Raw genomic sequence first — 115,343 nt, forward strand, 5'->3', positions numbered from 1 at the left:
CGAATAACCAACAGAGCTATACTCCTGCCTCCATTACTCAGACTACCTGGTTCAGGCGAGTAGTGCGAGCGGGGCAGTGTACGCCAAGCGAAAGTAATGTGGTCGAGATACGCATCCGGCCTGCCATAACCGGCAACTCTATTTCAGCACCCCAGGAGATTTGCTCGGGCACACAGCCGGCGCCGCTAAGCGGTACTACGCCTTCTGGTGGCAGTGGCGGATTTACATATCGTTGGGAAAGCAGCATCAGCGGGCCAACTGCGGGCTTCAACCCGGCACCAGGCCAGAACACCGGGCCAGGCTACGCACCTCCTGTGCTCACCCGCGACACCTGGTTCCGCCGGGTAGCTATTTCGGCGGGCTGTGAGAACGCTTCGGAGTCGGTGCTGATCGCGATGCTGGCCTTGCCGGACGCCCCAATTCTGACAGTGCGCGACGCACGTGCCTGTGTGGGTGGTTCTGCTACCCTGACAGTGGCCAATGCCAACGGCAACACCATTGAGTGGTACGACGCGCCAACGGGCGGCTCCCCGCTCTTTGTGGGCAACACTTTCGTTACGCAGGAACTCGATCGCAACACAACTTTCTATGTGCAGGCCCGAAATAGTAACAACTGCGCCAACGCAACCCGCACCTCAGTCAATGTAACCGTGGTGCAGCCTGTGGCTGATGCCGGACCTGATGTAGAAATCATTCAAGGGCGGCCTGCAGAACTGCGTGCCTCGGGAGGGGTTTCGTATCAGTGGGAGCCGGCGGAGAGCCTAAGCAATGCCAATGTGGCCAACCCAGTTGCCAGGCCCGATGTGACGACCACCTATACCGTGACCATCACCACAGAAGAGGGCTGTACGGCCACCGATGAAGTGACCGTAACGGTTATACCGGCCATCACGGCGCCAAACGCCTTCTCGCCGAATGGCGACCGTGTGAACGATGTGTGGGAAATCGAGAACATACAGAACTACCCGGATGCGCGCATCGAGATCTTTAACCGCTGGGGCAACCAGATTTTCAGCTCTACTGGCTATGCCACCCCTTGGGATGGCACCTACAACGGCGAATCTCTGCCAGTGGCGACCTATTACTACATCATTTATCTCAACAGCTCCGAAAAACCAATTTCAGGGCATGTGACCATTATCAGATAATGACTATGAAAAAGCTGTCTCTCCTGTTGGTAGTATTGGTAGGTGTCGTTACGCAGGCGTTCGCACAGCAGCGTCCGCAGTACAGCCAGTACATGGTCAATAACTTTCTGCTTAACCCCGCCCTGTCAGGTATAGAAGACTATGCCGACATACGCATCAGTAACCGGCAGCAGTGGGTGGGGCTTGATGGAGCACCCGTTACCTACTACGCCTCCGCCCATGTGCCGCTGAACAAAGGCGCCGCCAGTACCAAGTATGCCAAAGCGCTGGCGCATCACGGGGCCGGCATTATCCTGCACACCGATAAAACGGGCCCGCTGCGCAGAACAGGGTTAACGGGCACTTATGCGTATCACCTGCCGGTTACACGCACCATCAACGTTTCGGCGGGGGTTGGGGCTGGCCTCGTTCGCAACAGCATTAACAACGCTGAGCTGGAGTTTACCAATCCGGCGGAGCCACTGATCGGCGGCGGCCGGATCAACCAGAATGTATTGGATCTTTCACTGGGGCTTTGGGTGTATTCCCGGAACTTCTCTGTAGGGCTCGCTGGCGCACAGCTGCTGGAAAATGCGGGCACTTTCCGCTCCTCTGAAGAAAATAACGTATCGCTCGACCTGCAGCGTCATTACTTCCTGACGGGCAGCTACCGTTTTGCCCCTGGAGGTAAAATAGACCTGATCCCATCCGTCATGTTCAAACTGGCCGCACCAAGTCCGCTTTCGGTGGACGTGAACCTGCGCGCGCTGTACGATGAGCGCTTCTGGGTGGGGGCTTCTTACCGCCACAACGATGCCATAGTAGGAATGGTAGGCGTGTATGTAAGTCCGCTGATAGATATTTCCTACTCTTATGATGCCACTACATCAGGCCTCAACCGGGTAAGCGCCGGTACCCACGAGGTAATAGTCGGCTTTAAGTTGCTGAACGATCGCCGCATCATCTGTCCGCAATGGGTTTGGTAAAGTAAAGCGCCTTTTTGTTTTTGTGCAATCCGGGAAAAACCTGAGCAGTAATATTTTTTTTATGTTACTGATACAGAGTGTGCTCGATTGTGTCTACTTTTGCGCCCAAGTTCTAAAATACTATTTCGAAACGGCCTTTCTGTTACTTGTGTTAAGAGCGTTGCGCAGAAGCAGCAAGAGGCCAAAAGCAGAAATGGAGGTATAGGATTTTGCCGCAATTAAGTTTAAACTTTAACTTAAAATTTGGTACTTAACAAATTTTGTTAAATTTTAGAGCTTAATATAGCCCCAAATATATGCAGTATACATTTGAAGCTTCTGAATGTACATTTTAAAGTATATACTTGCGACTTATTTGGCTGTGTGGGATGAAATGAAAAGAGCTGCGGAAATGGCTGTCCGTAGCTGCAAATTGTTGAATATTTAAACGCCAAGTTCTATAACAAACTTATACTCATTTATTTCATGACAAGCTTCTTAAGTAGAGCCTTGCTCCTGGTGCTAGGCTTATGGCTGGTTGCATTTGGCGTAAATGCGCAACAAGCGCCCACACTGGGGGCCTTTTACGACTATAACGTTGTAGGCGGCGATAGGGTTTTCAACCAGAACAACACCAACACGATTGTTCGCGGTAAAGTAGCTTCTGTTACAAGACCTGCTCAGGGTTTTAGTCCTGGATCCGTATGGCGAGGCATTGACAATCCGGGCAGCGCAGCCAACAATGCACTTGCCGCAGCCACCTCTGTTTATAACAACGCTGCAGCCACCACCCCCACCGCAACACTCACCAACCCAGAACTCGGCGGCCGCACTTACACTGCGGGTGTATACCTGTTCGATGGCAATGCCAATGTTACCAGCGATATTACACTAGACGGAGGCAACAACCCGAACGCCGTTTTCATTTTTATTATCAAGGGAAGTCTGAGCATAGGCGCCGGAGTAGACATTGAGCTGATTCGCGACGCTAAAATTGGCAATGTCTTCTGGGTAGTGGAGAATACGCTTACCGTAGGAAACGGTGCAGAGATAAAAGGGCAGTACCTGGCCAAACAGGCTGTAACGATTGGCGACGGCTCAATTGTTCGCGGACGTGTGGCCTCCTTACAAGGAGAGGTCAGGCTGAACAACAATAACTTCTTTTTGCCAACAGACCTCGAGATCAAAATCACGAAAACAGAAGGTAACGCTGGCGTCGACCGCTATATCGTTGGCCAGTCCATTACCTATACCTTTACCGTGACCAACAAAGGGCCCGTTGACGATGAAAACGTCCGCGTAAGTCCTGTTCTCTTTTCAGGTGCCAATCATAGCTATACAACAGACGCTCCCGGTTCCACGTTTTCGCTTGTAAACGGCAACTGGGTTTGGAACATCGGTAACCTGAAGGTTGGGCAAACCTATACCCTTACCCTTACGGCAACCATCAATGAAACCGGGCCCGGTTTCGTACGCGGTACCATATCAGGATCGGCGGAAGACGAGATTCAGCAGAATAACACGGTTGACATTAACTTTTGCGCAGTGCTTCCAGACGCAGGTGTTATAACGGGCGCAGTGGAGCTTTGTGTGGGAACCGTCGGAGAGTACAGCATCGAGTCGGTAGTTGGGGCCACTGGCTATACCTGGAACGTGCCCAGCGGATGGAGAATCCTGAGCGGGCAGGGCACAACCAGCATCAGGGTAGAAGCCACCGGTCGTAACGACGATGCCTACATCCAGGTTTCTGTGAACAACAGTTGCGGCGCCAGCCCGCCCAGCCGTCTGAAAGTAAACAACTACCCAGATCCTCCTGCCACTCCTGGGCCAATCACGGCCAACGAAGGGGTCTGCGCCGGCGAAGGAGCTACCTATTCCATTGTGCCTGTTCAGGATGCTACCTCTTACGTATGGACAGTGCCTACGGGCTGGAGTATTGTGTCCGGACAAGGTACTACGCAAATCTCTGTGACCGTAGGAACGACAGCGGGCAAAGTTACTGTAAAAGCTAAGAACGTCTGCGGGGAGAGCCCGAATGCGTCGGAGCTGGAAGTGAAACCATTCCTGCAGGCTCCTAACCAGCCTTCCAATATCTCCGGGTCAGGCACCCTGCCTTTCTGCGTGACTACGGAGCGTGTGACATTCAGCGTGACAGCCAGCGGCGATGTGTTAGAATATGTTTGGGAATACCCAGCTGCCTGGACACTGATCGAAGGACAGGGAACAAACACCGTTGTCTTCAACCCGAATGGTGTGGGCGGAACTGTTAGCGTAAAAGGTATAAATGCCTGCGGCCAGAGCCCGTCCAGAACTTTCAATGTGGTGCCTATCCCTGGTCCACCAGTTAATCCAGGAGATATCTCAGGTGCTTTCCCTGTTTGCCAAGGCAGTATAGGCACTAAATATTCAGTAGCCCCTGTGCCAGGAGCAACCAGCTATACCTGGTATGTGCCAGACGGCTGGACCATTACCTCAGGTCAGGATACAAATGAGATAACAGTAAGATTAAGCGAGAATGCCAGTGGTGGCCAGATTCGCGTGCAAGCGGTTAACAATTGCGGTGCGAGCGGTATCACACGCAAGGATGTGACAACGACAACCGGCGCGCCAACTGCCCCGGTTGCAATAACAGGTGAGGAGTTTGGTTGTGCGGCCAAAACCACAGTGTATGAAATAAATCCGGTTGCAGGCGCACAGAGCTATACCTGGACCGTGCCGCCAACCTGGACCATTACCAACGGACAAGGTACAACACGCATCACCGTTACCATTGGCAGCCAGTCAGGAAACGTGAGTGTGATCGCCGTGAACTCATGCGGACAGAGCAGCCCGGCAACGAAAGCTGTAAAGCCATTCCCAACAGTACCGGCAACACCATTCGCCATCAAAGGCCCGGACGAGGTTTGTAGAGGACAGAGCGAAGCCGTGTATACGCTACAGCCAGTAGATCATACCCTGGAGTACATTTGGGCGGTTCCATCTGGTTGGACCATCCTTTCTGGGCAGGGCACAACCGAGATTAAGGTGAAAGTGGGAACGTTAGCCGGCGATATTACAGTAACCGCTTCTAACCCCTGCGGCAACAGTATACCTGCCAAGCTGCGCGTTGTACCAATAGAGGACGTGCCAGCACCGCAGGCAGGCCCAATAAAAGGAAACGCTCAGTATTGCGCGGGACTTAACCAGACTTATTCGATTGATCCGGTGCCGGGCGCAAGATCTTATTTCTGGACCTTCCCGGGCGCAGACTGGGTTATTGTAGAAGGTCAGGGAACAACACGCGTAACCGTAAAAGCTGGGGCAACACAGGGCCAAGTAAGTGTGGCTACCGTTAACAGTTGCGGCACCAGAAGCACCGCCACCGGTTTAACAGTACAGTCAGTGGGCTCCGTACCGCCATCGCCATCAGCTATCATTACCGATAACGAGTCGTACTGCGGCAATTCTACCGGTCTTACTTTCCGCATAGCCGCCGTTCCAACGGCAATCAGCTACGAATGGACAGTGCCACAAGGCTGGACGATCACCTCGGGCCAGGGCACCACACAGATAAAAGCGACTGCAGGCACAAGCGGCGGCGAGGTAACTGTTGTGGCTGTTAACTCTTGCGGAAAGAGCCAGAGTGTAAAACTGGTAACAGAGCCGCAGCGTCCGCTTATGAACCCGGAAGCCATCAGGGGACCAGAGCTGGCCTGCGTGGGCAGAACCGATGCCGTGTACTCTATACCTGCCATCGAAGGTGCCGAAACGTACATCTGGACACTGCCAGCCGGCTGGGAAATTGTATCTGGCGCAGGTACCAGCAGCATCAAAGTGAAAGTGACAGGCAGAGGCGATGTAACAGTAAGAGCCAAGAATGCCTGTGGTACCACAGCCGAATCTAAACTGACAGTAGAAGTAGTAACAGCGCCGCCATTGGCGCCGGCAGCCATCAAAGGAGAGACGCTGGCCTGTGCAACCCGCACCGCGACGTACTCAGTCGACGCCGTTGCCAACGCATCTTCTTATTCCTGGAAAGTGCCAGCCGGTTGGATCATCACAGCCGGACAGGGCACGCCACAGATCACGGTGCAGATGGGAACCAGTTCAGGTGAAATCAGCGTGGAAGCCACAAACGACTGTGACAAGAGCGCCGCTACCAAACTGACCGTAACAACAAGACCGCTTCCGGTGATCAGCCGCATCGTAGACCGCACCCTGGCCTGCTCCGACATAGCCACCTTCGAACTTGAGTCGAACAGCCCGGCCGCCCTCTTTACCTGGCAAGTGCCAACTGGCTGGGAGATCCTGACAGGCCAGGGCACGAGCGTGATCACGGTGATGCAAGGCAATAACAGAGGAGAGATCACGGTAGTGGCCGACAACGGCGAGTGTAAGAGCGATCCGGTGTCCATGATCTCAGACCCAAGCATGCGTGAGGCCAACCTGACTGTTCCAAATGTATTCACTCCGAACAACGATGGTGAGAACGACACCTGGGTGATCGGTAACCTGGTAAATTACCCGGACAACGAAGTAGTGGTGGTGAACCGCTGGGGTAACGAGGTATACAAGAGCAAAGCCTATCAGAACAACTGGAACGGAGACAAGTTAGCGGAGGGTACCTACTACTACCTGATTCGTCTCACGCTGTGCGATGGCTCTGAGAAAACCTACAAGGGTTATGTGATGATCGTCCGATAAGAAAACAAACGAATTAAGTGATTACCATGCGAAAATTAGGGGTACTTCTGGTGATACTGCTGCTGTCCTGGGAAGGCTATGCGCAGCAGGCGCCGCAATACACACAGTACATCTTCAACGAGCTGATCATTAACCCGGCCTATGCGGGAAGTAAGGAGATTATAAACGCCAACCTGACCCACCGCAGCCAATGGGTGGGTATAGAGGGGGCGCCCACTACACAAACCTTTAGCGTGGATGGTTCCTCGCGCAGCGGTCTGCTGGGCTTTGGCCTTAATGCCATGAACGACGAACTGGGTGCTCAGCGGCAGATGGGACTGCACGGTAACCTGGCGGTGCGCCTGCGGATGAGCGAAACCGCCAAACTGGCCCTGGGCTTTGCCGCAGGTATGGCGCAGTACACCCTCGACGGCACCAAGCTCAACACTGGTAACACCAGGCCCGACCAGGCCCTCAACCCGGGGCGCGTTTCAGAGATGATGCCCGATTTCCGGATCGGTGCTTTCTTCAACACAGAACGATTCTATACGGGCCTTTCAGTAGCCAACCTCATCAACACCGGGGGCGACGAGCTGGAGGTGACCATGCCGAATCGCCATTACTTTTTGTCGGCTGGGTATGTGATGGACCTTTCGTCAGCGCTTATCTTCAAGCCGAGCTTCCTGGTGAAAGAGGACTTCAACAGCCCAACCAGCCTGGATCTGAATGCCTTTTTCCTCTTGGGAGAGCGCATCTGGCTGGGAGGCTCTTACCGCACAGCCGTGAAGGTGCACAACAACTACTCCGATGAGTACGAGCTGGACCGTCGCAATGCCTGGGCCGCCATCGCGCAGCTGTACGTTACGCCTAAGCTGCGACTTGGCTACTCTTACGACGTCAGCCTGAACGCCCTGCGCCAACACGCCAGCCACGAAATTTCATTGGGTTACTCTTTCTTCAAGAAGCAGGATAACCGAATGCTGACCCCACGTTACTTCTAAAATCACCCAGAAAGCAGACATGAGATTACGATTCCTATACCTACTGATTCTTCTGGCAACAGTTTGTGCACAACCGCTGGCGGCACAAAAAAAAGAGACGAAGGAGGCCGATAAGTACTTCAACAGCTTTGAATACGCCCTGGCGCTTGAGGCTTATAAGAAACTGATGGAAAACAAAGAGCCGGACGTATACCTGCTCGAGCGCATTGCCGACAGCTACCGGCTGATGAACAACAGCAAAGAGGCGGAGTTCTGGTATGCCCAGGCGGCCGGCTTCGAGAACATAACGCCGGCCAGCATTTACTTCTATGCCGAGGCCGCCAAGCGCAACGGGAACTACGAGAAGGCGAAAGAACTGTATACCAGCTATGCCCGCCGTGTGCCGGAGAAGGCCACCATGGCCATGAACCAGGCCGCCTCATGCGACACCGCCATCTTCTGGACAAACCGACCGCTTTCATACGAAATTGCTACCGAGCAGAAACTGAGTTCTGCAGGCGTTGACTTTAGCCCGATTCTGTTGCCGAACGGCGACATGGTGTTCTCCTCAGACAGGCTGTCGGCGGACGAGAGCAAGAAGAAAGAACGCTTTAACTGGACAGGCAATGGCTTCGTGCAGCTGTACTACGCCAGCATGAACGAAGACTCCACCTGGAGCGATCCGAGCCCGCTTGGCAAGGAGATCAACACAGACATCCACAACGGCCCGGCCGCTTTCCTGGCTCAGGAGAATACCCTTTACTTTACCCGCACCAACAGCGTGAAGCGCAGCCAAACCAAAGTAAACACAGACCCGACCAGCTGGGTGAACAGAGGCAATGGTGCAGGCACAGGAAACATTAACCGCCACGAGATCTTTATGGCGCGTCGCAAAGGGCAGGAGTGGGTTGATGTGAAGCCATTTAAGTATAACAAACCGCAGGAGTACTCTGTTGGCCATCCGGCCATTACCCCAGACGGCAAACTGCTGTATTTTGCATCGGATATGCCGGGCGGAATGGGTGAGACAGACATTTACTATAGCGAGCGCCAGGAAGACGGCAGCTGGGGAGAGCCGGTTAACGCAGGCGAAGTGATCAACACAAGTGGCCGCGAAAGCTTCCCGAGCATTGGCGCCGATGGCAAACTTTACTTCTCTTCCGATGGGCACGTAGGCCTGGGCGGACTCGACATCTTCAGGGCAGAAGGCGAGCACGGCAGCTGGACACGCGTGCAGAACCTGATGTACCCGCTCAACACCTCACGCGACGACCTGGGTATAGTAGTGGACAGCTCGGGCACAAAAGGCTGGCTCTCTTCAGGCAGAACAAGCGAGTCGGGTTACGACAACATTTACAAGTTCAGAGAGGTGAATGTGGAGTGTACCCTTGTGGGCCAGACCTACGAAATGGTGGACCAGCCCGGAACGCACATCAAAAAGCGCGTGATGGTAGACAATGTGCTGCTGCAACTGTTTGAAGAAAACGTAGGTTCGATGGTGGAGACGCACTCCGACTCGACGGGCAACTTCAACTACAAAGTAGAGGCAGGTATGCAATACACCATCCGGGGCAGTAAGAAAGGCTACCTGACCCAGACGATCCTCTTCACGCCGGATTGCCGCTTCAGCATAGACTCGCTGCTGGTTGAGATGATCATGTACCGCGACACGCCAAACGTGCCAATCGTGCTGGAAAACATCTTCTACGACCTCGACAAGCATGATATCCGTCCGGATGCTGCGATTGAGCTGGACAAACTGGTACGCATACTCAAGGCTAACCCGACGATCCGCATCGAGCTGAGCTCGCATACCGACAGCCGCCAGACCCGTAAGTATAACCAGGATCTGTCGGAGCGCAGAGCCCAGGCTGCGGTAGACTACATTATATCGAAAGGTATAGACCGCAACCGACTGGTAGCGAAAGGCTATGGCGAAACCAGGCTGCGTAACAAGTGCGCCGATAATGTGGAATGTTCGGAGGAAGACCACCAGGTGAACCGACGCACCGAATTCAAGATCATCAGCAAATAATAAAATAAAGTATAGCAAAAGCCCCGGCGCTCGAAAGAGTGCCGGGGCTTTTGCTTTTGAGCTGCCTACAGATTGAGAGAGCAGCCCTGTAAGGTATAGGTACGTTTATGGAAGCGTCCTGCCCAATGGAAGTCAGGTATAGCCGTGTTGCCTGTATCTGGTCTTCGGTATTGGTAGGTATAGGAGGGGCTAGGTGAAGTTACTGCGCAGTCCAGCCGCCGTCAACCGGCAGCATGGCGCCGGTTAGTTGCCCGGCTGTTTCCGAGGCCAGGTATAGCGCCAGGTTGCCGAGCGCCTCTACTTCTACAAATTGCTTGATGGGCTGTTTCTTCAGCATCACTTTTTCAATCACTTCGGTCTCAGACATCTGGTGGGCGCGTGCCTGGTCGCTGATCTGGGCTTCTACCAAAGGCGTGCGCACGTACCCTGGGCAGATGGCATTGCAGGTGATACCGTGCGGGGCACCTTCCAGAGCCAGCACCTTGGTTATACCTGCCACGCCGTGTTTGGCGGCCACATACGCTACCTTAAACTCAGACGCGCGCAAGGCATGGGCAGAGGCAATGTTGATAATGCGCCCGAATCCCCGGGCTTTCATACCCGGCCACACGGCTTTGGAGGCATGGAAAGAGGCCGATAGGTTGATAGCAATGATGGCATCCCAGCGGTCTTCCGGAAATTCATCCACCGGCGCGACATACTGTATGCCTGCGTTGTTGATGAGCACATCGATTTTCCCGAACTCCCGCTCCGCCTGCTGCACCATTTCCCGGATCTGCTCCGGCTGCTGCATGTTGGCCGACGAAAACACCACCTTCACATTATGCTCCTGTGCCAGGTCGTTGGCTATCTGCTGACCGTTCTTTTCGAGTCCGTTGAGCAGCAGGTTATACCCTTGCGCCGCAAACAAGCGGGCTATACCTAGGCCAATGCCACTGGTGCCACCCGTAATAACTGCATTCTTCATGTGTGAAAACCTGTAAGTTGAGTCCCAAATAAAAAGGCAGAGCGCCCTTGCGGGGCGCCCTGCCTTCACCTTAATCTATCTACCTAACGTCGCTTTTATTCTTTTTGCCACCGAAGTCGAAGCGCAGCTCCGCGGAGTACAGGCGCCCGATCACCGGCGAGCCTACAAACTCACGCTGCTCAGTATCAAACAGGTTGGTTACGCTGGCACCGAGTGTGATCATCTGTGTGAATTTGTATCCAGCGCTCAAATCTACAGAAGTGAAGCCGCCAAGCGGGCCATAGTTATAAAGAAGCGGTGCCACACGCTTGTTTTCGTTCTCTTTGGCAGCCACCTGCGAACCGGAGTAGAAGTCGTACTCTGGCAGGATGCGCACGTTCACAGAGCCGAAGAACTTGTTATTGAACAGGTCGCGGGCCGTAAAGTTGAAATTATAGCGGTGCTTTGGTGCGTTCAGGCTGCTCTCAACAGCAGAAACCTTGCCGTCACCGTTGGCATCGTTGTCCAGGTTGTCGCGGTCCGTGATGTCGGAGTTGAAATAGGAGTACTTGGCGCCGATGCTGAAGTTGTTGTTCAGGTAATAGTTCAGGCCGAGGTCGGTACCCCATGAGTTCACGTTACCATAGTTCAGGTAGGTCAGGTAGTAATTGAGCGCGTTAGATGCGGCCTCCGTTACATCTTCGCTGCCTTTGCGGATCACTTTCTCCTTGCCCATAAGCGGCGTAACGGCTGTCAGTGGCGAGATAAAGTCCTCCGACATGGAGTACCAGGTGCTCAGGTCGACATAAAACTTGTCGGTTGGTGTGCCTTTGTAACCCAGCTCGAAGGTTTGCACACGCTCCGGCTCCAGTTTGGGTATCTCGCGGGTGGCACCTGTTTCTGTGTTCTGAATAGTCAGGCCGGCACCGCTACCCAAAATGGCCAGCGCACCGTTGTTCAGGTAAAACTCCTGGAACTGGATGGAAGGGGCGGCATAAGCGCGGCCGTAAGTTGCTCTGAACGTACCGGCCAGTGCATTGAGCGTGAGGGCGGCTTTCGGGCTGAACTGCGTGCCATAGTTGTCGTGGCGGTCGAGGCGGGCGCCAACTACGGCGCGCACACGCTCACCCAGGCCACGCTCAATCTGGGCAACGGCACCGTACTGGTTCAGGATAATGTTGCCGTTTCGGTCGTCGAGGTAGGTCTGGCGGCTATAGGCCACATCGCGCTGGAAGCTAAGACCCGTGATCACATCAAAACCACCGTAGCTGTTGTTGTACTGCACCTCACCGTTCAGGCGGTGGCTTTTGTCGATAAAGCCCGGAAAAGCGATGGCAGGAGAGTTCGTGTACAGCTCACCTCTGGCCGCGCCTGTTTTAGACTTTTCATGCGCCACTTCATGCGACTGGCCCAGAGCACGCAAGGTGTAGTAGTTGTTGGTGCGGGCATTGATCTGGTAGGTATCGCCGGCATCGTTCCATGTGTTGTATACCTGTGCGAAGATGCGTGGCGTTACGATACGGCCATGCAGGTACTGGAAAGTCCAGCCATTGATCTGGTTGCGACCGTTGTTGGTTACGCCAATGTTGGAGCCTTGACCGATGCCATAGTCCAGGATCACGTCCATGTTTTGGGTTGGGCTGTAGTATACAGCGGCGCTGGCCCGCTTAAACTTGAAGCCAAAGTCTACGTCGTACTCCGGCAGAGCGCCCAGTGTGGCGTTGTAAACAGTGTCGATGAACTCAAAGTCCTTTCCTTCAGTGTACTCCGCGTTTACTTTGTAGGCGAACTTGCTGTTGATCACACCGGCATGGCGGGCGCGGGCAGAGAGCACGCTCTGGTTACCGGCACCCACTACCACAGTAGTGCCCGGGTGGCGACGCGGATCTTTGGTGATCGTGTTGATGATACCGTTGTGCGCATTCGGACCATACAGCGCCGAAGACGGCCCCAGGATCACCTCCACACGCTCAATGTCTTCTTTGATCACGGTGTTGTAAACACCAGCCGGCAGGCCCGTGCCACCTGGCAGCATCGAGTTGCGGCTGTCAGTCAGCTGGAACATCTTCACGTTGAAAGCATTGTTGAAGCCACGGGCGTTGATGCCGATACCAGCCACACCGGAGCGTACCACTTCTACACCCTGCACCTTGTTGAGCAGCTCACCCACGTTAAACGAAGGCAGCTCCGTCAGGTCGCGCGTGGAGATCACGCTGATAGCTGCAGGCGCTTCGGTCAGTTTCTCCGGTCGACGGGAAGCGGTTACCACAATTTCCTCGCCTACCACGTTGGTGGTGTTCATGGTCACGGTGCCAATGTCGGTTGTGCCACCGGCCGTGACTGTAACGGACTGTCTTGGGAAGGTATAGCCCACATAGGAGATGCGCAGGTTGTAAGTACCGGCCGGCACATCCGCTATACTGAACTCACCGGTAACGTTGGTAGAGGCGCCTTTGCTCGTTCCTTCGAGCAGGACGGTGGCTCCCGTCAGGGGCTCCCGGGTATCGGATCCCAGCACGCGGCCCCGCACACTGCCGCTCTGGGCCAGTGCCACCTGAGTTACTGCCAGGAGTGCAAACAGAAGTGAATAGATTTTTTTCATGAGAATAAGTAGGTTAGATATTAGATGTTTAAGGTTATGATGTAGTTGCTATTTCAGGAAGTCCCGGATTGCTTGGTTAAAGGCATTGGCTTGCTCATACTGCAGGAAATGACCTGCCTCCGGTAGCACCACCAGCTTGCTGTTGGGAATGCGGTCGCGGGCGGTTTCGGCCACGGCCTGTGTTGTCAGGTTCGGGTTGAGGTAGCGGTTCGGTATGAGGGCGTCCTGCGCTCCAAAGATGATCAGTGTGGGCACCTGCACCTGCGGCAACTGCTCGTACACCGGCTCATCGACCATGGCGGCCACACTGCCAGCCACCGCAGCACTGTAATCGCCAAACGCAGCAGACTCAGTCATTTTCAGGCGGTCGTCTACCATGTACTGGGCATCGGCTGGCATCTGGTGGAAGTTCACTTTAAAGTTGGCCACTACCTGCTCAGGCGTGGTTTTCTGTACACTCTCCGGCGTCACGGTCATCTTAAAGAGTTGTTTTTGCTGCTCCGTGAAGGTTTCTATACCTGCCGGGGCGGCCAGGATTAGGTACTTGATGCGCTGCGGTGCCTGCAAGGCGGCGGTAAGGGCAATTTGCCCACCCATGGAGTGGCCGACGAGCGTGACCTGCTTCAGTTGCAGGGCGTCCATCAGGGCGAGTACCTGGCTGGCATAACTGGCCATACCTGCTGTTATACCTGCTTTGTCCGACTTGCCGTAACCGGGCAGGTCGATGGCGATGCAGCGGTAATGCTGACTCAGTTCACTCACGTTTTTGTTCCAGGCGGGCGAGTAGCTGCCCAACCCATGGATAAAGATCAGCGTCTCGGGGCCCTTTCCTTCGTCGGTATAGGCCACGTTCACACCGCCGGGCAGTTTCGCTTTTTTGACGGTATAGCGGTAGTGCAGGCCTTCGAAAACAGGATCAGCCACAGGCCCGACAGCGGTCGTTTCGCTGCTGGCAGTAGCCTGTGCGCTGGCCTCGTCCGTACCTGCTGAAGTGGCGATAGGCTGCGCAGGCTGGCAGGCCGTGTGCAGGTATAGCAAGCCAAAAGAGGCCACCACTAGTTTAGTTTTTGAGCTCACTTTCATAAGCAGGTTGTGTTAAAAGTGACGAATCTTCGGGCATCGGTACTGAAGCTGGCTTTCTGAATACATAGTAGAAGATGAGGCCCACCACCACCGATGCCAGGATGGCCAGCGCGGCGGCTATACCTGGGTTGCGCACAGGTGCCTGCATGTAAGTGGTGAGTCCGCCGTAATATACCCCAAAATGCACGATGACCGACGTAACAGAGGCTGCGACCGGCGCAATAAGCGGTACCCGGCGCAGAAACATGCCAAACAGCACAGGCACAAAAGCCGCCGAGAAGTAGGCGTACACCCCGTTCTGCGCAAAAATGCCCACGCTCAGGTTCGGGTTTTGCAATTGGTCGAAGGTCAGCCAGACAGTTACAGCCGCCAGCACTACAATGACCAGCCGGTTCACCACAACACCTCGCCTGGCAATGCCGTCGCCCACAATGGGAGTCAGGATATCGGAGGTGATGGTGATGGAGAGTGATTGGATGAGTCCTTCTAAAGTGGAAAGCCCCGCCGAGATAAGCCCGAGCACCACCAGCAAGCCCACGTATACCGGGAACTCCTGCACCACATAAGCCGATACAATGCCGTCCACGGGCAAAGGCTGGCCGTTCACAGTCAGGTCAGGGAAGGAGAGGCGGGCATAAAGGCCGGCGAACACCACCATGAAGAACAGCGCCTCCACCAGCACACCGGTCAGCAGGTATAAGTTAACGTCCTTGTCACTTTTAAGCAAAAGCGATTTGGTGATGATGTGCGGCTGGCAAACGATGGCCACGCCGATGATCATCTGGCAGAAAATGATTTCGAAATTATCGCGGAAGAGAAAGCTCTGCGGGTTGGTTGACGAGACCAGTAAGGGGTCAATGGCCGCCAGTTTATCGAGGAAGCCATGCACGCCCTCGCTGAAATGCTGGTAGCCCGACCCAAGCAGCACAAAGGCCACGATCACCATCAGCACCGCCTGGATCATGTTGGTATAGACCATGGAGTTGGCGCCCCCGAACATCATGTAGCCAAAAACAAACACCACAATGCCCAGGCAAACATACAGCTCGTTTAGGTTAAGCACACTGGCCAGCACTTTGGTCAGGCCCACACAGATCAGAACAATAAACGTAATGAGCAGCAGCGACAGGAAGGCGAAGAACATGGCATAGCCGCGGCTCTTGTAGACCAACCCCATCCATTGGGCCATGGTTTGGGCCTTTACAGCGGAGCCCATCTTGCGGAAGCCCTTGGTCAGCAACACCAGCGACCCGAGTGCCGCCACAGGAAGCGCAATAGCCATCGAGATGACCCCGCTGATGCCATAGAGCGCCACAAAGCCTGGGTTGATGATAAAAGTGGCGGCGCTTGTCATAGAGGCAGCCAGCGCCAGGCCCACCGCCACCGGCGAGAAAGCCACATTGCCCAGGGCATAGTCAGAGATGGAGCGTATGCGGAGCGCACCTCGTATCACAAAAAACAGGATGATGCCTGCATAGGCGAGTACAAGTACCCAACCCGCTATAACAAGCTCCGATGATGCCAGACTATTCATGCTTGATGGTATTATTGCCAAAGAAATCTTGAATTAATTTAGCTAATAATAAACATTACCGGTTGCCTATACTTGCCAAACGGGAATAATTTGAGGTGAAATTGTTGAGAGCTGAGGTGAGAGGTTTTAGTGAGTGATGGAATGAGTTAGTGAATGAGTGAGTAATTAATCAAGTGATGTTATGTGTTTAGGCTATGCTTGCCTCTTGCGGTATGGTTTTCTCCTGAATGGTTCGGGCAGGTATAGCGATGCACGTTTCGGTCAGGTCATAGCCCGATATTTTTGTCAATTCGAACGTTAGTGAGAAATCTGGATGATTAACTATGCTCTACTAAAATTCAGATCTCTCATTTCATTCGAAATGACAGGCTCGATTGCACAGGTCGCTACCTATTCCTGCAAATGACCTCACGTAAACAACTACATCAGGACATTACAGTGAAACGTCGCTACATCACAACTTTCTAAATCCCCAACTCTCAAACTCCTCAGCTCCTAAACTTTACAAAATTTGCAGTCGCTTCAGCAGGGCGTCTTTGTGGGTGTTGCCGATCGGGATCTGCTTGCCGCCGATGAGGATGTTGTTGTCTTCGATGGCCTCGATAGCGGTGAGCTGCACAATATAGGAGCGGTGCACGCGCATAAACTGACTGGCTGGCAGGCGCTGCTCCAGGTTTTTCAGGCTCTGGCTAACCAGGTGCAGGTGCGTGCGGGTCTTGATGTTGCAATAGATGTCCTGTGCTTCGGCCCACACAATGTCTTCGAGCATCACTTTCTCCAGGCGGTTGCGCACCTTCACAAACAGGGCATCGTGCAGCAGAAAGTTGTCAGCCTCCACGGTATCAGTGGGCTGGACAGGTATAGCCGCCTGGGGTGGCTGCAGCTGCCGGGTACCGGCATTGTGAATGGCCAGCTCGATGCTGCTTTGCAGGGTGCGGGCATCAAAAGGCTTTACCAGGTAAGCATGCGGGTTGGTTTGCTTGGCACGGTCAACGGTCTCTTTGTCAGAAAAAGCCGTCATGAAAATAAAAGGCACCCTGGTGGCTTTGGCCAGCAGCGCAGCTGTTTCGATGCCGTCGAGCTTGCCCTCCAGCGTGATGTCCAGAATGATCAGGTCGGGTTGGTGCTGGTGTACCTGCAGCAGCAACTCCTCTCCTGAGCTCAGCACCTGGCACACCTCATAGCCCATCGACTCCAGCGAAAGCGACAGGTTCTGGGCAATTACCACATCATCTTCTGCAATCAAGAGTTTAAGTTGAGCCATAGGTATAGAAGTGAAACAGGTGAGGTATAGCAGCTAAATATAGCAAAAGGTTTTCAAAGGCTCCATCTCTTACGCCCTGAAGTATAGTTGATCTGAGATTATTTTGTAAATTGACGTATGCTTGCCCTTCGCTATACCTGTTGTCTGCGGCGCCTCTTCAGGGTGCTTGCCTTGCTGCCTTTGCTGCTGGCAGCGCTATGGACCCATGCGCAGGCACCCGATACGGTGCAGGTAGGGGCAACGGAGCAGCGCATTGCCGAGGCGCTGCAGGTATACCACGACCCCAGCGCAGCGCTGACGATCGACGAGGTGCAAACACGCCGCTTTGCGCCAAACAACACCGAGGCTGTGCTGCAGCCAGGCAAAACTGTGCATTGGGTACGGGTGGTGTTGCGAAACGCCGGCAACCGCGAGCAAGTGCGCCTGCTCTACGCCGGCGACTGGAGCCACATAGCCGTTTACCAGCAGAGCGAAACAGGCTATATCCTACAACAGACCGGCCAGCTGTTACCCATCGGGGAGCGTGATATTCCTTCCTACAAATCCTACATCCGGCTGGAGCTGCCGGCCCACAGCGCCACCACGCTATACCTGCGTCTGCAGGGCGACATCAGTCTCTACAAGCCACAGGCAGTGCAGATGCAGTTGCTGCTGGCAGAGCAGGTAAGCGCCACCAACAGCGACCGGCTCTTCGGGCAAGGCATTTTTATCGGCATTATCCTGGTGATGACGCTCTACAACCTGGTGCTTTTTGCCTCGGTGCGCGACCGCAGCTACCTGTATTACGTGTTGGCGCTGCTGGGCACGGGGCTGTACTTTATGTTCTACCACGGCTTCGCCCTTGAGCTGCTTTGGCCAAACGCACCGCTCTGGAACGCACACAGCTTTCCGTTCATCGTCACGTTCAACGGTTTGTTCCGGGTGCTGTTCACGCGGCACTACCTCAACACGCAGCGCACCATGCCGGTCTGGGATAAGGCGCTCACGCTACTGGCCCTGCTCTACATCCTGCCCGTAGGTATGGGCCTGCTATCGTACCTCACACCGCTCGACCTGCTGCAGGCCTGTGTGAGCCTGATCGGCATTATCGGTGGCCTGGTGCTGGTGGCCATGGTGCTTACGAGCATCCAATCGCTGCTGCAGGGTTACAGGCCGGCCCTTTACTTCCTGATCGCCAATGTGTTCTTTGTGGTAGGGGCCTTGCTGTTCATCCTCAAAGAAAACCACCTGGTGCCTAACAACCTGGTAACTATTTATGCGGCGCAGGTAGGCGTGGTGGCGCAGGTGGTGCTGTTCTCGTTGGGTCTGGCTTACAGGCTGAACACCGTTACGAGCGAGCTTAATGCCCGGGTACTCGAAAAGGCGCGACTGGAGCGCGAAAAAGAAACGGAACGCAAGCTGCTGATCGAGCAGCAGAAAAACGAGCTCGAGGTGATGGTAGCCAACCGCACTGCGGCGTTGAGGCATCGAACGCAGGAACTGAAGGACACGGTGCGCAAACTCAAGGCCTCGGAGCACAAGTTGCGCCGGCTCAACTATTTCAAAGATCGCTTTTTCTCCATCATCTCGCACGACATCCGCACGCCACTGGCCACACTGGAGTCTTTCCTGAACATACTGGTGAACTTCTCGGACAAGATGAAGCCGGACCAGATGCAGAAGCTGGCCACGCATACCCAGGTGTCGGTGCGCAACCTCCAGGCCCTGCTCGAAAACCTGCTGCAGTGGTCTACGGCGCAGACAGCTTCAGGCCACCATGTGCGCTTTGAGCCGGAGGTGCTGCAGCTGGCCGAGCTGGTAAACCGCAACGTGGGCCTGCTGAAAGATACCGCCGACACCAAACAGATTGCCTGGGAGGTACAGGTGCCCCCTGCCCTGCAGGTACGCGCCGATGCGCATATGCTCGACTTCGTGGTCCGGAACCTGCTGCACAACGCCATCAAGTTCTCTTACCCGGGAGGGCTTATCAAAATAAATGCTGAGGCAGGACCCATGCACATGGCAACAATAGCCGTAACCGATCAGGGCACCGGTATAAGCCCCGATGTGCTGGCAACCCTATTTAAACTGGAAACACCTGCTATGGCCACCAAAGGCACTATAAACGAGAAAGGTACTGGCCTGGGCCTGTTGCTTTGCCGTGACTTTGTGGAGCGGCATGGCGGTAAGGTGCAGGTTGAAACAGAGCTCGGAAAGGGCAGTCGGTTCTACTTTACTGTGCCTATGGCTATACCTGAGCCAGTTGTCAATAAGCCTCAGCTATTGGAGGGAGAGATCTGCTAGACACGTCTATACCTACCACTCCTTCCCTATAGCATGTATGATAGTCTGGACGTTACTGCCTGCAAGACTTTATGTCTGTACTGCCGACAGTTTAGTGAGTTGGCTCGTGGTGGGAATAACCAAAAGCCAGGTAGGATAAGGTATAAGTCGCTTACCAGCTGGACTAGCAAAAACAAACCAGAACTATAGCTGCAAAGTAACTAGCCCAGGTATAGGTAGCCGGTTTCGGGTTAAGTTTACCGTGAAAATTTGTACCTACACCTGACACAGGTACGGTTTGGCTATACCTTAAAGGCGCAGTTTAGAATTTTCCTTTAGATTAGGGCATTAACCTTTCACACTAAACAGACAAGACCATGCGACATCGCCTACCCAACGGACTCGAAATGCATTTTGAATTGCACGGAAACGCTGAAGCTTCGCAGGCAATGGTGTTTCTGAACGGGCTATCGCAATCGACGGCGGCCTGGGCGGGGCTGGTGCATGCGCTGGGCAAAAAATACCGACTGGTGCTCGTGGACCTGCTGTTTCAGGGGCAGTCGGATGAGGCGCCGGAGCACCGCAGCTTTGAGGGCCACGCTGCTGACCTGGCCGATCTGTTTAAGAGCCTGCAGCTGCCAGCCGACACGATGCTGGTGGGCATTTCGTACGGCGGCGCGGTGGCGCAACGCTTTCTGGTGAATCATCCGGGACTGGTGCAGCGGGGCGTGCTGTTATCGACCTTCCCCTACAAAGATGCTTACTTCGATGCCATCGGGGCCAGCTGGAAACAGGCTTTGCTGGCCGGCGGCTACCCGCTCATGCTCGATGTCATGCTGCCCTTTGTGCTGGGCCGCAGCTATTTCCTGAACCCGATCATCACCATAGAAAACCTCAAAAACAGCAAAACCAGCCAAAGCCCCACACCGGAGCGACTGCTGAAACTGGTGCGAGCCACTGAGGAAAGCAGCAACTACCTGGAGGAATTGAAGAGCGTGCAGGTGCCGGTGCTGGTGGTGCACGGCGAAGAGGACCTGCTCTGCACCCCGGAGATGGGCCGCGCCATGTACCAGTCGCTGCCGCACGCCGAGTTGGAGATACTGCCGCATGTGGGCCATACCCTGAACTTGGAATGTATACCTGACCTGATCCAACTGCTGGATACTTTCGCGGCAAAGGCCCTGCCGATAAAGCATCACCAGGGAGCCAAAACGCAATAAAAAATTTAAAGCTTCTCTTCCAGCCACAGAAAACCGCTGCTGAGCACAAACAAAGCAAAAAACCAGATAACAGGCACCTGTTCTTCTGTGTAAGCCCTTGTACTGGCTGCCGCTGCACTGTGCGATTGTGAGGCAAACTGCAAAGTAGCCGCACGGGAGGCCTGTATACCCTGGTGTGGCCATGCGGCCGTATCCTGCACCAGGAAATGAAACGGCTCCACGCCCGGCGACTCCACTACATGCCAGCCTTTCTGGCGAGGCCAGAATGTGCCTTCATATACCTCCGGTTGGTACATGCTTTGCGCTAGCGCTATACCTATGTGGGCGGTATCGGCGAGGCTTCGAACGGTAGCTTGGGGAGTCGTGTTCGGGTTAGCTAGGGTATAATCGGTAAGTTTGAGCGCCACAGGTTGATAAAGCTGCGGCACCTGTGGCCCGGCGAGCTGCCAGAATTTCTCCTGTACTTCCCGCTTGGCCACCGCCGAAAGCAAATGTGCCCAGTAGCTGGCGTAAGTGCTTTGCTTGCCCTCCAACTGCCAGCTGAACGTTTGCGGCACTACCGACATGGCCACTGTGCCCCAGCCTGCCTTGCGGCCTGCCGCCAGCAAGTTGTTGTGCTGCTCTTCTATCAGCCCCGTCACAGCCTCGCTACTCAACAAAGTGTAAGGCGACACAGGTATGGCAGCGGCTGTCGTGCTTTCGGTCCAGGTGGGGCGGGCTGTTCGGTTATCCTGCTGCGACAGGCGTTTGCTCTGAAAATTGGTGAAGAAGGCAGTCGTGCGGCTGCCCAGTTGCTCACTAGCGATGGTGAGGACACCCAGCCCCTCTTCGGTAACAGCCCGCTGCAAGGTAGTCTGTTCGGTGCTGCTGAGCTCCTGCAAAGCCTGCGGCTCTATGATCATGACATCGAACTGCTGCAATAGTTTGGGTGTAATGCGGCTCAGGTCAGTTTGTGGCATATTCAGCCACTCGCTCTGGTACATCGCCTTGCTTACCGTGCTGCGCAGGGCCACTTTGTGCTGCAACTGCCCCAAGTGATTTTTCAGGAACTTAAACTCGAACAGCGGAAAAGACGACACCAGCAACACGGCAGGTTTGGCGGCGGAGTATACTTGTATAGGTACCTGCCCCAGCGTATCGACCCTGTTGCCTGACTTAGCGATCAAGGTATAGGTATAGCGGCCCTCCTGCTTCGGGGTATAGCGCAGCTGGAAGGGTTGCTGGCCGGCTTCTTTTAAAGTAACAGAATCTTGCGCTTGTCCGGCGGCCTGCAGGTATAGGGTTGTTTCTTCTTCAGAATGCAAGTTATACTGCCCGGCTACCGCCACCGCCTCGCCCAGCACCACCGCATCCGGCCACGTTACAGAAGTTATACCTGCGGGCATGCCAGATAGGTGCGGTATCAGAGTTATGTTCTGCAGCGCCTGCAATTCCTGTTCTGCCAGGCCCTGACCCAGCACATGCACCGTCTGCACCTCTGGTTGTTGTTGCCGGAAGGTATACAGGTCAGGTATAGCGGTTGCTTTTGGGGCCTGGGTCTGGTAGGTATAGACCAGCGGACTTGGCTCCTTGTTAGCCAGTAGTGCATCCAAGGTGTCCTCTTCGTAACCTTCGGTCAGCAAAATAGCGGTGCCCGGGTCGAGCGCCCGTTGGTAAGTAGGCGGGAAGAGTAACAGCACCAGACTGATTCCTGCCACCGCGCTGGCTAGTAGTCGCCACACCAGCCGCCTGCGGTCAGGCCGTCGCCACGCCAGCCAGCCGAGCAACAGCACAGCTAGGATCGCCAGCAAGTATGGGAGGTAGGGTGTCATCGGTTGTTAATTGTTTATCGCGCAGCTGCTTTAGTTATAGATGCGTCGTATAGGCGTTTTTGAAATCTCTTTCTGAGTAACCCGTCCATCCGGCCCAATGGTGTAATGTGTAACCGTGGAGTCCCCCTCCACAACTTCTGCGTTAGTAACTGAATCGATCTCCACCATTTCTGTCTCCACCGTTGTTTCTTCGTAAGTGTCTTCGGATATAAACCTGCCATAAGAATGCAGTCCCCAGCCGCCGTCGCCACAGCCAGCAGCGGCTATAAAGCTATCAATGGCCTTTCCGTTTTTATCGTAAATCAGATAGTGCAGCAGGTCACAGTAACTCGATTCATCCTGTGTCAGGACGGTAAATTCTGTAAAATCCGGGTTTCTGTTCTGCCAAGAGTGGAAGTAGTCGCGGTCATAGTCCTTCCCTATAAAGACCCGCTTGCTATTTTGCCACACAAGCTTAAAGGTATTGCTGTCAAGCTCCTTGTACTGTCCTAAGCGATTGTCCCAGTTAAAGCTGTCTATGGCAAAACTATCCAGATCTGTGTACTTGAAATATGACTTGTAATCCGCAAGCGAGGTTTGCTTGATTTGTGGCGTAACAGCGGGAGCAGCCTCTTCAGTTGTAGCTGCCTGTTTTTTATCGCTACAGCCAGCAAGAAAGAGTAAAGCCCCAAGGGCTGGCAAGATGATTTTCATAACACTGTTATCTAATAAACAACCTATTCTAAACTTTTTAACTTTCTAATTTTCTAACTGCTCCAAATACTCCTGCCCCAGCTTGCTCCTGGTTGTGCCTTGCTTCTGAGGCGTTGGCTTGGCGGGCGGCAACAGCTCGTACCAAGCCCACTCCACCGTCATCAGGCAATTGCTACATAGCGCGCGATTGGCGTTAATGTCGGCGATCAGCGTGCGCAGGTCCTGCATGGCGCGGAGGTAGCGGCCGGGCTTGGCCAGCGCCTCCTGTGCCAGTTCGCGCCCGGCCCGTTCGAGTAGCGCTACGTCCTGCTGGCTATACCTGCTGCCCTGCTTTTGCCGCTCCAGCCACTTCAGGGCGTCTCGGGTATGGGGCAGTTTCGTCTCGGCTTCAATCGTTCTTCTTTCGGTCGGGACTTTTATTTTGCTCAGGTCACCCGTCAATCGCTTTTCAGGCTCTTTGAGCGGCGGCGGGTCGAAACCGGTTTTGGCGGCGTAGGCGCGCGTGCTTTGTTGTACCTCCTTGAGCATCCGCAGCGCTTTGTATTCGTAGGGCAAGGCTTCTTTCGGGCGATGGGTGCGCAACCGCAGCTCGGCTTCCCACATCTGGGCCAGCGCCCCTTTCAGTTTGGCTTTCACGGCAGGCTCAAAGAACGTGGCGGCCTCTTCCTGATCGTGCTTGTGCAGGTAAGGATCAAGAAGGGCTTCTACGCTGGTCTCGTCTTCGAACTCGGGGTGGTCGTGTCCGTCTCCGGCAAAATGCTCCTCTTCCTGATGCCCTTCTTCGCCCGCCGGTATGCCGCCGCCCGGCCCTATACCGGATTCAAACTCCTCGCCCAAAAATTTGCCATAGCGCAGGCGCAGCAGCTTCTGGTCCACACCCAGGTTGTTGCCGCGCTCTTCAAACACGGCACGGGTCAGCGTTTTTTGCTCTTTGATCAGTTTTTCGGTGTCGATGATGATCTGGCGCTGACTCCTGAAATACTCGGGAACCGGATTCACACCCATGGTTAGATCGTCCATGCTCTCCACAATGGTGGTATCCTCGATCTGCACAAAGTAGGTTTCGGAGCGGGTATAGCCGCGGTGGTTGTCCCAGGCCTGCACATAAAAGTAGAGCTCGTCGCCGTAGGTCATGCCCAGTTTCTGCAAGTCGATGGTCTTGTTCACAGGGAAGTTGCGCCGCTGCCCGCTAAAGCCGATGCTGATCTTCTCTTCCCGGAACTTCACCGCTTCGCCCGTTCCTTTGGCCACGGTGGCGATCATGTTGGCGTCGCGCAGGCCGTAGTCGTCTGACAGCTCAGCCCGGATAGTGACGCGTTGCGGATCTCCGAAAAGTATCTCGGTGTACTGCTCCGGCTTCGTGATCTGGATGGTTGGGGCTTCGTCCGGAATGATCTCCAGGGTATAGTAAGCCGACTTCTGGCCGTTGACTGTCAGATGGTAAAGAGCAGGCTCCGTAAAGTTCCTGGACAAGGTATAGTTCTCGTTTTGAGGTTTCAGCGGAAGCGGTTTTCCTTCGTTGAGCACCAGCTGCAGCGAGCGGGCCGGGCGGTTGGTACTGACGCGCCAGGTTACAGTAGCTCCCTGCTCCACCCGCAGATTGGGCTGCTCGGCCTGGTAAGCTTTGCGGCCCGTATAGGCAGGCGGTGTGATGATGATCGCGATCTTTTGAATCGAAACAGCCGTGTCGGCTACGGCGGCGGGTGTATCCGGGAAGTCGAGTTGCAGGGCCGCTTCCGTATTGCCGTCGGCTACCGAAGCGGCCGGAAGCGCGGCTATACCTGCCGCCACGAGCACGGCTATACCTAGCGCCAAGTAGGTTGGCCTCTTCTGCAAATGAAAAACCGACTGCTTTTCAGGTATGGCGGCCTGCAGTTGAGTGGCCACCCGCTGCTGCTGCAGGCGCTCCAACAGGTTAAGTTCAGAAGTTTCGCGAAGCAGGAGCTGGGCGCTGTCTTCGAGCTGCGGATAGCTGCGGTTGAGGTGACGGGCCACCTGCTCGAGCTTGACCTTCCGGAGCTGGCTCCAAGTCCAACTCAGGTATAGCAAAGCGCCCAGGATCGTTAAACCAGCCAAACCAGCTAGCAAAGGTGCTTCTAACCGCCACTTGTACAGAATGGCCGCACCCACCAGCGCCACAGCCAGTGCCTGCAGGGCATACAACCACCCCTTTGCCCGGATGTAGTCCCGGCGGATACGCTGTAAGGTATGGAGGCTGTTCTGCATCAGGCGGTTTTGCGTTTACTGGTGATCAATCGCTCCGCTACAAATAACAGAAAAGCCAGCAACACCAGCCAGGGAATCAGGCTGTACTGCTGCTTTTCGGACTTATCTGCTTTGTTGAGCGGCTGTACTACGGTTGATTTCAGTTGTGTTTCATCCAGCGCACGGGCGTCGTAGTTGGAGTCAGCTTGTTGTGGCAGAAGCAAAGGCAGCAGGAGCTCCGGCAGTTGCGTGCTCTGCCCCAGTTGGCTCCAGGCCGGACCAAAACCGCTACGGAAATGGTATACCTTGCCCAGACCCAGCTGCTGCACAAAGAGCAAGGGCTCTCCGGCTGTTGTCTGCCACACGGTGCTTGCTTCGCCTGGCGTTATACCTGCTTTGCTGTTGGCTATTCCTGTCGCTGCAAGCTGATGTATCCTGATCTTCTCTATACCTGAAGTTGCCAGTTGCGCGGTAATCGGCTCAGGTTCTGACGCCGCCTGCAGCCAAAGTTTGGTGCCTTTTTCCTGCACCTGCTCCAGCCAGTTGACAGGCACTTCTTCACCGCTCAGCCAGAATAACCAGTTTGCGGAAGTGTCGGGTTGAGCGGCTGCGGTTACCTGTGTTTCGATGGGTATGCCTGTATACCTGCTGATTGCCTGCACGGCTGCTTGCAGGTAGCGTACTTCTGTCTCTTGGGTTTTGTCATGCGCTATACCTATCCGGAGCGGCTCTTTGCGGATAGCAATTGTTTGCGGAGCGCTGTTGTTCCACTGTGCTGTAAGGGAATCTTCCTGCAGACTCAATTTAACTGGATTGCCATTGATAGTTGCTTCCCGGACGATAGCGGCCACTCTTGCAGTGTTAAATTGGGTACCCTCGCGGTTGCTTTGACCCGTGATAAGCAAGAGACTGTCAGGGCTAAAGGTATAGGCAGCCTGTATCCAATGGGTGTTGCTTTCCAAGGCCATGGGTACCCAGCGGATGTTCTCTTGAAGTAGTGTTGGCGTACCCTGAAAATGGCGTTGCTGATCCGAAGTGAAGAGCCAGACGCTGTCCTGTGGCTGATCATACCGCTGCGCCAATGCTGGCAGCAGCCCCCAGTGGTTTCCACTGCTCACCACTGTGTCTGTCGGGTTACTGCTCAGCGTCTGCCATTCTTCGGCAGGTATAGCCTCAAAGTCCGGGGTGTAGCGGTGCAAGGTATAGCCACGCTGCAACAGAGCGTCTACCGTCGGCTGGATGTCGCGGAGGGTAGTGCTATGCAACAGTTCAGGGCTGATGAACACAGCTTTTTGTGCCTGCTGAGCGTTCGGAGCTTCTTCCCAAACAGGCTTCGCCAGGGCGGCTGCCAAGAAAATCAAAATACAGCAACGAAGCACCAAAAGCCAGACGTCGCTTAACCGGATACTGCTCCAGCGTTTGCTCGCCGAGGGCTCCAGCCAGCGCAGGCTTCCCACCTTCACAGTCCTCCCCTGCCGCCTGTTCCACAGGTGGATCGCGATCGGGACAAGGATAGCCGACGCCGCAAATAGCCAGTATGGGGAGAGGAAAGTCAAGTCTTTTGAGTTAGAAAGTTTGGAAGTTAGAAAGTTAGAAAGTTGAAAGGGTAGAAAGTTTAAGTGGTAGGTAGTTTGCCTACTCTGGTTAAGATATCAAATGTGACGGTGGTGGTCTCTCCGTCAAAAGCCTCCCGGAGTTGCTGCTCTACAAGCTGCACCGGGTTGTGGCCTTGCTGCTTCTCGTAGTGCTTCACAGCCGACCAGGTGTTCAGGTAGCCGATCAGGTCATCGGGTGTCCAGGTATAGCTGCTGCTGAACGGCGGTACCGTTACTTCCTGAAAAGGAAACGGAATGGTGCGGTAGTTTTCGTCGAGGTAGCGGCGCTCCGGGTCCCAGTAGCTGTCGAGCACTTCGCTGTATAAATGCCCTATCACCTGATCCAGTGAAGGATGCGTTTTGAGCAAACCATACCCGATGATGGCGATGATACCGTTTGGTTTAAGTACCCGTCTCACTTCCTGATAAAAGCGCTCAAAATCAAACCAATGCACGGCCTGCGCCACCACGATCAGGTCAACGGTTTGGTCTTCAAGGGAAGATTCTTCGGCCTGCTCTACTTTGTAACTGATATTGGGTAGGAGCACGGCGTTCTTTAACTGGTTCTCGCTGATGTCAGTCGCCGCCACCTGGTTGAAGAGCGGGGCGAGCATACCTGCTACCTGCCCATTGCCCGTGGCGCAGTCCCAGGCCAACTGGCGGGCTGGCGCGATACCTGCCAGGTGTGCCATCAGCTCCTGCGGGTAGGCGGGCCTATACCTAGCGTAGTCTGCCGCATGTCCTGAAAAGTTATCTTTCATCGTTTTTAACATTCGCTCAATCACTCATTCACTCATTCACCAAATCACTAACTCAAAAAAAGTCTGTTCTTCAAAAATGCCCGCAGTGCTTTGTCCAGCGGCTCGTCTGTCACGAAGCGATCGTAGGCGATCTGGCGGTTGCGCATGGCTTTTTCGGTTTGTTGAAGCCATTCCTGCAGCCTGGTCAGGTAAGTTTTGCGCTGCTCGGCGGTGCCTACCTGCATGGTCTGGCCCGTTTCCAGATCCTCGAAAGTCAGGGTGCCTTCAAATGTAAAGTCCAGTTCGTTACGGCTCATCAGGTGGCACAAAAGCAACTCGTGCCGCTGCGCGCCCAGTTTGTAAAGCAAATCCGTTATTTCATGTTCGTGCTCGTACAGGTCGGTCACAAACACGGTCAATTCCTTCTGGCGACGGCCCGAGAACAGGTTGGCAGCCGTCTGGGTGTCAGGGAAGCGGCCGCTGGGCTTGATCTCGGCGAGCTGGTGCCAGAAGCGCTGCAAGTGCATGTTGTCGGAGCGGGGCGTCAGGTTGATCAGCTGCTGCTCGTGCAGCACGTACAAACCCACCGCATCGCCCTGCGTGGTGGCCAGGTAAGCGAGTGAGGCCACCAGAAAGCGGGCGTAATCCATCTTGGTCAGGCCGTTCTCGTCCTCATGCGCCATCGACGCGCTGCCGTCCACAACAAAGCGCACGGTGATGTTGGTGTCCACTTCGGCTTCCCGAATGTAGTAACGGTCGGAGCGGGCAAACATCTTCCAGTCGAGTTGGCGCAGGTCGTCACCGGGCTGGTAGCTGCGGTACTGGCTGAACTCAAGTCCGGCTCCCCGCCTGATGCTCTGGTTCTGCCCGTTCAAAAAGCCTTCCACCACCGTTTTAGCCAGCAGCGGCAGGTCTTTGATGGTAGCCAGTACCTTCGGATCGATGAACTTGTTCCCTGTTGGCGACATACAACACTAATGTTAAACTAGGCTCTGGCGTAGTTTCAGATCTGCCAGCTCCGCCTCTATCGTGGCTTCGTCGAGTATGATGTCCAACCCACCGATCAACTCTTCGCGCACTCTCAGCATGTACTTTTGGGTATCGGTGTACAGCACAATGGCGGCATCGTAGTGGATGTGTTCGTCGAATTCCTGGTTCCAGTCCTGGTATACCTCTATCATCAGCACAGGGCTTGACATCACACGAATCTCGGAGTGCTGGCCCGACTGCAACAGCTTTTCGCAGCGGAGCGGCATCCGGCTCTCTTCTATTTCGAACTCATAGAAGGTAGTAGAAGACCGGGGTGTCAGCTTGTAGTCGGCACTAATGTTGATAAACCGCTGGTCCTGTTTGTTCTTGGTCAGGCCGATGGCAAACTCAGGTGCCCAATAGGTGACCTTACCGCCAGTAGCCTGTATTTTGATATGGTTGGTGAGGAAGTAACAGATTCTTTCCCCGACAATCCTTTTCAGGAGTTGTGTGCCTGCGTCCGTCAGTTTTACGTTTTCTATTTCTTCCATCTGAATTCAGTTTGTTATGTTGGGCTGCTTGTGTTGCGTTTGCTATACCTAAACCAACACCGTTTTGGGTAATTTGATATGCTGCAGGAGCTCTTCCACTACCTTGTCAGGGGTGATGCGCTCGGCCTCAGCCGTAAAGTTGACGAGGATGCGATGGCGCAGCACCGGAAAGGCCATGGTCTGTACATCGGCGGCCGTTACGGCAAAGCGACCTTGCAGCAAGGCCCTGGCCTTGGAGGTGAGTATAAGCGCCTGCCCTGCCCTCGGGCCCGCACCCCAGCGCACGTAGCTTTTGATGTGTTCGCTCGAAGTCGTGTCAGGGCGCGTAGCACGCACCAGATGGTTCACGTAAGTCAGCAGGTCGTCGCTGATGCTCACTTCCCGCACAAGCTGCCGCAGCTGCAGTATTTCCTCTCCCGAAATGGCCGGGTATACCTGCGCCTGTCGGGTGCCGGTGGTGCTGGTGAGGATATTGAGCTCCTCCAGCTCGGTGGGGTATTTTATTTTGATGTAGAGCAAAAAACGGTCGAGCTGTGCCTCGGGCAACGGGTATGTGCCGGCCTGCTCAATCGGGTTTTGGGTAGCCAGCAAAAAAAAGGGCTTCGGCAAGGTATAGGTCGTGCCCGCATACGTCACTTCGTACTCCTGCATGGCCTCCAGCAAAGCCGCCTGCGTCTTGGGTGGCGTCCGGTTGATCTCGTCGGCCAGCACGATGTTGGCGAAGATGGGTCCTTCGTTGAACTTGAAGAAGCGCTTGCCAGTGGCGTGGTCCTCTTCCAGCACCTCCGTACCCAGAATGTCGGTCGGCATGAGATCAGGCGTGAACTGGATGCGGCGGAAACTCAGGTCCATGGCGTTGGACAGGGTGCGCACCAGCAGGGTTTTCGCCAGACCCGGTACACCTTCCAGCAAGCCGTGTCCTCCGGCTAAAAGCGTAATCAGTACTTCGTCCAGCACTTCTTCCTGTCCTACAATCACTTTCTGTATCTCCTGCTTAAGCTGTGGCAGCTTGCCGAGGAGTTGGTTGATGTCTTGTTCAGTCACTGTTTAATGGGTTAATGACTTAAGTTAATTTATTGCTGTTTTGCTAGCGTAGCTACGGCTGTTGCAGGTATAGCAACCTAATTTGCTTCATAGCTTGCCCTGGCCGGGCGGGGTACTGTTTCGCCTGTGCGGCGGGCACTCACTTTTTTCCTTGATGAAAAGAAAGAGGGCCCCTACCCCCAGTAAGCAAAAAAATCAAGACGATTTTTGAATCGAGGGCCCCTACCCCCACTCGCTGACCGCTCAAACAAAAAATCGTCAAGGGTGCACCTGGCACTGATGTTTGTTTCATTGCTCAAGGGGCAAGTTATCTTTTCGATGTGTGCAAGTGGTCACCAACTACAAAGCTTATACCTATGAAGAGGTAATAGCCGAAAGTCCCCCTTTGAAGGGGGCAGGGGGATGTCAATCCTGCACGAGCATCCTGTAAATCCTATAATCCTGTAAATCCTGATTCAGACAACTTAACTCGTCAGCGCATACATAATGATATTCACACCAAATTTCGTGTTGTCCTCTGCCAGCCAGCGCTTGTTTCTGAAATCGTAGTCCCACTCGCAGCCGTAGTCTTTGTTGCTGTACAGAACCCCAATTCTGCCATTCACTTCAATTGCTTTTAAGTAGTCGTGCACCAGGTCGTCGCCCCAGCCGTTGAGCTCGAACGAAGTCGTGGGCGGTCCCTCATCAAATGTGAAGAAGCTGCGGTAAAGCTTATGGTTGTTCGGGATCTTCTTCAAAGCGCCTTGCCCGAAAATCTGCTTCATCTGTTCCTCAAACGACCGAGCAAAAAGCCCGTCGATGTCGTGGTTGCAGTCGTCTACAAACACAAAGCCGCCGTTGCGAACGTAGGTCTCGAAGTTCTGGCGCTCCTTCTGGTTGAACTGCACCAGCCGGTGGCCGCTTAGGTAGCTGAAAGGGTAGTTGAACAACTCGGCGCTCTCCAGCGGAATCACTTTCTCCTGCTCGTTCACTTTCACCGTGGTGTACTCGATCAGCGAATGCAAGAGGTTGCTCGGCATACGCGGGTCAGTATCCCAGTTGCCGGAGCGGTATTGCAGTCGGACGAAGGTGAAAGGTTGCAACTTTAGTTTTGAGTTATGAATCCTGAGTCTCGGGTTATTTAGTAAAATGAATGCCGTATGCAATTTTGCATACGGCATTGAGGTATAGGTCAAAAGCGATTACACTGCGTCAGACAAGCTGGTGAAGGTAAAGTCGCGGATCTTCATCGGCGGTACCAGGTTGCCGTTGATGCGTTGCGGACGACCCAGGGCCTCCAGGTTGTTGAGCATGATGATCGGGCTCTCGTTGAAACGGAAGTTCTTCACCGGATACTGGATCTTGCCGTTTTCGATGTAGAAAGTACCGTCGCGGGTAAGGCCGGTGTAGAGCAGTGTCTGCGGGTCTACGGAACGAATGTACCACAGGCGCGTCACCAGGATGCCGCGCTTCGTGTTTTTGATCATTTCTTCGAGCGTCTGGTTGCCGCCCTCCATCACCACACCACCGGGGTTCGGTACAGACTTGGCACCGGTTTTCTCTGCCCAGAAACGGGAGTTGTATAGGTTTTTGATCACGCCTTTCTCTATCCAGGTCGTCTTCTCGCGCGGACGGCCATCGCCGGCAAACGGAGCGGATGGAATTTCCGGATGCGCCGGATCAGAGTATACCGTGATGCGCTCGTCTACCAGTTTCTCGCCCAGTTTGGTTTTACCGCCTGGCTTGCTCAGGAAGCTGCGGCCTTCTTCGGCGTTGCGCTGGTCCATGTTGTTGAACATGTTGCGCAGCAGGTCGATGGAGGCAGCTGGCTCCAGAATAACGGTGTACTTGCCGGGCTCCAGCGCTTTGGCATTGCGGGAATTCACCGCTTTGCTGGCCGCGATCTGAGAAGCAGCGCCTGTATCGAGTTTGCTCACGTCGCTGAAATCCTGCGTCACGTAGCCAGAACCCGTGCCGTCGTCGGTACGCATGGTCACCGAGAAATCTACCACGGTAGACGGATGGTAGGCAAACAGACCTTTGGAGTTAAGGCGCGACATGAAGCTGGTCGAGTGCTCCAGGAAGCCTGCAGCGGTCAGGCCTTTGTCAGCGGCTGCCTTTATACTTTTGGCAGCGGCCTCGGCGCGGTAAGCCGGATCAATCTTAGCTGTGGAGTCGAAGTGCGCTTTGGTGGTGATGTACTTCTGAGGCCCCAGCATGGGCACGTACTCCGGGCTCTCCGGGGCAATGCGCGCGATCTCCTCTGCCCGGCGAATCACTTTCTCCAGAGAGGCATCGTCAAACTCGTTGATGGTGGCCACACCGGAGCGCTTGCCGAAGCGTGACTCTACCGACATCGATACGTTCTCTTCAGCGCCGCTGGTCGACACCTCGTTGCGGGCGTAGCGGATGTTGCCGCCATTGTAACCGCTGAGCGTAACTTCACACTCATCGGCCTTTGAGTAAGCCAGGGCCTTTTTCAGCAAAGCCTCCGCTTGTTCTCTTGTATATATTGCCATGTTTTTAGCTTCTTGTTTTAATTTCAAACTGCTTTACTTTATCAGTTCTGAGTCTCGAGTTCTGAGTCACGAGTTGTTCTCTTTTTGCTGGGAGGTCAGGATGATACTCTTCAGCATTTTGATTAATTCGTGACACTCTCCATGAATGCTGTTGAAAGCATCAGGCTTGATGAATTCTGAATCTTTGAGCAAGCGCAGTCAATAACTGGTTTCCCGTGCCTCCTTTAGGGCGATACTCATCTTATGCCTGAAGTCCGCTTTGCTTTGGCCGCCCAAGGCTTCCTCCACATTTGCCCCGATAGATGTACCACTTCTCAGCACTTGCTTTGCCAGCACAAATTCACGCTGCTCCAGTGTCAGGTGTTTATACAATTTGATGACGCGCAAGGCAAAGCTATAAGACTTGGTAGCAACTATACTCTCAGCCATATTATCAGATATAACTCAAGACTCAGAACTCGTGACTCGCGCTAAATCTTGCGCGCGGTATTGATCACGTTCACGCCATTGAAGCGGGTGTGGGCAGAGCCGTGCGATACGGCGCTTACCTGGCTTGGCTGGCCTTTGCCGTCAAAGAACGAGCCGAACAGACGGTAGTCGCTTTCGTCGCAGGAGCCTGCGCAGGAGTTCCAGAATTCTTGCGTGTTGCTCTGGTAAGCCACATCTTCCAGCATACCCACAATCTTGCCTTTGCTGATCTCGTAGAACACCGTGCCGCCGAACTGGAAGTTGTAGCGCTGCTGGTCGATGGAGTAAGATCCACGGCCGGCGATGTAGATGCCTTTGTCCACGCCCGAAATGAGCTGATCCACGTTCATTTTCTGCTTGCCTGGCGCCAGCGATACGTTTGGCATGCGCTGGAACTGCACCGAGCTCCAGTTGTCGGCATAGCAGCAGCCATGCGACTCTTTCTCGCCGATGATGTGCGCCTGGTCGCGTATAGCCTGGTAGTTCACCAATATGCCGTCTTTTATCAGGTCCCACTGCTTGGTCTTTACACCTTCGTCATCCCAGCCTACTAGGCCAAGTGAGCCTTTCTGGGTCTTATCGGCGAAGATGTGCACCTTGTCGGAGCCGTATTTGAATTTCTTGGATTTCCACTTGTCGAGGGTCGCAAAAGAAGTACCGGCGTAGTTGGCTTCGTAGCCAAGCACACGGTCGAGCTCCAGCGGGTGACCTACGGATTCGTGGATGGTCAGTCCGAGGTGGTTCGGGTCCAGGATGAGGTCGTACTTGCCTGCTGCTACGGATTTAGCAGTCAGTTTCTCCTTGGCTTGTTTGGCGGCCAGGGCAGCGTCTTCGAGCATGTCGTAGGCGTAGCGGTAGCCCATCAACCCTGTTCCCTCTGGTCCTTTTATCTTCTCGCCTGCTTTTGGCACCATGTATTCCCAGCCCATACCCATCGGAGCGCTCAAGGCCTCGCGGGTTCTGAACTTGCCAGAGGCTTTGTCTACAGCCGTCACGGTGAAGTTTGGCCAGATGCGGTGGATGTCCTGGTCGATGTAAGAGCCGTCGGTAGAGGCAAAATATTTCTGCTCGTTTATCTGAAAGAGGGCTGAGTTCACAAAGCTGGCACCGTTTTCCATGGCTTTGGCGTTGGCAGCCAATAGCAAGTCGGCTTTCTCATTAATAGGCACCTCAAAAGCGTTTTTCTCGATCGGTGTCTTCCAGCTTACTTCGCCGTAGCCCTTCACAGGAGCCAGCCTTACGGGCTCTTTCTGTAGCTTCGAATTGGCTTTGGCAATGGCAACGGCCTCTTGGGCTGCCTTGGCTATACCTTTGTCGCTTACGTCGGAGGTGGCAGAGAAGCCCCAGGTGCCGTTTGCCAGCACACGCACACCCACGCCGTAAGACTCGGCATTCACAATGTTCTGCACCTGTTTCTCGCGGGTGAAAACATATTGCTGCAGGTAACGGCCAATGCGTACGTCGGCGTAAGAGGCGCCGTTTGACTTGGCGGTGTTCAGGGCTACGTCGGCCAGTCGCTTTTTCAGGGCAGGGTCTACCTGTTCCAGCGCTCTTTCGGGTGAGATGATATCGCCGAACACAGGTATGGAAGGCAGCATGAGCCCGCCGAACCCGAGCGCCGATAGCTCGATAAAATGACGTCTTTTCAAGTTCTTTTAGATTAAGGTTAAGAGAAGTTTAGTTTTAGGTAACTAAGTTTAGGTATTTACATTCTGAAATCAAAGCACAGACCCCAGTTATAAGCCCGGCAAGGTAATTTTATAGATAAAGCCGGGCTATACCTCTATGAAAGTGGCTGCCTGGCTCTTAGAGCGGAAAGTACAGCAATGGTTTAATGCAGGCAGGGCCAGGTACTTACAAGAGGGCTTGTGCGCTCATTGATTTAGGATGTGCCAGTGTTGTAGGTGATGGCAAGGGTTATACCTACAGGCCCCTAAAGCAGAAGAGCGGAAAACCACTATGGCTTTCCGCTCTTCTGCTTATCAGTAATCTTGTAGTCGTTTAGGCTTCGCTAACCTTACCCGCCAGGCCTTCTTCTTCGAGTAGATCGTTGAAGGCCTCGGCTTCGTTTCTGCTGTTGAATTTACCGGCTTTCACCAGTACTACTTTTCTGCCGTTTACCTGCTCCTCCGCTATTTCCAGCGGAAGATGCCTGTCAAAGGCCTTCAGTTTGCGGCTAAGCTCTTCTGCCTGCTTATAGTTGGCGGCAGTCTGAATCGTGAAGGCACTCTGCCTTGGCGCTGCGTTTGCCGCAGCCACAGCATCTTTGTCGAGTACCTCTACTTTTACTTTGGCCACGCCCACTGAGTGCATACCCAGTTTACGGGCTGCCGCTTCCGATACATCTATGATACGGTTTCCCACAAACGGGCCGCGGTCGTTGATGCGCAATACTACAGATTGGTCAGTGGCGGGATTGGTCACTTTGACCATGGTGCCGAAAGGCAGGGTTTTGTGCGCGGCGGTCATCTCGTTCTTGTTGTAGCGCTCGCCGCTGCTGGTTTTTCTACCGTGGTATTTGCTGCCATACCAGGAGGCAGCGCCGATTTGGGTTTTGTCGTTGCTTTGTGCGAAAGTTGGTTGACTAACTCCGATAAATAGAAAAATGATTACTGTTAAGAGAATGCACTTTCTATCGTTCTTCATATAGTTTTTAGTTGGTGAATCCGCAAAGATACGGAAATATTTTCAAACGAGGCCTTATACGTGCGATTGTGGCCCTGGTTGTAGGGGGATACACGCTGCCTCGCAAAATCGCTATAAGGCTTATAATTCGAAAAATGCCCCTCAGTGCTTATATGAGCATATTTTCATATATATTACCAGCGATATATTAATTTGAAATGACCGTAAAATTTTTTCGATTTTGACGATCACTGCAGCATTAACGGGAACTTTTGAAGAGATATTTTGTTTTTGCCCAATCTTCTGCCAAAGCGTATACTTTATAAAAGCATAGTACCATGGACTTTGGAAAAATCTCCGATATCAGCCGCGTCGACTTCACGCTCCCGCCCGACCACCCCGACACCTTACCGCTCCTGAACAGGTATAGCGCGGGCCGGCTAGACAAGCCTAAGGTATACATTGGGTTGCCCGTATGGGTGAACAAGCCGTGGATAGGTGAGTACTACCCGGCGGGCATGAAAGAGAAGGACTCGCTGCTGTGGTATGGCAAGCAGTTCAACACCATTGAGCTCAACAGCACGCACTACCATATACCGGGGACAGACACCATCGAGCGCTGGCGAAACGCCGTGCCGCAGGGTTTTACCTTCTGCCCCAAGTTTCCGCAACTCATCAGCCACGAAGGGCCGCTGGTGAACTCGCTCGATCTGACGGCAACATTCTGCGAAGCCATTGCCGGACTAGAGGAAAAGCTGGGCTGCTCGTTTCTGCAGCTGCCGCCCTACTTCGGCCCCAAGCAACTGCCCGATCTGGAGAAATTTGTGCAGTACATACCCGAGAGTGTGCCGCTGGCCGTGGAGCTGCGCCACCCCGACTGGTTTGTGGACAACATAGCCTCGTTGGAGCTGTTTGAGGTGTTGGAGAGATTCCGCGTGAGTACCGTGCTGACCGACGTATCGGGGCGGCGCGACGTGCTGCACATGCGCCTGACCACGCCCACTGCCATGGTGCGCTTTGTGGGTAACGGCCTGCACCCCACCGACTATACCCGCATCGACGATTGGGTGGCCCGCATTAAGGTATGGCTGGAGGCGGGTTTGCAAGAGCTCTACTTCTTCGTGCACGAGCCTGATAACGTAACCTCGCCCGAGCTGGCAACCTACCTAATTGACAAGCTCGACAAGGTATGCGGGCTGGATGTAAAACCGCCGAAAAAATTTGTTAAAACGGTGCAGGGTGAATTGTTTTAGGAAGCACTGCAGGTATGGCTAGTCTCTCGCAAATAGCCAAACACCTGGCGCACTCATTTCAAAATATACTATACCTACTTTAAGTGGGTTTATGCCTTTTTCAAGGTATAGCAAGTGCTCGAAAGACGCTGTCAGGTATAGCTACAACACAAAAGCGGCGTGTCCGGATGGGCACGCCGCTTTGCTTTGGGTTATTGGGTAAAGGGTATTAAATTTTGAAGGTGTCGTCGCTAATGCCTTTGTTCACCTCCACGCTCTGCACCTCTGCTTTGATCACCTGCGGACCAACAACAGTCTCGATCACGTGCGGGTATTTCACGCCGTTCACTTCTTTGTAATTCTTGTAGCTCTTGGTCTGCGTAAGGGCGCCCTGCGGGGTCTGCATGCTCTTCACATCCTTCAGCAGCAAGCCTGTTGCCTTGTCGAAGTAGTGCAGTGTTTTTTGTCCGTTAGCGGCAGTAGACTCTACCACGTATGCTTCAGCACCGTCTACTTTCTCCTGGCCGGTTACCGCTGTCTTTATGCCCAGCTTGTCGAGGCGGGTCATCATGAACATATCGGACTCTGCCTTTGAGGCAGCAAGCTCTTCAGCAGTCATTTCCTTGTTCAAGCCTTGCATCGGGGCTTCCATCTTGCCCTTGTCACCGTTAATGATCACGCGCTGCATAGGGCTGTTATTCATCAGGATCTGGATCAGTATTTTATCGGTGCCCTTCTGCTGCTGCATCATAGTGAGGGCCATACCTTGTATGCTGGCGTTCATGGTCACGGTCACGTCTTTCACTTTCTCGATGTTCGCTTTGCCACCAATGGCCTGGATGTACTTCGAGATCAGCTGGTCGGCGGTAACATCTGAAGGAACGGCTTTGGCAGCGGCCATGTCTACTTTCTCTCCTGTGGCATCGAAGTAAGTGATGGTGTTGTCGTCTTTGTCGAAGGCAACGAGCTTGTCTGCGATGTCCTTGGCATTGCCAACGGCCAGGATGTAAAGCTGATCCGGGCGCACGTACTTCTGGGCAGCGCGCTGCACATCCGCTGTCGTAATCGACTCCACTTTCTTCAGGTAGTTAGCATAGTAGTCGGCTGGCAGGTTGTAACGGGCAGAGGAGATGGCGTACATAGCCACTGTGTTAGGATTTTCGAGGCCGCGAGCGAAGTTTCCTGACAAGTAAGCTTTGGCATTGGCCAGTTCCTTGGCAGTTACAGGCTCCGTTCTGATTTTGTTGAACTCATACATAAACTGGGTGGCCGCACTGTCGGTAACGGCGTTGCGCACGCTAGCCGATGCATTGAAGCGACCCAAAATCTTGTCAGAGGTAAGCGAAGAGTAAGAGCCGTAGGTATAGCCGTGTTTCTCGCGGAGGTTCATAAACAAACGGGCCGTGCTGCCGCCACCCAATATGGTATTCATCACCTGCGTGGCCACATAGTCGTCAGCGCCCGGCTTCAACTCGGCTGGGTTCGTGAACGAAAGCACGCTTTGTACAGCGCTTGGGCGGTCTACAACCACTACCTGCGTTTTGCCGTCGTGCTTCGGCAGGTCGTATTTATGTGTTGGTACCTGGGCTTTTTTCCACTTGCCAAACGACTTTTCCAAAAGTTTCTTCATCTCTTTTGGCGTTACGTCGCCCACCACAGCCAGGTAGCCGATGTTCGGGCGGTAGTATGTGTTGTAGTAGTTCTGGATATCAGCCAGAGACACGTTCTCCACTGATTTCTCCGTCATCAGCTCACCGTTCGGGTGATTCTTGCCAAAAAGCAGCGTATTGCGGATTTTGCTGGCAATCGCGTCCGGGTTGTCTTTCTCAGAAGCCAGGGTTGCCAACATCTGCTTTTTCACCTTGTCCAGTTCCTCCTGCGTGAAGTTCGGGTTCAGGAGGGCGTCGGCAGTCAGGTTCAGCAACGTGGGCAGGTTTTTCTTTAGCGAAGAGGCATTGAAGCCAGTAGCGTTAAACGAAAGCGAGGCGCCAATAAAGTCCACTTCTTCGTCGAGCTGGTCTTTGCTGCGGGTCTTTGTGCCGGTGCGCATCATCTGGCCAGCCATGTCCACATAGCCCGCCTTGTCGCCTTCCAGAATCGGGTCGCGGTCCAGCACCAGTGACATGTTCACGACAGGCAGTTTGTGGTTTTCCACCACGTATACCTTCAGGCCATTTTTCAGGGTAAAGTGCTCGTACTTGCCCAGCTCGATTTTGGGGGCCGGACCCGCAGGCGGAGGAGTTTGTTTGGTTTGTGCTGTGGCCACCGTGGTAAGCGCCAGCATCAAAAGGAGTATGTTATATATTCTCTTCATGATAATCAGATTAATTGCTTGGTTGCGCTGACTTTGGCAGGTAGTGCAACACTACGCGGTTGTTTTTGGTGAGATACTTATTGGCCACACGCTGGATGTCTTCTTTCGTCACCTTCATGTAGCGGTCGATCTCGTTGTTAATCAGGTTGGCGTTGCCAAAGTACACATGGTAGTTTGCCAGGTTCTCGGCGCGGCCTGCCACAGTGCTGTTCTGCTGCACAAACTGGCTTTCCATTTGGTTGCGCAATTTCTGGAACTCACGCTCGCTGATCATTTCTTTTTTTACGAGCTCAATCTCGGCATATACGGCTGCTTCCAAATCTTTCACATCCACGCCCATGTTAGCGATGGCATAAGTCAGGAACAAGCCCGGGTCTTCGCTCGGGAAAGGTATAGACAGGGCGGCAACCGCTTTCTGCTGCTTGTCAACGATAGACTTTGGCATTCGGGCGCTCTGGCCTCCGGAAAGCAGGGTAGTCAGCATAGACAGGGCGTAGTAGTCCTCGGTGCCCTGCGCCGGGATATGGTAAGCCTGTATAACGGCAGGCAGCTGGATGTTGTCGTACACCACTTTGCGGCGCTCCTCCGTCTGGGCAGGCTCCACAATGTTTGGTCTCGGTATCTCCTTGGTGCCTTTCGGGATTTTGGCAAAATACTGCTCAATCAGCTTCTTTGTCTCATCAATGTTGATGTCGCCGGCGATTGAAAGCGTGGCGTTGTTTGGTACGTAGAAGGTTTTATAGAAATCCCGGAATTCCTCGATCTTGGCATTGTTCAGGTCTTCGAACGTTCCGATGGGCGTAATTTTGTAAGGGTGCTTGGTATAGGCTAGGCCGAACGTGTTTTCCATGATGGTACCGTACGGCTGGTTGTCGACACGCATCCTTTTTTCTTCCTGCACTACTTTGCGCTGCGTTTCCACGCCCACTTCGTCTACCTTGGCGCCCGCCATACGCTCCGCTTCCATCCAAAGCCCCAGGGCCAGCTGGTTAGAAGGCAGCAGTTCGTAGTAGTAAGTGCGGTCAAACGAGGTGTTGGCATTCAGGGAGCCGCCAGCTGCCTCTACCATGCTCATGTACTGGCCGCGCTCTATGTTCTCTGTGCCTTCAAACATCAGGTGCTCAAAGAAGTGGGCAAAGCCTGTGCGGCCCTCTGCTTCGTTTTTGGAGCCCACATGGTAGAGCACCGATACTGCCACGTTGGGAGTGGATTTATCCTGATGCAGAATGACGTGCAGCCCGTTCGGGAGCGTATACTCTGTGAATTCAATCTTATTGCTCTTGGTTTGGGCGAAGGCCGTTAAGCCCGAGGCAGCCCATACAAGGCAAATGAGAAGTTTTCTTTTCATAAAAAGTTATTTAGGAATAGTAAAGCCTATTGCACGACTTGTGTTATAGAAACTATAAAATTAATCTAAATGGAGGAGCCGTTTTCCACAAATAGCTGAACCCTTCTCTTCTCTCTACTAACCGGGTGGTGAGGTAGATGAACCGGAGGGCTCGCGGGATATAAGGACAGCTATGTTGAGGTATGCCAAGCCTTGGAGGATTATGCCAACAGGAATCCGGCTCAGGTATAACCACAGTTAGATAATCTGCTGCAGTTGTTGCAGCACAAATTTCTTAGGCAGGTTCAGCAGCAGGGATAATAGGAAGAAAGCAAAAAGCACATATTTCGCTTGCACAATGTCTTTGTGTTTGTCGGGGAGGGAGACTAGCGCTTATTAGTGAAATATAAGTGGTTTACCCTTAAAACAATAGCGCTGCAATACGCCACATACAGCAACAACAGCAACAAATCTGCCCGCAGCAGTTTGTTTTCCCAGATCTTGTTCATCATCTCCGGATCGCTAATACATTCTCGGTAACTCGATCCCTTTGATCTTTCTGTAGAGCCCAAGTGCAGCCTGGTCGGTGAGGCTGGTTACGTAGTCGGTGATGTGGATGATGCGCTCGTAGTCGGAGGCGCCATCCGGGAGCTGAAGGTACTGCGGAGGGATGAGGTCGGCTATCTTGCGGTGGTGCCTGGAGTCTTGACGGAAAGCCGCTTTCATACATGCGTCGAGTAGGCCTCCGAGTACTTCGAAACCAGCCGCCTCGATTTCCAGCACGGGGCGGTTGCGATATATCAAGTCAACAGAGAGACTCTTGATCTCGTCCAGTATAGGCTTGCAGCTGAGTTCGTTGATGAGCGGCGTGTCGTAGGAGCCAGCCAGTATAGCCTCTTCGTGCTGCAGGAAGACCTGGGCTGACTCTTCTATGAGTTTGCCAATGATGCGGGCCCGCAGGTAGCCGATTTCCTCGCGCCAGTCATGAAACGTGAGACTGGACACACGGTTAGGGGCATCGTTCAGGATTTGGCGCAACAGGGCTATACCTTGCTGATGCGGTACCAGACCCAATTTCAGGCCGTCTTCGAAGTCGACGATGCGGTAGCAGATGTCGTCGGCGGCTTCGACCAGAAAAGCCAGGGGGTGACGGTGGTAAAATACTTGATTATGCTCGCCCTTCTTAAGCAGACCTAACTCTTGCGCAATCGTGTTGAACCAGCCTTTCTCAGTCTGAAAAAAGCCATATTTCTTCTCGCTGGTGCTTTTGGTGGCTTTTATTGCCGGGAGCGACTCTTTGGGATACTTGGTAAAAGTAGCCAGTGTGGTATAGGTCAGGCTAAGGCCACTGTGCGTTACGCCCTCGGGCAGCATGCAGTGGGCCGGATAGGTATAGGTGAGTACCCTAAAACCGGCGGCGTTGCCCTCAAACCGCTGCAGGTCCGCCTTTTGGGCGTCAGAGAGTTCTTCCAGGAAAGGCTGTGCCGCTTCGCTTAGAAAATAAGCCGATATCGCATCTTCGCCGGAGTGCCCAAAAGGCGGGTTGCCGATGTCGTGGGCCAGACAAGCAGCAGCCACAATGTCGCCGAAATCAGCCTCCTGTATGTTCTTGTCCCCTGTCAGCTCCGGGTAGCGCTCCAGTATGCTCTTACCCACAATGCGACCCAGCGAGCGGCCTACAACCGAGGCTTCCAGGCTGTGTGTAAGGCGGGTATGCACGAAGTCACTCTCCGGCATGGGCATCACCTGCGTCTTGTTCTGCAATCTTCGGAAAGCTGAAGAGAACACAATGCGGTCGTAGTCGCGCTGAAACTCACCGCGCACCGATTCATCGGAAGTGTACTTGCTGTCGGTTGTTTCGAAGCGTTTCTTGGAGATTAAGCGTTCCCAGGAAGTAGAAAGGTTCATGTGGTAATATGGTATAAATTAACTGAACAGCACGCTGATGCCAACAGTTGTCACAAACAGTATAGCCAACGATAAAAGGTATACAAAGCCAATCGGAATTAGCCTGACAGCTGTGAGCAGGTACGACTCTTTGTACACATAGCGCAGCGCAAAGAACAAGTAGGCGGTACTGATCAGAAACACCCAGCCTTCGGTACTAATTGTAGGGAAAATCACCTCCAGCAGTATGGCAAACATGATCAGCAGGAAGACAAAGGTATGGAAATGAACAGAAAACATCAGGTGCTCCACGTAATTGCGGCGCTGTGACCGGTAAAACAGGTATAGGATGAAACCGAAGAAGGGCATGAGCACAAACATCATGAACGAAATGTTCTTCAGCAGCCTTTGCCTGGATTGTTCTTCGTTCTTCAAGAAACTCCTGAATTTACTGTCTACCTCTTCATTAATAATTAGGTCTGTTGTATCGCTGGAAGCAACAACAGCAGTATCTCCAAAAGTGAAACCAATACGTGTTCTGGCTAGCGAATCGGCTTGCAATATCCTGGCTGCGGCCTCCGGATCGGTTGTCTTTAGCCGCTCACTGGCACCGGCGCTGTCGCTCACCACAAAATTCTTTGAAGCGAACACGGCAACCGTAGTGAAGAAAAAGATGCTGATAAACACGTAGAGCCTGAACGGCGGAACGAAAGAGGCGCGCTGCCCCAGGTTAAACTTTTCGGTCAGATAACCCGGGCGGGTGATGAGATACTTTAGTGTGCGCAGGAATTTGGTGTCGTAGTGCAGCGTGCTTTCAAAAAACTCTTCTACCAGGTGCTTCACCGGCACATTCAGGTCATGGTTTTCCTGACCACAATTGGGGCAGTAATTATTCACCTCCTCAAAGGTATAGCCACAGTTCGGGCATTGTATAAACTTTCGTCTTCTCTTCGCCATAGGTTGCATCAGGCAGTATGCTTCGCTTGTCAAATATAGTATACTCACTATTACAATACTACCATCAGCTTTCCTTCCAGATTTACGGGGGGGGAATTTAATGGCGCGGTTGCAGGGGAGGTTCTATAATTTTATGTTACCTTTTTTATGTATTCAGATAGCTAAATATGGGTTTAAAGAGTATAGGAGTGTTTTTCACGATAAAGTACATGGGTGTTAGGTATATTATGCAGGTTACCTTTTAGAAGAAAGTCTCCTTTGTGTACAGCTAATGTTTTACAACATTTGTATAGTTACTCGAGCCTATTCCGAGCAATGGAAAACAGACTGTCCCTTTCCAAGCTATGAAACTACACGCGAGCTACTGACAAAACCCTGCGTCGGGTATGCGCTTATGCTCCTGGAGGGCATGCCCAGACATCTGAAAACAAACCTTAACCCTGAAAAGCAGCCAGAAACATTAATTTGTTCCTGGCTGCTTTTTTATTTCTATTTTAGGTTAAACTATAAATAAAACAAGGCGTAGAATTTAGTTGGGTCCATCATACAGGTGGATGTGCCACATCAAAATGTTTAACCAAGCAAGAAGGAGGTATAAAATGAAACCAATGAGAAAAGAACGCGCAGGAGGTGAAAGTCTTACCCCAAGGTCGTTTTTTACGGATTTTTTCAGCGACGTCGATCGTTTTTTTGAGAACGATCTGATGCGGATGCCTGCACAGATCGGGCGACAGATCATGCGGAACATGCCTGCCACCAACATTCGCGAAAACGAACGGGAGTACACCATTGAACTGGCCGCCCCAGGTATGGCAAAAGATGATTTCGAGGTGAACGTGGACGAAGGTATGCTGACAATCAGTAGCCAGAAAGAGCAGGACAGCACGACAGAAGAAGATAACTATACCCGCCGGGAGTATAATTACAGTTCATTCAGCCGCTCGTTCAAGCTGCCGGATGCTGTAAAGGCTGATGACATAAAAGCCCGCTACGAAGAGGGTGTGCTGAAAATAACTGTTCCAAAACAGGAGCAGGCAAACGCCAATAACCGCAAGCGCGTTAGCATCGAGTAAGATGCCTGGTTGCAACAAAAAGGGAGGCCGACAGCCTCCCTTTTCCATTTATTGTACTTTCACCACTTTCGTGACGCCATTGTTGCTGCCTTCGCTCCAGCGTAGCACATAAGTACCCGCCGGCAAGTCTGAGACATTAATCTCTACCAGATCGGTGCCATCTGTCAAAGTCGTTTTCAGGTCGCGCACCAGCCGGCCCTGCAGATCGTATAGCTGTATTGTCAGATCGGATGTGCTGCGCACCAGATACTCGATCTGCAGCGTTTCGCTTGGTGTGCCATTGGCATTTGCAGTGAGCCCGATCGGGTTAGGATATACCTTGAAAACACGCAGGTCACTTGGGTTCAGCACCTGCACCCTGCCGGAGAAAGCCTCCGAATTATCTGTGTAAATTACGCGCAGCCGATAATAGCTCCGTCGAGGCAGCGGGTCACGGTCCGTAAAGGTATAATCTTTGGCCTGGCCTGTGGCCGGAACCTCTCCCACATCTTCCCATTGCTGTCCGTCCTGGCTGCGCTGTACCACAAAGCGCGCAATGCCCTGCTCCGTGCTGGTCGTCCAGATCACATTCACAGCGCCGGCATTTGTAAAGGAGGCATCAAAGGTGAAGATCTCAGCAGCCAAGTTACAGTCACCGTCAAGCTTCTTTTTCATCGGGGATTGTCCGCCGCAGGGTAGCGGGTTCAGGCTGCGGTTGATCACCAGGTTGGCTCCGGCAATATCGGGGGCAGTCAGGTCGCGGATCTGCTTCTGGCGACCAATATTGTAGTGCATCAGGGTGTTCGGCATGATGACGTGACCCAGTTGGTGCGCATGTCCCAGTTCGTGCAGGATTACGGTCTCGAAGTCATACTGCGTAGCGCTCGGACCGCCGGGACCATACTGCCAGGGCATGGTGCTGTTGATTTCCATGTCGAACTCGGTGAGCCAGAAGGTTGTGTCGCGGCGGGTGCCGCTGATAGCCACACAGCCTCTGTACTTGCTGATGGTGCGGGCCAGTACGCCTTGGCCTGTTACCGAAGGGGCTGCGAAGCGAATCACATTGCGCCCGTCATCAGCTGCGTTCTCGACCGTCGTGTTGGCTCCAATGGTCCAGTTCACGTTGGTGGTGCACACCCAGTTGTTTACGGCGCGCCGGAAGCCCTCCTGAGCGGCTGCCCTGCCTTGGAGGCTGGGAGCGAACTGTATGGTATAGCCGCCGTTTCGGTTGGCATCGATCAGAGCTGGCTGAAAAGGCGTGTTGCCGCCTTCGGCCACCACATTGGAGTAGGCAAACTCTATCATCAGGGTACCGTCGCTCGTGTCTGAAGTTCCGTCGTTGGCTGTTACCTTTATGCGTCCTGTTCCGGCTGTGCCGCCTGTTTGGGTATAAGACGGCACCACAACTCTGATCTGGTTATTGGTCCAGGAAACGTAGTCTGAAGGGTAAGGGCGCACCAGTGTAGTGCCACCGTCGTCGGCATTGGGAAACTCTACAAAGCCATTGCCGCGTGTGCTTCCGAAGCCTGTGCCCGTAATGGTAAGAATAGCACCTGTGCCGGCGCTGGTGCGTGCCGGGCTAAAGCCGGTTATACTAGGAGCCTGTGTGGCCTGCGTGCTTTGCTGCTGCAGCTGGGCCTTTAAGCCTGACTCCAGTTTATCGTTGGCGTTAACCGTTTGATATTGTCGCCCCATGCGGGATGTTACGGTTTTGTATACCTCCTGTACTGACCTGTATTGGTTGAAAGGGTCGGTGGCCGTGCCCCGCTCCAGGTCATAGCGCACAAAGCCCTGCCGACTGGCGTATGGCTGGGCGATGATAGAAGTGGCGCTGCCTGCTATACCTATGGGGGCGCCTTTGCTGAGGAAGAACATACCTTGCTGGCCTTTCTGCAGCTGCAAAGCCGACGATACGGTATGCATTGCAAGGCCCACGGTGCCACCCTCTGTGATCACCTCTACCTGGCGCTCCTTAAGCTCTCCTTTGAACACCTTGAAGAGGCGGACTGTATGCGCTGTGTAAATAAACTCCTGGCGGGTATCCCAAAAGGAACGCTGGGCTACAACTTCGCCCTCCACAATGTAGTCAGCCGCCTTGATGCGGTCCTCAAGCGAAATGGGTGCCATGTGCAGGTCTTCGGAGGCGTGCGCTGCAAAGGAAATCACCGAAAGAAGGAGTGCCATCAACACGGCAGCGCTTCGTGACCTCAGGCGGTCAGGTGTTGGAAGTATGGTGGTCATAGAGTGGTGCGGATTGTCTTTTTGCTGTCGATAAATTAGAGTGTCGCATTCCAAAGCGGCCATAACGTTCTATTACGCAAAAGGGTGTGCCGGGGTATGCTGGGTTTGCTGCCAAATATAATAAAATTGCGTGTTCAGAGACCTAAATCAGGTATAGCTTTCGCCGGGAAGCCGCCGATTGGTGCGCTAATGCGCCAGCGCGGACTTTATCAGGATAAATTCATTGATATTGTCCGTGTTGATGACGCCGGCTAAACGGCCGTTTTCCAGTACCGGGTAAAGGGGGGCTTTGGTTTTCTGGAGTTCTGTGTAGGCCTCGGCGAGTTTATCCTGCACGTTAAAGGCTTTTACCTCCTGGGTCATGATGTCTGCCACCGGGTGCTCAATCTGTTCTTCTTTAACGGCCTGAATGAGTTGCATGCGGGTGAGTGTGCCCACTACCTGGCCATCCTGCTCCACCACAAAGTCGTGCTCCGAACCTTTCAGGAGTTTGGCCAGGGCTTCTCGTACCGTTTCGGTGGGGGCGAGTGTCACAAAGTTGGTCATCATGCCCTCCCGCACCAGGTGACCACGCAAAAAGTCGAGATGCTGCACGATCATATTCTCCGACCAGGCACCGAAGAACACAAAAATGCCAATGAGAATGAGGAACGGGTTGTAAAAGAAACCAATGAACACAAAGAACATGGCCAGCAGCTGACCAAGATTAGCCGCTATTTGTGTGGCCCGTACGCGACCCAGTTTAAAAGCCATTAATGCCCGCAGCACACGCCCGCCATCCATCGGAAAAGCAGGTATGGCGTTGAAAATCACAAGCATCAGGTTCACAAAAAACAGCAGGTATAGAAAATTGGCCGGCGTGATACGACTGAAAAACTCTTCGCCTGGTATCTCATTCAGTGGAGGCAGTATCAGCCAGAGCACAAAGGCAATGACCACGTTTACAGCGGGGCCTGCAATGGCGATCATGAGTTCCTGCTTTGGGTTTTCAGGTATACGCTCCAGGCTGGCCACGCCGCCTATGGGTAGTAGCGTGATCATCTTGGTGCTCACGCCGTAGCGTCTTGCTGTGAGGGCATGGCCCAGCTCGTGCAGCACCACACACAGAAAGATGGTCATCACAAAAGCGACCGACAAAAGTGTGGTGGCTAGATCGGAGCCGCGCTGCATTTCCGAAAACACGATCCAGCCGATGAGGATCAGGAATGTCCAGTGCACCAGAATCTTGATGCCCGCTATTCTGCCAAGGTTAAGAGACCATTTCATAGGGCGTGTATACGAGTCGTGTTATACCTGTAACGTGCTTATACGCTATAAGTTAATGGCCGGGCAGGCTTTGTATGAAAGCTATACCTTAGCCCAAAAGCTGCGGCACCACCTTGTCGCCGAACACCTCAATAAAGCGCTCCTGCTCCAGGTTCACGTTGTGCAAAATCAGCTGACTAAAACCCAGGTCAATGTCCTGCTGCAGCCACGCTACATGCTGGTTTGGGTCAGAAGAGATGCGCACATGCTCGCGCAGGTCTTCTTCGCGCACAAACATGGCCGCCTGCTCTAGTTGCTTGGCAGTGCGGAGATCGGAGAGCACGGCGCTCGGGAAAATGTTGGAGCGCCACTGGTCATGGGCCCCCTGCAAGGCATCTTTCTCGTCTTTCGCATAGGATAGCTGCACTTTCAGGTACATCGGCTTGCCCTCACCGCCTCCTCTATGGAAGGCATCTACCATTTTCTTCAGCTCTTTCGGAGGTTTCGAAACAGTGATCAGGCCATCAGCCCAGCCGCCTACCCACTCAGCGGTTTCTTCGGTAATGGCGGCCCCGATGATTTTGGGCGCTACCTTGGCGCGCGTCCAAAGTTTTGCTTCTTCCACCGTTACCAGGCCATGGTGCGTCACGGTTTCGCCGGCCCAAAGCGCCCGTATTATGTCGACGCACTCTTTCAGGCGGTCGTTGCGGTCCTGCTTCACGGGCCAGTGCTCGCCGGTGATCTGCTCGTTGATGTACTGTCCGCTGCCCATGGCTACCCAAAAGCGTTCCGGAAACATTTCCGCCAGCGTAGCGGCAGCCTGCGCGATAATGGCCGGATGGTAGCGCTGCCCGGGCGCATTGACGATACCGAAAGGCAGTTTGGTGGCCTGCATGGCCGCTCCGAGCCACGACCACGCAAAGCCGCTCTCGCCCTGGTCGAGGCTCCAGGGGGCAAAGTGGTCCGAGGACATGGAGGCGTTGAAGCCCGCCTGTTCGGCCTGTTGCACAAACCGGAGGAGTTCGCTTGGCTTAAACTGTTCGTGCGAGGCATGGTAGCCAATGCGGAGGGTGCTGTCTTGTTGCTTCATAGGTATAGCCACTTGATTTTAAGTAGTAAGGCATACGGCTTTGCTTCGCGCTTTGGTTTCGCGTAGGGCTCAGGTCACAAAAAAGGGACAGGCCATTATGGCCTGTCCCTTTTGCCTGGGTAAGTAGTCCTGGTTATTTTACCTTCGCCAGGAAGGACCTGACATGCCCATGAAAAAGCGCGGTCTGCTCCTGATAAGGGCAGTGGCCGGTGTCCATGGGGCGGTAAGTGGCTTTTTTGAACTTGAACAGCTTGTAGTGCTCCGGGCCTACAGACAGGTCGTTGTTGCCGGAGATCACCAGCACCGGCATTTTCATTGAGGCGCTTTTAACGGTGAAGTCCTGTGCGTATTCGGGGAAGTCCCATACCTTGCTGCCGAAGTCCCAGTTGATGGTGGTGTCCATCACGGCGTTCATCTGGTCAAACATCTCCTTTTGGGGGTACATCATTTTGTACATCAAATTCTGCTGGTTCAGCTGGTAGGCCACTCCGTTAAGGGCCTCGCCAATAGAGCCACCCGTTTTGCGGAAATCTGACTCCGGCTTGCCTAGCAGGCGCGCCCCGTTTTTGACGTAGCTCTCTAGCGCATCGTTCAGATATAGCGTGGTGTTTACAAAGATGGCCGCGCTGATACGCTTCGGGTGCTGGTAGGCGTACTCGGTCGCAATGGTGCCCCCGAACGAGTGTGGCATGAGCATCCACTTGTCGTAGCCGAGGTGCTCGCGCAGCTCTTCAAAGTCTTTCACCATACGGGCCAGTGAGTAATCTTTTGTTTCGGAGCTGGAGGAGCGACCGCAGCCGCGCTGGTCTACGTAGATCATGGTCAAGTCTTGCTCCACCACATCGCCACCAAGGGCATAAAAGTACTTAGTCCAGGAGCCTGGGCCGCCGTGGATGAAGAGGCAGGGCTTGCCTTCGCCGGCCATGCGTACGTATAGCTGCACACCGTCTGAGGTAGTAAAGTTAAACGACCTGTTGACAGCCTGCGAGAGCTGTGGCAGTGCAAACAGCATGAGCAGCAGGCAGACAAAGCGTAAATTTTTCATGGAATAAGTATAAGGTGATCAAAAATTTCACAAAAGACGCATAAAAATCTGAAAAGACGCATATTTGCCCGATATTATTAGCAAACAGGTATAAGGCGTTGGTTATAAGATTGTTTTGGAAGGTATAGGTATGACAGATATTAGAGAACGGGACTTTGAGCGGGAGCTGAGCTTTCAGGCTTCGCGGAGTGGCGGCGCCGGCGGGCAGAACGTGAACAAAGTTGCCAGCAAAGTAGAGTTACGCTTTCATGTGAGTAACTCTGAGTTGCTGACGGATGAGGAAAAAGCGCTGGTGCAGGAAAGGCTGGCCAGTCGCATTAACAATGAGGGCTTTTTGCAGGTAGTATGTCAGGCCGAGCGGAGCCAGCTGCAAAACAAGGAGCAGTGCATTGGACGCTTTTATGAGCTGCTACGGCAAGCCCTTACCCGCCAGAAAAAACGAAAAGCCACCAAGCCCACGCGCGCCTCTGTGCGCAAACGCCTCGAAAGCAAGCGCCGCCAGTCCGACAAAAAAGCAAGCCGCGGTGGGTTCAAGGGCGACTACTAAGGTATAGCCGTCTGCAGTTTTTATACCAAGGTATACCAGTTGGGCCGGTACAGGCGTTTCCATAGTCCTGTCACTACAGCGGCTCTTTTCAAAAAAAGATCAACAGACTTGCAGGGCGCTGCGCTTTTATGCAGAATAGGTAAGATATTTGCAGCGGCAGGAGGCAGACCCCGAAGACAATTACATGAAGAAGATTTTTATTACGGCACTCTTAGTGGCGGCTGCGGCTACGGCCAGCCAGGCGCAGAAATACAGAACAGCAGCAGGTATACGACTCGGTGGCGACCAGTTCGGCGCTACCGTGCAGCAGCGGATTGCAGAGAAAACCACACTGGAAGGTATAGCTTTGGTCGGCTCGCGGGAGTACAGCGGCACCTTGCTTTACCAGCGCCACTGGCCCATGCTGGGCAAGCGCTTCAACTACTACCTGGGTGGCGGCGGCCATATCGGCAACCTGAAAGACCAGGGCGTGTTCACCGGGCTGGATGCGATTGTGGGGGTGGAGTATAAGGTAAACGGGCTGCCTTTTCTGCTTTCTGCTGACGTGAAGCCAGCCCTGCACTTCAACCACGAAGATTGGGTGAACCTGGCCACGGGCATCTCGATCCGCTACGTAATTGTGCCGGAGAAGAAAGAAAAGAAAAGCATCTGGCCTTTTGGCAAGCAAGAAGTTGAGGAAGAAAAGTCAGGCTGGCCCTTTGGCAAAAAGAAAGAACTGGAGCCGCCCAAAAAGAAGGTATGGCCATTTGGCAAAAAGGAAGAGCCTGCCCCCGAACCGGAGCCCGAAAAGCGCATCGACCTGAACAAGATCTTCAAGAAAAAGGAAAACTAACAGCAATCGCCCGACCCCATGCAGGTCGGGCGATTGACGTTATAAGGGCAATACTTTTGGAGGCGCTCAGCCTGAACGTTGAGCGTGGTGTCGGTAGAATATAGGCTCTGGAGGTGTGCCGGGCCGAGGTATGCGTGGTGTTACAGGTATAGCAGCAGCCCTTCGTAAGGCGGCTTGCTAGCGCATAGCCAAAGGCTGGGGAGCAGTTGCATCTGCTTTATAAAGCAAGGTGAGGCGCTCTTGTTGCAGGCGATCGGCCAACAGCACACGCTCGTCAATAGTTTTCTTCATGGCAAAGCCGAATGCGGCTACCAGCGCAAGCAATAGAATGATAATTTTCATGGTTTTATTTGATACTAATGGCGGAGGTTGGTAAATGGGCAGGATAAGGGATTCTATTTTAAAAGTGAATCGCGCGAAATGGTGATCACAACTTCAGGAAGCAGGTTTGGGTAGCGCTTCAGCTCCCGCAGCTCCTGGCGGTGCTTTATCTCTTCCACATCGCGAGCGGTTTTTTTGCCCGCCGCGCCAAAAGCTGCTGTAAGTCCGAACAAAAGAATTAGGATTTTCATAGTGGTCTAAATTAGGATGATGTGTAATCGGGTTCTGTTCTCAAAACGTCAGGCCTTTGGCGCTACGATCAGCACCTCTGGCAACAGGTTAGGGTAGCTTCTCAGTTCTCTTTGCTCCATTTGCTGTTTGTGCTTGGTGGCTGCTACATGCATGTCGTTTGCTGCCTTTTTGTAAGTGGCTCCGAAACCGAGAAATAGTGCGAGTAATAAGAGGATGATTTTCATGGTCGTAAGAATTTTAAAGGTTATAATTTTTTATGTTGTAAGTACTTAATAGATAGTGCAATGAGGTAAAAGGTTGCTTGGCGCTTCTAAAATATTTTTTATTTCTGATGAGCATATTACATTTTATGTGCCAATGACATAATTTATTGATATTCAATGCATTGCAACAATGTATGCCTGTTTTTTCTACTAAAAGCGTCCAATAGCGTACAGGTGTTTGTTCGAAACCGGACACGGAGCCGGAAGATTCTGGTGCAGCTTTAAATCATTTCGGCCACTTACTTGTAAAGTATACAGCCGCTTGCCAGTAATGCGGGAGCGGTTTAAGCCAAATAATCTGAAAAACCTATGTATAAAGGGACCTTAATAGCACTTGGAGGAGGGTATGATGACGATATGATCAAATTGATCAGATCTGAGATATGCCCGTTGCATTCTAACATCGAAGTGATTGCAACGGCGGCTACAGCACCCGAGGAATCTGGCCTGGCTTACAAAGAGGCTTTCGAGGAGCTGGGCTGCAACAAGGTCGAGTTCATGCTGATAGATGAAAATCATGCGGCGGACCAGCCGGAGTACATCAGCCGTATTCAGCAGGCCGATGTGATCTTCTTTACAGGAGGTGATCAGGTTAGGTTGAACGAGTTTTTGAGTGGTACGCAGCTGTTGGAGATCATGCGACGCCGCTACCACCACGAACCCATTATTATAGCAGGCACCAGCGCCGGAGCCGCCATCATGTCAGACCGCATGATCTATGATGGGTATGGCCACTATTCGCTCATCAAAGGAGAGATGAAAACCACTACCGGCTTCGGGTTCGTCAGCCATTTGTACATCGACACGCATTTTGTGGAGCGCGGACGCTTCGGGCGACTGGCCCATGCCGTAGCGCACGACCCGGCTTACGTGGGGGTTGGGCTGAGCGAAGAAACCGGCATCATCATCAAAGAGGGAAACAAAATAGAGGTGTTCGGAACGGGAGTCGTCACGATTATTGACGCAAGTAGAATTCGATTTACCAATACCAGGCAGGTATCTGAAAACCAACCCATTGCCGTGGAGCACCTCATCATGCACATGCTGGTGGAAGGATATCGCTATTGCCTGAAAGAGCACCTGTTTCAACCGGTGGAGCAGCATCTGCCGAGCTCCGCGCAGGAGTCCAGCGATGCCGCCGCCAGTCTGGTTTAGAGCTTTACTCTGTCTTCCTGCTGCAGCTCCATGTTAATGGCCACCCCGGCCTTGGCGCCCTCAGCAGCTGCCACAATAACGAGCTGCATGTCGCGGGCCGCGTCGCCGGCCACATACAGGCCCGGTATGTTGGCCTGCTGCAGGCGCCGTGTTTTGATCACACCCTTGCCGGTAAACTCGCACCCCAGCTGCTTACCGATATCCGACTGCTGATTCGTTTCGCCCGAAAAGAAGAGCGCGCCCTGCGGTTTCGACTGGCCGTTTCGCAGTACGATCTGCTGCAGCATGCCGTTTTCTCCTTCCACACGAGCAATGGCCTCGGTGCATACCTTTACTCCGTTCAGCTTGAGCAGTTCCATGTCTTTGTTGTTCAGCTTCCGGGTGCCGTCGGTATAAAGCGTTACATCGTCGCTCCAGCTTTTCATGGCCAAAGCCTGGCCTATTCCACTGCGGTCTTTGCCATATACCGCGATGGCCTTGTCGCGACTCTCCCAACCGTCGCAGTAGGGGCAGTGGTGCACGCTCTTCCCGTAGAGCTCTTCTATACCTTCTACTTCGGGCAGAGTGTCTTTGAGGCCAGTGGCTAAAAGCAGTTTGCGGGAGTGGTATACATGCCCTTCGCCGGCATCTACCACGTAAATGCCTTTGCTGTAGGTGGCGGTGCTTACCGGGTGGTCTACAATCTGAATGCCGTATTTTTGAAGCTCTTCGCGCCCTTTCCGGATGAAATCGGCCGGGTTCACGCCATCGCTTGACAAAAAACCATTCATACTCGTGGACCAACGGTTGCGCGGCTTGCCGCTGTCAAACAAAATCACCTTGCGGCGCGAACGGCCCAGTATCATGGCGGCGTTCAGTCCGGCCGGGCCTCCGCCTATTATAATCACGTCGTATTGTTCTTTCATGGAGTTTTCTAGTTGAGACTCTATAAACGCAGAATCCCTGTCTGCGATAGCTTAATCGTTAAAAAAACTCCTTTTAGGAGGGTTTGTTTGAAAGGCAAAAGAAGGTGCTGCTATTTTTTCGACTAAAAATTGATTTTATTTGAAAAAAGGTAGTGCAAGTGCTTTGGTGAGTATGAATGTTTTATATATTTGTTTTACCTTATTATCACCCTATATTTAAACAAGTCGCATTTTATGAAAAGCAAAATCTTAGCCTTATTAGGTAGCGCCCTGATTTCAGGTACAGCCATGGCCGGAGGGTACCAGGTGAACCTGGCAAGCCAGCGCCAGATCGGTATGGGCCATACGGGCACAGGCCTCCTGACGGGTACGTCCAGCATCTTCTTTAACCCTGGTGCCATGAGCCACATCGGCTACAGCGGCGTAACGATAGGCGGTAGTGCGCTTGTCTCCAAAATAGCCCACTCTGCCCCTGAGTCTGGCGGTGTTACGGCTCGTACGGATAACCCACTGGGCACTCCTTTCCAGGTATATGGCGTGTACCAGATTAACGAGAAGTTCTCTGCCGGCCTTGGTGTGTATACCCCATTTGGCAGCACCGTAGAGTGGGGCAACGAGTGGAGCGGTCGCTACGGATTGAACCAACTGAAACTGCAGGCGATTTATGTACAGCCAACCGTTAGCTATGCCATTACCGACAAACTAGGTATAGGTGTAGGCCTTTCTTATGTAGTAGGAAGTGTGAACCTGCAGCGTTCGCTGCCGGTGCAGAACCAGGATGGTACCGAAGGTGGCATAGAGCTGGATGGCAATGCTGAGTCAGCGTTCGGCTTTAACGCAGGTATTTACTTTCAGCCAACAGAGAAATTGTCGATCGGTGTGAACTACCGCTCCAGAGTAGACCTGAAAGTAGAAGGTGGTGACGTGATGTTCAGCAACATTCCGGCTGCTGCCCGTGGTAACTTCCCTGACGGAACAACCTTTAACGCCGAGTTGCCAATGCCTTCCACCCTTTCGGTAGGTATAGGCTTTAAGCCAACTGAGCGCCTGACGCTTGCCGCTGACGTGAGCCGTGTAGGCTGGGATGCTTACGAGAAACTGCGCTTCGACTTTAGCCAGAATGTGGCGGGTAGCCCTTCTTCTGAGGCGGCTCGTAACTACGACAATGCGTTCATCTACCGCATCGGTGGTGAGTACATGGCAACCGAAGCCCTGGCTCTTCGTGCCGGCGCTTACCTCGACAAAACCCCTGTGCAGGACGGCTACCTGACGCCAGAGACGCCGGATTCAGACTCACGTGGTGTTTCTGCAGGTATAGGCTACGCTGTTTCTGAGAACTTCAGCATCGACGCGTCTTTCCTGTACATCAACAAAAAAGAAAGAACAGATGCGGCCAACCTGTCTAACGGTGTTCCGGGCACGTTTAAATCTGTCGCCTATATCCCTGGTATCGGTCTGAACTTCAAATTCTAATTTTCTTTAGTAAAGTATATGAAAAAGTTTTTCTATAAATCGAGTGTGCTGGCCCTGATGGCCGGTATGTTCCTGACAAGTTGCGATCCGGAGATTGACACACCTGCGGCTAGTTCGGGCGAGGCAGATTTTAGTACTTATGTGGCACTAGGGAACTCCCTGACTGCAGGTTTTGCTGACGGAGCACTTTATCGTGAAGGACAGCAGGCATCTTACCCAGCAATCCTGGCCAAGCAATTTGAGCAAGTAGGAGGAAGCTCCGATTTCAGACAGCCTTTGATGCCGGAAGGTGTGAGTGTTGGAAGTCCTAGATCTAACCCTTCGAACCCTAGCATTGTAGAGGTGCCGCAGAAAAGGGTATTGCGTATTCAGCCTGATTGTAAAGGAGTTGCTGGTTTGGCGCCGGTTGAAGCAGGAAATGCGGCCGCACTTACTCCGACATTCTTAGGTCAGTTAGCACCAACTGTACAAGGTCCTTACAACAACTTAGGTGTACCTGGTGCGAAGTCATTCCACTTACTAGCCCCAGGGTATGGAAATCCTGCTGGGTTAATGACACAGCCTGCTACAGCTAACCCTTTCTTTGCACGCTTTGCATCATCTCCTAACACGAGTGTAGTAGCTGATGCGATGGCTCAGAATCCAACCTTCTTCACATTGTGGATTGGCAATAATGACGTGCTTGGATATGCACTTGCTGGTGGTACACCATCATCAACCAGCTCTGATTATCCAACTAATAAGGATATGTTTACAGCTTATATAGCTGGTATAGTAAATCAGCTTACTAGCAATGGAGCCAAAGGCGCCTTAGGAAACATTCCTGATGTAACGAAAATCCCTTTCTTTACCACTGTGCCCTACAATGCGCTGGTTTTAACAGCAGAGCAGGCAGCCCAACTTACAGCAGGATATGCGGCAAAAGGACTTGGCCACATTACATTCCAGGCAGGCCCTAACGCATTGGTTGTGTTAGAAGATGGTATACCCCGTAAGGCAACTCCTACTGAACTAATTCTTTTGCCTGCTGCTGATCTGATCAAATGTCAGGGTTTGGGGTCAGCTACGCCACTTCCAGACCAGCTGGTTCTGTCTGATGCTGAGCTGGCGATCATCAAGGATCATACTAACAGCTACAATGCGTCAATCAAAGCAATTGCAGATGCTAAAGGTCTAGCACATGGCGACTTCAATGCATACCTTTCCAGGCTGTCTACTGGTTTCGCTCAGAATGGCGTATCTTATAATTCTGCTTTCGTAACAGGCAACATCTTCAGCCTCGATGGCATCCACTTCACTCCAAGAGGAGCTGCATTGGTAGCGAATGAGTTTATCAATGTGATTAATACAAAATATGGGGCAAGAATTCCTAAAGTAGACGAAACTCAGTATAAGACTGTAGCACTACCTTAATCTTAGGTTTTAAAGCGTTAAATAAAAAAGGCGCCTTCCGTAATGGAGGGCGCCTTTTCTGTTTTGCAGGTATAGCTGGCTATACCTTAATGCGCTTCAAGCCAGTTTTTGCCTACACCTAAGCCAACTTCCATTGGCACGCTCAGCGGCAGGGCGTTGGTCATGAGCTCCACAATTTTTGGCGTCACGATGTCTACTTCCTCTTTCGGGGCGTCGAAGAGGAGTTCGTCGTGTACCTGAAGGATCATGCGGGTGTTCAGGTTTTCGTGGCGCAGGTACTCGTGTATGTTAATCATCGCGATCTTGATGATGTCGGCGGCGGTGCCCTGGATCGGGGCGTTGACGGCGTTGCGCTCGGCAAAGCCGCGCACCGTGGCGTTGCGCGAGTTGATGTCGCGGAGGTAGCGGCGACGGCCCAGCAGGGTTTCCACATACTCGTGCTCGCGCGCTTTCTCAATGGCGCTGTCCATATACTCCTTCACAGCCGGGAACTCCTGGAAGTAAGCCTCGATGATGTCGGCGGCTTCGCGGCGCGGTATACCTAGTCGCTCGGACAGGCCGAATGCCGAAATACCATAGATGATACCGAAGTTGATCGTCTTGGCTTTGCGGCGCATCTCGCTGTCCACCTGGTCGAGTGGCACATGGAATACCTTGCTGGCTGTGGAGGCGTGAATGTCGAGACCGTTTCGGAAGGCCTCCTTCATGGTAGGGTCTCCGCTGAAGTCGGCCATGATGCGCAGCTCGATCTGGGAGTAGTCCGCCGAAATGATCAGGTGTTTGCTGTTGCGTGGCACAAAGGCCTTGCGGATCTCACGACCCCGCTCCGTGCGGATCGGGATGTTCTGCAGGTTCGGGTTGGTGGAGCTCAAGCGGCCTGTGGCGGTCACCGCCTGGTTGAATGAGGTATGCACCCGGTTATCGAGGGAGCATACCAGTTGCGGCAGCGCATCCACGTAGGTTGATTTCAGCTTAGAAAGCTCGCGGTGGTCCAGGATCAGGCGCACGATCTCGTGCTCCCCTGCCAGTTTCGACAGGATTTCCTCGCCGGTGGCATACTGCCCGGTTTTGGTCTTTTTGATCTTGGCCTTGCCGTGCAGCCCCATCTTGTCGAAAAGCACCTCGCCGAGCTGTTTTGGAGAACCAATGTTGAACTCGGTATCAGCCAGCTCAAAAATGCGGGTTTCTATACCTTTGATCTCCTGCTCGAGCAACATCGAAATGTCGGCCAGCGCATTCGCATCAATCGATATCCCTTCTTTCTCTATACCTGCCAGCACCTGCACCAGTGGGTTCTCCACTTCGTTGAACAGCTTCATCAAGCCTTGCTCCTGCAGCAGCGGCTCAAAGTAGTGTTTCAGGCGTAGCGTGATGTCGGCATCTTCGCAGGCATAATCCTTCACCTGTTCCGGCTTCAGATCGGCCATCGTAATTTGGTTCTTGCCTTTCGGGCCAATCAGGTCGGTGATCGGGATAGGGCTGTAGTTGAGGTAGGTCTCGGCCAGCACGTCCATGTTGTGGCGCATTTCGGGCTCCAGCAGGTAGTGGGCTAGCATGGTGTCGAACAGCGGACCGCTCACCTCAATGCCATAGTTCTTCAAGACCAGGATATCATACTTGATGTTTTGGCCGATCTTGGCAATGCTGGGGTTCTCGAGCACGTCTTTGAACTCAGCGGCGATGCGCAGGGCCTCTTCCTCGTTATCGGGTGGTACAGGCACATAATAGGCCTCACCCGGCAGGTAGCTGAACGACATGCCCACCAGTTTGGCTGTTATCGGGTCGATGCTGCTGGTTTCGGTATCGAAGGAGATTTCCTGCTGCTTCTGCAGGTAACGGATCAGGCTCTGGCGCAGGGCTGGTGTGTCGATCAAATGATAATCCTGCACGGTATTGCTGAACCGCTGGAAGGGTACATGCTCGGTGGCTATACCTGCTTCGTCTTCCATTTCGGCAGTAGCAGAAGCGGCAGTTGTATCGAATAGCGAGGTCTGTTGCTGGTTAGCTGACTTTGCACGTCTGGGTGCTACCTTAGCAGGTGATGCATCCGCCATTGAAATGCCCAGCACACGCTGCATCAACTGACGGAACTCCAACTCGGCAAACAGTTCAGCCAACTGCTCCTCATTCGGGCCGTCGTAATGTAAGGCCTCGGCGCTGAACGGTACCGGCACGTCGCAGTGGATGGTGGCCAGTTCTTTGGACATCATACCCTGGTCGGCAAAGTTGATGATGTTTTCTTTCTGCTTGCCCTTGAGCTGATCGGCGTTGGCAATCAGGTTCTCCACAGAGCCGAAGCGTTGGATTAGCGCCTTTGCGGTTTTCTCGCCGATACCAGGTATACCGGGTATGTTATCCACGGCATCGCCCTGAAGACCCAGTATATCGATTACCTGCTCCACCCGCTCAATCTCCCATTTCTCGAGCACTTTAGCGATGTCCCATACCTCCACGGCATTGCCCAGGAAGGCAGGCTTGTACAGGAACACATGCTCGGTCACCAGCTGGCAGTAGTCCTTGTCGGGCGTCATCATATACACGTCGAAGTTGTCCTTCTCGGCGCGGCAGGCCAGCGTGCCGATGATGTCGTCGGCTTCGTAGCCGTCCATGATGAGCACCGGTATGTTGAAGGCCTCTACAATCTTTTTGCAGTAAGGTATAGCCAGCGAAATATCCTCGGGCATGGCCTGCCGGTTGGCCTTGTATTCGGCAAAGTTGTCGTGGCGGAAGGTCTTGGCTGCTGAGTCAAAAGCGACGCCGATGTGTGTAGGCCGTTCTTTCTGAAGCACCTCTACCAGGGTGTTGGTGAAGCCGAGCACAGCGCCGGTGTTCATGCCTTTGGAATTGATGCGTGGGTTTTTGCTAAACGCGAAATGCGCCCGGTAGATCAGGGCCATGGCATCTAGCAGGAATAATTTTTTTCGTGGTTCGCTCATAGGTATAAAGGTATAGGCTGCCGGTTTGCTTTGCAAATCTCTGGGAGTGCTAAAAGGTTTATGGCCTTTTTACCTAGCTCTATACGGAGTTTAGGGTGCCGCTCCAGATTTTTTTTCATGAGAGGGCCACAGTATGCCTGTTGCTATGTTTCCTATACCTACCGTGGAAACAACCCGGCAAAAGGTACAAGCCATTTGCTGGCTCGAAAGCCAGTCTGTTGAAGAGAAGCTTAAAATACACAGAAGGGAGCCGAACAAAAGGAGTCGTACATGAAAGAGGGTTAAAATGCAGCTGGAAACGTTGCAGGATTTGTTCTGCTTATTGGGTTTGTAGTTGACAATGTTGTAGAATCTGTACCAGATTACCCAGTTTGCGGTCCCCAACCTGTGGAATTTTTGCTACACTTCGCAGTAAATTCCACAAATTGGGGAGTTTGTGTATGACTATTAAGTGTCTGTAATTCAGTTATTTGAATTCTATATATAGTTTTGGCACAGTTTTGACTAACTCGCTTTAGGAAAAAATTAAATTTGAGCGACAGAATAAAACTATGAAAAAAATAACCTACCTGGCAGCTGCCATCGCATTTTTTGGCTTTGCCTCACTAGACGCCAGCGCACAGACTGACAAGAACAAGAAAAAGTCGAAGAAGAAACAAAAGGTAGAGCAGACTACTGAAGTGGAGACTGAAGCGCAGGCCGAAACTGAGAATCAGGTAAACTACGAAGAACAGGCACAGACCCAGACGCAGGTGACCACTGAGACACAAACTCAGACCACCACACAGACGGCAACTCAGGAAGATAACGTGAAGCGTGAAGCCATCACGAAAGAAGAGCTTCCGGAGCCTGTAAAACAAACACTAACTGCTGAGGCCTTCAGCAGCTGGCAGATTGTAGAGGTGTACCGCGTAACACCTAACGCAAACGCCGCCGGTGCCAATGCCCAAGGTATGGAAAACCGTGCCGAGCAGGCTAACCAAAACGCGCAGAATGCCAATGTACAGGCTAACGCGCAGGGCCAGGGTACCAAAACAATGTATGAGATCTTCTTCTCCAACGAGCAGCAGCAGAGCGCTAAAGTTCGCATCGATGAACAAGGTAACATTATCCGCGACCAAAAATAAGCCACATAGATTAGATATTAGCGACCCTAATATCAAGGAACTAGCCTCCGCCAAGCGGGGGCTTTTCTGTTTTATACGGCCACATGTTGCGCTCACCCCAACCTTGGCAGCCACTTTTCGGTAAACAGTCGGAATGCACGCCGGAGCACGAATTTCAGGGCAAAATTTCCCCTCTGCCCTGCCGTTGTGTATATTGCAATAGATTATGCCCAAGATTCTTTTAATCGACGACGATCCTACCTTCTGCCTCATGCTGAGCACGTTCCTGAAACGACAGCAGTACGAGGTCAAAACCGCCTATACCGCCAGCGAAGGGCTGAGCCAGCTCAAAGCCGACACCTTTGACCTAATCCTGACTGATTTCAGGCTACCCGACAAAAACGGACTGGAGCTGCTCGAGCAAATCCGCGTGCTCGACACCAACGTGCCCGTTATCCTGATGACACACTACGCCGACATCCGGACTGCCGTGAAAGCCATTAAAATGGGTGCTTTCGAGTACCTGGCCAAGCCTATTAATCCAGACGAGACGCTGCTGACCATCCGCAAAGCCCTGACGCATGGCCGCGAGGGCAATGTTGCGACAAAGCCGGCTATACCTGTGCCGGGGGGCTTTACTTTTGTGAAGGGGGCCAGCCCGCAGTCAACTCAGCTCGAGGAATACATCGCCCTGATAGCGCCCACGAGCATGTCGGTGATTATTGAAGGAGAGAGCGGAACCGGCAAGGAATACGTAGCCCGTAAGATACACCAGCGCAGCAAGCGCCACGACAAGCCCTTTGTGGCCATCGACTGCGGCGCTTTGTCCAAAGAACTGGCCGGCAGTGAGCTGTTTGGCCATGTGAAAGGCTCTTTTACGGGTGCCATGGGCGACAAAGAAGGGCAGTTTGAAGCGGCCAACGGCGGCACGCTGTTTCTGGACGAGATCGGTAACCTCTCTTACGAAATACAGGTGAAGCTATTGCGGGCCATTCAGGAGCGCAAAGTGCGTAAGATCGGCAGCAACACCGACCTGGACGTGGATGTGCGCATTATTGCGGCGACCAACGAAGACCTGGTGCAGGCCGTAAGCCGCGGCGAGTTTCGCGAGGACCTGTACCACCGTCTTAATGAGTTCAAGATCAATATCTCACCGCTACGCGACCGCACAGCGGATATCATGCAGTTTGCCCAACATTTCCTGCAGGTAGCCAATCACGAGCTCGAGCGCAGCGTGTCAAGCTTTGACACCGCTGTGATGATGGCTTTGGAAAGGTATAGCTGGCCGGGGAATTTGCGGGAGTTAAAGAATGTGGTGAAGCGGGCCGTACTGCTGGCCAAAGGCACCGAAATCACGCTCGACGACCTGCCACCCGAGATCGCTTATCACATACCGGAACCAACCAGCATTGTGGCCCAGCCCGATGCTACGCAGGTTGCCCTGCCTGTTACGGACTTACGCACCGCCACGGAGCGCAGCGAAAAAGAACTGATCATCGAAATGCTGGAACGTGTGAAGTACAACAAATCCAAAGCGGCCCGTTTGCTCAACATCGACCGCAAGACGCTCTACAACAAAATGCGCCAATACAACATCGAGGCTTAGGCGGGGGCTTCTTCAGTCTTTCTTCGTTTGCTTTGTTCAGCGTCGAGGGAATAGAGCACCTGCGTGGCTTCCTGCAACAGGTATGTCGCTATGGCAGGGAAGTCGCAGGTGGGCAGGTTTGGCTGGTGCAGCACTTGCTCAAGTGCATCGATAGACGGCAGTACGGTGCGGGCCTGCAGATGTCGGAAAGCCGTTTTCATCTTATGTGCCAATTCGCCGGCCTGCTGCCAGTCGTTTGCTGCCGTGGCACGCTCCAGCTGCTCCAGTGTACGACGATTGTCGGCCACCAGCACCTCCACAATGTCCCAAAGCGCCTCCTGGTCATCCCCCACAAAAGTGCGCAGTTCATCCAGGGTATAAGGCACAGGTATAACTTCACTTACCTGTGGTATCGCTGCTTCGGCCTGCGGCTCTGCTGTTGCTGAGCTAGCTGCTATACCTGCTGTTGTTTCCTTTTTCGGATGATCCGAAGAGATCGCATGTGCAGGCTCAGGTATAGCCTGAGTTGAAAGGGCTTTGCTGAGTTTCAGGTATAGGTCTTGCTCCGTGAACGGTTTGAGCAAGTGATCGGATATACCTGTTTTGGCGAAAAAGCGCTTGTTGCTGCTCATAATGTTGGCCGTGAGCGCCATGATCGGTATCGTAGCGTTCTCCTTCCGGATGGCCCTGGCAACAGCCTTGCCGCTCATACCTGGCAACTGGATGTCGGTGAGCACAATGTCAAACTTTTTCTCTTTGATGAGTTGCAGTGCCTCCTGTCCGTCGTTGGCCAGCGTGACCTGCATGCCTTTGCGACCCAGTATCAGTTGGCACAAGGTGCGGCTGTAGGCATCGTCGTCGATCACCAGTACGGCTTTACCAGCCAGCACATCGGTGGCCGATAGTGTTGGCTGTGGTGTAGCGTCCACTTCAGGAGCCGCTACCCGCTGCAACGGCAGCACTATGCTGAAAGTGGTGCCCTCGTTCGGCACACTACGCAGGGTAAGCGAGCCCTCCTGCATTTCCACCAGTTTCTTACTGATAGACAGTCCCAGGCCGGTGCCACCATACTTCCGGATGATGGAGTCGTCGGCCTGGTTGAACTCCCCGAACACGTGGGCGGCCTGCTCCATCGGTATACCTATACCTGTGTCCGACACCTCAATCAGCACGACGGCCCGGTTTCGACGCTGCGACTTGAGCCTGCAACGCACCTGCACCTCCCCGTCGTGGGTGAATTTAATGGCATTGTCTACGAGGTTGAAAAGCACTTGCCGAAGCCGCAGGGAGTCGCCCAGCAGATAGCCGTTGAGCTGCTCATCCAGGGTGCAGCTGAAGCCGATGCCTTTGGTGCCGGCCTTGAGTCGGAATGTTCGCTCCACCTCGGCCAGTAGCTGTTTCATCTCGAAAGGCGCCATGTGCAGGTATAGCTTGCCGGCTTCCAGTTTCGAGAGGTCCAGCACATCGTTTACGATATGCAGTAGGTGCTGCCCCGCCCCATGGATGGCCTGCAGGTGCTCCTGCTGCTGCTCTTGCAGCTGGGTGTGGCCCAACTGCTCCGAAAAGCCCAATACTACATTCAGCGGCGTCCGGATCTCGTGACTGATATTGGCCACAAACGCCTCCTTGGCACGAGCCAGCTGAATGGCCTCTTTGCGGGAGCGCTTGAGTTCGGCTTTGTACTTACTGCTGCGGGTCAGGTCGCGGAGGATGATCAGAATAAAGGCAATGCCACTGGCAAGCCCGAATATACCGATCAGCAGGAGCACAAGCGATGTTTCCTTGGCCACCTCCTGCGCCTGCGCCGCATTGAGGCGGGCCTGCTGTATTTCGTAGCGTTCGAGGTCATACACCATGCGGCGCACCTGGTCCATGATCTGCTTGTCCTGCTGTAACAGCGCCAGTTCTTTGGCCACTATAGCTTCCTGCTGCTTTTGCAGCTCGCGCTCTACATCCTTCAGCACAATGCGCACCTTGGCAATAGAGGCCATGTTGGTAGTTGCTGCTTTGCTGGTATCGGCACTGTATTCCTGCTTTACGTTGAGTTGCGGCACCACAACAGGCTGCGGCGCCTCCTGCTGCCTGGTCTCGGTTCGCTTGCCAAAAAGCTTGTTGAGCAGGCCTTTCTTTTGTTCGCTTTGCGGCGGTTTGGTCGTAGCGGAGTCGGTGTTGTAGGCCAGTCTGTCCGAGATGGTGGTTTTGGTGCGCTGGTTGATGGTGGTGGTGGCCGGTTGCTGCGAGGCTGCGGAGGCGATCTGCTTCAGCGCCTTGTCGGTATAGGCGTTGCTGCCGCGCTGCTCCTTCTTTTTGCTGACGTGCTCCTCCAGGCTTTTCTTCTGGGCCAACAACAGCGTAGATACCGAGTCGATTTGCGCCAGTTCGGCGGGGTTGTCCTGCATGAGCGTGCAGAGCGAATCGAGTTGGCTGTTGATGTTGCCCAGGTTGTCGAGGTACTCCCGGAAATGCTTGTCTTCAGTGGTGAGGGTATAAGCGCGGATGGCGCTTTCTGCCGTAGCAATGTCGGCGAGGGTATGCTGCAGCTTGGCCAGTTTGGCATTGGGTTCTGCCAGCACATTCACGGAGCTGAGCAGTTGTGTGAAGCTGTTGTAGGTGAGGTAGATGGCAAACACCACCACGGAAAGCGCCAGCGTGAAGCCGATAACGACCTTCGATTTGATGTCTTCGTTGTTTATTTTCATACGCACAGATGCCCCTCCGTTTGCAAAGGTACGGATTTTTGGGGAGCTATACTTTCTGTAACGACAAGAAAGCCAGATTCATATACGCCGAACGATACCTTGCCAGGAAGTTCAGAAGGAACTGATTGGGAAAGTTTATAGACGAAAGGCTGCAGGTATAGCCGGCTACCAGCTGCTGCTGGCGCCGCCCCCGCCAAAGGAACCGCCTCCAAATCCGCCGAAGCCGCCTCCTCCGCCACCGAAGCCACCGCCCCCTCCAAACATACCGCCACCGGTACGGAAAGTGCCAAAGGAACCCGGACCCAAAATCGGGCCACCGAGCGTGCGCACGCCGCGGCCGCCTCTTCCTCCGCCACCCTTGAAGCGCGACATAATGAAGACCAGCACAATTACGATCAGAATAATGGCCATGAGCGATGGACCTTCGCCCTCTCCATGGCTTGCTTGCGGGTCGGCCTGGTACTCGCCGCTGGCCAGGCTGATGATAAGGTTCGTGGCTTCGTTCAGGCCTTTGTAGAATTCTCCTTGCTGAAAGTTTGGCTTGAGCGTGCGCTCGGTAATGCGTTTGGCAATGGCGTCAGGTATAATGTGCTCCATGCCGTAGCCGGTCTGGATGGCCACCTTGCGTTCATCAAGGGCCACGAGTATAACAAGGCCGTTGTCGTTTTTGCTGCCGCCCACGCCCCACTGCTCACCCAGTTGGGCGGCATACTGGTTGGCATCGTAGTCCCCTATGGATTTGATGGTGACGATCGCGATCTGGGTGGAGGTCGTGTCGCTGTAATTGACCAGTTTCTGTTCCAGCGCTTGTATCTCCCCCTGACTCAGAATACCTGCCAGGTCGTTTACCAGCCGTGGTGGGTTTGGCCTAGGCGGAAAATCGTTGCCTTGCGCAAAGGCCAGGGTGCTACACAAAACAAGGTATAGGAACAGAATGTATCGCTTCATGGTGTGTTATTTTCCGAACGAGATATCATCGCTCAGTTCGTTAAGGTCGCCTTTGTCACTGTAAGGGAAGTGCGATTTTAGTTGCTCACCCGCCTTGATGACGCCCTTGGCAAGCCCGGCTGCATACTCCTGCTTCTTGAAGTGAGAGATCACCTCGGCCGTGATATCCTCCCAGAAATGATCGGGCACAATGGCGTTGATGCCGGCATCACCCAGCACGGCAAACTGATGGTCTTTGATGGCCACATAGAACAGCACGCCGTTGCGCTGCTTGGTCAGGTGCATGTGCAGCTGGGCGAAAACCTCCGTGGCGCGGTCAAGCACGTCACCTTCGCAGTTGTTTTCGATGTGCACGCGAATCTCGCCGGAAGTGTTACGCTCCGCCTCCTGAATGGCCTCCATAATAACCTTTTCGTCCGCGTCAGTGATAGTGTCTTTGGGCATGGCTTGAATTGTTAATTGTTCATTGCTGATTGTTAATCGTTCTTACTCTTTTCTGGAAAGCAATCAACAACTAACAATCAACAATTTAATTCTAGAACTGCACGGTAGGTGCTCGTTCGGCACCAGGGTCGGCCTGGAAGTGGCCTTTACGCTCGAAGCCGAAGATACCGGCCATGAGGTTGTTCGGGAATGAGCGCACGGTGGTGTTATAGTCCTGCACGGCTTCGTTGAACTTGCGCCTTTCCACCGAAATGCGGTTTTCCGTACCCTCCAGCTGTGCCTGTAGCTCCAGGAAGTTCTGGTTCGCCTTCAGCTCCGGATAGCGCTCCACCGAAACGAGCAGTCGGCTCAGGGCGCCGCCCAGTTCGTTTTGGGCCGCCTGGAAGCGCTGCAGGTTTTCTGGTGTGAGGTCGTCGGCGCTAAGCTGCACGCTGGTGGCCTTGGCACGGGCGTTTATCACGCTCTCGAGAGTCTCGCGCTCAAAGTTGGCGGCGCCTTTCACAGTGTTCACCAGGTTAGGGATCAGGTCGGCGCGGCGCTGGTAAGCATTTTGCACGTTAGCCCAGGCCGTCTCCACGGTTTCGTCTTTCTGCACCATCGTGTTGTAGCCACAAGACGACAGCGAGTTGATCATGAGGAAGCCGATCAGATAGAAGAAGATTTTTTTCATGTTTTTGAGGGTATGGTTTGTATACGATATAAGCACAAAGCTAAGCGATATGATTACGGAAAACACGGGATGACGTTGTAAAATAGGTTTTGGTAGGCAGGCGATGAACAAAAACCTGATTAAAAATCACTATATTGCTGCAAAAGTGTAGCCTATGAAAGTCGTTATACCTGTTGCCGGCGTTGGTTCCAAGCTGCGTCCGCACACGCATACTCAGCCCAAGTCGCTGGTGCCGGTGGCCGATAACACTATCCTGGGCCACATCGTGGAGCGGCTTGTGCAGGCAGGTGTACAGGACTATGTGTTCATCATCGGCTACCTTGGCGACAAGGTGGAAAGCTACGTGCGGCAGAAGTACCCCGGTATAAATGCAGAGTTTATCGTGCAGGAGCCCCGCGAAGGGCTGGGCCACGCCCTCTGGATCGCCCGCGAATCTTACCGCTACGAAGACAGCGTACTCATCATGCTTGGCGACAACATTGTGGAAGCGGATCTGCCGGCTATCATTGCGTTGCCTAAATCTGTGCTTGGTGTGAAGAAAGTAGCCAAACCCTCGCTTTTTGGTGTGACGGAGGTAGGTATGGATGAGTATATCACCAAGTTGGTAGAAAAGCCGAAGATTCCGAAATCGAACTTTGCGCTGGTGGGGCTTTATAAAATCATGCAACCCGAAAAGCTGGTGCGCTCGCTAGAGCACATCATCACCGAAAATGTGCGCACGCACAACGAGTACCACCTCACCGATGCCTTGATGCACATGATCCGGCAGGGTGAGAAAATGGTGACCTGGAACGTTGACAACTGGTTTGACTGCGGCCGCAAGGAAACCCTGCTCGAAGCCAACGCCAAACTTCTGAGCCAGCCCCGCTTTCGGGAGAAGGACTATTCCGATCTATACCCGGGCAACATCATCATTCCGCCTGTGAGCATCGGGGCCAACTGCAACATCACGCATTCCATCATCGGACCCAACGTGGCCATCGGTGAGAATGCCACCATCTCCCGCTCCTCGCTGAGCAACTCCATTATCGGGGCTTACTCCGAGCTGCAGAACGCGGTGATGCACGACTCCATCATCGGCTCCGATGCCAGTTTCAAAGGTCTCAGCCACAGCCTCAACATCGGCGACAGCACCGAGATCAATTTTGCGCAGTAGTTATAAAATGCATCCGAAAACTATCATGGCCCAAGCGGCAAAGTGATACGAAAGTCCGTAGCCAGACCTCATCAAGCCAAGTATGCTCTCCTTTCTCCGCCAGCCATACCCAGCCCGCGATCCGCGCTATTCCAGAGCCATCCTGCAGGCTTTGCTTTCCGGTTTGTTAATCGCCTTTATTCTGGTCGTTTTCCAGCCCTTTGGCAGCTATAATTGGCAGCATCCTTATAAGAATTACCTGTTGGCCGGCTATGGCCTGGTGGCAGTTGTGGGCAACCTGTCCGATTTTGTGATCACGCAAAAGCTGTTCAAAGCCTATTTCGCGGAGGGCAACTGGCAGGTATGGAAAGAGATCGTGCGCAACATGGCAGGCTTTGTGCTGGCCGGTTTTCTGTGCGTGGTGTATGGCAACCTGGCAGGCTTTATGCCCTTTTCGGCAGCTCAGGTCGGCTATATGATCGCCATCTGTTTTATGGTAGGCGCCCTGCCTGCTACGGTGCTGGTCCTGCTCAACTATGCTTACCTCACGCGCAAGTATAGCCAACCTGCTACAGCGCCTGCCGTGCAGCCAATGCCTGCTGGTGTGCAAAACCAAATGCTGGCGTTGGTGGCCGAAAACGGTAAAGACAAGCTGGCTATACCTGCCGGGGAGTTGCTATACCTGTCGGCCAGCGACAACTACTGCACTGTGGTGTATACCGAAGCCACCAGCGTGCGCAAGGCTCTTTTGCGCAGCAGCCTCAGTCGACTCGAAAGCCAGATAAGCGAGCAGCGCGTGGTGCGTTGCCACCGCTCATACCTGGTCAACCTAAACCGTGTGGCGTCTGTGTCAGGCAATGCGCAGGGGTACAAGCTGCATTTTGATGTCCCCACCGAGCCGGTACCTGTTGCCCGTGCCTACAATACTGTGGTAAAAGAGCACATGCTGGTATGCTAACCGCCCCAAAGGCGTGCATTTTGCCCCTGCGGTTTACCAATTACCCCATTCCCGTGCAGCAGGACCCTTTCCTGAGCGAGGTTTTTTACCGGCCTATACCTTTGGCCGTTGTAAATCACAAACCAAAACCGCCATGAAAAAGATCATCAAAAGAACCGCACTTGCCCTGCTTGCCACACCCTTTGTACTACTGCTTGTAGGCGCCATTGTATACTATACCTATACCTTGTTTGCTGTTGGCGGCGAAAGCTCCCGGCATCAGGCTTACCTTCAAAACAATATGCAGCAAGTCGAAGTGGGGGCAAACGACTTTCCAGTGTTTGACGAGGCTTTTTACGACAGCAAGGTGATCATGCTGGGTGAGGTGCACGGTTTTGCCATGCCACAGGAGCTGGATTTCGAGCTATTGAAGCACCTGAACCAGAAAAAGGGACTGACGCATTACCTGGCCGAGGTAGACTTCAGTCAGGCTTATTTGCTGAACCAGTACTTAGAGTCGGGAGATGAAAGCCTGCTGGACGATGTGTTCCAGACTTGGGTGAACTACAATGCGCAGTGGGCCAATCAGGAATTCTACACCAAGCTTCAGAAAATCTATACCTACAACCAGACATTGCCTGCCGACAACAGGATCAGGATCGTGGGGGTAGACAGAATACAGGACATAGCCATAACAAAGCTCCACTTAAGAGAGCTGCTGAAAGCTAACACCAATAGTCAGTTAAATGCGCTGGACAGCCTGCTCACCGACAGCACAACAACGAGCCAGGCGCTTCAAGCCTTCGCTTCTGATTACCTCGCGGCAGTAAATACAGACAGCGTATACCTGCCAGATAGCGTTTCTTCGGATTTGATGCACGTCCTTGCAAACCTGGCTTACCAGCAGGAAAACGTACAGCGAGACAGCGTGATGTTCCTGAACCTTGCAAACTTAACAAAAGCTAACCAGTGGCAGGACGAGCAGTTTTATGGCATGTGGGGCCTGATGCATACCTTACAGAGCGAAGTTAACGAGGGCTACCTTTCGTTTGCGTACCTGCTCAAGAATCAGGAGTCGCCGTTCAGAAACAAAATAACCACCATCGGTATCTTTGCCTCCGACAGCGAAAACATGATTCCGGCACGTGCCATGCCCGCTTCCTTCAACAAAGGCCAGGCTTACATCAATTCGACCTGGGTGAACAGCGATGGACCCATGGCTTTCGTAAACGGCATAAAAGACCTGCGCGCCTTAACGAAGGAGCATTCGATGGCCATCTTTAAACTGACCGGCCAGGCCTCGCCCTACCTCACCTCTTCGCTGCTGGCCACTACCCGCATCCTGATGCCCGGCCAGGCAGGTATTCACCCTGCTGCAGAAAACCCCACCAGCACCGAACTTTACCAGTACGCTGTGCTGATCCGCAATTCGAAGGCGGCCACGCCCATCAAAAGCAGCTTATAGAGAAAAAAGATAGAGACAGCTTGAACACGAAGAAGCTATTTCCTGCTCAAGCTGCAGGGCAAGCGGTTCGCGTCCTGGCTATCCTTGTATTACAAAAATGTCAACTCGTTCAGCTGGTCCAGCATCCAGCCGGTGAGGCTGTAGCGGTGACGATTGGCGGCCAGTACCTCGTGCGGGATTATGTCGGCGCGGAAACAGGCCAGGCGACCGGCAATAGGCAGCACGTCCACTTCTTCCTCGGAGCCGTCTTCGTTGGGCAGATATAGGCGCAGATTACCGCCATTCTCGGGCTGCCAGTCTTCGTTCAGGTAGCAGATGAACGACAGGCGGCGGTGGTCGTCGGTCCTGAACTGGTCGAGGTGGCGCTGGTATACCGTGCCCGGCGGGTATACGGTAAAGTGAAATTCAAAATCTCTGAGCCCCAGGAAACAGGTGCGGTTGATGTAGCGCAGTAACTCGTGCATGCGGTCCAGAAAGATCTGGGTAGGCGGCAATGCTTCTGAGGGCTCGATCCAGCGAATAAAGTCGCCGCGCACCTGCCTATCTACGGTTACGCTTTCTGCGGGGCCTATACCTGCTTTTTTAAAGGTGCCTTGCTCCTGGTGGTGTTGTAGCACTTCCAACAGGTTACGCACCTCGTTGGGTTGTAAAAAATTGTCGATAATCGCATACCCTTTGTCAGACAACCTGTCTGCAATCTGCTCGAAATGCAGTAACTCTGCTCCCTCTTCTACTTCTTCGTTTGTCATATATAAAGTATCTGCTTTCTTAAAAAAAGCCAACAAATGTAGTGCGCAGATGCATTGCTTGTATATGCTAGGCAGAAAGATATTTTTGGGGCAAGCCGTACTGATTTTCGAGATGAAACGTATGCCCTTTTTGGGCGCTGAGAGAGGTGTTTTGCCTTTTGTGAAGTAAAATGTTTATCTTGGTTGCGTGTTAGACCTATGTCCAAACGATAAATCCATATGAGAAAAACGACTGCTCTTTTGCTGGCTGGCGGCCTGACTGCTGTGACGGCCTGCAAATCCACCCAAACCGATAGTACCGCCACTGGCATGAATACCGAAACAACTACCACAGCAGCCGCTGCAACGGCTGAAGCACAACTGACTTATCCCGAAACCAAAAAAGTAGACCACTCCGACGATTACTTCGGCACCAAAGTGGCCGACCCGTACCGCTGGCTCGAAACCCACAACGAGGAAGTGGACCAGTGGGTAGAGGCGCAGAACAAGGTCACGTTCGACTACCTCGAAAGCATCGAGTTCCGTGACCAGATCAAGGAGCGTCTGACCAAGATCTGGAACTACCCGAAGTATGGTGCTCCGTTTAAGAAAGGCGGCAAGTACTACTTCTATAAAAACGATGGTCTGCAGAACCAGAGCGTGCTCTATGTGCAGAACACCCTGGAGAGTGAGCCGAAAGTGTTCCTCGACCCGAACAAGTTTTCAAACGACGGCACCGTGGCCCTCACAGCACTGGCTTTCGACAAAGACGCCAAGTATGTAGCCTACGGCACCTCAAGCGGTGGTTCTGACTGGAACACCTACGAAGTGATGGAAGTGGCGACCGGCAAAAAGCTCGACGACAAGGTGGAGTGGGTGAAGTTCTCGGGCCCGAGCTGGTACAAAGACGGCTTCTTCTACAGCCGCTACGACGCCCCAACCGAAGGCAACAAACTGGCTAACAAGAATGAATACCACAAGGTATACTACCACAAAATAGGCACGCCGCAGAGCCAGGACCAACTGGTGTACGAAGACAAAAGCAAGCCGCTGCGTAACTTCTACGGCCAGACCACTGACGACGAGCGCTTCCTGATTTTGAACGTATCCGAGGGTGCCAGCGGTGCCAACGCCCTGTACTACCGCGACCTGAACGACCCGAAATCGACCATTAAGCCAATCATCGACAATTTTGAGTCGGAGTACAACGTGGTGGATAACATCGGCGACAAGCTGCTGGTGCGTACGAACAAAAATGCCCCGCGCTACCGCCTGGTGCTCATTGACCCGAAAAAACCGCAGGAGCAGAACTGGAAAGTAGTGGTGCCGCAGAACGAAAACGTGATGGGCAATGTGTCGCTGGTAGGTGGCCGTATTATCGCTTCTTACATGAAAGATGCTGCCAGTGAAGTGGTGGTGTATGACACCAACGGCAAGCAGATGAACAAAGTGGAGCTGCCAGCCATCGGTACGGTAGGTGGTTTCGCTGGTGAGAAAGACGACAAAGAGACGTTCTTCACGTTTACTTCCTTTACGTATCCGCCAACCATCTACCGCTACGAAGTGGCCAGCAACAAAGTAACGCTGTTCCGCAAAACCGAAGTGGACGTGGACACCGAAGCCTACGAAACTAAGCAGGTGTTCTATACCTCCAAGGATGGTACCAAAGTGCCGATGTTCATCGTGCACAAGAAAGGCTTAAAGTTAGACGGCAACAACCCAACCTATCTGTACGCTTACGGTGGCTTCAACATCTCCCTGACCCCAAGCTTTAGCATTGCCAACATGCTGTGGCTCGAGAACGGTGGCGTATATGCCATGCCAAACCTGCGCGGTGGTGGCGAGTACGGCGAAGACTGGCACAAGGCGGGTATGACGCCGAACAAGCAGAACGTGTTCGACGACTTCATTGCCGCAGCCGAGTACCTGATTGCCAACAAGTATACCTCCAGCGAGAAACTGGCCGTGGGTGGTGGCTCGAACGGTGGTCTGTTGGTAGGCGCTTTCATGACGCAGCGCCCTGAGCTGGCCAAAGTAGCCATGCCTGCCGTGGGTGTAATGGACATGCTGCGCTTCCACAAGTTCACCATCGGTTGGGCCTGGGTACCAGAGTATGGCTCTTCTGACGACGAAGCGCAGTTCAAGAACCTGTATGGTTTCTCACCGCTGCATAACATCAAAGAGGGCGTGAAATACCCAGCCACACTGGTGAAAACTGCCGACCATGATGACCGTGTAGTGCCAGCGCACTCGTTCAAGTTCATCTCTGAGTTGCAGGACAAAGGCGCTCCAGGCAACCCATACCTGATCCGCATCGATGTGCGTGCTGGTCACGGGGCAGGCAAGCCGACTTCACTCGTTATTCAAGAGTGGGCCGACACGTGGGCTTTCTTCTACAAGAACATGGGCGTGAACCCTTACGCCAAGCAGCAGCCGTAACAAGTATAGCTGAAAATTGAAATTAGGAAAGCCAGTGCTGCAGGAATGCGGCACTGGCTTTCCTGTTTTTCTATAGTAATTGCGCTCACTCGCGTCCTGCGAGCGAGCGCAATATTGCAGTAAATCCTGCGTACCTTGCAACACGAACCTATTGCTTACGCTATGAAATCAGTAACTGGGCAAAGCGCCTTCACCATACGCTCCACTGAAACAGACCAAAACGGACAGGCCACCTTGTCGGCGCTGGTCGGTTATATGCAGGAAGCCGCCTGGGACAATACCGCCACCATGGGCATCTCGATGTACGAACTGCTGGAACGTGGGCTGACCTGGGTGCTGCAGCGCATACGCATCGAAATGTTCCGCTACCCTAGGCACCGCGAGAAGATAACGGTCGAAACCTGGGCCTCAGGGCGCGAGCGGGTGTTCCTGCACCGCGACTTCAGGGTATACAGCGCCGACCGGGAACTGCTGGGGCAAGCCACGAGCGTGTGGCTGGTGATGGATGTAGTAAAGCGGCAGATGGTATCCGTGCCCGATTTCATTACGGCCGTGGAAGTTGTACCTGGAGCAGAGCCCTTGCCTTTTGCCAAAGGAAAATTGCCTCAAATCGAAAAGCCGCTATACGAACAGCACATGCCCGTGCGCTGGCACGACATCGACCTGAACCGCCACGTCACCAACACCCGCTACCTGCAGTGGGTACTCGAAACGCTGCCAACAGAGGTTCTCGAAAAGCAGCAGCTAAGCGAAATTGACATTATCTTTAAGGCCGAAAGCACCTTGGGCGATACCGTAACTGCCTCAGCGGGGCCTGCAGAAGAAGAGGCCGGCACTTTCCTGCACAAACTTATCAGCCTCGCGTCCGGCAAAGAGCTGGTGCAAGCCGAAACGAAGTTTAGGAGTTTGAGAATTTAGGAGGTATGAGTTAAGAGTCTCGAGTTCTGAGTCACGAGTTAGATGGATTTGTAGGGACATGTTGCGACCTATCCGAATCGTGCACCGGTAAAAATTGTCAGATTCAGGATTTACAGGATTAAAGAGGGCCCCTTCCCCCACGGATTAGCAGGATTTTCAATATCGATTATTCTTCTATATCAATCATGAAAATCTTAAAATCCTGTGAATCCTGAATCTGACAATAACTATTTAACAATTCAATCATCCAACAATTAACAATTAGCAATCAACAATCAAAATGATCAACATAAGAAGAGGAACCATAGACGATCTGCCGCAGGTGCATGCCCTTATACAAGAACTGGCCGTGTACGAAAAGGCACCCGACGAAGTGACCAATACCGTGGAAGACATGCACTGGGACGGCTTCGGCGAGAATCCGATCTTCAAGTTCTTTGTTGCTGAAACGGAAGAAGGGGTGGTCGGTATTGCCTTGTATTACATCGCTTATTCCACGTGGAAAGGCAAGATGCTTTTCCTGGAGGACTTGATCGTGACCGAGCGCCTGCGACGCGGCGGTATCGGTAAAATGCTGTTCAATGCCGTAGCCCGCGAAGCCAAGGAGATCGGTGCCAAGCGCATGAAGTGGCAGGTGCTCGACTGGAACGAGCCGGCTATTGCGTTCTACAGAAAAATAGGCGCAGACCTGAGCGGTGAGTGGATGAACTGCAACATGAGTGAGGAGCAAATCAAGGCATACACCGCCGGGTGAGGTTTCGTCATCGCTTCAAAGGTAAATGCCCAAGTTGCTGGCAGGTGCTCCTGACAGGTATAAACTAAATGCAAGCAGGCCCCTGCTAAAGTGTAGCAGGGGCCTGCTTGTGCTGTATGGAGCAGGGATTATTGGTCTTTCTCCACATTCTGGCCTACAATCTGCAGCAAGGAGCGGAAAGCCACGAATTTCTCCGGGTAGCGCTCCAGCACTTTGGCTTGCAGGGCAGGTGCATGGTCGCGCTGGTATTCTTCCAGATCCTCGAGGTTACGGCAGGTATACTGCACGGCGTAGGTAGTGCCGCCGTTGTCTTCTTCGTGCAGCAGGCGGGCAATCTGGTTACTCAGGAAATAGCCGGTGGCCATTACCTCCGGTATATGCGTGCTCTTCATCCAGTCCAGCCACTCTTCGGCCACACTGTTGTCGATGTTGATAGTTACGTTGTATATGATCATACTCAAAATTACGATTTTTCTTTTAGCTTAGTGGTCAAACAGGTATACGATGATACAGGAAATAGCCAAGAAGTTGAATTTAAAGCCGGGCTGGCGTGTGCTCGTGCTCAATGCCCAGGCAGGCATAGCCGAGGCGCTGCAAGCGCAGGGCATGGAAGTAGACAGCACGCCAGCTGCAGGTATAGCCTATGATGCCGTGCAGGTATTCGCCACCGACAGCCGCGAGCTGAACTACTACCTGCCCATGGCCGAACCTGCCCTCAAACGACAGGGCCTGCTGTGGGTAGCCTATCCCAAGAAGTCGTCGGGTATAAAGTCGGACCTGAACCGCGATGCCGGTTGGGAGGCTATAAGCAGTTTAGGCTATGCGCCGGTCAGGCAGGTGGCGATCGATGACACGTGGTCGTCGCTCCGCTTCAAGCACGAATCGGAAAGAAGCGCACCGTCTAAGTTTGGTGTGGACGCACCAGGTATAGACCGCAAGAACAGAACCGTGGAGATACCGCAGGACCTGCGTGAGGCACTTGAGTCGGCGGGGCTGCTGGATACATTCGAAAAGCTGGCTTTTACGCACCGCAAAGAGCATGTGCTGGCCATCTTAGAGGCCAAAAGACCTGAAACACGCTCCAACCGCATTGGCAAAACCATCCAGATGCTGATGGGTCAGCAGTTGCTCGGCCGCTGATGCAGGTATAGCCTATCATTAAAAGCAAAGACCGCAGTAGGCTATACCTGCTGCGGTCTTTCTTATGAATTTGCCAAAGTCAGTTTAGTTGGCCACGATCACATTAAAGCTAACATCCACGTCGGTTTCACCGGCTGTGGTGTTAGAACCGGTTTTTAAGCCGCCGGGCTGGTGTTTGAGCACCACTTTCAGCTTCCCGTTACCAGTGCCTGCCCCGGTTGTCATGGTCGTTTCCAGGCCGACCGGAAGGTTTTTCTGGTCCAGGTCCGTGATGTTTACGTTCACCGTTGCACCGCTGCCTGCCTCAGGTGTAAAGGTATACACCAGCAGGTGCTCGTCGCGCTCGTTGCGGATTTCTGCTGTCATGTCGGCTTCGGGCGTTTTGCTTTCGTCAGAGAACGTGACAACGGCGGTGTACTCAGTCCCTGGTCTCAGCGTAAGGGGTGCGTTCTGTACCGGCGAGCCGGTTAGCGTGCTGATGGTTGCCTGCGCGTCCTGGCCTTTGCCGGTTGGCGTCAGCGAGAGCGTTACGGCCGTGATCACCTCCTGCTCATCGTCCGGACCGGGCTCGTCGTCATCTTTACAAGCCGAAAAAGTGAGCAAGGTGCCCATGAGCAAAAAAGCAAGGTATGGTTTAAGTTGTCTGTTCATACAGTTTTGTTTTGTGACGGAGCTTCCAGTCTATTGATCTATCAAATATACTGTTTTATTCAGAAGACCGTGTGTCTTGTGCGCTTCAGCTTTTGTTTGCTCCCGTTCAGGCTGATTTACGGTTGGCAACAGTGTGTAGTTATAAACGGGAGGGCTGGCAAAAAAGTCTGTTTCTCACGGGGCGTATTTACCGGGCCGCATGGTTTAAGAAAAAAGGGGCACCTGTTGGCACCCCTTTTTGTAGTTTCAAATAAAGCTTACTGCACGCTGGTGTCAAACGTGATGTCCACATCGGTTTCGCCGGTGTTCTCGTTGCTGGTGCTGCTCTTTGTGCCCGGCTGGTGCTTTAGCACAATGCGAAGTTTGCCCTGTCCGGCGGCGGTGGTTGCGGCTGTGGTCTCCAGCCCGATCGGGCGGCCGTTTGCGTCTTTATCGGTTTTGGTGATGGTTACCAGACCCTGTGGGTTTGCAAAGTAAAAGATCTCGTGCGCAGTTCCCTCTTCACGAATATCCGCAGTCAGATCATGCGTGTCGGTGTGGTCGCCGTGTGCTTCTTCGGACGCAAAGGTCAGGGAGCCGGTATAGGTGGTGTTGGCGCGAAGCACCAGTTTGTCAATCTGAGGGGCAGTGCCGCCAGGTCCGTCAAGGTCTTCCCAGGTAGCCGTAATGGCCTGGCCACCATTGGTAGGCGTCAGTGTTAGCGTTACGGTCGTCACCACGTCGTGCTCGTGGTCTGGCTCCGGATCGTCCTTGTCTTTACAAGCTGAGAAAGAGAGTAAGCTGCCCATAAATAAAAAAGCGAGGTACGGTCTGAATGATTTCTTCATGATAAAAAAACTGTTTTGGTTTAATTAAGTGATTTCTAAAAGTTAAAGTGACTACAGCGGCACTTTGATGCGGAACATGATCATGCGCCCCATCTCATCGGCAAAGTACCGGAGGCGGTTCTGGTAATCGCGGTAGCTGGTGTTGAGCAGGTTGCTGCCCACCAGGCCCAGCTCCACCCGCTGCTTTCCGAACTGCAATTGCGTGCCCGCCTCGGCATGCAGCAGGAAATAAGCATCGGGCGCCGCTAACACCGGGTCAGACTGCGCATCCGAACGGCTCTGGCGGCCCACGTACAAACCTCCCAGCGCCAGGTAGCTACCCAAGAGCCTGGAGGCTGTCCGGTCTTCGAAGCTATAGCGGAGGGTGTTGTCGGTGCGGCCAGGCGTAATGAACGGCAGGTAACTGTCCGTTTCGCGGTTCTTGGCATATACCAGCGATGTTTTGTTGTTTAGCATCAGCCGATTGGTCAGGGCGTAGTCGAAACTCAGGTCCGCCCCCCAGAACCGGGCATCGGCCTGCAGGTAGTCGGCCTGCAGGTAGGCACCGCCTATACCTAAGGCGTAGTCCGGCGCTATCTGCAGGTAAATGTAATTGTTGATGGTGTTGAAATAGAGACTAAGTTCTCCGTTCAGACGGAGGTTAGAATGGTAGTTCAGGGTAGCCACCGTGTTCCAGGCGTCTTCCGACACCAGCTCCGGGTTGCCGCGCTCAAAAGAGGCCGCACTGTTGTGCAGGCCATTGGCAAAGAGCTCGTAGGAGTGCGGCGCACGGGATGCGTAACTGATGTTGCCACTCAGCGTGAAGTGGTAGCCCAGGTCGTATAAGGCGCCGAAGCTACCGGCAAAGTTGTGGAAGGTATAGGATGGGCGTAGCACACCCTCCGTCCGGTTCCACCGCTTTATGTCGAGCGACTTGTTGTCGTAGCGTATACCTGCCTCCAGTTGCAGGTTGTCCTTCCGCCATCTCTCCGAGGCAAAAGCCCCAATGGTGGTATTGATAAAATAAGGGAGCAGCGGCCTGGTGTTGGCAGCGTATGTGTTGTTCTGCCAGATGGTGCTGGCCCCTATGGTACCGGAAATGTTGGCGATCGGCTTGTGCTCCCACACCAGCTCAGTGGTATGCGTCTGCATGTCCAGGTCTAGTTGCGGGCGGTCGCCGGTGTTGCGATGGCGGTCGTACTCCTGCCGCACGTTCTGCTGCAGTCCGTAGGTAAACTGCAGCTCACCCGCCTCGCCTGTCTTATAAAAAGCCCTCGCCTTGAGCAGGTGATGCGTCACGTCCTGGTAGGGGCGGGCAATGGTATAGGTAAAGCTGCCCGTTTCTTCCGGCCGTTCCCGCCCAATGGCGTTGGCCAGATCCGTCAGGTTGCCAATGTGCGCCGACGACAGGAAGCCCAGCTTGGTGTGGAAGTAACTGTAGTACAGCTCCGCCCCGAAACGCTCCTGCTTATAGCCCAGCGTAGCTGCCAGGTTCTGCTCTTCAAAGCCTGTGTTGTCTAGGTTATACCTGGGAGCCTGCGCACTGCCCGCCTTCTTTGCAGAGGTATGGAGGCGCCAGCTCAATGGCAATTGACTAAACTTGCCCTCTACCATGCCGGCCACCGTGCCCATGCGGTTGTTGGTGCTCCCGATCAGGGAAAGCTCTCCGCGTACACCTGCCGAGTCTGGCAGCGCCTTGGGCTCCACCAGCACAATGCCGCCAATGGCGTCAGAACCATAGCGCACGCCGGCCGCTCCTTTCACCACTTGCATCTGCTGGGCGTTCAAGGGGTCAATTTCCGGGGCGTGCTCGTTGCCCCACTGCTGCGACTCGTGCCGCACGCCGTTGTTGAGGATGACTACCCGGTTGCCGAACAGCCCGTGGATAACAGGCTTGGAAACAGTGGGGCCGGTTTGCACCGAGCTCACCCCCGTCAGCTTTTTGAGCGATTCGCCCAGCGAGAGGCCGCGGGTTTCCTCCAGCTCGCGCCCTGCCAGTGTTTCGGTTGCCTGCACCTGCTCCTGCAAGCGCTCCCCCGTAATCACGACCTGTTTTAGCTGCCGCGCATCGACGTGCAATGTGAGGTTACGCACCGTAGAGGTGGTCATCCGAACCGCGACGCGCTCGGTCTCGAAGCCAATGTAAGTGATCTGCAAGGTATAGCTGCCCCGGCACAGATGGTGGAAATGGTAGTTACCATACTCATCTGACAGGGTGCCCCGCTGTAGCTCCTCTATGTAAATAGTGGCCCCGATGAGCGGTTCGCGGGTGTCGTGGTCCAGCACTTTGCCGGAGAGGGTCAGGCCACAGTCCTGCTCCGGCTCTACGCCGTCCAGGTATAGCTGCTCCTGCGCTGTTGCCATAGAGGCAAGCAGAAGGAGCGGCCACAGCAGCACCATCATGAATTTAGATCTGAACACAGACTTACTAATGTTAAGGTATAAGGTATGGCCTACCGCCACCTTATGCGCTGAAGAGCAGCCACAGGTATAGGTATAGCCAGCAATGCCAGTAAAATGAACAGGATATCAACAGGCAGTACCAGGCGCCGCATCGGGGCGGAGGGTATACCAACTGATAAACCAATCTGAAAGCAGGTGCCGGAAGAGACGACACGCCATAAGACTGGGAAAAGAACGGAAGGTTTAGCCGAGTGCGGGCGGGCCGCGGAGCTGGAGGCGGGCAAAGGAATCAAAAGCCGTGTAGTGGGCATACCGGACGGTATACGCTGCAAGGGCAACAGGTGCCCGGAAGGTATAGACTGTGGTCGCGCTCTGGTATGGCGCTCCGAACAGGTCCTCTACCGGACAGTGGCTGTGCTTCTTCTCGACATGTGCGTTTTTCTGATCGCCTGGGTGGCTATGCGCTGTGTGGGCATGGCTGTGCAGGCTCAGCAGCAGCTGGTCCGGCACCATGGCGCGCGTGAACAGCAGCAGCAGAAAAAGGGCAATATATGTCGTGAACCGATACACCTATAGCGTGGCTTTAAAACAAAGATAGTTGTTTTTTTACAATTGCTGTGCTTACAAACATACATTTCGCCCTTCCGGGTACGATCTGTCGGCAAGGCTTTGGGCGAATCATGCCAAAAAAACAAGTTTTATACCTGTTCCATGCTTAACGCAGAAGGTATAGCCGTTGTTTTCTGACAACCTGTCACAAATAACGCGGCGCTATACCTGTGGAACAGGATTTGAAAGCGCTAGCGCAGAGAGGCCACCGCTTTGTTGACGGCATCTGATTCGAAGACATCACTTATTAAAAGATAGATTTTAAAAGTATAGCACATGGAAGAAAGAGGTAATATTTCGATTCACACCGAAAACATTTTCCCGATCATCAAGAAGTTCCTGTACTCCGACCACGAGATTTTTCTGCGTGAGCTCGTGAGCAACGCCGTGGACGCCACCCAGAAAATGAAGCGCCTGTCTGCCATCGGCGAGTACAAAGGCGACCTGGGCGAGCTGAAAGTAGTGGTGAAAGTAGACAAGGACGCCAAAACCATCGTTATATCGGACAACGGTATCGGTATGACAGCCGAGGAAATCAAGAAATACATCAACCAGATTGCCTTTTCGGGTGCCACCGAGTTTGTGGAGCGCTACAAAGACGCTGGTGAGCAAAACCAGATTATCGGTCAGTTCGGTCTGGGCTTCTACTCTGCCTTTATGGTGGCCGACCGTGTGGAAATCATCACCAAATCTTACAAAGACGAAACCGAGTCGGCACACTGGACTTGCGACGGCAGCACCGAATTTGCCATTGCACCTGCCCACAAAGAAGACCGCGGCACGAAGGTGATCCTGAACGTGGCCTCTGACTCAGAAGAGTTCCTGGAGCCCGCCCGCATCCGCACCATTCTGGACAAATACTGCAAGTTCCTGCCTGTGCCTGTGGAGTTTGAGGGAGAAATCATCAACAACCCAAACCCTATCTGGACAAAGCAACCGTCTGAGCTGACGGACGAGGATTACAAGAACTTCTACAAAGAGCTATACCCGTTCTCGGAGGCGCCGCTGTTCTGGATTCACCTCAACGTGGATTATCCGTTCAACCTGACAGGTATACTCTACTTCCCTAAGCTGAAGAACGACTTCGAGATTCAGCGCAACAAGATCCAGCTGTACTCGAAGCAGGTGTTCATCACAGACGAGGTAAAAGACGTAGTGCCGGAGTTCCTGATGCTGCTGCACGGGGTAATCGACTCGCCAGACATTCCGCTGAACGTGAGCCGCTCATTCCTGCAGGCGGATTCGAATGTGAAGAAAATCAACACCTACATCACCAAGAAGGTAGCCGATAAGCTGAGCGATATCTTCAAGAAAGACCGCGAGACATTCGAAAAGAACTGGGACGACATCAACGTGTTCATCAAGTACGGCATGCTGAGCGACGACAAGTTCTATGAAAAAGCCAAGGACTTTGTGCTGCTGCAGAATACGGAGGGCAAGTACCATACCCTGGAAGAGTATAAGGCGCTGACGCAAGCCAACCAAACCGACAAGAACGGCCAACTGGTGCTGCTCTATACCACAGACGCCGACAAGCAGCACGCCTTTGTGGAGGCCGCTCAAAATCGCTCATACGACGTGCTCCAGCTCGACTCCATCATCGACAGTCACTTCATCGGCATGCTGGAGCAGAAGCTGGAGAAGACCAGCCTGAAGCGCGTGGACTCTGAAACGATTGGCAAACTGATCGAGAAAGACGAAGCCAAGGATAGCGTACTGAACGACACCGAGAAAGAGGACCTGAAGAAGATCTACGAAACGGCGATCAATAACCAGAACATGCAGGTAGAGGTAGCGCCAATGGCTCCGGACGACGCACCGGTAATCATTACCCTGCCAGAGTTTATGCGCCGCATGAAGGACATGAGCAAGACCGGCGGTGGCGGCATGATGTTCATGGGCAACATGCCGGACACCTATAACGTGACCGTGAATGCCAACCACAGCATCAACCAGCGCATCCTCAAAGCCAAGGACGACAACAAGGAGCGCATTGCCCGCCAAGCCTTCGATCTGGCGCTGCTGTCGCAGAACATGCTTTCTGGCTCAGCCCTGACAGCCTTCGTGAAGCGCAGCGTGGACCTGATTGACAAAGAGTAACAGCACCTTTTCATAAATTATACTTAACAGCACAAAAGCGGCGACCCACTGGGTGTCGCTTTTTGTTTTGAAGGGCATTCGGTGAACTAAGGCGCCGGGCTTAAAGTTATAGTGGCTATACCTGCCATATCGGTTCTTGGCCGGTATATGAATTATCTGCATATTTACGTTACCTTAAAACAAGGTATGGCTATGTTGAGCAACACAGCAGCGCAATTATCTGAACGAAAACATATGAGGCACACGCTTTATCTTGTCTGGCTTACTTTGTCTGTGGTGCTGGGGGTGGCTGCCTGTAAGCCCAGGGCCTACAACAGCGACTACAACCTGAGCCGCGCTGCCGAAAAACAGAGCGCCAAAGCCGGAGCCATCGCGCTGGCCGATACCACCAAGCCAATCGTGCAGGTAGGCGACTCGTCGGATATAGAGGAAAAGCAGCCCCAAAAGCGTAAGAAGAAAGCCGACAAACGCTACTTCATGGGTGACAGGGTGGCACGCGGCTTCGTGAAGACAGGTGCCCGAGGTCCGCGGGAGGTGATTGAGACCTTCAGCTACCTGGTTGAGTTCCAGCAGCCAGACCCCTACGCCCCCGAAAAATACTACTACGATACCAAACGTCGCAAACTCTACAAAACCCGCAGCGAACTGAATCCGGATCAGCACAAAGTGCTGCACGGACCCTACAAAAAGGAACAGGGCGGCGAGGTGGTCGAAGAAGGCTACTTTTATGTTGGCACCAAGCACCTGCGCTGGGAGCGCTACAACCGCGAGGGCATTCTGCTGGCCAAAGAGCATTATGAAAAAGGCTTTTTGCGCGATGCGGTGGTAAAGTACTACGCGGGCACCAAGAAGATAAAAGAAGTGATCCCTTATGCCTATGGAGAGGTGCAGGGCACGTACTACCGTTTTTATGAGAACGGGCAGCTGGAATGGATGGGCCAGTACCAGAAAGGCCGTAAAGTGGGCCTGTGGGTGAAGCACTTCGATTTCAGGGCCCGCCGCCAATTTGAGTACCAGTATCCCAAAACTCCTTACGAGCCCCAGGCTGAGCCCTATTTGGTGAAGCAGTACGACCGCCACGGCACCCTCATTTTCGAGAAAGACAAGCTGGACAAGCGGGCCTCGGCGCGTTAATGAAAGGCGTCCTCGATGTGGAACAGCTCCGGCGGTTTGCTCATCGTGACGGCGATGATATCAAAGCGAATGTCCTCCTGCCAGCCAATCTTTAAGATATAAGTATCTGCCGCGTTCAGGATCAGGCGCTGCTTGCGGCGGTTCACGAACTCTTCCGGGTAACCAAAGCTGTCGTTGGTGCGGGTTTTCACCTCTACAAATACCAGTAAATCGTTTTGGCGCGCAATGATGTCGATTTCGGCCTTGCCCATGCGCAAGTTGCGTCGCAGAATGCGGTAGCCTTTCTGCTGCAGCAGTTCGCAGGCCAGGTCCTCGCCGTTGGCGCCGGTAGAAAGGTGGGTTGCTTGCGGTGTCGTCATAAGAGCTTTAAACTTATAATGCCAGCGAGTGGTTTTATGGTGGGAGGCTGCGCTGCCATTTGCGTATGCCCCCGGGTGGCCGTATCTTTGTTGAAAACTAGAGGTATAGAAACCGGCCGGCTTGCAAGTAAGCCCGGGCTATACCTTGCAAAAAGGGAGAAAAGCTGTGTCGCAGAACAAAACCATACAATTTGAGCACCTCGGGCTGATCGATTACAAGGAGGCCTGGGATTACCAGGACAAGCTCTTTACAGGTATACTGGATCTGAAGTCCCGCAACCGCAACGCTGCGCCCGATGCCCAGGAAACGACGCCTAACTACCTGCTGTTCTGTTCGCACCCGCACGTCTATACCTTGGGCAAAAGTGGGCACGAGTCTAACCTGCTGATCAACGAAGAAGGCCTGAAAGCAAAAGGCGCCACCTTCTACAAGATCAATCGCGGCGGCGACATCACCTACCACGGTCCTGGGCAAATAGTGGGCTATCCGATCCTGGACCTCGACAATTTCTTTACCGATATCCACAAGTACCTGCGTTTTCTGGAGGAGGCGATCATTATGACGTTGCAGGACTATGGCATAGAAGCGGGTCGTATACCTGGCCTCACTGGCGTGTGGCTGGACCATGTGGAGCAGAAGAACCCGCGCAAGATTTGCGCCATGGGCGTGAAGTGCAGCCGATGGGTAACCATGCATGGCTTTGCCTTTAACATCAACACCGACCTCGATTATTTCAACAACATCGTGCCCTGCGGCATTACCGACAAACAGGTGACGTCGCTGGCAAAAGAGCTGGGCCGTGAACTGCCGATGGCAGAAGTAGAAGAGAAGCTCAAGGCCCACCTGGCAATCTTGTTCGAGGCGAGCATTACTACACACTAAATGAAGAAAGACATAGATTTTACACCGGTTCAGGGAGTGGCAGTAGCCATCGCTTTCTCGGGCGAGTCGCCGGAGGAGCGTGCCTGGAACGTATACCTGATCAATAACAACAGCGTGGCGCTTAGCAATGTGTTTGTCACGTCCAAGGGCTATGGCACCATCAAGGACGAGGAAGTAAAGACCTCGGTGCTGCGGCATATGTTTGAGCAGGTGGAGGCCAAAAGCTTTGTGCAGGTAGAGGTGATCGACCCATCGGTTTTCAAGCTCAACAACGAGTACTGGGTGAGCTACTACATCGATGGCAAGATCTACGACAAGCGCTTCGTTTTCGTGCCCGATTCTATCACCGATGAGCACCTCATCGACATCAGCATGCTGCAAATGCAGGGTGTGTTGCATTCTTAAGGTATAGCTTCCTACATTATCTGACGCCTGACCGTGTATTTTACTAACCGCATAAGGTATAGCCTGGGACTGTTGCTGCTGCTGTTTGTGCTGGCCTGGCCACTGCAGGCGCAGGTGCTACCGTTGGAGCAGAAGAACACCCTCAACGGCAACTGGCAGGTATACGATGCCGGCTCCACTAACCTGGTGCCCTATGCGACCAACCTGCACGGGGGCTACAGCGCCGTGCACCAGTGGGTAACCATGGCACCCGCCAAACCCTTTGTGATCGAGTTCACGGCCCAGAAGGATTTATGCCTTTTCCTGAATAACCAGCTCATCTTTACGGCAGACTCCACAGCTACCTATACCTTTGACCTGGCCACATGGAACAACCGCGTGAAGCCGGTGAACGGACGCTACCTGCTATCGGTGTGGCATCCGTCGCAGCACCCGAACGTGGCCTCGTTCCGGAACAGGGCGCAGGCCGAGCGGAACGACGGCGAGACGATGCAAGGGAGTTTTTCAGTCAGGCTGCGGGAGTATGTCAACCAGAACGCGTTCATCATCTTCATGCTGCTGATCGGCTTGCTGTACGGGGGGCTTAAAACCACCTTTCCGTCTGATTTTCAGGCAGTGTTCGGGGCGAAGTCCTTTTGGCGCACCCGGTCGCTGGACGATGGGGTCCTGACCAAACCGCTCGGCACCTGGTCAAGCGTGCTCTTTGTCGTAGCCTTCTCGATGTCGATGGCGCTTCTGATCGCGGCTATCCATACCAATGTGCAGCACGTGCGCATCTTCAACCGGCTTTTCCCGGTGTCGGAGGCCGACATCACGACTAAAATCCTGTTCTATACCTTCCTGATCTTCGCGGTAATCCTGCTAAAGTACCTTTTCCTGAAAGTAATGGGTTTTATTTTCGGGTTGGAGCAGATCGTGCATGTGCAATTCAGTGAGTTTCTGCGTTCTCTGCTGTTTCTGGGCCTTTTCCTGCCAGTGGTGATGCTGCTATACCTTTCGCTCAACCACGTGGCACCCGACACGGTGCTGACGGTTTCGAGCATGGCGGTACTTTTGCTGCTGGTAATCACGATTATTCGCGTGTTTGTATCAGTAAATAAGCAGACATCTGTGATAAATTTGCATTTATTTTCTTACCTTTGCGCCACAGAAGTGATTCCGTTGATCATCATGCTGAAGTTTATTGTGTTTAACTTTTAAAAACACAAAATCAACGGTTTCGGTAGGTAGCTAATAATATAAAACAGACTTCCATACTCTATGGCTGAAAGTAAAGAAAAGGCTTGGGCAAATCCTGAAAGACACAGTATTCCGATCAAGAGTATACTCGTAACACAACCACAGCCTACTACCGACAATTCGCCTTATCTCTCTATAGCCGAAAAATACGGGATAAAGGTAGATTTCAGGGCATTTATCGAGGTAGAGCCTGTTTCCTATAAAGAGTTCCGCAAAGATAAAGTGGACATCCTGGCTCACACGGCTGTGATCTTTACGAGCCGCAACGCGGTGGACCATTTTTTCAGAATTTGCCAGGAAAGCAAGATAGAGATGCCCGCTGATATGAAATACTTCTGTATTTCGGACCAGACAGCTTATTACCTGCAAAAGTATATCACGCTGCGCAAGCGTAAGTTGTTTGTGGGCGAGAAAACAGCCAAGGATCTGTTTGAGGTGATCAAGAAGCACAAGAACGAGAACTTCCTGTACCCTTGCTCCAACATCCGCAAAGATGATATTCCGGGTTTCCTGAAGGCCAATAAGATCAAGCATACCGAGGCGATCATCTACAAAACTGTGGAGGCCGACCTGTCGGACCTGGACGATGTGACCTATGACTGCATTGCCTTCTTCAGTCCTTCCGGTATCAGCTCACTGTTCATCAACTTCCCGAACTTTAAGCAGAACAACACCCGCATAGCGGCTTTTGGACCGACCACGGCCAAAGCAGTGCGCGACGCCGGGCTGGAACTGGACATAGAGGCGCCTATGCCAAATGCCCCTTCCATGACAGGCGCCATTGAGGTGTACATCCAGAGTCACAAGAAGTAAGCAGCACCAAAGGCAACAGTAAAACGCAAAAGCAAGTAGATTCAACCATCTGCTTGCTTTTGCGTTTTACTGTTTAATATCTATATTTGGTTCAACGCTGGCCCACTAACGTCCAGTTAACGCTTGCTTAGCTGCAACAGTCTATGAAAAAGATTATACCTGCCGTTTTGCTGCTGCTCCTCTGCCACCTGAGCTCATGGGCGCAGCAGCAGCCTCAGTTTACCCACTACGGTTTCAACGGCATGTATATCAGTCCGGCTTACGCAGGTATAACCAACCGCCCGGAGATCCAGTCCATCTACCGCTACCAGTGGCTCAACTACGATGCCTCCTTCGACGACGGCGGCTCCCCGCGAACGCTTCTTCTGACGGCGCATACCCCTGTGCGCCTGCTCAAGGGCGGTTTAGGTATAACCTTAATGCAGGATCAGATCGCCAATACCCGAATTCAACAGGCCGCACTTTCCTATTCATTCCACCTGAACGTGGGCGAGGGCAAGCTGGGCATTGGACTGCAGGGTAATATAAATAATATAAGAAAGGGCAGCTACCGTTTCATAGACGAGGGCGACCCCAATATCCCCTTCAACAGTTCCGACTCCAAGTTTGATATGGGAGCTGGTGTGTGGTATGAGTCAGAGCGCTTCTATGCCGGTGCCGGAGCCACCAATTTGCTGCGCTCCAGCTACCAGTTTATGGACGTAGATAACACAGGAGGTGGGCGTGTGGTAGGCGAGAACCACCTATACCTGACGGGCGGCTACCACTTGCCGCTTACCAACCAGTTAGTGCTTACCCCAACAGCCCTTTTGAAGCATGATACAGAGACCTTTTCGTTTGATGCTGGTGCCCGCGTAACATTTGATGAAAAATATTGGGGCGGATTGAATTTTCGGCATCAGGAAGCTGTTAGTGCGCTTGTGGGTATAGCGATGTTGCAGGACAACGCGCTGCGGGTAGGATATGCATTAGATCTCACCACTTTTAATAAAGAGGCCAAGGCCCCAACATCACACGAAGTGATGGTTTCCTATCGACTACCTGAACCAGTTGTGCGGTTCAGGCCTCCAGTGCGAACCCCTCGCTATAATTTCACAAAATAAATATTCAGGATATTGTATTTATCACTGAAAAGCAGTAATCTTGAAAAAATACAGTTAAAATAATTTGTATATGGTATAATAATCTTGATATTGTACCGTTTGAAAATTATTAATAAGTGAGAATTTTAATTGTTTTTGTTTTATTTCTAATTCTCAATATATTTGCTACACCAGAAATAGTGTGCATAAATCATTGCTAAAAAATTTACTTTTTCCAAAGTCATCATGAACAAACTATTAAAGCTGTCTTCCTTCGCTTTGGCGGTGGTACTGCTTGCGAGTTGTGGGTTAAGAAGAGGACCGCAAGGCGACCTAGTGGGCGCAGAGGATCGACCAGACTACAATCCACAGGCTGTACCTTACGGCATGGTTGCCTGTCCGGGCGGAACTTTCCACATGGGCCAGGCAGATCAGGATATAGCGGCCACCATGGCGAACCTGAACAAGCAGGTGACGATCGGCGGCTTCTATATGGACGAAACCGAGATTACCAACAACGAGTACCGTCAGTTCATTGAAGTAATGGTCAATGACTCGATCGATGTTCTGGGCGAAGATTTCGTGATGACAAGCCTGTATCCGGACACTACTGTTTGGGTGCGTGACTTCACTTACCACATGGGCGACCCCTTGATGGAGTACTATTTCTCTCACCCGGCATTTGATGAATATCCGGTGGTAGGTGTGAATTGGTTTGCAGCCAAGTATTTCTCTGACTGGAGAACGAAGCACAAAAACCAGGCAAATGCTGACAATGGTATGGCGCCAATGCCTAAGTTCCGTCTGCCTTCTGAGGCGGAGTGGGAATATGCAGCAAGAGGTGGCCGCGATATGGCAACTTACCCATGGGGTGGTCCATACCTGCGCAACGCCAAAGGCTGTCTGCTGGCTAACTTCAAGCCAGGCCGTGGCGACTACTACAGCGACGGATTTACTTACACAGCTCCAGTGGCCCAGTTCTTCCCGAACGACTTTGGCCTGTACGACATGGCCGGTAACGTAGCCGAGTGGTGCGAAGATGCTTACGCTGACGCGACTGTTCCGATTACCTGGGATTTGAACCCTGTATACTATGATGACAATGAGCCTCGCAAAGTGGTAAGAGGCGGCTCTTGGAAAGATATTGCATACTTCCTCGAAACTGGCACCCGTAACTTCGAATATCAGGACTCAGCCAGATCATACATCGGTTTCCGTAACGCGATGATTTACCTGGGACGTTCTTCAGGAAGAGAGTTCAGATAATAGAAGTATTCTTAACAGTTAAAAACTAAACAATTTAATACCCAATCGTTCACATTTAATTTTTGAAAACAAAATGAGCAAAGCTAGAGGTCGCAGTTTCTTGTACGACGTGTTGATGCCCAAAATCTATGGTCTTGGTGCCGCCGTTGTAATTATCGGAGCATTGTTTAAAATTCAGCACTGGGAAGGTGCCGATATCATGCTGATTGTAGGTCTTGGTACAGAGGCCGTTATCTTCGCGCTGAGTGCATTCCAGCCACAGCCACACGATCCGGATTGGGCAAGAGTATACCCACAACTGGCAGATGACTACACTGGTGAAGCATTAATCCCAACAACTGCTTCTAACAACTCTCCATCAGCTACAAAAGAGCTTGACAAAATGATGCGTGACGCTGACATCACGCCAGCAACGATCAACTCACTGGGTCTTGGTCTGAACAGACTGAGCGAAACGGCAGCACAAATGGCTGACCTGAGCCAGGCTACAGCTGCTACAAACGAGTACGGCGTGCGTGTGAAAGCTGCCGGTGACCAACTGGGCCGCATCACAGAGGCTTACTCGGCAACAGCAGATGCACTGTCTAAAATGGCAGTAGCCACAGGTGATGCCCAGGAGTACCACAACCAAGTACAGAGCATGACAAGAAACTTAGGTGCTTTGAATGCTGTTTATGAAATGGAGCTTCAGGATGCCAATACACACCTGAAAGCAATGAACAAGTTCTACGGAAACCTGAGCATGGCCATGGAAAACCTGACCGATGCCAGCAAAGACACTGAGCAGTTCAAGCAAGAGGTTTCTAAACTGACGCATAACCTACACTCCCTGAACACAGTGTACGGCAACATGCTGACAGCCATGAAAGGCTAATTGCGCATCATTTCCTAAATCAACAAGAAAACAACAGTAACTAAGTAGAAAATGGCTGGAGGAAAAGAGACACCACGGCAGAAGATGATCGGTATGATGTACCTGGTACTGACCGCCCTTCTCGCCCTGCAAGTGAACTCTGCGATCCTGTTAAAGTTCCAGTTTATCGATGAAAGTCTTAAGGACGTTAACGATAAGACGATAACAGATAACAGCGGAGTAATAACGAATATTAAATCCAAGGTCAGCGAAGGCGGTAACCGAGACAAAGACAAAACTGTACTCGAAAGCGCCAATGCTGTGAGAAAGCAAACAAGTGACCTGGTGGAGTATATCCGTGGTCTTCGTGCTACGCTGATTGAAAAGTCAGGCGGTGAGAACGAGGATAAAACCGGCTATGCAAACCCAAGTGCCGAGGACCTCGTTGCTATCACGATGATCGGACCTGCAAGTGCTAAGAACGGTGCCGCTTACGAGCTAGAGCAGCGTTTGAACAACTATGCAAAGTTCATGAAGCAGTACAACCCGAACATGCCAGACATCCTGGCCCGTGACGGAAAGACTGACCCAATGGCTGCCAAAGACCGTAGCCAGCGCAACAAGGACTTCGCTCAGCTGAACTTCGAAGCTACTCCACTGGTAGCTGCTTTGGCAACACTTTCTCAGAAAGAAGCTGAAGTACTGAAGTACGAAGCAGATGCCCTGCAGAACCTGGCTCAAAGAGTAGGTGCTGACATCATCAAGTTCGAGAAGATCTTCGCGATGGCACGTGCTGAGTCTAAGACAGTAGCTGCCGGTACAAAGTATAAGGCGGATATGTTTATTGCCGCTTCTTCTGACGCGATCACACCAAAAATGACGTTCCAGGGTAAGCCAATCAACGTGGTAGACGGTAAAGGCCAGATTGAGTTCACGGCTGCAGCTAACAACTACGACGCTGATGGTAACTCTAAGCAAACCTGGAAAGGTCAGGTGATCATCGACAAGAATGGTGAGCAGGAAGTACTCGACGTAACAGAAGAGTACATCGTAGCGAAACCAGTTATTCAGGTACAGTCAGCTGCAGTTCAGGCCCTATACCTGGGTTGCGCGAACGAACTGAACGTACAGGTTCCTGCATTAGGTGCCGTTTACGATCCTAGCTTCTCTGCTTCAGGTGGTTCGGCCATCAAAGGTGCTAAGAAAGGCCAGGTTACGATTATCCCAACTACTACTGAAGTGAAGCTTAACGTAAGCAGCGGCGGTAATGCAATCGGCTCTGAAACATTCAAGGTTCGTCCGGTGCCAAGACCATCACTGCAAACTGTAGTGAACGGTAGACCAGTAGACCAGAAGAGAGGCTTACCAGCACAAGGCATACGATCAGTTGAGATCCAAGCGATTGCCGACGAAGGGTTCAAGCAATTTTTGCCGCAAGAAGCACGTTATAGAGTAACGAAGTGGAGAGCGTTCCTTGTGAGAGGTTCAAACCCAGTAGACCAGGCTGAATTCTCTAGCCCAACCGGTGACCTGACACGTTTTGCCTCCAAAGCTGGCAAAGGCGACCGAGTTACTATCGAGGTGTTGGAAGTAAAGCGTCTGAACTATCAGGGAAGTCCTGTTGACGCGAAGCCAACCGGCGACGGTATCTTCACTATCCCACTTAACTAATTAAGATTAGAAGCTTACAAGGAGTATGAAACTTATCAAAGTAATAGGTGTAGCAGCTGGTATGATGCTCTCTTACGGAGCAGTAGCACAGCAAGTGTCTACCACGCAGTCCAGTAACCCATCAGCAAGACCTATTCCGGAGTCTGATGTATTGTTTAAGAAAACGGTTTGGCGTAAGATCGACTTACGCGAGAAGCAAAACAGACCTTTGTTTTCTGAGAACAGAGAGATCACCAAAGTATTGATCGATGCTGTAAAAAGCGGCGAACTGGTGGCCTATAAGACTGACTCTGTCAATGTACCGCTATCCAGAGAGGAATTCCTTGCAAACATGACCGGCAAAGATATGGGCGGCGGTTTGACAGAAGAGGAAATTGCAGCTGGTTTCGGCCAGGAAGAAGAGGATGATGATGCTTGGGGCGCTGCCTTAGGTACGACGGCTACGCAAGAGACTGGTCCTGTAAGCAACGAATTTTTTGCAAAGCAGCTATACCTGCTGGAGCTGAAAGAAAACGTTGTGTTTGATAAGAAGCGCTCGCGCATGTACCACGACATTCAGACGATCAGCATTAAAGTTCCTGCTACGCTAAACCCACTGGGCTTTGAGCAGACAGTAGGCAGCTTTAAGATGAGCGATCTGGTAAAGGTGTTCAGAAACAACCCTGAGACAGCCATCTGGTACAACGCGCAGAACGATGCCCAACACAAAAATCTGGCTGATGCCTTCGATCTGTGGCTGTTCAGCTCTTACATTACCAAAATATCTAACCCGAACGACAGAGCGCTGGGCGATATCTACGGTGGTGGAAAGAAAGGCTTGCTAGCTGCTCAGGAGGCGCTAGAGGCTTTGATCGAGTACGAATACAGCCTGTGGAGCTACTAATTGTAAGTCAATCATAAAAAAGGGCGATCTGAGAAGATCGCCCTTTTTTGTTTTTAAAAGGTATGCAGCAGAAAGTACTTAGTGGAATTACCCGGGATTGATGCAGGATCATGTATTAGGAGGTAACTGAATTAGACAAGGCAGTGCAGCTTAATAAGCAGCAGATAGATCTAAGCAGCTTTGGGCTAAGTGCTCAGGCATCCTGTTAGGTATAGAAAAGTAAGCTAGGTATGCACGAAGCGACTTTCAAAGTTTAAGCACTTCCTTCCTCAGAGCTGCGAAAGTAGTCGTATAAAATTTGAGCCTTGCGCTGTCCAACTTCCTCGGTTAACTCAGCCAGCGTGAGTTCTTTGAGCTTCTTCACAGACCGGAATTTCTGAAGCAAGGCATCAGCCGTGGTAGGGCCTATACCTTTCACATCCGTCAGTTCCGTTTTTAAAGTGCCAGCATCACGACGGGAGCGGTGAAAGGTGATGGCAAAGCGGTGGGCCTCATTACGCAAGCGCTGTATCAGCTTAAGGGATTCTGATTTCTTATCAATGTACAGCGGTAGCTTATCACCTGGGTAAAAGATCTCCTCCAGGCGCTTGGCTATACCTACGATGGCAATCTGGCCCCATAAATTCAGGTCTTTCAGTGCCTGCACAGCGAAGCTAAGCTGGCCTTTTCCGCCGTCAATAATGATCAGCTGAGGCAATGGTTGTTTTTCCTCTAACAAACGACGGTAACGGCGTGTCACCACCTCGTACATCGACTCGAAGTCGTTGGGGCCGACAACAGATTTGATGTGGAAGTGGCGGTAGTCTTTCTTACTGGGCTTGCCATTTTTAAAGCAAACCATAGAGGCCACCGGGTTGTCTCCCTGAAAGTTGGAGTTGTCGAAACACTCGATCTGGCGCGGCAACTCTGTTAGCCTTAAATCCTTCTTCAAAGTTTCCAGCACACGTAACTCACGTTGTTCACCCAAACTCTTATTTTGCTCCTGCCGACCTTCCCGCTCTTTGCGGAGGTACATGGCATTCTTTAGCGAAAGATTCAGAAGCTTGCGTTTATCCCCAATCTGCGGCTGTGTAATGGTGATATTATCCAGTGGGAGGGTGAGCTCAATGTTGGTGATAATTTCACGGGAAGTGCTCTCGAACTCATGACGAAGCTGCACGATAACCGTCGCAAGCAGTTCTTCATCGCTTTCGTCCAGCTTTTTGTGAAGCTCCAACGATTGCGTCTGGATGATAGAGCCATTCATTACCTTAAGGTAGTTTACAAAAGCGCACTTCTCGTTCGAGGTAATCGTAAAAACATCAATGTTCGAGAGTGTGTTGCTCACAACAGTTGATTTGGCCTGGTAATCCTCTAATAGGTCGAGCTTCTGCTTATAGCGGTGGGCCTGTTCATACTGATAGTCCGCCGCTGCCTCTGCCATACGTTCCTTAAAATAAGTTTTGGCAATAGAGAGGTTGCCCGAAAGAATGTTCCGGATTTGTGCGATGTACTGGTTGTAAGTTGTCTCGTCGATCAGGTCCTCACAGGGGCCTTTGCAATTGCCGATGTGATACTCGAGGCATACCTTAAACTTACCGGCCGCGATATTTTCCGGCGACAAATTGTAAGTGCAGGTACGCAGCGGGTAGAGCGTCCGGATCAGGTCCAGCACAATGTGCATGGTAGTGCCACTGGGGTATGGTCCAAAATAACGCGACCCGTCGTTTATCTTGTTGCGCGTGCTGATGACCCGCGGAAAGCGCTCGTTTACAATACAGATGTACGGATAGGTTTTCCCGTCTTTGAGTAGGATGTTATACTTAGGCTGGTACTGCTTGATAAGGTTATTCTCCAGCAGGAAGGCATCAGCCTCCGTGTCCACAATCGTAAACTCGATGTCCTTTATTTTGGAGATCAGCTTGAGCGTTTTTTTGTTATGTTGGGCAGAGCGATTGAAATAGGAGCTCACTCGCTTCCTGATATCAATCGCTTTGCCTACATAGATGATGCCCTCGTCATCAAAAAACTTGTAAATGCCCGGTCTATGTGGTAAATGGGATATTTTTTCCCGCAACTTCTCGTTTGCAGCCATGCTTCATCTTTATTAGAAAGCATCTAAGTCAATAGGGGCAGGAACCTGGTAAAACTCGTCTTGCTGTGTAGAGTCTACCGGAACGCCATTGTTATACTTAGAGCAATCTAATTCTACCGATAAAGGCGTAGAAGGTTTAGGGAATGGGTCTTTTGATCTTTCCAGTGTTTTGTCAGCGTATACCTTCTGCATGAAAAGGCCATAGATCGGCATGGCCAGTTTATTGCCCTGACCCAACGCAATAGTGCGGAAGTGAATGGAGCGATCATCGCCACCTACCCAGGCACCCGCCACCAGATCCGGGGTGATACCCATGAACCAGGCATCCGAATAGTTTTGGGTAGTACCTGTCTTACCGCCAATTTCGTTTTTAAGCCCGTTGCGGTGGCGCAGGCCATAGTAGGCGGTACCACCTGGTTCAGCAGCCGCTTTTAGCATGTGCACCATCATGTAGGCAGTTTCCTCGCTCAGTGCATCCACCGTCTTCGGCACGAACTCGTGCAGCACATTACCGTGCTTGTCTTCGATGCGTGTAATAAAGTTAGGCTCTACCCAGGTGCCGCTGTTCACATACGTGCCATAAGCACCTACCATGTCGTAAAGCGTCACGTCATTTACTCCTAACGCAAGCGATGGCGTTGCTTCCATCGGGGTAGTGATCCCCATGCGCTTAGCTGTCTTCACCAAAGTCTCAGCGCCCAGCTTGTTTACCAGGAAGGCAGAGATCGAGTTAACAGACTGTGCCATGGCTCTTCGAAGTGTGAATTTCTCACCAGAGAACTTATTGTCGGCATTGTTCGGGCACCACATTGTGCCGTCACCCAATGGGATACATACCTGTGTGTCGAGTGTTTCGTAGCAAGGGTAATAGCCATTTTCGATTGCGGCCGTGTACAGGAACGGTTTGAAGACAGAGCCAGGCTGACGGGCACCCTGTTTCACGTGGTCGTACTTGAAGTGCTTGTAGTTGATGCCACCTACCCAGGCCTTGATATGGCCCGTTTGCGGCTCCATGGCCATAAAACCAGTTTGGAGGTAGTGCTTGTAGTGTTTCAGCGAGTCAAGCGGGCTCATCATCATTTCCTTCTCACCATCATAGGTAAAGACCGTCATCGGGATCTTCTTGTTCAGGTAGAAATTGATCGAGTCCTGGTTGCCATCAAATTGCCTGTTCAGGTTGCGGTAACGATCCGTGCGCTTAATGGCCGTTTGCAGGTAGTTCGGGATTTCCTTGCCCTGGCGGTCAATCCATGGGTTACGACCTTTCCAGTGTGCGAAGAACTCCTTCTGGCGATCCTTCATGTGTTCTTCCACCGCCTGCTCGGCATAGGTTTGCATGCGCGAGTCGATGGTCGTATAGATCTTCAGACCGTCTGCATACAGGTCGTAGCCGTTCTCGCGGCACCACTTCAGCAAAAACTTGCTGGCTTCGGTACGGAAATAAGGCGCCAGGCCCACGTTCTGGTTCTCTACACGGTACTTGAGTTTAATATCGGTCTCTTTCAGGCTGTCGTACTCGGCCTGCGTCATGTAGCCATACTTCACCATTTGCGAGAGCACCACGTTGCGGCGGCGTTTTGAGTTCTCCGGGTTAAATTTAGGGCTATAGTAGTTCGGGTTCTTAAACAAGCCAACCAGCACCGCCGACTCCTGCACCTCCAGGTCCTTGGCATCTTTGCCAAAGAAGGTCTTGGCCGCAGACTGCAAACCAAAGGCGTTGCTACCGAACTCGAAGATGTTGAGGTACATGGTCATGATCTCCTGCTTCGTGTAGGACTGCTCCAGCTTCACCGACATGATCCACTCTTTTGTTTTGTGGATAAGCGTGCGGAAACCAGGCTTGTCGTTCAGGTAACCGTTGTTCAGTTCTTCGCCACGGGTGCGGAACAGGTTTTTAGCCAGCTGCTGCGTCAGGGTACTGCCACCGCCTTTGGAGCTGCCGATCAGAATTCCTCCGGCAACACGGGCCATCGCCTCCGGGTCTATACCTGAGTGCTCTTCAAAACGGATATCCTCTGTTGCCATCAGGGCCTGCACGAAGTTCTCAGGCAGGTCAGAGAATTCAATCGGGGTGCGGTTCTCACGGAAATATTTGCCCAGTTCTTTGTTGTCGGCAGAGTAAAGCACAGAGGAAAGGGCGCTTTTCGGGTTTTCGAGCGTGCGCATGTTCGGCAGATCCCCGAACAGGTTCAGGAAGTTGATGCTAACCGCATATATGTAGAGGATGAGCACGGCCAGCCCACTCAGAAAGAGCAGCCAGAGTGTAGAAATGATCTTAGGGAATACCGATTTTGGTTTGGGGCGCGTGGTTGTTGACATGTTAATTATTCGTTCTGAAGTAATTCAGATATTCTTCCACATCCTTCTTCTGCAGCAGTTTCTGCCAGTTCTCGGATGATATTGCAAAGGTAATGAATTCTACGCCTCTTATCTTGCCTATCGGGGATTGCGGCGCTTTTTGTTTTATGGTATAAGCCTGTGCCTCTTTCATGTTCGGGAAAGCCCGCAGCAGGAGCACGCCTCTGTTGCCATCGAATGGCTGTTGCTCCATAACGAGCTTTTGGTTGCGGAAATAGGTGTTGTTATACTTCTCATACTTAGCCGCGATGTCTTTAAAAGCGGCATGCTCGGTAGGGTATAGCATCACAAAATAGTAAGCAGAATCAGGAGCGTTGGAGTAAGCCAAAGGGTCAGCGGCAGTTGGCTGCACCTCCGGAGCCTGCGCTAGAGCTGTATCCTGCGCTATACCTGTCGTATCCAAAGGCGTGCCAGTCTGGGGTGTGCTTGCCGTGTCCTGGCGACCGGTGGCGGTATCAGGTATAGCACTTAGGTTGAGGGGGCGCGGTTGCTGCCGGGCTGCGTTTCGTTCCCGTGCCGAGGACAGCGCAATGCTGTTACTCACCCGCTGTTCTGGGGTGCGCTCGTCCGGCAGCTGTGCAGTGGGCGGTGCAGGCACTTCCTGGCGCAGTTGCTGCTTGCTTTCCAGGTCCTGATAGCGCTGCAGCAACTCATCGGCACGCGGAGCCAGCGGACTGGAAGGATGCTGCTGTTTGAAGGCTAGCAGTTGCTGTCGGAGCAGTTCCGTTCTTTCAGAGCGGGCCGTGATCATCACCTGCAGGAACGCTACCTTGTCCGGGATGTCGTTGAGCGGGTATACCTGGCGCAGTTCCGTCAGCATTGCGGTGGCCTGCTGGTACTCGCCTAGTTCGTATTGCGCAAAGGCCGAGTCATAAAGAGTGTGCGCCTTGATGTTGTCCAGGGCATTCTGACTCATATAATTTGGATCATCCACCAGTTTGGCGTAGATCGTATTCGGATACTGTTGCTTGATCTTCGTGTAGGATGCATTTTTCTGCTCGTTGCCCGCCCGGCTATAGATCAGGTATAGGCTATAATGTGCTTCGGCGGCGTGCTCAGACTGCGGGAAGCGCTGCAGGAATTTTTCGTAGGTGGCTGTTGCGTCGTCAGGGGAGTTGAGCTTCTGTGCATAAATGTTGGCCAGCCGGAACATGGCGTCTTCCAGCAACTTCTCGGACTGCTGCAGCGCTAGTGTCGTGGCTGGGATATTTTGCAGGTAGGTATCCACCTGTGCCTGTAGTCGGGCAGAACGGGTTTCGTCGGTTTCGGTTTCTGTGGCCTCGGCTGGTGCTTCCTGTGCAACCGCTTCCTCCTGTCCGCCCACAGTTTCGCCACGGCTCAGCAGTCGCCAGTTATCTTGCAGCGGTCGGTCGCCCCAGCGCCGCACGAATTCGGAGCGGGCCGTTGCCATGGCCGCTGGGTTATCGAAGTAGAAGACGCCGCTTGTGTTGCCACCAGCCATGGCCGCATCCGGGTTGTTGCGCCCTCCCACTGTAACGGCTGCCTGCTGTTCCTGCGAACGACGGGCCTTGCGTTGCTTTTCCTGCTCCAGCTGTTTGGCCTGCTCCTGCAGGCGTGCTTCTTCCTCCTGCTGTACCAGGTTCTGCACAAAGGCCAGGCGATCGGTTTCACTTAGAGCGGCCAGTCGCTGCAAGCTGTCCTGCAACTGTATGGTGTTGTACTGCTGCGCGAAATCAGCCAGAATGTTGCGGCGCTCCAGCACCTGCTCGTACTCCATCGCCTGCTGCGGGTATACCTGCACGGCACTGTCGTAGTAGGCCTGGGCCAGGTCATACTTGTTCAGGTTGTCGAAATAGATTTCGCCGGCCAACAGGTAGGTATAAGCGTTCTGGTTAGGTATAGAGCCCGGTGTCTTCAGCGAGAGCGCAATGTTTTCAAGCGCTTTGTCATAGTGCTGCTGGCGACGCTCAAACACGGCCATTTCGTAATAGATCTTGTCGCGGTACTCGGTGTTTTTTTCATCGCGCAGCATTTTCTGATAGTAGCCTGCAATGCGGTTCAGATCCTGCGTATCATCCAGCTCCGATACCTGCCCCAGGTATAGGCGACTGAAAAAGCCCAGGTCATAGGGCGGGTTGCGGCGCAAAATGCGGCTGTACTGCTGGTAGGCCTCCTTGGTCTGTCCGCGCTCCTGGTATAGCCGGGCCAGCGAAAAGCGCACCCGTGACTGATCGTCGCGCTTCGTAAAATTTGGCAGCGACAAGTCCAGGTTCTCGATCACGGCGGCGGTATCGCCCTGCATGAGGTGGTACTCGGCGCGGGCCAGGTATAGCTCACGGGCATTGTCGCGGTTCAGGCGCTCCTTGCGCAGGAACTCCGACACCTGCCAGGCATTGTCCATCTCGCCCAGCTTCATAAATGAGCGCATCAGCCATACCAGCGCCTCGTGTTTCACGTGACGGTCTTTGCTAGTGGAGTTCACATACCTGAATGTCTGGGCGGCCTCCGGAAAATTGAGCTCATAGAAGCGCACCTTGCCGATGAGCAGGTAACTATCGTCTATCCATTTGCTATTGGCGTGATACTGAATCGGGAAGGAGGCTTTTTTAATGACATCCTCCAGATCGGCGGCGTGTGCCTTGTATGTGGCAGAGTCGATGGGCGGGAAGATGGGCAGCGGCCGGTTGTAATCATACACGGTCTTATCTTGTATGCTCTTTTCGATGGCCTGCAGCTTTTCTTTTGCCAGAAAATAACCGTTGTAGCGGGCCGTGGTGTTATGATAAGCCTTGCTGAGCGGATTGTTGCGCTCAGCAGAGCAGCCCGCCAGCATGAGGCAGGCCAGCACGAAGAGAGTATATAGAGAGTTTTTGCTCAAAGTCTGGATGATGTGCAGCATAAATGGGCCTCCCCGCCGCCTATTCCTATTATAACGCCCCGGCATGCCTGAAAGTATTCGGGATAGAACAGAACGAAAGCTGTAAGCCATCTACAAAAATACAATAATATGCCAATTATGTAAGAGTCTGTAGTTAAAGCCTGGAGCTCGCTATTGAACTATAGAAAACAAGAAATGGTTTCAGGGCTCGGAAGCTGCCTGAGGACTATAAAAAGCAGGCTAAATAAAGTGGATTTGCAGAGAAGCCCACGAAAAAAGCGTAATTTTGTAAATCCTTGAAAAACAAAGCAGCACATGTCACAGCCAGATGAAGAGAAGTCCAAGGGCGAAGACTCCTACAAGCCATACCTGAAATACTCGGGGCTTGCGTTTCAAATGATCGGGGCGATGGTGCTGGCTGCCTGGGCCGGCTCTAAGCTTGATGCCTACATGGGTAACCAAAACCCGTGGATGACAATCATACTGCTGGTAGTGGCCGTGGTGGCTTCTATGGTATTGGTAATAGTATCATTAAATAAAAAGTAACCGCATTGAAATTCTTTAGAAACCTCCTCATTTTCACTGGTGTCGTGAGCATTGGCATTGGCCTGCTCTCCTTTTATACAGGCGACGCGCTGCTTCACTCGCTTATCTGGTACATCTTAGGATTTATGGTTGTCGTTACGGCACTGGCCTTTTATGTGTCGCGCCTGGGAGTGGGTTACGACCCAGATAACTTTCAGCTGTATTATTTCGGCTCTATGGGCTTCCGGATGATCCTGAGTATAGCGGTGATTTTTGTATATGTCTTCCTATACTCTGAAAAAGAGCTGCAGTTCGTTTTAAACTTCTTTGTGTTATATTTTCTATTTACCGGGTTTGAAATCTACAGCTTAATAACTAACTTCGCACCGCAATTGAAAAAGCAAAACCAAGAATAGCTTTTGCGAATTTTAACTTTGCTTCTAAATCTCTCTTAATGAAGAAGTTATTTATTTTACTGTTTTCCTTTCTGACAATTTCTGCGAATGCAGTAGCTGCAGAAGGTGGCGAGTTCAAGCCGGGCGACATGATCACGCATCACATCGCAGATGATTACACATGGCATTTTGCTGATGGTGTTGTGCTATACCTGCCGGTTATTTTGATCGATAACGGTCAGCCGCAGGTGTTCTCATCAAGTAACTTCTACAACGAAAACCACGAGCTGGTGCCTTACAACGGCTATGTGCTCAATCATGGTCACATCTACCGCGCTGATGCCAGTGGCCAGCCGGCTGCCGACCAGTCTTCCCTGTTAGACTTCTCTATTACCAAGAACGTGGCTTCGCTTTTCCTTAGTGTGGCGTTGCTGTTTGCGGTGTTCTTTACAATTGCCGGCAGCTACAAGAAAAACCACGGCAAAGCGCCACGAGGCATTCAGTCGTTCTTCGAGCCGATCATCATCTTTATCCGTGACGAGATCGCAAAGGCCAATATCGGTCCGAAGTATGAGCGCTACATGCCATACCTACTCACAGTGTTCTTTTTTATCTGGTTCAACAACCTGCTTGGGTTGATGCCAGGCGGCGCTAACCTGACCGGTAACATTGCAGTGACGCTGGTGCTGGCCACCCTAACACTGTTGATCACTGTATTTAGTGGAAACAAGAGTTACTGGGCGCACATTTTTGCAACGCCTGGCGTTCCTGCCTGGCTGGCCCCGATCATGATTCCGGTAGAATTGATCGGTATCCTGACAAAGCCTTTCTCCCTGATGGTTCGTCTTTTCGCTAACATCACGGCTGGTCACATTATCATCCTGTCGCTGTTCAGCTTGATCTTTATTTTCCAGAGCATCGCAGTCGGTCCTTTGAGCGTGGCGTTCGCTACCTTCATGAACTTCCTGGAGTTGTTCGTGGCGCTGCTTCAGGCGTACATTTTCACCCTGCTTTCTGCCATGTACTTCGGTGGTGCCGTTGAGGAGCACGACCATGTGGGCGACCACGGACACGGCGACGGAGCGCATCATTAATCTGTTTTCTTTTTTTAACTATATATAACTACAATTATGTTAGCAATTTTGCTTCAAGCAGTAGCAGCTACAACCGACTTCGGTTTGGCTATCATGGGTGCCGGTATCGGTGCTGGTCTGGTTGCCCTTGGCGCTGGTTTGGGTATCGGTAGAATCGGTGGTTCAGCCATGGAGTCTATCGCACGTCAGCCAGAAGCTGGTGGTAAAATCCAGACTGCTATGATTATCGCGGCTGCCCTTATCGAAGGTGTTGCACTTTTCGGTGTGGTAGTTTGCTTGCTAATCTCTTTCAAAGGTTAATATCCTTTGTATTGGTCTCTCGTCCGGACGCATGGTCCGGACGGAGAGATCAAACGCTAGTTAAATAGTTAAGACCCGCTGGCCTCGAGCCGGCAAACTGACAAGAACCTAATTATTCAAATTCATACACAATGGAATTAGTAACCCCAGGTATAGGTTTAATTTTCTGGCAGACGGTGACCTTCATCATCGTACTGTTCCTGCTCTCCAAGTTCGCCTGGAAGCCTATTATGAACGCCCTGCACGAGCGTGAGGCTTCTATCGAAAATGCCCTGAGCGCTGCTGAAAAAGCAAAGCTGGAGATGCAAGGCCTGAAGGCTGAGAACGAAAAGTTACTAGCTGAGGCGCGTATGGAGCGTGACAGAATTCTGAAGGAAGCTTCGGATGCCGCTAACATGCTGGTAGAAACTGCCAAGCAGAAAGCAAACGAAGAAGGTGGACGCATGATCGCCCAGGCACGTGAGTCTATCGAGAACGAGAAGCGTGCCGCTATCACAGAAGTGAAGAACATGGCCGCTGCTCTTTCAGTGGATATCGCTGAGCGCATTCTACGTAAAGAGTTGAGCAATCCGCAGGCACAGCAGGCGCTTGCCCAGGAGTACATCAACGAAGTAACGCTTAACTAATCGTATCACATAGCCTGACAGCCGAAAGCTGATTGGGCCATAATAAAGCAATATGTCAGAAATTAGAGTTGCTTCGAGATACGCAAAGTCGCTGATTGAACTGGCGCAGGAAAAGGGTGTTCTGGAGCAGGTGAAGGAGGACATGGATATGTTCGCCAACGTAATGGGCCAGAACAGAGACCTGAAGCTCCTGATGCGCAACCCGATCGTGAAGTCAGACAAGAAGCTGGCCGTGATCAACGCACTGTTCAAAGGCAAGGTAAACGACCTGACCCTGGCTTTCTTCAGCATTGTGGCCCGCAAAGGACGTGAGTCAGTACTGGAGTTTATCGCCTCAGAGTTTGCAAAGCAATACAACGTGTACAAAGGCATTACCACTGCTAGTGTAACTACGGCTGTGCCATTGACAGAAGAACTGCGCAACGAACTTGGCCAGCGTCTGGTAGCCCAGACTGGTCAGCGTGTAGAACTAGAAGAGAAAATTGATCCGTCTTTGATCGGTGGCTTTGTGCTCCGCGTTGGCGATCAGCAGATTGACAGCTCTGTGAAGTATAACCTGAGCAAGCTGAGAAATAAATTTAAAGACAACCCCTATATCAATAAATTATAATCATGGCAGAAGTAAGACCTGACGAAGTATCAGCCATACTAAGAGAGCAGCTATCTGGCTTCCGTTCTGAGGCAGAATTGGAAGAAGTAGGTACCGTACTGCAAGTGGGTGACGGTGTCGCTCGTATCTATGGCCTTTCCAAAGCACAGTCTGGTGAGCTATTAGAGTTTGAGAACGGACTTCAGGCGCTTGTTCTGAACCTGGAAGAAGACAACGTAGGTGCCGTAATGCTCGGCGACTACAGCGAAATCAAAGAGGGTGCTACTGTAAGAAGAACCAACCGTATCGCTTCCGTAAAGGTAGGCGAAGGCATCATCGGCCGCGTGGTAAACACACTGGGCCAGCCGATCGACGGTAAAGGTCCTATTGCTGGCGACCTGTACGACATGCCACTGGAGCGTAAAGCACCGGGTGTGGTATTCCGTCAGCCAGTAAATGAGCCAATGCAAACTGGTATCAAGGCGATCGACTCCATGATTCCAATCGGTCGTGGCCAGCGTGAGCTGATCATCGGTGACCGTCAGACAGGTAAATCTGCCGTTGCGATTGACACGATTCTGAACCAGCGCGAGTTCTTCGAAAAAGGCCAGCCTGTATTTTGTATTTATGTGGCCGTAGGCCAGAAAGCTTCTACTGTAGCACAGGTAGTGAAGTCACTGACTGAAGGTGGCGCAATGGATTACACCGTAGTAGTTTCGGCTTCTGCTTCTGATCCGGCTCCAATGCAGTTCTTTGCTCCGTTTACAGGTGCTGCTATCGGTGAGTTCTTCCGCGATACCGGCCGTCCTGCACTGGTTGTTTATGACGACCTTTCAAAGCAGGCCGTAGCTTACCGCGAAGTGTCGCTGCTGCTGCGTCGTCCTCCAGGGCGTGAAGCATATCCTGGTGACGTATTCTACCTGCACTCTCGTCTTCTGGAGCGTGCTGCCAAGGTAAACGCCTCTGACGAGATCGCTCGTAACATGAACGACCTTCCTGAGTCTATCCGTCACCTAGTACGTGGTGGTGGTTCTTTGACGGCCCTTCCGATCATCGAGACGCAGGCTGGTGACGTTTCTGCCTATATCCCAACAAACGTAATTTCGATCACTGACGGTCAGATCTTCCTGGAGACGAACCTGTTCAACTCAGGTATCCGTCCGGCGATCAACGTAGGTATCTCGGTATCACGTGTGGGTGGTAACGCTCAGATCAAGGCGATGAAGAAAGTATCTGGTACGTTGAAGCTGGATCAGGCGCAGTTCCGTGAACTGGAAGCGTTTGCGAAATTCGGTTCTGACTTGGATGCCGCTACCAAGCTGACTATTGAGCGTGGTCGTCGTAACCTGGAAATCCTGAAGCAGCCACAGTTCTCTCCGGTATCAGTAGCAGAGCAGGTAGCCATTATCTACTGCGCTACAAACGGTCTATTGGACAATGTGCCTGTGAACGAAGTTAGAACTTTCGAGAAAGACTTCCTGCGCACCATGCGTGCTCAGCACCAGGACACCCTGAACGCGCTGTTGGCTGGTAAGCTGGACGACGAGACGACAGGTGTTATCAAGCAGGTAGCCAGAGAGCTTTCTGCCCGTTACAAAAAGTAATAGTTGGTTATGAGTTAGAGACTGCTGCTACTAAGCGGTCTCTAACTTTATGCTCATAACATACATAATATGGCAAGTTTAAAAGAGGTTAGAAGCCGCATCACATCGGTACAGTCGACACAGCAGATCACAAAAGCCATGAAAATGGTGGCGGCTGCCAAGTTGAGACGTGCTCAGGACAACATTCTGCGTATGCGCCCTTATGCGCAGCGTTTGAGTGGCATTCTGGCGAACCTGTCTCAGTTGACGGAGGGTTCTGTATCGAACAAATACTCTGAAAAGCGCGAAGCAAACAGAGTGCTTGTGATCGTGGTGACGTCTGACCGTGGTCTAGCGGGTGCTTTTAACTCGAACATCATTAAAGCAGCCAACACGCTGGCGCAGGGTAAATACCGCAGCCAGCAAGAGGCCGGTAACCTGACCTTCCTGACAATTGGTCGTAAAGGCGCTGAGGCACTGATCAAGCGTGGTTACAAAGTGATTGGTGACTACACCGGCACCTTTGCAAATCTTTCTTTTGACACGGTTCGCGTCGCAGCAGAGCGTGCCATGGACGGATTTGTTGCCCGCGAGTACGACCAGGTGGACATTATCTACAACGAATTCAAGAACGTTGCGACGCAAATTGTGCGTAACGAGCAGTTTTTGCCGATTGAAGATAAGCCGGTAGAGGAAACCACTAACAGCATGGTGTCTGACTATACCTTTGAGCCATCAAAAGAGCAGATCATTGAAGAGCTTATACCCAAATCGCTTAAGATTCAGGTATACAAAGCGGTGCTTGAGTCGAATGCCTCAGAGCACGGTGCCCGAATGACAGCCATGGACAAAGCGACAGAGAACGCCGGCGAACTGCTCAAAGAACTGAAGCTTACCTACAATAGGACGCGTCAGGCCGCCATCACGAAAGAGATTCTTGAAATCGTGGGTGGTGCAGAGGCGCTTGCTGCAAAATAGATTAACTTACCAGATATTGAAGCAACGCCCATCAGACCCGGTGGGCGTTCTTTTTTTGGGGATATAATACAGTGTGTTATATTTTTGTTAAAACATCGAATACAGAGGCCTGCTTGCGCTGAAATGTTGGCCGGGGCTGCCTATATTTGAGAAACTCAACAACATACCCATGAAGTTAAGCGGTTATAGATCCGGCATTAAAACTTTGTTTGCAGCAGTTTTTTTGATGACTGTGCAAGCATGTACTACAACCAATACAGCCAACAGCCCGGATGCGGCGAGTACGCAGGAAAGCAAGCAGGTAAGTGGTGTAGAAAGTCGACCAAAGCTGGTTGTGGGCATTGTGGTGGACCAGATGCGCTACGACTTTCTGTACCGCTACTGGGACAAGTACAGCGAAGGCGGATTCAAGAGACTGGTCAGACAGGGGTTTAACTTCAAGAACAACCAATACAGTTATGTGCCGACCTATACCGGGCCGGGCCACGCCTCGGTGTATACCGGTAGCGTACCTGCCCTGAACGGCATCATCGGCAATAACTGGTACGACCGCAGCACAGGCAAGTCTGTTTACTGCGTGGAGGATAAAACCGTGAAAACGGTAGGCAGCACCTCCGATGCCGGCCTGATGTCACCGCGCAACCTGCTGACAACCACCATTACCGACGAGCTGCGCCTTTCCAATAACATGCAGTCTAAAGTGATCGGTGTATCTTTGAAAGACAGAGGTTCAATCCTGCCGGCTGGCCATGTTGCCAACGGAGCCTACTGGTTCGACTCTCCTTCCGGCAACTGGATCACCAGCACCTATTACGCCAACACCTTGCCTAACTGGGTGCAGGAGTTCAATAACCAAAAGCATCCGGACAAATTGTTGGGTGAGGTATGGAACACACTCCTGCCCATTGAGCAGTACACCGAAAGCACAGCAGACGACATGCCCTGGGAGCGTGCCCTGCCTGGCGAAGAAAAACCGGTATTTCCGCACAACATACCTGCCATCCGGGGGAAAGATTACGAGCTGATCCGCTCTATACCAGCCGGCAATACCCTGACGACGGAGTTTGCGAAAGCTGCTTTGCTTGGAGAGAACCTGGGCAAAGGCAAGCACACCGATTTCCTGGCGCTGAGCTACTCCACGCCAGACTACACCGGTCACTCGTTCGGGCCAAATTCGATAGAAGTGCAGGACGTATACCTGCGCCTCGACCGTGAGATAGAAGAACTGATCAACCTGCTGGAAAAGGAAATTGGCAAGGACAACGTGCTGATCTTCCTGACAGCGGACCACGGTGCGGCGCACGTGCCGGCCTATATGGAATCACTCAAGATACCGGCAGGCACATCCGCCTCTGGCGTTATGCGCGACTCACTGGAGCTGCACCTGAACAAGACGTTTGGCAAAGGCCGTTGGGTGGAGCGCTACACGAACCAGCAGGTATACCTGGATCACAAAACGATCGAAGGTAAAAAGTTGAAAAGAATAGATGTACAGGAAGCCGCTGCAAACTACGTGATGCGTTTCGAAGGCGTGGCCAGAGCCATTGCAGCAGATGCGATACAGCGCGTAGGTTGGACCAGTGGCCTGATGTCGCGGGTGGAAAGTGGCTACAACGCACAGCGTTCCGGGGATGTGATCGTGGTGCTGAATCCGGGTTGGTTTGAAGGCTATGGCAGCGGACCGCAGAAAGGAACCACCCACGGCTCGCACAGCAATTACGACACGCATGTGCCGCTGGTATGGTATGGCTGGAAAGTGAAGCCGGGCGAAAGCTCTGTTGAAACCGCCGTGGCAGATATTGCCCCAACCATCGCCTCCTGGCTGTACATTCAGGAGCCAAATGGCAGCGTGGGGCGCCCCTTGCAAGAATTAATGAAGTAACAATACCTGTCGGGACAATTGGTTGCGACGATTTTAAGAAAGATTATATGATGGAGAATTTAGAAAAGAATAACCCGTGGCACAGCGTAAGCTACGGTGAGGAGGCCCCGGCAGTCGTTACTGCCATTATTGAGATTCCAAAGGGTTCGAAGGCGAAGTACGAGTTGGACAAAGAAAGCGGCATGCTGAAACTGGACCGCGTGCTTTTCTCTTCGGTGAACTACCCTGCCAACTACGGCTTTATACCTAAAACTTATTGCGACGACAAAGATCCGCTTGATATTTTGGTGATCTGTTCGCTTGAAGTACAGCCGATGTGCCTGATCGACGCGAAAGTGATCGGTGTGATGCGCATGATCGACAACAACGAGGAAGATGACAAGATCATCGCCGTGGCCAACAACGACATGTCGGTGCGTCACATCAACGATATTTCTGAACTGCCTCCGCACACCCTGCTGGAGATGCGCCGCTTCTTCGAAGACTACAAGAAACTGGAGCACAAAGAAGTGATCGTGGAGCAATTCCTGGGCCGTGAGCCAGCTTACGAGATCATCAGAGAAAGCATCAGACTGTATGACGCTACCTTTGGCGAAACCGAACCAAAAAGCACAATCTAAACCTTTACTTTTCCTGTAAAGCCTGATGTGGGGTAAACCTGCGTCAGGCTTTTTTATTTACAGCCGGGCGGGGTTTGAAAGCCGTACCTGAATTGCGAACTTGCAGGTGAGGATGCTAAAAAAAGAACACAGCGACATAAGACGCCGGCAACCACTTGCCGACTGGCTTCGGGCAGGTATAGAAGCCCTGCTCTACAGCAGTGTGTTCATTTCGCTTTGTGCTTTCGGGCTCACGGTGGAGACCTACCTGCTCACCGGGCTGGAGGTGTCGCTACCGATGGCGGGCTTTGTCTTTCTGGCAACGCTCTTTACCTACAACACCAGCAGTCTGCAGCGCATGTGGCGCGGCTGGCGGGCTGGTGAAGCAGGGCAGCCCTGGAGTATCCGGCACCAGCGGGAGCTGGCGGTGCTGGCTATGATCAGTCTGGCAGGGGCTGTTGTCCTTTTTTTTCTGTTTGAGCTCCGGATCAATCTGTGGTTTGTGCTGGTCCTGGCGCTTATCTCGGTGGGCTATACCGTGCCGCTGGCGCACAACCGCCTCAGGCCTTTCCGAAGCATACCCTTGCTGAAAGTGTTCCTGATTGCCCTGGTCTGGTCGGCCGTCACCGTGCTGTTTCCTTTGATTGATGCAGCCGTTACCTTGGACAGCTCCGTGATGCTGATCTGGCTACGGCGCTTCCTGTTTATCCTGGCGCTGGCCCTGCTGTTCGACATTCGCGACTATACCTACGATCGCCACACCCGCACCCTGACCTTTCCCGGGTTGCTGGGCGAGCACTATACCCGGTTCCTGTCGCTGGGGCTGCTGTTGCTATACCTGCTATTAGTGCTGCTGACGGAAGAGGGCGAGATCCTGATCGGCTTGCTGAGCGCGTCCCTGGTGGCTGGCCTGATCGTGTGGCATGCTTCGGAAGAGAAGCCCCGCATCTACTATGCCCTGCTGGCCGATGGGGCCATGCTGGTGCATTTTGCTTTCGTATACCTGGCCGTTAGTTAAGAACGACGCAGGTGCTCGTATACCCGCTTTGTTCTAAGCGCGGCGCAGGTGCTGAAAAGCCTGGGGGAGGAACTGGATCACGTCTGAGGCAATCATGGAGATCTCCCCCACCGTCTCTTTGGCAAGATCTCCGGCGAGGCCGTGCAGGTATACGCCCAGCAGACAAGCCTCCTTCAGGGGATAGCCCTGCGCAACCAATGCCGTCAGGATGCCGGTCAGCACATCGCCGGTACCGCCGGTAGCCATACCCGAGTTGCCCGTCGTGTTGAAGTAAATGTCCCCTTCCGGCGTGGCGATGGCCGAGTGGCTTCCTTTGAGCACCAGGTAGCATTGATAAACCCGACAGAACTCCCGTAGCTCCTCCAGCCGTTCGTATTCATTGTTGCTTTTGCAGACCAGCCTTTCAAACTCTTTGGGATGCGGTGTGAAGATGACCTTGCCTTTCGGGAGTTGGGCTTTGAGCTTGTCACTGCTGGCAATCAGATTGATGGCGTCGGCATCGATGACGAGCGGCAGATTGGTGGTGGCCAGCAGCTGGCCGAGCAGCGTCTTGGTGAGTCGCTCGGTGCCGATGCCCGGCCCTATGCCGATGGCGTTGAATTTCTCCATGCTCTCCGGTAGCCTGGACAGGTACTTGCGATTGTTGTCAGGTAGAAACATCGCCTCGGGCACAGTCGTTTGCAGTACGTCGTAGCCAATGGCAGGCGCCTGCACGGTGAGCAGGCCCACTCCGCTTCGTAAGCAAGCCCTGGCCGCAAGCACCGCCGCCCCCATTTTGCCATAGCCTCCGCAAAGCAGCAGCGCATGCCCGTAGGAGCCTTTGTGCGAAAACTTGGTGCGCGGCTTTATCAGTTGCTGCATCTCCTGTTGCGTCACATACTGGAAGTTCGACTTTGCCTCTGCCAGGTAGGCCGGGCTCAGACCAATGGGTACGGTATGCCATTCGCCCACGAATTGCTCGTGCTGTGGCAGAAAGAAGGCCAGTTTGGGCAGTTCAAAGCTCACCGTATGTTGCGCCTGTACAATGGCTCCCTCAGCAGGCGTTTGCTTGTCCGTGTACAAACCCGAGGGGATATCGATGGCGACGGTGCAGTGGCTGTGTTGGTTGAGCCAGTTGATCACCTCGGCATAGAGTCCGGTGACAGGTCTGGAGAGGCCGGTGCCGAACAGGGCATCGATCACGCAGGCTTTGTCAGGTATAGTTGGCAGGTCTGTTTTGCTATGGATGTGGTGCGGGGGTACCTCGTGCGGCAGTCGCTCCAGGTTGAGCTGAAAATCCGGGGAGGTCTGGTTGCCATCGTTGACCAGGTATAGCTGCACATCGAAAAGGCGCTGGTGCAGCAGCCGGGCCACTGCCAGGCCGTCGCCTCCGTTGTTACCAGGTCCGCAGAAGATAAACACAGGTTGCTCCGGCGTAAACTTGTTCTCAAACCAACCCACAAAGGCCCGTGCGGCCCGTTCCATCAACTCGTCAGAGGCAATACCTTCTTCGCGGATGGTTTGCGCATCAGCTTCGCGGGTTTGTTGGGCGGATAGGATTTTCATATGTTGTTTTTATACTTCTGTCCTTAGAGATAGTTGTACGCATTTTTAAAACCAACGCCCGGCTACTTTCTTTTGACAGGTACAGCTACTCTCTTGCGCTAGGTAGAGGGGAGGCTCTTTGGGTATAGCTGTTTTCCTTTGTCAGGTACAGCAGGATGTCTTTCAGGTATAGAAGAGGTCAGCGCTTATTGGCGTGACTTCCTCCCTTTTAAAATGCCAGCGTCGCCGTCAGCTTGATCCGGAGGTTGTCCTTTTCACGCGGCAGGGCATAGGGGCCGTAGCGGTAAAAGGCGCCCACCCCCACACCCGAAAAGGCAGAGCTGATGACGTTGTTGAGCATCAGCCCGGACTCAAAAAAGCCTTTACGCATATTGGGGTACTCGACCGGTGCAATGTCAGGTATAGGCTGGCGCAGGTCGCCGATGCCCATGTTCTGCACCAGCACCAGGTCGGGCTTAAAGAGTTTGGTGTTGAGCAGGCGCTTGCCCAGGTCCTGGCGAAGAAACAGGGCCGCATAGCGATCGGAGAAAAACTCATAGGGGCGCATCGTCTCGAACCCTTCGCCGGCATATACCTTGTAGTTAGAACTGTAGCTGCCGTAGCCGTTGTAGAGGCTCACAAAAGGCGCATCGCCCTGTACCAAACCACCTGCCATCACGAAACGGGTCTCGCCGAGGCTGCGTTGCCGGATGGCTCCTTCGGCGCGCAAATCGAACTTGTTATAGGTATAGCCATCGCTTTCCAGCCCGTCGATGCCGCGGCTATACTGCAACCAGAGCACAGGGTAGCGGTTGGGCAAGGGCATCATGCGGTTGAACAGCTGCATGTACTGCTCGCCATAGGCAAAGCGGAGACTAGTAGTTACTTCGGCCAGGTTAAACGCTGGCATGCCTATACCTGGCTCAGGGGTGAAAAACGGCAACGTAGGGCGGCGCTGCTCTTGCCGAATACCTGTCTGCCACTGTACATAGCGCAGCATGCGGCCGCTCAGGCTGGCACTGCGCTGGGTTGTATAATCAAGGTGAGGCAGCAGTACAGGGCGCAGGTCGCGCAATAAACCGCTCTCCCGGAATGGCAGACGCCGACCGCCGGGCTCTTCCACATCTTCGGCGTAAGCGGCGGAAAGCGTAAGTTCGGTTGGTTTGTGTAGTTTAACGGCGGCATCAGCCCCGTATTTGTGCTCCTTGTCGCGTAGGCCGTAGCCCCAGTAGCCCCCCACCGTGAAGCGCTCCGAAAGCAGGTTGTTGGTATGGGCGCCTATACCTAAGCGCATACCCTCAAAGCGACTTACCTTAAACAACCGGTTCAGGTCCAGGCTGATGGGACCGATAGGCAACTGTTTGGCCATCAGGTACTCCATGGTGCGGATGGTGCGGTCAAGTTTCTGGGCACGGCCCACACTGTCGAGGCGCTGATAAGTGGTCTGCTCTTTTGTTGAGAGTGAGTCGGGGCGGTGCTGCTGCCAAAGCTCATCCTGAGGACGCCAGGCATCGGGGCGCTGCTCCAGGGCGATCACACCAAAATCGCTGCGGCGCAGCGGTGGGTCGAGGTTGACGTTGGTGATGTAGGTGCGGATGTGCCCGTAAGGCTGGTGGCCCCGCATGTAGATCTGCTGCACGGTTATCTCCACGTCCAGCTCCGAAGGGAACCACTGCCGGCCGCCCACTTTCACGAACTGCTGCTGCAGTTTCAGGCCGCGCTTGTCATCTGCGTGCGATTCGGCCACCACGTTCTGCACGGCCCAGCCATCGCTGTTGATGTAAAGGAGGCCTTTGAGTCCGTTGAAATTCTTGCCGGGCTGAGGTGCGTATGAGATGATGAAAACGGTGTCGGCCCCTACTACGGCTGTTTCCTGAAGCACAAAGTCGTAGCGCCGGATGCTGCCATTGCTCAAAGGGCTCAGGTAGCGCTTGCCAAAGAACACGGGCATGTCGTCATACACCGAAAACTCCCGCGCCTCCGCGGCCACCACCCCAAAGCCAGGCTGCTGCAGCCCCGACACCCGGGTGGCCAGGATCGTCTCCTTCGAAAGATTCTGGCCCAACTGCGCGTAGTCAGTGATGCTCTCCATCAGGAAAAGGTGCTGCCTGGCCAGCAGGCTGCGCATTTGCAGGAAAGACGAGTCCTGCTCTGCCAGGCGCAGCGTGTCGCTCAGGTCGAGGTCATCGGGGGCGTTGGCCGTCAGGATGAACTTGTTGTAAGTACGGTAGGTATAGGCCGGAATATTGTCGAGGCGGTGACGGTCGCGGTTTTGGTTAGCGAGCTGAATAATACGGTGCGCCGGGTTTATGCCGGATCGAATGACTACCTCCCGGAGTTGAGCAGCCGACGGGCGCAGGGCAATGTTAAGTTGCGCTACCGAATCGACCGGAATGGTCTGTGGGGTATAGCCCACGTAGCTGAAGCGAAGGCTCGTGATCGGGCGGTTGTGCCGGAGTTGGTACTGG

General features: G+C 52.9%; 92 protein-coding genes (2 of these 92 only partly in view). 45 read left to right on the forward strand and 47 right to left on the reverse strand.

Going from position 1 to position 115,343, the window contains the following annotated elements; genetic code table 11:
- The 5 genes from BD749_RS12065 to BD749_RS12085 form a co-directional block, all read left to right on the forward strand.
- Nucleotides 1-1,148, forward strand: partial view of a gliding motility-associated C-terminal domain-containing protein gene (locus BD749_RS12065; RefSeq protein ID WP_245869090.1) — the final stretch only. Its footprint begins 2,476 nt before the window's first position; the window shows 1,148 of its 3,624 coding nt (coding positions 2,477-3,624); its start codon lies off the left edge, out of view; it ends in the stop codon at nt 1,146-1,148.
- Nucleotides 1,149-1,153: 5 nt separating this feature from the next.
- Nucleotides 1,154-2,113 carry a PorP/SprF family type IX secretion system membrane protein gene (locus BD749_RS12070; protein WP_101444765.1) on the forward strand — a complete coding sequence of 320 codons (960 nt, stop codon included), beginning with the start codon at nt 1,154-1,156 and terminating at the stop codon, nt 2,111-2,113.
- 465 nt (nt 2,114-2,578) lie between these two features.
- Nucleotides 2,579-6,775 (forward strand): ice-binding family protein, encoded by a 4,197-nt coding sequence (locus BD749_RS12075; RefSeq protein WP_101444572.1) that lies wholly within the window; start codon nt 2,579-2,581, stop codon nt 6,773-6,775.
- A 26-nt stretch (nt 6,776-6,801) separates the two neighbouring features.
- Nucleotides 6,802-7,755: a PorP/SprF family type IX secretion system membrane protein gene (locus BD749_RS12080; RefSeq protein WP_180336391.1), complete on the forward strand. Its 954-nt coding sequence runs from the start codon at nt 6,802-6,804 to the stop codon at nt 7,753-7,755.
- A 19-nt stretch (nt 7,756-7,774) separates the two neighbouring features.
- The gene (locus tag BD749_RS12085) at nt 7,775-9,769 is read left to right on the forward strand and encodes an OmpA family protein (RefSeq protein ID WP_101444574.1); all 1,995 of its coding nucleotides are present in this window, start codon (nt 7,775-7,777) and stop codon (nt 9,767-9,769) included.
- A gap of 199 nt (nt 9,770-9,968) precedes the next feature.
- On the opposite strand, the gene BD749_RS12090 is transcribed toward BD749_RS12085, so the two are convergent.
- From BD749_RS12090 to BD749_RS12110, 5 genes are all read right to left on the reverse strand, one after another.
- Nucleotides 9,969-10,736 (reverse strand): 3-hydroxybutyrate dehydrogenase, encoded by a 768-nt coding sequence (locus tag BD749_RS12090; RefSeq protein WP_101444575.1) that lies wholly within the window; start codon nt 10,734-10,736, stop codon nt 9,969-9,971.
- A 79-nt stretch (nt 10,737-10,815) separates the two neighbouring features.
- A complete protein-coding gene (locus tag BD749_RS12095; RefSeq protein ID WP_101444576.1) occupies nt 10,816-13,317 on the reverse strand; it encodes a TonB-dependent receptor in 2,502 nt (833 codons plus the stop codon).
- 48 nt (nt 13,318-13,365) lie between these two features.
- Nucleotides 13,366-14,400: an alpha/beta fold hydrolase gene (locus tag BD749_RS12100; protein WP_101444577.1), complete on the reverse strand. Its 1,035-nt coding sequence runs from the start codon at nt 14,398-14,400 to the stop codon at nt 13,366-13,368.
- Complete coding sequence (locus BD749_RS12105) at nt 14,378-15,934, reverse strand: sodium:solute symporter family transporter (RefSeq protein WP_101444578.1); 1,557 nt, start codon at nt 15,932-15,934, stop codon at nt 14,378-14,380. The genes BD749_RS12100 and BD749_RS12105 overlap by 23 nt, the downstream gene beginning before the upstream one ends.
- Nucleotides 15,935-16,436: 502 nt before the next feature.
- Nucleotides 16,437-17,198: a LytR/AlgR family response regulator transcription factor gene (locus BD749_RS12110; RefSeq protein WP_101444579.1), complete on the reverse strand. Its 762-nt coding sequence runs from the start codon at nt 17,196-17,198 to the stop codon at nt 16,437-16,439.
- A gap of 117 nt (nt 17,199-17,315) precedes the next feature.
- On the opposite strand from BD749_RS12110, the gene BD749_RS12115 reads away from it, so the two are divergent.
- Both BD749_RS12115 and BD749_RS12120 read left to right on the forward strand, forming a co-directional pair.
- Nucleotides 17,316-19,481 carry a sensor histidine kinase gene (locus BD749_RS12115; RefSeq protein WP_101444580.1) on the forward strand — a complete coding sequence of 722 codons (2,166 nt, stop codon included), beginning with the start codon at nt 17,316-17,318 and terminating at the stop codon, nt 19,479-19,481.
- Nucleotides 19,482-19,837: 356 nt separating this feature from the next.
- A complete protein-coding gene (locus tag BD749_RS12120) occupies nt 19,838-20,680 on the forward strand; it encodes an alpha/beta fold hydrolase (protein WP_101444581.1) in 843 nt (280 codons plus the stop codon).
- Nucleotides 20,681-20,685: 5 nt separating this feature from the next.
- Here BD749_RS12120 and BD749_RS12125 read toward each other — a convergent pair whose 3' ends face one another.
- The 13 genes from BD749_RS12125 to BD749_RS12185 all read right to left on the reverse strand — a co-directional run bounded on the left by BD749_RS12125 (nt 20,686) and on the right by BD749_RS12185 (nt 35,900).
- Nucleotides 20,686-22,491 (reverse strand): hypothetical protein, encoded by a 1,806-nt coding sequence (locus tag BD749_RS12125; RefSeq protein WP_101444582.1) that lies wholly within the window; start codon nt 22,489-22,491, stop codon nt 20,686-20,688.
- A gap of 30 nt (nt 22,492-22,521) precedes the next feature.
- Nucleotides 22,522-23,184, reverse strand: a complete 663-nt coding sequence (locus tag BD749_RS12130) for a hypothetical protein (protein WP_101444583.1) — start codon at nt 23,182-23,184, stop codon at nt 22,522-22,524.
- A 45-nt stretch (nt 23,185-23,229) separates the two neighbouring features.
- On the reverse strand, nt 23,230-25,410 hold the full coding sequence (locus BD749_RS12135) for a DUF4175 family protein (RefSeq protein ID WP_101444584.1): 2,181 nt from the start codon (nt 25,408-25,410) through the stop codon (nt 23,230-23,232).
- The gene (locus BD749_RS12140) at nt 25,410-26,945 is read right to left on the reverse strand and encodes a BatA domain-containing protein (RefSeq protein ID WP_101444585.1); all 1,536 of its coding nucleotides are present in this window, start codon (nt 26,943-26,945) and stop codon (nt 25,410-25,412) included. Before BD749_RS12140 ends, BD749_RS12135 begins: the two co-directional genes overlap by 1 nt.
- Nucleotides 26,946-27,004: 59 nt before the next feature.
- A complete protein-coding gene (locus BD749_RS12145) occupies nt 27,005-27,745 on the reverse strand; it encodes a class I SAM-dependent methyltransferase (RefSeq protein WP_101444586.1) in 741 nt (246 codons plus the stop codon).
- Between the two features lie 47 nt (nt 27,746-27,792).
- The gene (locus tag BD749_RS12150) at nt 27,793-28,692 is read right to left on the reverse strand and encodes a DUF58 domain-containing protein (protein WP_101444587.1); all 900 of its coding nucleotides are present in this window, start codon (nt 28,690-28,692) and stop codon (nt 27,793-27,795) included.
- Nucleotides 28,693-28,704: 12 nt separating this feature from the next.
- Nucleotides 28,705-29,244 carry a hypothetical protein gene (locus BD749_RS12155; RefSeq protein WP_101444588.1) on the reverse strand — a complete coding sequence of 180 codons (540 nt, stop codon included), beginning with the start codon at nt 29,242-29,244 and terminating at the stop codon, nt 28,705-28,707.
- A gap of 48 nt (nt 29,245-29,292) precedes the next feature.
- Nucleotides 29,293-30,288 (reverse strand): AAA family ATPase, encoded by a 996-nt coding sequence (locus BD749_RS12160; RefSeq protein ID WP_101444589.1) that lies wholly within the window; start codon nt 30,286-30,288, stop codon nt 29,293-29,295.
- 464 nt (nt 30,289-30,752) lie between these two features.
- Nucleotides 30,753-31,370 carry a DUF4159 domain-containing protein gene (locus tag BD749_RS12165; protein ID WP_101444590.1) on the reverse strand — a complete coding sequence of 206 codons (618 nt, stop codon included), beginning with the start codon at nt 31,368-31,370 and terminating at the stop codon, nt 30,753-30,755.
- 99 nt (nt 31,371-31,469) lie between these two features.
- Nucleotides 31,470-32,786, reverse strand: a complete 1,317-nt coding sequence (locus BD749_RS12170) for a TldD/PmbA family protein (protein WP_101444591.1) — start codon at nt 32,784-32,786, stop codon at nt 31,470-31,472.
- Nucleotides 32,787-32,984: 198 nt separating this feature from the next.
- Complete coding sequence (locus BD749_RS19720) at nt 32,985-33,215, reverse strand: four helix bundle protein (RefSeq protein WP_317046355.1); 231 nt, start codon at nt 33,213-33,215, stop codon at nt 32,985-32,987.
- A gap of 41 nt (nt 33,216-33,256) precedes the next feature.
- Nucleotides 33,257-34,903 carry a TldD/PmbA family protein gene (locus BD749_RS12180; protein WP_101444592.1) on the reverse strand — a complete coding sequence of 549 codons (1,647 nt, stop codon included), beginning with the start codon at nt 34,901-34,903 and terminating at the stop codon, nt 33,257-33,259.
- 352 nt (nt 34,904-35,255) lie between these two features.
- On the reverse strand, nt 35,256-35,900 hold the full coding sequence (locus BD749_RS12185) for a septal ring lytic transglycosylase RlpA family protein (protein WP_101444593.1): 645 nt from the start codon (nt 35,898-35,900) through the stop codon (nt 35,256-35,258).
- Nucleotides 35,901-36,217: 317 nt separating this feature from the next.
- On the opposite strand from BD749_RS12185, the gene BD749_RS12190 reads away from it, so the two are divergent.
- Nucleotides 36,218-37,132 carry a DUF72 domain-containing protein gene (locus BD749_RS12190; RefSeq protein WP_101444594.1) on the forward strand — a complete coding sequence of 305 codons (915 nt, stop codon included), beginning with the start codon at nt 36,218-36,220 and terminating at the stop codon, nt 37,130-37,132.
- Nucleotides 37,133-37,340: 208 nt separating this feature from the next.
- Here the strand turns inward: BD749_RS12190 and BD749_RS12195 are convergent, their stop codons facing one another.
- From BD749_RS12195 to BD749_RS12210, 4 genes are all read right to left on the reverse strand, one after another.
- A complete protein-coding gene (locus BD749_RS12195; protein ID WP_101444595.1) occupies nt 37,341-39,425 on the reverse strand; it encodes an insulinase family protein in 2,085 nt (694 codons plus the stop codon).
- A 10-nt stretch (nt 39,426-39,435) separates the two neighbouring features.
- Nucleotides 39,436-40,773: a M16 family metallopeptidase gene (locus tag BD749_RS12200; protein ID WP_101444596.1), complete on the reverse strand. Its 1,338-nt coding sequence runs from the start codon at nt 40,771-40,773 to the stop codon at nt 39,436-39,438.
- Nucleotides 40,774-41,274: 501 nt separating this feature from the next.
- The gene (gene dgt, locus BD749_RS12205; protein WP_180336392.1) at nt 41,275-42,660 is read right to left on the reverse strand and encodes a dGTP triphosphohydrolase; all 1,386 of its coding nucleotides are present in this window, start codon (nt 42,658-42,660) and stop codon (nt 41,275-41,277) included.
- 18 nt (nt 42,661-42,678) lie between these two features.
- Complete coding sequence (locus BD749_RS12210) at nt 42,679-43,596, reverse strand: DUF3667 domain-containing protein (protein ID WP_245869092.1); 918 nt, start codon at nt 43,594-43,596, stop codon at nt 42,679-42,681.
- 608 nt (nt 43,597-44,204) lie between these two features.
- On the opposite strand from BD749_RS12210, the gene BD749_RS12215 reads away from it, so the two are divergent.
- Nucleotides 44,205-44,669, forward strand: a complete 465-nt coding sequence (locus BD749_RS12215) for an Hsp20/alpha crystallin family protein (protein WP_101444597.1) — start codon at nt 44,205-44,207, stop codon at nt 44,667-44,669.
- 48 nt (nt 44,670-44,717) lie between these two features.
- On the opposite strand, the gene BD749_RS12220 is transcribed toward BD749_RS12215, so the two are convergent.
- The 4 genes from BD749_RS12220 to BD749_RS12235 all read right to left on the reverse strand — a co-directional run bounded on the left by BD749_RS12220 (nt 44,718) and on the right by BD749_RS12235 (nt 50,269).
- Entirely contained in the window at nt 44,718-46,889 is a 2,172-nt protein-coding gene (locus BD749_RS12220; RefSeq protein ID WP_101444598.1) for an IPT/TIG domain-containing protein, read from the reverse strand.
- 186 nt (nt 46,890-47,075) lie between these two features.
- Nucleotides 47,076-48,155 carry a site-2 protease family protein gene (locus BD749_RS12225; RefSeq protein WP_101444599.1) on the reverse strand — a complete coding sequence of 360 codons (1,080 nt, stop codon included), beginning with the start codon at nt 48,153-48,155 and terminating at the stop codon, nt 47,076-47,078.
- Nucleotides 48,156-48,243: 88 nt separating this feature from the next.
- Nucleotides 48,244-49,224, reverse strand: a complete 981-nt coding sequence (locus BD749_RS12230; protein ID WP_101444600.1) for a TIGR03885 family FMN-dependent LLM class oxidoreductase — start codon at nt 49,222-49,224, stop codon at nt 48,244-48,246.
- A gap of 133 nt (nt 49,225-49,357) precedes the next feature.
- Complete coding sequence (locus BD749_RS12235) at nt 49,358-50,269, reverse strand: alpha/beta fold hydrolase (protein ID WP_101444601.1); 912 nt, start codon at nt 50,267-50,269, stop codon at nt 49,358-49,360.
- A 130-nt stretch (nt 50,270-50,399) separates the two neighbouring features.
- On the opposite strand from BD749_RS12235, the gene arfB reads away from it, so the two are divergent.
- The gene (arfB, locus tag BD749_RS12240) at nt 50,400-50,816 is read left to right on the forward strand and encodes an alternative ribosome rescue aminoacyl-tRNA hydrolase ArfB (RefSeq protein ID WP_101444768.1); all 417 of its coding nucleotides are present in this window, start codon (nt 50,400-50,402) and stop codon (nt 50,814-50,816) included.
- A 184-nt stretch (nt 50,817-51,000) separates the two neighbouring features.
- A complete protein-coding gene (locus tag BD749_RS12245) occupies nt 51,001-51,648 on the forward strand; it encodes a hypothetical protein (RefSeq protein ID WP_101444769.1) in 648 nt (215 codons plus the stop codon).
- A gap of 177 nt (nt 51,649-51,825) precedes the next feature.
- Here BD749_RS12245 and BD749_RS19435 read toward each other — a convergent pair whose 3' ends face one another.
- From BD749_RS19435 to BD749_RS19445, 3 genes are read right to left on the reverse strand one after another with little or no spacing between them, the layout of a single operon-like run.
- Entirely contained in the window at nt 51,826-51,990 is a 165-nt protein-coding gene (locus BD749_RS19435) for a hypothetical protein (protein WP_180336393.1), read from the reverse strand.
- Between the two features lie 53 nt (nt 51,991-52,043).
- Nucleotides 52,044-52,220: a hypothetical protein gene (locus BD749_RS19440; RefSeq protein ID WP_180336394.1), complete on the reverse strand. Its 177-nt coding sequence runs from the start codon at nt 52,218-52,220 to the stop codon at nt 52,044-52,046.
- Nucleotides 52,221-52,268: 48 nt separating this feature from the next.
- Complete coding sequence (locus tag BD749_RS19445; RefSeq protein ID WP_180336395.1) at nt 52,269-52,445, reverse strand: hypothetical protein; 177 nt, start codon at nt 52,443-52,445, stop codon at nt 52,269-52,271.
- Nucleotides 52,446-52,793: 348 nt separating this feature from the next.
- Here BD749_RS19445 and BD749_RS12250 point away from each other — a divergent pair, with 348 nt between their 5' ends.
- Nucleotides 52,794-53,639, forward strand: coding sequence for a cyanophycinase (locus tag BD749_RS12250; protein ID WP_101444602.1), 846 nt, complete (start codon nt 52,794-52,796; stop codon nt 53,637-53,639).
- Here BD749_RS12250 and BD749_RS12255 read toward each other — a convergent pair.
- The gene (locus BD749_RS12255; RefSeq protein WP_101444603.1) at nt 53,636-54,544 is read right to left on the reverse strand and encodes an NAD(P)/FAD-dependent oxidoreductase; all 909 of its coding nucleotides are present in this window, start codon (nt 54,542-54,544) and stop codon (nt 53,636-53,638) included. The genes BD749_RS12250 and BD749_RS12255 overlap by 4 nt on opposite strands.
- A 234-nt stretch (nt 54,545-54,778) precedes the next feature.
- Here BD749_RS12255 and BD749_RS12260 point away from each other — a divergent pair, with 234 nt between their 5' ends.
- Complete coding sequence (locus BD749_RS12260) at nt 54,779-56,017, forward strand: OmpP1/FadL family transporter (RefSeq protein ID WP_101444604.1); 1,239 nt, start codon at nt 54,779-54,781, stop codon at nt 56,015-56,017.
- Between the two features lie 18 nt (nt 56,018-56,035).
- A complete protein-coding gene (locus BD749_RS12265; protein ID WP_101444605.1) occupies nt 56,036-57,430 on the forward strand; it encodes an SGNH/GDSL hydrolase family protein in 1,395 nt (464 codons plus the stop codon).
- Between the two features lie 86 nt (nt 57,431-57,516).
- On the opposite strand, the gene polA is transcribed toward BD749_RS12265, so the two are convergent.
- Nucleotides 57,517-60,366: a DNA polymerase I gene (polA, locus tag BD749_RS12270; protein WP_101444770.1), complete on the reverse strand. Its 2,850-nt coding sequence runs from the start codon at nt 60,364-60,366 to the stop codon at nt 57,517-57,519.
- A gap of 551 nt (nt 60,367-60,917) precedes the next feature.
- Here polA and BD749_RS12275 point away from each other — a divergent pair.
- Nucleotides 60,918-61,493 (forward strand): hypothetical protein, encoded by a 576-nt coding sequence (locus BD749_RS12275; protein WP_101444606.1) that lies wholly within the window; start codon nt 60,918-60,920, stop codon nt 61,491-61,493.
- Nucleotides 61,494-61,698: 205 nt separating this feature from the next.
- Nucleotides 61,699-63,078 (forward strand): sigma-54-dependent transcriptional regulator, encoded by a 1,380-nt coding sequence (locus BD749_RS12280; RefSeq protein WP_101444607.1) that lies wholly within the window; start codon nt 61,699-61,701, stop codon nt 63,076-63,078.
- Here the strand turns inward: BD749_RS12280 and BD749_RS12285 are convergent.
- From BD749_RS12285 to BD749_RS12300, 4 genes are all read right to left on the reverse strand, one after another.
- Nucleotides 63,075-65,756, reverse strand: coding sequence for an ATP-binding protein (locus BD749_RS12285; RefSeq protein WP_101444608.1), 2,682 nt, complete (start codon nt 65,754-65,756; stop codon nt 63,075-63,077). The two genes, BD749_RS12280 and BD749_RS12285, sit on opposite strands and share 4 nt — an antisense overlap.
- Before the next feature lie 165 nt (nt 65,757-65,921).
- The gene (locus BD749_RS12290) at nt 65,922-66,704 is read right to left on the reverse strand and encodes a TPM domain-containing protein (protein ID WP_180336396.1); all 783 of its coding nucleotides are present in this window, start codon (nt 66,702-66,704) and stop codon (nt 65,922-65,924) included.
- Nucleotides 66,705-66,710: 6 nt separating this feature from the next.
- Nucleotides 66,711-67,148 carry a TPM domain-containing protein gene (locus tag BD749_RS12295; RefSeq protein ID WP_101444609.1) on the reverse strand — a complete coding sequence of 146 codons (438 nt, stop codon included), beginning with the start codon at nt 67,146-67,148 and terminating at the stop codon, nt 66,711-66,713.
- Between the two features lie 91 nt (nt 67,149-67,239).
- On the reverse strand, nt 67,240-67,818 hold the full coding sequence (locus BD749_RS12300) for a LemA family protein (RefSeq protein ID WP_101444610.1): 579 nt from the start codon (nt 67,816-67,818) through the stop codon (nt 67,240-67,242).
- Nucleotides 67,819-67,972: 154 nt separating this feature from the next.
- Here BD749_RS12300 and BD749_RS12305 point away from each other — a divergent pair, with 154 nt between their 5' ends.
- The 3 genes from BD749_RS12305 to BD749_RS12315 all read left to right on the forward strand — a co-directional run bounded on the left by BD749_RS12305 (nt 67,973) and on the right by BD749_RS12315 (nt 71,355).
- Nucleotides 67,973-68,974 (forward strand): sugar phosphate nucleotidyltransferase, encoded by a 1,002-nt coding sequence (locus tag BD749_RS12305; protein ID WP_101444611.1) that lies wholly within the window; start codon nt 67,973-67,975, stop codon nt 68,972-68,974.
- An 82-nt stretch (nt 68,975-69,056) separates the two neighbouring features.
- Nucleotides 69,057-69,911: a LytTR family DNA-binding domain-containing protein gene (locus BD749_RS12310; RefSeq protein WP_101444612.1), complete on the forward strand. Its 855-nt coding sequence runs from the start codon at nt 69,057-69,059 to the stop codon at nt 69,909-69,911.
- A gap of 133 nt (nt 69,912-70,044) precedes the next feature.
- Nucleotides 70,045-71,355 (forward strand): TraB/GumN family protein, encoded by a 1,311-nt coding sequence (locus tag BD749_RS12315; protein WP_101444613.1) that lies wholly within the window; start codon nt 70,045-70,047, stop codon nt 71,353-71,355.
- An 89-nt stretch (nt 71,356-71,444) separates the two neighbouring features.
- Here the strand turns inward: BD749_RS12315 and BD749_RS12320 are convergent, their stop codons facing one another.
- On the reverse strand, nt 71,445-72,104 hold the full coding sequence (locus tag BD749_RS12320; RefSeq protein ID WP_101444772.1) for a 2OG-Fe(II) oxygenase: 660 nt from the start codon (nt 72,102-72,104) through the stop codon (nt 71,445-71,447).
- A gap of 219 nt (nt 72,105-72,323) precedes the next feature.
- Between BD749_RS12320 and BD749_RS12325 the strand changes: the two genes are divergently transcribed.
- The 3 genes from BD749_RS12325 to BD749_RS12335 all read left to right on the forward strand — a co-directional run bounded on the left by BD749_RS12325 (nt 72,324) and on the right by BD749_RS12335 (nt 76,194).
- Complete coding sequence (locus tag BD749_RS12325) at nt 72,324-74,522, forward strand: prolyl oligopeptidase family serine peptidase (protein ID WP_101444614.1); 2,199 nt, start codon at nt 72,324-72,326, stop codon at nt 74,520-74,522.
- A 162-nt stretch (nt 74,523-74,684) separates the two neighbouring features.
- A complete protein-coding gene (locus tag BD749_RS12330) occupies nt 74,685-75,440 on the forward strand; it encodes an acyl-[acyl-carrier-protein] thioesterase (RefSeq protein ID WP_101444615.1) in 756 nt (251 codons plus the stop codon).
- A gap of 280 nt (nt 75,441-75,720) precedes the next feature.
- Nucleotides 75,721-76,194, forward strand: a complete 474-nt coding sequence (locus BD749_RS12335; RefSeq protein WP_101444616.1) for a GNAT family N-acetyltransferase — start codon at nt 75,721-75,723, stop codon at nt 76,192-76,194.
- Between the two features lie 128 nt (nt 76,195-76,322).
- Here BD749_RS12335 and BD749_RS12340 read toward each other — a convergent pair whose 3' ends face one another.
- Nucleotides 76,323-76,649 carry a DUF4286 family protein gene (locus BD749_RS12340; protein WP_101444617.1) on the reverse strand — a complete coding sequence of 109 codons (327 nt, stop codon included), beginning with the start codon at nt 76,647-76,649 and terminating at the stop codon, nt 76,323-76,325.
- Nucleotides 76,650-76,698: 49 nt separating this feature from the next.
- Here BD749_RS12340 and BD749_RS12345 point away from each other — a divergent pair, with 49 nt between their 5' ends.
- Nucleotides 76,699-77,334 carry a YdeI/OmpD-associated family protein gene (locus tag BD749_RS12345; RefSeq protein WP_245869096.1) on the forward strand — a complete coding sequence of 212 codons (636 nt, stop codon included), beginning with the start codon at nt 76,699-76,701 and terminating at the stop codon, nt 77,332-77,334.
- Nucleotides 77,335-77,418: 84 nt separating this feature from the next.
- On the opposite strand, the gene BD749_RS12350 is transcribed toward BD749_RS12345, so the two are convergent.
- The 4 genes from BD749_RS12350 to BD749_RS12365 form a co-directional block, all read right to left on the reverse strand.
- Entirely contained in the window at nt 77,419-77,985 is a 567-nt protein-coding gene (locus BD749_RS12350) for a hypothetical protein (protein ID WP_101444618.1), read from the reverse strand.
- Nucleotides 77,986-78,242: 257 nt separating this feature from the next.
- Nucleotides 78,243-78,812, reverse strand: coding sequence for a hypothetical protein (locus tag BD749_RS12355; protein ID WP_101444619.1), 570 nt, complete (start codon nt 78,810-78,812; stop codon nt 78,243-78,245).
- Between the two features lie 51 nt (nt 78,813-78,863).
- Nucleotides 78,864-81,212: a TonB-dependent receptor gene (locus BD749_RS12360; RefSeq protein ID WP_143741262.1), complete on the reverse strand. Its 2,349-nt coding sequence runs from the start codon at nt 81,210-81,212 to the stop codon at nt 78,864-78,866.
- A gap of 225 nt (nt 81,213-81,437) precedes the next feature.
- Nucleotides 81,438-81,764, reverse strand: coding sequence for a hypothetical protein (locus BD749_RS12365; protein WP_101444621.1), 327 nt, complete (start codon nt 81,762-81,764; stop codon nt 81,438-81,440).
- A gap of 315 nt (nt 81,765-82,079) precedes the next feature.
- Here BD749_RS12365 and htpG point away from each other — a divergent pair, with 315 nt between their 5' ends.
- Both htpG and BD749_RS12375 read left to right on the forward strand, forming a co-directional pair.
- Nucleotides 82,080-83,903: a molecular chaperone HtpG gene (gene htpG, locus BD749_RS12370; RefSeq protein WP_101444622.1), complete on the forward strand. Its 1,824-nt coding sequence runs from the start codon at nt 82,080-82,082 to the stop codon at nt 83,901-83,903.
- 234 nt (nt 83,904-84,137) lie between these two features.
- The gene (locus BD749_RS12375; RefSeq protein WP_101444777.1) at nt 84,138-85,037 is read left to right on the forward strand and encodes a toxin-antitoxin system YwqK family antitoxin; all 900 of its coding nucleotides are present in this window, start codon (nt 84,138-84,140) and stop codon (nt 85,035-85,037) included.
- Here BD749_RS12375 and BD749_RS12380 read toward each other — a convergent pair.
- Complete coding sequence (locus tag BD749_RS12380) at nt 85,034-85,396, reverse strand: YraN family protein (RefSeq protein WP_101444623.1); 363 nt, start codon at nt 85,394-85,396, stop codon at nt 85,034-85,036. The two genes, BD749_RS12375 and BD749_RS12380, sit on opposite strands and share 4 nt — an antisense overlap.
- A gap of 145 nt (nt 85,397-85,541) precedes the next feature.
- Between BD749_RS12380 and lipB the strand changes: the two genes are divergently transcribed.
- From lipB to porN, 9 genes are all read left to right on the forward strand, one after another.
- Nucleotides 85,542-86,279 carry a lipoyl(octanoyl) transferase LipB gene (gene lipB, locus BD749_RS12385; RefSeq protein WP_394341666.1) on the forward strand — a complete coding sequence of 246 codons (738 nt, stop codon included), beginning with the start codon at nt 85,542-85,544 and terminating at the stop codon, nt 86,277-86,279.
- On the forward strand, nt 86,280-86,684 hold the full coding sequence (locus BD749_RS12390; protein ID WP_101444624.1) for a hypothetical protein: 405 nt from the start codon (nt 86,280-86,282) through the stop codon (nt 86,682-86,684).
- Between the two features lie 33 nt (nt 86,685-86,717).
- A complete protein-coding gene (locus tag BD749_RS12395; RefSeq protein WP_245869099.1) occupies nt 86,718-87,884 on the forward strand; it encodes a DUF4271 domain-containing protein in 1,167 nt (388 codons plus the stop codon).
- A 60-nt stretch (nt 87,885-87,944) separates the two neighbouring features.
- Nucleotides 87,945-88,736 carry a uroporphyrinogen-III synthase gene (locus BD749_RS12400; protein ID WP_101444625.1) on the forward strand — a complete coding sequence of 264 codons (792 nt, stop codon included), beginning with the start codon at nt 87,945-87,947 and terminating at the stop codon, nt 88,734-88,736.
- Nucleotides 88,737-88,879: 143 nt separating this feature from the next.
- Entirely contained in the window at nt 88,880-89,839 is a 960-nt protein-coding gene (locus BD749_RS12405) for a PorP/SprF family type IX secretion system membrane protein (protein ID WP_101444626.1), read from the forward strand.
- Between the two features lie 225 nt (nt 89,840-90,064).
- The gene (gene porK / locus BD749_RS12410) at nt 90,065-91,084 is read left to right on the forward strand and encodes a T9SS ring complex lipoprotein PorK/GldK (RefSeq protein ID WP_101444627.1); all 1,020 of its coding nucleotides are present in this window, start codon (nt 90,065-90,067) and stop codon (nt 91,082-91,084) included.
- Nucleotides 91,085-91,157: 73 nt separating this feature from the next.
- The gene (gene porL / locus BD749_RS12415; RefSeq protein WP_101444628.1) at nt 91,158-91,958 is read left to right on the forward strand and encodes a type IX secretion system motor protein PorL/GldL; all 801 of its coding nucleotides are present in this window, start codon (nt 91,158-91,160) and stop codon (nt 91,956-91,958) included.
- Between the two features lie 51 nt (nt 91,959-92,009).
- Nucleotides 92,010-93,608, forward strand: a complete 1,599-nt coding sequence (gene porM, locus BD749_RS12420) for a type IX secretion system motor protein PorM/GldM (protein WP_101444629.1) — start codon at nt 92,010-92,012, stop codon at nt 93,606-93,608.
- 25 nt (nt 93,609-93,633) lie between these two features.
- Nucleotides 93,634-94,491, forward strand: coding sequence for a type IX secretion system ring subunit PorN/GldN (porN, locus tag BD749_RS12425; RefSeq protein WP_101444630.1), 858 nt, complete (start codon nt 93,634-93,636; stop codon nt 94,489-94,491).
- 253 nt (nt 94,492-94,744) lie between these two features.
- Here porN and uvrC read toward each other — a convergent pair whose 3' ends face one another.
- From uvrC to porW, 3 genes are read right to left on the reverse strand one after another with little or no spacing between them, the layout of a single operon-like run.
- Nucleotides 94,745-96,565, reverse strand: coding sequence for an excinuclease ABC subunit UvrC (gene uvrC, locus BD749_RS12430; protein WP_101444631.1), 1,821 nt, complete (start codon nt 96,563-96,565; stop codon nt 94,745-94,747).
- 12 nt (nt 96,566-96,577) lie between these two features.
- A complete protein-coding gene (locus BD749_RS12435) occupies nt 96,578-98,884 on the reverse strand; it encodes a penicillin-binding protein 1A (protein WP_101444632.1) in 2,307 nt (768 codons plus the stop codon).
- A 1-nt stretch (nt 98,885) separates the two neighbouring features.
- The gene (gene porW, locus BD749_RS12440; protein WP_245869102.1) at nt 98,886-101,762 is read right to left on the reverse strand and encodes a type IX secretion system periplasmic lipoprotein PorW/SprE; all 2,877 of its coding nucleotides are present in this window, start codon (nt 101,760-101,762) and stop codon (nt 98,886-98,888) included.
- A 315-nt stretch (nt 101,763-102,077) separates the two neighbouring features.
- On the opposite strand from porW, the gene BD749_RS12445 reads away from it, so the two are divergent.
- The 11 genes from BD749_RS12445 to BD749_RS12495 all read left to right on the forward strand — a co-directional run bounded on the left by BD749_RS12445 (nt 102,078) and on the right by BD749_RS12495 (nt 111,351).
- The gene (locus tag BD749_RS12445) at nt 102,078-102,308 is read left to right on the forward strand and encodes an AtpZ/AtpI family protein (RefSeq protein ID WP_101444634.1); all 231 of its coding nucleotides are present in this window, start codon (nt 102,078-102,080) and stop codon (nt 102,306-102,308) included.
- A 5-nt stretch (nt 102,309-102,313) separates the two neighbouring features.
- Nucleotides 102,314-102,703, forward strand: coding sequence for a hypothetical protein (locus BD749_RS12450; RefSeq protein WP_101444635.1), 390 nt, complete (start codon nt 102,314-102,316; stop codon nt 102,701-102,703).
- Nucleotides 102,704-102,741: 38 nt separating this feature from the next.
- The gene (gene atpB, locus BD749_RS12455) at nt 102,742-103,776 is read left to right on the forward strand and encodes a F0F1 ATP synthase subunit A (protein WP_101444636.1); all 1,035 of its coding nucleotides are present in this window, start codon (nt 102,742-102,744) and stop codon (nt 103,774-103,776) included.
- A gap of 36 nt (nt 103,777-103,812) precedes the next feature.
- A complete protein-coding gene (atpE, locus tag BD749_RS12460) occupies nt 103,813-104,076 on the forward strand; it encodes an ATP synthase F0 subunit C (protein WP_007653345.1) in 264 nt (87 codons plus the stop codon).
- Between the two features lie 131 nt (nt 104,077-104,207).
- Nucleotides 104,208-104,702, forward strand: coding sequence for a F0F1 ATP synthase subunit B (locus BD749_RS12465; RefSeq protein WP_101444637.1), 495 nt, complete (start codon nt 104,208-104,210; stop codon nt 104,700-104,702).
- Between the two features lie 52 nt (nt 104,703-104,754).
- The gene (atpH, locus tag BD749_RS12470; protein WP_101444638.1) at nt 104,755-105,312 is read left to right on the forward strand and encodes an ATP synthase F1 subunit delta; all 558 of its coding nucleotides are present in this window, start codon (nt 104,755-104,757) and stop codon (nt 105,310-105,312) included.
- Nucleotides 105,313-105,314: 2 nt separating this feature from the next.
- The gene (atpA, locus tag BD749_RS12475) at nt 105,315-106,895 is read left to right on the forward strand and encodes a F0F1 ATP synthase subunit alpha (protein WP_101444639.1); all 1,581 of its coding nucleotides are present in this window, start codon (nt 105,315-105,317) and stop codon (nt 106,893-106,895) included.
- 69 nt (nt 106,896-106,964) lie between these two features.
- Nucleotides 106,965-107,852, forward strand: coding sequence for an ATP synthase F1 subunit gamma (atpG, locus tag BD749_RS12480; protein ID WP_101444640.1), 888 nt, complete (start codon nt 106,965-106,967; stop codon nt 107,850-107,852).
- A gap of 226 nt (nt 107,853-108,078) precedes the next feature.
- Complete coding sequence (gene pafA / locus BD749_RS12485) at nt 108,079-109,734, forward strand: alkaline phosphatase PafA (protein ID WP_101444641.1); 1,656 nt, start codon at nt 108,079-108,081, stop codon at nt 109,732-109,734.
- Between the two features lie 47 nt (nt 109,735-109,781).
- Nucleotides 109,782-110,354 (forward strand): inorganic diphosphatase, encoded by a 573-nt coding sequence (locus tag BD749_RS12490; RefSeq protein WP_101444642.1) that lies wholly within the window; start codon nt 109,782-109,784, stop codon nt 110,352-110,354.
- A 112-nt stretch (nt 110,355-110,466) separates the two neighbouring features.
- A complete protein-coding gene (locus tag BD749_RS12495) occupies nt 110,467-111,351 on the forward strand; it encodes a UbiA prenyltransferase family protein (protein ID WP_101444643.1) in 885 nt (294 codons plus the stop codon).
- 33 nt (nt 111,352-111,384) lie between these two features.
- Here BD749_RS12495 and BD749_RS12500 read toward each other — a convergent pair whose 3' ends face one another.
- Entirely contained in the window at nt 111,385-112,896 is a 1,512-nt protein-coding gene (locus BD749_RS12500) for an NAD(P)H-hydrate dehydratase (protein WP_101444644.1), read from the reverse strand.
- A gap of 208 nt (nt 112,897-113,104) precedes the next feature.
- Nucleotides 113,105-115,343: the 3' portion of a DUF5686 and carboxypeptidase-like regulatory domain-containing protein gene (locus BD749_RS12505; RefSeq protein WP_101444645.1), read on the reverse strand. Its footprint extends 182 nt past the window's final position; only the last 2,239 of its 2,421 coding nucleotides appear in the window; its start codon lies beyond the right edge, outside the window; it ends in the stop codon at nt 113,105-113,107.

The organism is Pontibacter ramchanderi (genome assembly GCF_002846395.1).
GTDB lineage: Bacteria > Bacteroidota > Bacteroidia > Cytophagales > Hymenobacteraceae > Pontibacter > Pontibacter ramchanderi.

Bases quoted from the DNA above. Each gene is read 5' to 3' on its own strand.
- BD749_RS12215 (WP_101444597.1), top strand. From the start codon at position 44,205: ATGAGAAAAGAACGCGCAGGAGGTGAAAGTCTTACCCCAAGGTCGTTT.
- BD749_RS12115 (WP_101444580.1), top strand. From the start codon at position 17,316: ATGCTTGCCCTTCGCTATACCTGTTGTCTGCGGCGCCTCTTCAGGGTG.
- atpG (WP_101444640.1), top strand. From the start codon at position 106,965: ATGGCAAGTTTAAAAGAGGTTAGAAGCCGCATCACATCGGTACAGTCG.
- porN (WP_101444630.1), top strand. From the start codon at position 93,634: ATGAAACTTATCAAAGTAATAGGTGTAGCAGCTGGTATGATGCTCTCT.
- BD749_RS12155 (WP_101444588.1), bottom strand. From the start codon at position 29,244: ATGGAAGAAATAGAAAACGTAAAACTGACGGACGCAGGCACACAACTC.
- BD749_RS12325 (WP_101444614.1), top strand. From the start codon at position 72,324: ATGAGAAAAACGACTGCTCTTTTGCTGGCTGGCGGCCTGACTGCTGTG.
- BD749_RS12355 (WP_101444619.1), bottom strand. From the start codon at position 78,812: ATGAAGAAATCATTCAGACCGTACCTCGCTTTTTTATTTATGGGCAGC.
- BD749_RS12170 (WP_101444591.1), bottom strand. From the start codon at position 32,786: ATGGCAATATATACAAGAGAACAAGCGGAGGCTTTGCTGAAAAAGGCC.
- BD749_RS12200 (WP_101444596.1), bottom strand. From the start codon at position 40,773: ATGAAAAGAAAACTTCTCATTTGCCTTGTATGGGCTGCCTCGGGCTTA.
- BD749_RS12400 (WP_101444625.1), top strand. From the start codon at position 87,945: ATGGCTGAAAGTAAAGAAAAGGCTTGGGCAAATCCTGAAAGACACAGT.
- BD749_RS12495 (WP_101444643.1), top strand. From the start codon at position 110,467: ATGCTAAAAAAAGAACACAGCGACATAAGACGCCGGCAACCACTTGCC.
- BD749_RS19445 (WP_180336395.1), bottom strand. From the start codon at position 52,445: ATGAAAATCATCCTCTTATTACTCGCACTATTTCTCGGTTTCGGAGCC.
- BD749_RS12145 (WP_101444586.1), bottom strand. From the start codon at position 27,745: ATGAAAGATAACTTTTCAGGACATGCGGCAGACTACGCTAGGTATAGG.
- BD749_RS12235 (WP_101444601.1), bottom strand. From the start codon at position 50,269: ATGAAAAATTTACGCTTTGTCTGCCTGCTGCTCATGCTGTTTGCACTG.
- htpG (WP_101444622.1), top strand. From the start codon at position 82,080: ATGGAAGAAAGAGGTAATATTTCGATTCACACCGAAAACATTTTCCCG.
- BD749_RS12210 (WP_245869092.1), bottom strand. From the start codon at position 43,596: ATGGCGAAGAGAAGACGAAAGTTTATACAATGCCCGAACTGTGGCTAT.
- BD749_RS12070 (WP_101444765.1), top strand. From the start codon at position 1,154: ATGAAAAAGCTGTCTCTCCTGTTGGTAGTATTGGTAGGTGTCGTTACG.
- BD749_RS19435 (WP_180336393.1), bottom strand. From the start codon at position 51,990: ATGAAAATTATCATTCTATTGCTTGCGCTGGTAGCCGCATTCGGCTTT.
- atpB (WP_101444636.1), top strand. From the start codon at position 102,742: ATGAAGAAGTTATTTATTTTACTGTTTTCCTTTCTGACAATTTCTGCG.
- atpA (WP_101444639.1), top strand. From the start codon at position 105,315: ATGGCAGAAGTAAGACCTGACGAAGTATCAGCCATACTAAGAGAGCAG.
- BD749_RS12290 (WP_180336396.1), bottom strand. From the start codon at position 66,704: ATGAAGCGATACATTCTGTTCCTATACCTTGTTTTGTGTAGCACCCTG.
- BD749_RS12335 (WP_101444616.1), top strand. From the start codon at position 75,721: ATGATCAACATAAGAAGAGGAACCATAGACGATCTGCCGCAGGTGCAT.
- BD749_RS12275 (WP_101444606.1), top strand. From the start codon at position 60,918: ATGAAAAAAATAACCTACCTGGCAGCTGCCATCGCATTTTTTGGCTTT.
- BD749_RS12220 (WP_101444598.1), bottom strand. From the start codon at position 46,889: ATGACCACCATACTTCCAACACCTGACCGCCTGAGGTCACGAAGCGCT.
- BD749_RS12310 (WP_101444612.1), top strand. From the start codon at position 69,057: ATGCTCTCCTTTCTCCGCCAGCCATACCCAGCCCGCGATCCGCGCTAT.
- BD749_RS12465 (WP_101444637.1), top strand. From the start codon at position 104,208: ATGGAATTAGTAACCCCAGGTATAGGTTTAATTTTCTGGCAGACGGTG.
- BD749_RS12190 (WP_101444594.1), top strand. From the start codon at position 36,218: ATGGACTTTGGAAAAATCTCCGATATCAGCCGCGTCGACTTCACGCTC.
- BD749_RS12125 (WP_101444582.1), bottom strand. From the start codon at position 22,491: ATGACACCCTACCTCCCATACTTGCTGGCGATCCTAGCTGTGCTGTTG.
- BD749_RS12090 (WP_101444575.1), bottom strand. From the start codon at position 10,736: ATGAAGAATGCAGTTATTACGGGTGGCACCAGTGGCATTGGCCTAGGT.
- BD749_RS12405 (WP_101444626.1), top strand. From the start codon at position 88,880: ATGAAAAAGATTATACCTGCCGTTTTGCTGCTGCTCCTCTGCCACCTG.
- BD749_RS12120 (WP_101444581.1), top strand. From the start codon at position 19,838: ATGCGACATCGCCTACCCAACGGACTCGAAATGCATTTTGAATTGCAC.
- BD749_RS12195 (WP_101444595.1), bottom strand. From the start codon at position 39,425: ATGAAGAGAATATATAACATACTCCTTTTGATGCTGGCGCTTACCACG.
- BD749_RS12265 (WP_101444605.1), top strand. From the start codon at position 56,036: ATGAAAAAGTTTTTCTATAAATCGAGTGTGCTGGCCCTGATGGCCGGT.
- BD749_RS12110 (WP_101444579.1), bottom strand. From the start codon at position 17,198: ATGGCTCAACTTAAACTCTTGATTGCAGAAGATGATGTGGTAATTGCC.
- BD749_RS19720 (WP_317046355.1), bottom strand. From the start codon at position 33,215: ATGGCTGAGAGTATAGTTGCTACCAAGTCTTATAGCTTTGCCTTGCGC.
- BD749_RS12380 (WP_101444623.1), bottom strand. From the start codon at position 85,396: ATGACGACACCGCAAGCAACCCACCTTTCTACCGGCGCCAACGGCGAG.
- BD749_RS12085 (WP_101444574.1), top strand. From the start codon at position 7,775: ATGAGATTACGATTCCTATACCTACTGATTCTTCTGGCAACAGTTTGT.
- BD749_RS12305 (WP_101444611.1), top strand. From the start codon at position 67,973: ATGAAAGTCGTTATACCTGTTGCCGGCGTTGGTTCCAAGCTGCGTCCG.
- pafA (WP_101444641.1), top strand. From the start codon at position 108,079: ATGACTGTGCAAGCATGTACTACAACCAATACAGCCAACAGCCCGGAT.
- porK (WP_101444627.1), top strand. From the start codon at position 90,065: ATGAACAAACTATTAAAGCTGTCTTCCTTCGCTTTGGCGGTGGTACTG.
- BD749_RS12295 (WP_101444609.1), bottom strand. From the start codon at position 67,148: ATGCCCAAAGACACTATCACTGACGCGGACGAAAAGGTTATTATGGAG.
- BD749_RS12350 (WP_101444618.1), bottom strand. From the start codon at position 77,985: ATGAACAGACAACTTAAACCATACCTTGCTTTTTTGCTCATGGGCACC.
- BD749_RS12285 (WP_101444608.1), bottom strand. From the start codon at position 65,756: ATGAAAATAAACAACGAAGACATCAAATCGAAGGTCGTTATCGGCTTC.
- BD749_RS12390 (WP_101444624.1), top strand. From the start codon at position 86,280: ATGAAGAAAGACATAGATTTTACACCGGTTCAGGGAGTGGCAGTAGCC.
- BD749_RS12315 (WP_101444613.1), top strand. From the start codon at position 70,045: ATGAAAAAGATCATCAAAAGAACCGCACTTGCCCTGCTTGCCACACCC.
- porL (WP_101444628.1), top strand. From the start codon at position 91,158: ATGAGCAAAGCTAGAGGTCGCAGTTTCTTGTACGACGTGTTGATGCCC.
- BD749_RS12260 (WP_101444604.1), top strand. From the start codon at position 54,779: ATGAAAAGCAAAATCTTAGCCTTATTAGGTAGCGCCCTGATTTCAGGT.
- BD749_RS12245 (WP_101444769.1), top strand. From the start codon at position 51,001: ATGAAGAAGATTTTTATTACGGCACTCTTAGTGGCGGCTGCGGCTACG.
- BD749_RS12225 (WP_101444599.1), bottom strand. From the start codon at position 48,155: ATGAAATGGTCTCTTAACCTTGGCAGAATAGCGGGCATCAAGATTCTG.
- BD749_RS12250 (WP_101444602.1), top strand. From the start codon at position 52,794: ATGTATAAAGGGACCTTAATAGCACTTGGAGGAGGGTATGATGACGAT.
- BD749_RS19440 (WP_180336394.1), bottom strand. From the start codon at position 52,220: ATGAAAATCCTAATTCTTTTGTTCGGACTTACAGCAGCTTTTGGCGCG.
- BD749_RS12130 (WP_101444583.1), bottom strand. From the start codon at position 23,184: ATGAAAATCATCTTGCCAGCCCTTGGGGCTTTACTCTTTCTTGCTGGC.
- arfB (WP_101444768.1), top strand. From the start codon at position 50,400: ATGACAGATATTAGAGAACGGGACTTTGAGCGGGAGCTGAGCTTTCAG.
- BD749_RS12105 (WP_101444578.1), bottom strand. From the start codon at position 15,934: ATGAATAGTCTGGCATCATCGGAGCTTGTTATAGCGGGTTGGGTACTT.
- BD749_RS12185 (WP_101444593.1), bottom strand. From the start codon at position 35,900: ATGAAGAACGATAGAAAGTGCATTCTCTTAACAGTAATCATTTTTCTA.
- BD749_RS12435 (WP_101444632.1), bottom strand. From the start codon at position 98,884: ATGTCAACAACCACGCGCCCCAAACCAAAATCGGTATTCCCTAAGATC.
- BD749_RS12345 (WP_245869096.1), top strand. From the start codon at position 76,699: ATGATACAGGAAATAGCCAAGAAGTTGAATTTAAAGCCGGGCTGGCGT.
- BD749_RS12500 (WP_101444644.1), bottom strand. From the start codon at position 112,896: ATGAAAATCCTATCCGCCCAACAAACCCGCGAAGCTGATGCGCAAACC.
- BD749_RS12300 (WP_101444610.1), bottom strand. From the start codon at position 67,818: ATGAAAAAAATCTTCTTCTATCTGATCGGCTTCCTCATGATCAACTCG.
- porM (WP_101444629.1), top strand. From the start codon at position 92,010: ATGGCTGGAGGAAAAGAGACACCACGGCAGAAGATGATCGGTATGATG.
- polA (WP_101444770.1), bottom strand. From the start codon at position 60,366: ATGAGCGAACCACGAAAAAAATTATTCCTGCTAGATGCCATGGCCCTG.
- BD749_RS12150 (WP_101444587.1), bottom strand. From the start codon at position 28,692: ATGTCGCCAACAGGGAACAAGTTCATCGATCCGAAGGTACTGGCTACC.
- BD749_RS12075 (WP_101444572.1), top strand. From the start codon at position 2,579: ATGACAAGCTTCTTAAGTAGAGCCTTGCTCCTGGTGCTAGGCTTATGG.
- BD749_RS12375 (WP_101444777.1), top strand. From the start codon at position 84,138: ATGAGGCACACGCTTTATCTTGTCTGGCTTACTTTGTCTGTGGTGCTG.
- atpH (WP_101444638.1), top strand. From the start codon at position 104,755: ATGTCAGAAATTAGAGTTGCTTCGAGATACGCAAAGTCGCTGATTGAA.
- BD749_RS12230 (WP_101444600.1), bottom strand. From the start codon at position 49,224: ATGAAGCAACAAGACAGCACCCTCCGCATTGGCTACCATGCCTCGCAC.
- BD749_RS12490 (WP_101444642.1), top strand. From the start codon at position 109,782: ATGATGGAGAATTTAGAAAAGAATAACCCGTGGCACAGCGTAAGCTAC.
- BD749_RS12080 (WP_180336391.1), top strand. From the start codon at position 6,802: ATGCGAAAATTAGGGGTACTTCTGGTGATACTGCTGCTGTCCTGGGAA.
- BD749_RS12320 (WP_101444772.1), bottom strand. From the start codon at position 72,104: ATGACAAACGAAGAAGTAGAAGAGGGAGCAGAGTTACTGCATTTCGAG.
- atpE (WP_007653345.1), top strand. From the start codon at position 103,813: ATGTTAGCAATTTTGCTTCAAGCAGTAGCAGCTACAACCGACTTCGGT.
- uvrC (WP_101444631.1), bottom strand. From the start codon at position 96,565: ATGGCTGCAAACGAGAAGTTGCGGGAAAAAATATCCCATTTACCACAT.
- BD749_RS12340 (WP_101444617.1), bottom strand. From the start codon at position 76,649: ATGATCATATACAACGTAACTATCAACATCGACAACAGTGTGGCCGAA.
- BD749_RS12135 (WP_101444584.1), bottom strand. From the start codon at position 25,410: ATGCAGAACAGCCTCCATACCTTACAGCGTATCCGCCGGGACTACATC.
- BD749_RS12280 (WP_101444607.1), top strand. From the start codon at position 61,699: ATGCCCAAGATTCTTTTAATCGACGACGATCCTACCTTCTGCCTCATG.
- BD749_RS12330 (WP_101444615.1), top strand. From the start codon at position 74,685: ATGAAATCAGTAACTGGGCAAAGCGCCTTCACCATACGCTCCACTGAA.
- BD749_RS12255 (WP_101444603.1), bottom strand. From the start codon at position 54,544: ATGAAAGAACAATACGACGTGATTATAATAGGCGGAGGCCCGGCCGGA.
- dgt (WP_180336392.1), bottom strand. From the start codon at position 42,660: ATGAACCTTTCTACTTCCTGGGAACGCTTAATCTCCAAGAAACGCTTC.
- BD749_RS12095 (WP_101444576.1), bottom strand. From the start codon at position 13,317: ATGAAAAAAATCTATTCACTTCTGTTTGCACTCCTGGCAGTAACTCAG.
- BD749_RS12100 (WP_101444577.1), bottom strand. From the start codon at position 14,400: ATGAAAGTGAGCTCAAAAACTAAACTAGTGGTGGCCTCTTTTGGCTTG.
- BD749_RS12445 (WP_101444634.1), top strand. From the start codon at position 102,078: ATGTCACAGCCAGATGAAGAGAAGTCCAAGGGCGAAGACTCCTACAAG.